This window comes from Pseudotabrizicola algicola (genome assembly GCF_010915705.1).
Taxonomy (GTDB): Bacteria; Pseudomonadota; Alphaproteobacteria; order Rhodobacterales; family Rhodobacteraceae; genus Pseudotabrizicola; species Pseudotabrizicola algicola.
On the sequence record NZ_JAAIKE010000001.1, the window covers coordinates 621,850 to 732,405 of the forward strand.

The window sequence follows — 110,556 nt, forward strand, 5'->3', positions numbered from 1 at the left end:
GCCGCCCAAAGCCTCTCTCCGTGACCCAAGGCATGGTTGATCCCCATGCCGCCGCAAAGTGGCCCTTCAACCCGCCACTCTTCGGCGCCGTGAATGACGAAAAGCCCCTTGTTCGTCCCCACCAACAAATCCGGATGTGCCACCTGCGGTCCCCACCGATTGCCAACACCGACTGCCACCACGGGCTGAGACTATCATCACACAGGTCGCCGAGTCATTTTTTTATCATCTGGACAAGTTATGCGGCGGCGGGTTGAGTGCCGCGCAAACAGGAGCGTTCCTTTATGCTGAAGCCGCGCAAAATTATCATCGACACTGACCCGGGCCAGGATGATGCCGTGGCCATCCTGCTCGCCTTGGGCAGCCCGGAAGATATCGAGGTGCTGGGCATCACCGCCGTTGCGGGCAACGTGCCTCTGGCGCTGACGCAGCGCAACGCCCGCATCGTCTGCGAGCTTGCGGGCCGCCGCGACATTCCGGTGTTTGCGGGCTGCGACCGGCCGATGCAGCGCCCGCTGGTCACTGCCGAGCATGTGCATGGCAAGACCGGCCTTGACGGGCCGCAACTGGCAGACCCGACCATGCCGCTGCAAGACATGCACGCGGTCGATTTCATCATCGACACCCTGCGCCGCGAGCCGCCCAACACGGTCACGCTCTGCCCGCTCGGCCCGCTGACCAATATCGCGACCGCCCTGCAGCGCGCGCCCGACATCATCCCGCGCATTCAGGAAATCGTCTTGATGGGCGGCGCCTATTTCGAGGTAGGAAACATCACCCCCGCAGCGGAGTTCAACATTTACGTTGACCCGCAAGCGGCTGATATGGTTTTCAAATCCGGCATCCCGCTGGTGGTGATGCCGCTGGATGTCACCCACAAGGCCCTTGCAACCGCGCCCCGCATCGAGGCGTTCCGCGCCCTTGGCACCGAGCCCGGGCGCATGGTGGCGGAATGGACCGACTTCTTCGAACGCTTCGACAAGCAGAAATATGGCAGCGCCGGCGCGCCCCTGCATGACCCTTGCGTGATCGCCTATCTGCTGCGCCCCGCGCTTTTCGAGGGGCGGCACATCAATGTCGAGATCGAGACCACCTCGGAACTGACGCTTGGCATGACGGTGGCCGACTGGTGGCGCGTCACCAAACGCCCCGCGAACGCGCTGTTCATCGGCGCGCTTGATGCGGGCGCGTTCTTTGACCTGCTGACCGAGCGCATCGCGCGGCTCTGATCACGCGGCGGGCAGGATCACGCTGAAGGTGCTGCCCGCGCCGCGCACGCTCTCTATCTTCAGACGCCCCCGATGGCGCTGCACGATGTGTTTGACAATCGCCAGCCCGAGCCCCGTGCCGCCGCTCTCGCGCGAGCGGTGGCCGTCCACCCGGTAGAACCGTTCCGTCAGGCGCGGCAAGTGCTGCGGGTCGATCCCCTCGCCGCGGTCCACCACATCCACCCGCAAGGCGGCGGATTTGGGCAGGGCATCGGCGGTCAGCCGTACCTGCACCTCGCCACCCGCGCCGCCATATTTTACCGCATTCTCCATCAGGTTCTGGAACACCTGCACCAGCTGGTCGGCATCTCCCGGCACCTTGGTGGTCAGGCCCTCGGCCAGTTCCAGCCGCACCGTCACGCCCGCCGCATCCGACACCGGCCGCAAGGTCGCCTTGGTCGCGCGCAGGATATCCGCAAGATCAACCTCTGTGGTCGGGCGCACGCGTTCCTCGGCCTCCACGCGGCTCAGGTGCAAGAGATCGCGGATCAGCCGGTTCATCCGTCCCGCCTCGCGCTCCATGATGGTCAGGAACCGCTCGCGCGCCGCAGGGTCATCCTTGGCCGCGCCCTTCAGCGTCTCGATGAAACCGCTCAGCGCTGTGAGGGGGGAGCGCAACTCGTGGCTGACATTGGCAACAAAGTCGCGCCGCATCTGGCCCATCTGCTCGACCTCCGACAGATCTTCCAGCACGCAGAGCACCCCGGCAGGCTCGGGCAGCGGCGTCACCGTGACGCGGTGGATCACATCCTGCGACGGCCCCGGCACCACCTGCCGCGCCACCCCCGCCAGACCATCACGCAGCGCGCGGCCCAAGACGGCCTGCACCTCGGGATGGCGCAGCGCAATCGCATGATGCCGCCCCAGCATTGCCGCACCGAACAGCTCTGTCGCGGCGGGGTTCATCGCGCGAATCCGCTCATCCTCACCCACAATCAGCGCGGGCAATGGAACCCCGTTCAAAACCGCGGTCTCGATCATTTTATGCTCTCAATTTTCGTGCACAATCCTGCCAGTAACGGATTTCCGCTGCAAACGCGAGACACAGACTTGAACTGCGACAATTCTTGGCTAAACCTCCACTTGCGTATTTTTACCGTAGCGTCACTTGTCTCTGCCACCCTTCCCAAGTCATTTTACTGCGCAGGAGCGCCAGTTTGACCCCGCGGCTTACTTCGCCAGACATGTCGCCTGACACGCGTGCAAACGGCACGGGGCCATTTGTCTCAATCGCTCTGCCTGCGGCTCTGGTGGCAGAGCTTGCCGGAGCGCGTCCGGTCTGGAAACTCACCCACGACGATATTCCCGGTGCCAATCTGGCACAACTCAAAGATGCCGTGGTCGCCTGCCTGTTGATGGGCGGCAAAACCGATGCGCTGGATGTTCTGGCCGCGCTGACGGCTGCCGGATATGCGGGGGCCGTGCTGGTCATTGCCCCGCCGATGCCCAATCCGCGCATGATCGAACGCGAACTCGCGCGCGCCGCAAAAACAATGAAGGTCACACTTCTGGTGCGTTAGCGCGCGTCCGGCTCCAAAAGGCGCAATCCGGCGCGAAACCGCACCGCATTGGCGCGATACCCTTCGGCAGACCGCAAGAGCCGCGCCTGCGCCTCGGCGTCAAGCGTGCGTACGATGCGGCCCGGGCTGCCCATCACCAGCGAAAAATCGGGAATCTCCTTGCCTTCGGTGATCAGCGCCCCGGCCCCGATCAGGCATCCGCGCCCGATCTTCGCGCCGTTCAGCACCGTCGCCCCCATGCCGATCAGCGACCCCTCGCCAATCGTGCAGCCATGCAGCATCGCCTTGTGGCCAATGGTGCAATGCGCGCCGATCTGGAGCGGATAGCCCATATCGGTGTGCAGCACGCAGTTTTCCTGCACATTCGTCCCTTGCCCGACGTGGATCACCTCATTGTCGCCGCGCAACGTCGCCCCGAACCAGACCGAGCTTTCGGCCTCCAGCACAATCCGCCCGATCACATTGGCATCGGGGGCAACCCATGCCGTCGGGTCGATCACGGGAAGAACATCACCAAGCGCATAGATCATCTTTGTTCGAACTCCCGGTTCAGGCCGCGCACGAAATCGGTCAGCGCGGGCTGGCGGTCACGGCGCATGCGCTCTGCTTCAAGAATGGTCTGCAACTGCTTGAAAGACCGGTCGATATCGTCATTCACCAGCACATAGTCATATTCCGCCCAATGGCTGATCTCGTCACGGCTTTTCGCCATGCGGCCCGCGATCACCTCTTCGCTGTCCTGCGCGCGGCCCCGCAGGCGGCGATCCAGTTCGGCAATGCTGGGCGGCAGCACGAAGACCGACACCACATCACGCCCGAGCGCCGAGTTGCGAATCTGCTGGCCGCCCTGCCAGTCGATATCGAACAGCGTATCACGCCCTTCGGCCATCGCCGCCTCGACTGGACCGCGCGGGCTGCCATACAGGTTGCCGAACACCTCGGCATGTTCCAGCATCTGCTGGTCGGCGATCATCGCCTCGAACTGGGCGCGGCTGCGGAAATAATACTCGCGCCCGTCCTCTTCTCCGGGGCGCGGCGCCCGCGTCGTGGCCGAGACCGAAAAGCGGATCGTCGGGTCCCAGCCCATCAGCCTCCGCGCCAGGGTCGATTTGCCTGCACCCGAAGGCGAGGACAGGATAAGCAAAAGACCGCGCCGCTGCATCGTCACTCCACGTTCTGAACCTGTTCCCGCATCTGGTCTATCACGGTTTTCAGGTCAAGCCCGATCCGGGTCAGCGCGAGGGCCTGCGCCTTGGAACACAAGGTATTGGCCTCGCGCATGAATTCCTGCATCAGGAAATCGAACTTGCGCCCCACCGGCCCTGCCTCTGCCAGCAGCGCGCGCGCCGCCGCCACATGGGCGCCCAGCCGGTCAAGCTCTTCCGTCACGTCCTGTTTGACTGCCAAGAGCGCCAGTTCCTGCGCCAAACGGCCAGCATCGACGCCCTCGGCATGGTCCAGCACACGCGCAAGCGCCTCGCGCAATGTGGCCGCCGCCGTGTCACGCCGCGCCTCCGCCTCGGCCTGCGCGGCCGCGGTCAGCGCGGCGATCTGGTCAAGCTGCGCGGCAATCACCCCCTGCATCGCCGCACCTTCCGCCGCCCGCATCGCCGCGAAATCGGCAAGCAGCGCGGGCAGATCGGCCAGCAGGGCGGCGCGCAGCGCCGATGTGTCTTCATCCGCCGCGCCCGTCTCCAGAACCCCGCGCATCGCCAGCACATCGGCTGCCGTCGCCTGCGCCAGCGTCACCCCGGCCTTCATCGCCGCATCCTCCACCCGCTGCAAGGCCGCCAGCACCGCATCCAGCACCGGCACCTTGACCAGCAGCGCCGCCTCGGCCTCTCCGCCCTGCTCGCGGCTCACCTTCAGCGACAGGCTGACATTCCCGCGCGACAGCGCCTTTTGCAGCTCGGCCCGCACCGCAAGCTCCAGCCCGTCGATCCAGTCCGGCAGGCGCAGCCGCAGGTCCAGCCCTTTGCCATTCACCGACCGGATGTCCCAGGCCCAGACATAGCCTGCGCCCTGCCCCTTGCGGGCGGCAAATCCGGTCATCGAGACGGTCATGTCATGCTCCTTGCTGCGGCAGCGTTTACCACTTGTTAAGAATGCCGACCTGTCGCGGCATCCTTTGGTGTAGCGTATCCGCATACAAAAGGATGTGAGTCGGCACGGCATCCGCCGGCCCGCTGTCACTGGCCCGCGTTTTGCAGGCGGCATACCACGGTCGCAAAGCGGTGGGCAACCTTCGGGTCGGACTGCGCAAAGGAGAGCAGATATGGCATTCGGATGGAATGGACGCAGTTCCGGCGGATCAGACCGGATCGATCAGGGCCTCATCGCCGAGGTCCGCGCCTATTGGGAGGCCCTGCGCGAGGGCGACATGCTGCCCCGCCGCGAAAGGGTCGACCCGCGCGGCATCGCCGGCGCGCTCGAAAGCAGCTTCCTGATCGAACGCATCGCCCCCGGCATCGCACGCTTCCGGATCGCGGGCATGCTCTATAACGATCTGATGGGCATGGACATTCGCGGCATGCCCATCTCTTGCCTTTTCCTGTCCGACGCACGCGAGCCGTTGCAGCGCGACCTTGAACGGGTGTTCGGCACCCCCGCCATCGTCACGCTCGACCTGCTGGCCGAGCGCAGCCTTGGCCGCGCCCCCCTGCACGGAAGAATGCAAATCCTGCCCATGCTGGGCCGTGACGATGACAGCACGCTCGCCATCGGCTGCCTCGAACTGGCCGGAGAGATCGGCCGCGCCCCGCGCCGCTTCTCGATCACCGGCGCGCAGATCGAACAGATCATCCCGCAGCGCGCCGCCGCGGCCCTGCCTGTCCCTGCCGCGCCCCCGCCGCGCGCGCAGCCGGGCGTGCCGCATCTGCGCCTCGTCAAATCCTGACAAGGGCACAGCCACCGCATGACAAAAGGGCGGCGCATCCCCGCGCCGCCCCTTGAGTTTTCGCAAAAAATTCGTGCCCGCCCCGCCTTACAGCGCGACGCGGTGGCCTTCCTGCCGCGCGGCCAGCAGTTCCTCGGCGACTAGAAACGCCAGTTCGAGCGACTGGCTGGCGTTGAGGCGCGGATCGCAAGCGGTGTGATAGCGGTCCGACAGGTCTTCATCCGTCACCGCACGCAGGCCGCCCGTGCATTCGGTCACGTCCTTGCCCGTCATCTCGAAATGCACGCCACCCGGAATGGTGCCTTCCGCCTTGTGGACGGCAAAGAACTCGCGCACCTCGGACAGAACCGCGTTGAAGGGCCGCGTCTTGTAACCCGAGGGCGACTTGATGGTGTTGCCGTGCATCGGATCGCAAGACCAGACCACATTCGCCCCCTCTTCCTTCACCGCCTTGACCAGACGCGGCAGATGTTCGGCCACCTTTCCTGCGCCAAAGCGCGCGATCAGCGTCAGGCGGCCCGCCTCGTTGGCAGGGTTCAGCTTGGCCATCAGCACCTTCAGGTCCTCGGCGGTGGTGGTCGGTCCGCATTTCAACCCGATGGGGTTGAGCACACCGCGGCAGAATTCCACATGCGCACCATCCGGCTGGCGCGTGCGGTCACCGATCCAGATCATATGGCCCGATCCGGCCACATTCTGCCCCGAAATGCTGTCGACGCGGCACAGCGCCTCTTCATATTCCAGCAGCAGCGCCTCGTGGCTGGTGTAGAAATCCACCCGCGCCAGTTCCTGCGCGGTGTCCGAATTCACCCCGGCCGCGTTCATGAAATCCAGCGCATCCGAAATGCGGTTCGACAATTCGCGGTAACGCTCGGCCTTGTCATGCTCGGCAAAGCCCAGCGTCCAGCTGTGCACGCGGTGGATATCGGCAAAACCGCCGGTGCTGAAGGCGCGCAGCAGGTTCAGGCTGGCCGCCGCCTGTGTATAGGCCTGCAGCATCCGCGCCGGATCAGGCTGGCGCGCCTCGGGGGTCGCGTCAAAGCCGTTGATGATGTCACCGCGATAGCTGGGGTATTCCACCCCGCCGATCACTTCGGTCGGCGCAGAGCGCGGCTTGGCGAATTGCCCCGCCATCCGGCCCACCTTGATGACCGGAACCTTGGCGCCATAGGTCAGCACCACCGCCATCTGCAACATCACGCGGAAGGTGTCACGGATATTGTCCGCGCTGAATTCGGCAAAGCTTTCGGCGCAATCGCCGCCCTGCAGCAGGAACGCCTTGCCTTCCGAGGCAAGCGCCAGCTGCTTTTTCAGCCGCCGCGCCTCGCCAGCAAAGACCAGCGGCGGATATTTCGCAAGCTGCGCCTCGACGGCGGTCAGCGCGGCACTATCCAAATAATCAGGCATCTGCACCCGAGGTTTCGTGCGCCAGTCTGATTTCTGCCAGCCTTTGGTCATGGCTCTCTCCCTCCCATTCCGGGGTCGTTAGCGGTATCGCGCCGTTGTATACGGTCTGACGCCGCAATTGCAAAGGCCCAAACGCCCTGCGGCGCAAGGCGGCAAGGCCCATCGCGGCCCCGTCTCAAACCCGTCTCAAACCCGCGTCAGACCCGCAACAGACCCCTTGCGAAACAGCCGATTTCCTGTCTGATAGCGCCATATCCGACATATACAGGTCGCAAGATGTCCTCGCCCGTTGCCCGCGCCACGAAATCCGATCCCGGCCCTGCGCAAAAGCGCTTTGTCTTCGTGCTGCTGGACAAGTTCACGATGATGTCCTTCTCGGGGGCCATCGAACCCCTGCGGCTTGCCAATTACGTCGCAGGCAAGACGCTTTACACGTGGATTCTGGCTGGCGAAGGCGGGCTCGAGGCGACCTGCTCCAACGGCGCCACCTTCAAGCTCGACATCGGTCTGGAAGATGTCGACCGCGACGACACCATCCTCGTATGCGGCGGCATCGACGTGCAGCGCGCCACCACCAAGGCCGTGGTCAACTGGCTCCGGCGCGAGGCGCGGCGCGGCAATGTGATCGGCGGCATGTGCACCGGGGCCTATGCACTGGCGAAGGCGGGGCTGCTCGATGGCAAGCGCGCGACAATCCACTGGGAAAACCAGGACGGGTTCTTGGAGGAATTCGAGCATGTCAAGCTGACCAAATCGGTTTTCGTGATGGACGGAAACCGCCTCAGCACCGCGGGCGGCATCTCCTCCATCGATCTGGTGCTCAAGATCATCGCCGCCGATCATGGTCAGGATCTCGCCAATACCGTGGCCGACCTGCTGATCTATTCGAGCATCCGCACCGATCAGGACACGCAGCGCCTGTCGATCCCCACCCGCATCGGCGTGCGCCACCCCAAGCTGTCACAGGTCATCCAGATGATGGAGGCCAATATCGAAGACCCGCTCTCGCCCGCCGATCTGGCGGATCAGGTGGAAATGTCGACCCGCCAGCTGGAGCGGCTGTTCCGCCGCTATCTCAACCGCAGCCCCAAGCGCTATTACATGGAACTGCGGCTCGGCAAGGCGCGCAACCTGCTGATGCAGACGGATATGAGCGTGATCAACGTGGCGCTGGCCTGCGGTTTTGCCAGCCCGTCGCATTTCTCCAAATGCTACCGCAGCCATTACAACACCACGCCCTACCGCGAGCGCGGCTCTCAGGCGCCCAGCCAACCCGGACGCCTGTCGATCTGACGTTCGCGCCTCAGCCCGCTTCGGCGGGGGCAAGGCGGAAGATCGCGCCCTCCAGCACCGACAGGAACCAGATCGAGCCGTCGGGGGCCTCGCGCACATCGCGCACGCGTCCGGTTTCCTCGGCCTCGATCCGCTCTTCCTCGAATCCGGTCGGTGCAGCCGTCTCCATATCCAGACGTGACAGGAAGCTCTGGTTGAGCGATCCGGTAAACACATCTCCCGCCCATTCCGGCACCAGCGCGCCCGAATAGACGATCATCCCCGAAGGCGCGATCGACGGGTCCCAGTAATGCGCGGGCTGCTCCATGCCTTCTGCCGCCTGCCCCTCGCCGATGGTGTCGCCGTTGTAATTCACGCCATAGCTGATGACAGGCCAGCCATAATTCGCGCCCTCGCGCACCCAGTTCAGCTCGTCGCCGCCCTGCGCGCCATGTTCCACCAGCCAGAGCGTGCCATCCGGCCCGAGGGCCGCGCCCTGCGCATTGCGGTGTCCGATGGAATAGACTCCTCGCCGCCAGTTCTCCTGCGCCGTGGCCGTCGCCCCCTCGCGCGTCAGATGAATCACGCTGCCCTCCACCGTTTCAGGGTCCTGCGCCTGCATCCCGTCCGGCCCCGTGCCCCGGTCACCCGTGGTGACAAACACGCTGCCATCCTGCGCCTCGACAATCCGGCTGCCGAAATGCCGCCCCCCCGGCAGACCCTCGCCGACATAGAGCATCTCGAACCCTTCGAGCGCGCTGCCATCCTCGGAAAGCCGCCCCTTGCCGACCGCCGTGGCAGCGCCGCCATCCACGGCCGCGGCATAAGACAGCCAGACCTCGCGCGATTGCTCGAAATCGCGCGGGACCATCACATCAAGCAAACCGCCCTGCCCCTCGGCATAGACCTCGGGCACGCCGGTGATGTCCACCCGCTCGCCGCCGCGCAACAGCAGCAGCCGCCCCTCCCGCTCGGTCACAAGGATGCCGCCGTCGGGCAAAAGACCGATGGCCCAAGGCTCCTCGAACCCGTCCGCGATGCGGCTGATCTCCATCGGTCCCGCCGATGTCTCGATCGTCGTTGCCGCCGCGCCTTCGCCCGTGCCTTGGCCCCAGGCCATACCCGCCATCAGCGCCAGACCGGAGGCAAGCGCAAGAAGCTGCGCCCCGGCCCCGAAACGCACGGGCACCATCGCGGCGGCTGCGGCAAAGCGGCGCGGGCGTTCCGGAGCGGCATGGAGGGGGGCAAAATGGCGGGGGGCGTTCGAACGGGTCATCACATCTCCTGAAATCTGGTGGTGATCGCGGGTGTCCCCCATCAACTTGGGCCTCCGCCGCAAGGTTCCAGCCCCCTCGCGGCACCGTGAGCGGGCGTGAGCGCGAACTCCGCCCCCCGCCGCCCGCATCCAGCCCGCGACACGGCACAGGTTGACGCAACGTCAACCGCTAAAAATCACGGCGACAATGCGCTTTTCTTTTGCCACACCCGCAACTAACCTCTGGCGCAGGATAACGATCCGACATGGGAGACATTCAATGAAAAAACTGCTTCTTGCCACCGCCGCTTCCGCGCTTGTTGCCGGGGCTGCTTCGGCTGAAGATATCAAGATGGGCATCATCCTCGGCTTCACCGGCCCGCTGGAATCCATCACCCCGAACATGGCAACCGGCGCCGAACTCGCCATCAGCGAAGTGAACGGCTCGGGCAAGTTCGCGCTTGGCAACGTCGTTCCGGTCCGCGCCGACTCGACCTGCATCGACGCAGCCGCTGCCACCGCCGCGGCTGACCGTCTGGTCACCGCCGAAGGCATCAAGGCCATCATGGGCGCAGACTGCTCGGGCGTGACCGGCGCCATCCTGCAAAACGTGGCACGCACCAATGGCGTTGCCATGATCTCGCCCTCGGCCACCTCGCCTGCGCTCTCGACCGCAGAAGATGACGGCCTGTTCTTCCGCACCGCCCCGTCCGATGCGCGTCAGGGCGTCGTGATGACCGAAATCCTGATGGACAAGGGCATCAAGACCGTCGCGCTGACCTACACCAACAACGACTATGGCAAGGGCCTTGCCGACAGCTTCGCCGAAGCCTTCACGGCAGCAGGCGGCACCGTCACCATCAACGCCCCGCACGAAGACGACAAGGCCGACTATTCGGCAGAAGTCGCCTCGCTCGCCTCGGCTGGCGGTGAAGTGCTGGTCGTCGCGGGCTACACCGACAAGGGCGGCAAGTCGATCATCCAGGCCTCGCTCGATTCGGGTGCCTTCGACACCTTCGTGCTGCCCGACGGCATGGTCGGCCAGAAACTGGTGGATGACATCGGCGCAGGCCTGAACGGCTCGTTCGGCCAGTATCCGGGCACCGACAGCCAGGGCGCGGAACTGTTCCAGGGCCTCGCAACCGCTGCCGGCTTCGATGGCACCTCGGCCTTCGCACCCGAATCCTATGACGCCGCCGCGCTGATCATGCTGGCGATGGCCGCTGCCGGGTCGACCGACTCGAAAGAATGGTCCACCAAGGTGATGGATCTGGCCAACGCCCCGGGCGAGCCGATCCTGCCGGGTGAACTGGGCAAGGCGCTGGAACTGATCGCCGCAGGCACCGACATCGACTATGTCGGCGCAACGGCTGTCGAACTCATCGGGCCGGGCGAAAGCGCGGGCAACTACCGCGAGATCGAGATCAAGGACGGCAAGATCGAAACCGTCCGGTTCCGTTGATCGCGGCCTGACATGAACCAAGCACGGCCCGGAGAGCGCTCCGGGCCGTTGCCATAAGACAAAGCCTTCGCGCCCGAAAAATCCGGACCCAGCGACGGAAGGCACAGGGGATAAGAATGATCCAGGTCGAAAACCTTCACCGCCATTTTGGCGGTTTTCGCGCGGTTGACGGCGCGTCTCTCTCGATAGAGACGGGTTCCATCACCGGGCTGATCGGGCCGAATGGCGCGGGCAAGACCACCTTGTTCAACGTGGTGGCCGGACGCCTGAAACCGACCAGCGGCACCGTGCGCATGGCGGGCGAGGACATCACCGGCCTGCCGCCGCACGAACTCTTCCACAAGGGGCTGCTGCGCACCTTCCAGATCGCGCATGAATTCGGCTCGATGTCCTGCGTAGAGAACCTGATGATGGTGCCGGGCGCGCAGATGGGCGAGACGCTGTGGAACGCATGGTTCCGGCGCGGCGCGGTGCGGGCCGAGGAAGAGCGCCTGCGCGAAAAGGCGCATGATGTGCTGAAATTCCTGACGATCGACCATCTGGCCGACCAGAAGGCCAGCCAGATCTCGGGCGGGCAGAAAAAGCTCTTGGAACTGGGGCGCACGATGATGGTCGATGCGCGGATCGTGTTTCTCGACGAGGTGGGCGCGGGCGTGAACCGCACCCTTCTGAACACCATCGGCGATGCCATCGTGCGGCTCAATCAGGAACGCGGCTACACCTTCTGCGTGATCGAGCATGACATGGATTTCATCGGCCGCCTGTGCAACCCGGTGATCTGCATGGCCGAAGGCAAGGTGCTGGCGCAAGGCACCGTGGATGAGGTCAAGAACGACGAACGGGTGATCGAGGCCTATCTGGGCACCGGCCTGAAGAACAAGGTGGTGGCACATGGCTGAACCATTTCTGATCGGGGATGCGATGACCGGCGGCTACGGCGGGGCCGACATCCTGCACGGCTGCACCATCGCTGTGGAACCGGGCGAGATCGCCGTCATCGTCGGCCCCAACGGCGCGGGCAAATCGACCGCCATGAAGGCGGTCTTCGGCATGCTCAAGCTGCGCGGCGGCGCGGTCCGGCTCAAGGGTGAGGATATCACCACCCTGACGCCGCAGGCCCGCGTGGCCAAGGGCATGGCCTTCGTGCCGCAGACCAGCAACATCTTCACCTCGATGACCGTCGAGGAGAACCTCGAAATGGGTGCCTTCCTGCGCCGCGACGACATCAGGGGCACGATGGAACAGGTCTACGGCCTTTTCCCCATCCTCAAGGAAAAGCGCCTGCAACCCGCCGGAGAGCTTTCGGGCGGCCAACGCCAGCAGGTCGCCGTGGGCCGCGCGCTGATGACCCAGCCTTCGGTCCTCATGCTCGACGAGCCGACCGCAGGCGTCAGCCCCATCGTGATGGACGAACTCTTCGACCGCATCATCGAGGTGGCGCGCTCGGGCATCTCCATCCTGATGGTGGAACAGAACGCCCGTCAGGCGCTGGAGATCGCCGACAAGGGCTATGTTCTGGTGCAGGGCGCCAACCGCTTCACCGGCACCGGACAGGCCCTTCTGGCCGACCCGGACGTGCGCAAATCCTTCCTCGGGGGCTGATCCATGGATATCCTGAACGCCCTCGTGGCCTTTCTCAACTTCGTCTTCATCCCCGGTCTGGCCTACGGCGCGCAACTGGCGCTCGGCGCGCTCGGGGCCACGCTGATCTATTCCATCCTGCGCTTTTCCAACTTCGCGCATGGTGACACGATGGCGATCGGCACCGTTTTCGTGATCCTGCTGACATGGGGCCTGCAATCCGTGGGCGTCAGCTTCGGCCCGCTGCCGACCGCCCTTCTGGCGCTGCCCTTCGGCATCGTGCTCACCGCGATCCTGTTGCTGGCCACCGACCGCGCCGTCTACCGCTACTACCGCCGCGTCAAGGCCGCGCCCGTCATCCTCGTGATGGCCTCGCTGGGCGTCATGTTCATCCTGAACGGCATCACCCGCTTCATCATCGGCACCAGTGACATCAGCTTCACCGATGGCGAGCGCTTCATCCTGACCGCAGGTGATTTCCGGGCCGCCACCGGCCTCGCCGAGGGGCTTGCCATCCGCACCACCCAAGGCGTCACCGTCGTGGTGGCGCTGATCGCGGTGGGCCTCCTGTTCTGGTTCCTGCAAAAGACCCGCACCGGCAAATCCATGCGCGCCTTTTCCGACAACGAGGATCTGGCGCTCCTGTCCGGCATCAACCCCGACCGCGTGGTCACCGTGACCTGGATCGTTGCGGCAGCCCTCGCCACCACCGCAGGCACGCTCTACGGCCTCGACAAGGGCTTCAGCCCCTTCACCTATTTCCAACTGCTGCTGCCCATCTTCGCCGCCGCCATCGTCGGCGGCCTCGGCAGCCCCATCGGCGCCATCGCGGGCGGCTTTGTCATCGCCTTCTCCGAGGTGATGGTCACCTACGCGTGGAAAAAGGTCGTGACCTACCTGCTGCCCGACTCCCTCGCGCCCGAAGGGCTCGTGCAACTGATGTCGACCGATTACAAATTCGCGGTCAGCTTCGTCATACTGATCATCGTGCTGCTGGTGATGCCCACCGGCCTGTTCAAAGGAAAATCGATATGAGCGGCGCACCAGCCACCCCTTCGATGACCGCCGCCGCCCCCGCGCAAGGGCCGGCCCGCGCCCTCTTGCTGGCCGCATTCGTCGCCATGCTCTTCATCGGCACCGGCCTGTTCCAGAGCTGGACGCTGGCGCTCCTGATCGTCAACATGGCGCTGGTGTCCTCGATCATGGCGCTGGGGGTCAACATCCAGTGGGGCTATGCGGGGCTGTTCTCGGTGGGCACCATGGGCTTTGTCGCCCTTGGCGGCCTCTCGGTCGTCCTCGTCTCCTCTGCCCCCGCGCCGGGCGGCTGGGCCGCAGGTGGGCCCGGCATCCTCCTCGGCCTGATGATGGGGGCGGCGACCATCGCCGCCGCCGTGATGGCGGCCGCGAAACTGCCCAAGGGCCGCATCCGCACCCTTGGCGTCGCCGCGATCCTGATCGTCGGCTTCCTGATCTTCCGCGGCATCTTCGACCCCGCCGTGCAGGCGGTCGAGGCGAACAACCCCGCCGCCCACGGCAACCTCGGCGGCCTCGGCCTGCCCGTGCTGCTGGCCTGGCCGGTCGGTGGCCTGCTCGCCGCCGCCGCCGCATGGGCCATCGGCAAGACCGCGCTCGGCCTGCGCTCCGACTACCTCGCCATCGCCACGCTCGGCATCGCCGAGATCATCCTCGCCGTCCTCAAGAACGAGGACTGGCTGGCGCGCGGCGTCAAGAACGTCATCTCCCTGCCGCGCCCCGTGCCCTACGAGGTCGACCTGCAACGCAGCCAGGCCTTCCTGAACTGGGCAAGCTCGTGGGGGTTCGACCCGATCACCGCCTCCTCCATCGTGGTGCGGCTGATGTATACCGGCCTCTTTGCCATCGTGCTCCTCGCGCTGATCTGGCTGTCGCAAGCCGCCCTGCACAGCCCCTGGGGCCGCATGATGCGCGCGATCCGCGACAATGAAGTCTCGGCCGAGGCGATGGGCAAGGACGTGACCCGCCGCCACCTGCAGGTCTTCATCCTCGGCAGCGCGGTGATCGGGATTGCAGGCGCGATGATGACCACGCTCGACGGCCAGCTCACCCCCGGCTCCTACTCGCCGCTGCGCTTCACCTTCCTGATCTGGGTGATGGTCATCGTGGGCGGGTCGGGCAACAACTGGGGCTCGGTCCTCGGCGGCTTCCTGATCTGGTGGCTCTGGGTGATGGTGGAACCGATCGGCAACTGGGCGATGACGGTGATCACCACCGGCATGGCCGATGGCTGGCTCAAGGGCCATCTCATCAACTCCGCCGCCCATATGCGCCTGCTCACGATGGGGATCATCCTGCTTCTGGTGCTGCGCTTTGCCCCCAAGGGCCTGCTGCCCGAAAGATAACAGCCCGGCCCCTGCCTGCGTCGACGCGACGTAGCGCAGCGCATGGCACGACCCGCGCCGCCTCCGGCGGGAGTATTTGGAAAGCAGCAAATCCATGATGGGCTTGCCCCTTTCTGAAATGCTCCCGCCGGAGGCGGCGCGCATTCTGGCGGACGCGCGGCGCTGGCCGGCCTTGCGCAAGCCTGCCCCCTTGCCGTTCGCGCCGTCCGCCCGCTGTTTCCATCCGGCCCCGACCGGGCTATACCCCGGTCTGGCGGCGGCACATGCGCTGCGGAAAGGGCAACAGCCATGCTGTGGGAGATCCGAAACCTCATGCGACCCGCCCTGTCCGTGGTCGACATGATTCCGAACGTCCACCGCACGCCCGCGCTGGCCAGTCTGCGCCGCGCCGTGCGCGACGGTCGGCCCGCCACACTCCGGCTGACCGACGAAGAGCGCGAGCTTGCCTTTCACGATGCCCAAGTGACGCTGACCTCGCCCATCGGGGCGCGCATCCTGCGCATCCTGCATGACGGCGGCAGCCTCAAGCTGAAGAAGCCGCCTGCGAAGGCGCTGCCCAACCTCGACGCCTATATCGCCACCGAAGCCGCCTTTCGCGCCGATGTCGCGCGGATCATCGCGGCCGACACGGCACAGCGCGCCCGTCTGGCCCAGATCATCGCCGACCCCGCCTGCGCGCGCGCGGAAGAGATAACTCCGGCCCTGATCGACAAGGTGTTCTCGGCGCGGCTCGGCCACAGCGCCACCGGCACGCTGAAGATCGGCGGCCTGCTCTGCCATCGCAGACTGGTGCCCGCCGACCCCAGCGACCGCATCCGCGCCGAAGCCGACTTCACCTGTGGCTGGACCGACGCCAATGGTCAGGTGCATGGCGATGCCCGTCTCTAGCCGCCACCCGGGCCGGCCAATGCCCGCGGCGGCGATCCGGCTACGGGGCATGGGATGACAGGGACCGTCCGTTATCTGACCCATCCGCAAGTGCAGATAGACCCATCGTTGGACGTGCGGCATTGGTCGCTGAACACGCTTGGCGCGGCGCGCGTGGCGGCGCTCTGCGCGCAGCCCGGCCAGTTGCGGGCCACCACCCGCGTGATCAGCAGCACCGAGACCAAGGCGCTGGAAACAGCGCTGCCTCTGGCGCGCGCCTTGGGGGTTACGCCCGAACTCCGCCACGGCATGCATGAAAACGACCGCAGCGCCACCGGCTACCTGCCGCCGCCAGAGTTTGAACAGGTGGCTGACGCGTTCTTTGCGCAGCCGGACACCAGCATTCGCGGATGGGAAACCGCCCGCGCCGCGCAAGCGCGCATTCTGGCCGAGGTGAACGACTGCCCTTGCGCTGCCGATCAGGGCGATGTGCTGTTTGTCGGGCATGGCGCGGTCGGCACCCTGCTCTATTGCGCCCTCGCGGGGCTGCCGATTGACCGCCGCCACGATCAAGGCCCCGGCGGCGGCGGGTGCTGGTTTGCCTTTGACAGGACGAGGCGCCAACCCGCAGGCGGTTGGCGTCCGCTCGAGGCGCTTTTGTCCGCCGACCGCTAGCCACCCGGCAACGCGCACCACATCTGCGACATTTCCTGTCGCATGCGGACATGCCGCCCGCGCGCCGCGCCGCCACTCTGCCCGCACAAGGCAAGGGAGTCCTGCAATGAAAACCCATACCCGCGTGGTGGTGATCGGCGGCGGTGTCGTCGGCTGTTCGGTTCTGTATCACCTGACCAAACTGGGCTGGTCCGATGTGACGCTGATCGAACGCTCGGAACTCACCTCCGGCAGCACATGGCACGCTGCGGGGGGCTTTCACACGCTCAACGGCGACACCAACATGGCGGCGCTGCAGGGCTACACCATCCGCCTGTATAAAGAGCTGGAGGCGATCACCGGCATGTCCTGCGGGTTGCACCATGTCGGCGGCATCACCCTTGCCGACAACCCCGCCCGCTTCGAACAGTTGAAGGCCGAGCGGGCCAAGCACCGCTACATGGGGCTGGATACCGAAATCCTCGGGCCCGAGGAAATCCACAAGCTCACCGACGGCATGGTGAACCTCGAGGGCATCCTCGGCGCGCTCTATGATCCGCTCGACGGCCACCTCGACCCCTCCGGCACCACCCACGCCTATGCACGCGCCGCACGCATGGGCGGGGCCGAGATCATCCTGCACAACCGCGTGCTGGAGACGAACCCGACGAAGGACGGCTGGGAAGTCGTCACCGAAAAGGGCACCATTCACTGCGAACACCTCGTCAACGCAGGCGGCCTCTGGGCGCGCGAGATCGGGGCGATGGCGGGCGTCTACCTGCCGCTTCTGCCGATGGCGCACCAATACCTTGTCACCGACGACATCCCCGAGATCATGGATATCCTCAAGCAGGGCCGCGAATTCCCGCATGTGATGGACCCGGGCGGCGAATCCTACCTCCGGCAGGAAGGCCGCGGCCTCTGCATCGGGTTCTACGAAAAACCCTGCGAGCCTTGGGCCGTCGATGGCACCCCCTGGACCTTCGGCCACGAACTCCTGAACGAGCAATTCGACAAGATCGAAGACTCGGTCAACTTCGCCTATCGCCGCTTCCCCGTCCTCGAACGCTCGGGCGTCAAACGGGTGATCCACGGCCCCTTCACCTTCGCCCCCGATGGCAACCCGCTGATCGGCCCCGTTCAGGGCCTGCGCAACTACTGGTCTGCCTGCGCCGTCATGGCGGGCTTCTCGCAAGGCGGCGGCATGGGCCTTGCGCTGGCGCAATGGATGATCGAAGGCGAGGTCGAACGCGACCCGCGCGGCTTCGACGTCAGCCGCTTCGGCACCTGGACCAGCCCCGGCTATACCGTGCCGAAGGTGATCGAGAACTACCAGATGCGCTTCTCGGTCTCCTATCCGAACGAGGAACGCCCCGCCGCCCGCCCCTTCCGCACCACCCCGATGTACGAGGTGTTCGACAAGATGAACGCGGTCTGGGGCCAGCAATACGGGCTGGAGGTGGTGAACTACCACGCCCTGCCCGGCGAGCCGCGCTACGAGGAACCCTCCTTCAAACGCTCCAACGCATGGGAAGCCACGCGTCAGGAAGTCATGGCCGTCCGCGAAGGCGTCGGCATCAACGAGGTGCAGAACTTCGGCAAATACCTCGTCAAGGGGGCTGGCGCGCGCGACTGGCTCGACCGCATCATGGCAGGCCGCATCCCGAAACCGGGCCGCGTCAGCCTGACCCCGATGCTGGCCCATTCCGGCAAGATCATCGGCGATTTCACCGTCACCTGCCTGTCGGAAACCGAATTCCAGCTTACCGCCAGCTATGGCGCGCAAGGCTGGCACATGCGCTGGTTCGAACAGAACGCGGCCCAAGGCGTCACCGTCGAAAACATCTCCGACGCCCGCTCCGGCTTCCAGATCGCGGGGCCACGCGCGCGTGACCTTCTCGCCCGCGTCACCCGCGCCGATGTCAGCGCCGAGGCGTTCAGGTTCATGGATGCAAAGCACCTGGCCATCGGTATGGCCAACTGCCTCGTGCAGCGCGTCAGCTACACCGCCGACCTCGGGTTCGAGATCTACACCGACCATATGTCGGTGCGCCACCTCTGGGATGTGCTGAGCCAGCACGGCAAGGACCTTGGCCTGCGCCCCTTCGGCATGCGCGCCATGATGTCCCTGCGGCTCGACAAATGGTTCGGGTCATGGGGCCGCGAATTCAGCCCCGATTACACACCGGCAGAGACGGGCCTCGACCGCTTCATCGCGTGGAACAAACCCGCCGACTGGATCGGCAAGGCCGCCGCCACTGCGGAAAAGGCCACGGGGCCGAAACGCCGCCTTGCACAATTCATCGTCGATGCGAACGGCGCCGATGTGGTGGCATGGGAGCCGATCTGGCTGAACGGCACGGTGCAGGGCTTCTGCACCTCGGGCGGCTACAGCCACACCACCGGCCAATCGGTCGCGATGGGCTTTCTGCCCGCAGACAGCATCACCGAGGGGCTGGAGGTCGAGATCGAAATCCTCGGCGAACGCCGCCCCGCCCGCGTCACCCTCGCCCCGCTCTGGGACGATGGCGGCCGCATGCGCGCCTGATACTCCTGCCCGCCAAAGGCCTCGGGGGCGCGCCCCGAACCACAGGTGTAGGGTGCGTGAATCACGCACCCTACCACAGCCCGCCAGCGTGATCGCACACGCCTAGGCATCCCCCGCGCCGCGCCACGCCACCCATTGCCCGTGAAATCCGGCGCGGCCCAGCGTCACCTGCACATCCCCCGGCCAAAGCCGCAGCGTCACCGCCGCGCCCTCGCCGCCCGCATCCGCCTCCATCCCCAGCCAGCACAGCGGCGCCTCCTCGGTCGCGGCGCTGCCCGCCTGCGCCATCGCAGCGGCAATCCGCGCCTGCACCTCCTTCGGAAAATACTGGTGCGCGATGGTATGATAGACCAGATGCACCTGCCCCGGATGGCGCAAGCGCAGCCTTGCTTCCAGCCAATCTGCCGCATCCCCCCTGTCGACAGCGCCCCCTTCCACCGCATCTCCCGCCGCAAGCCCCAGCGCGGTCTGCAGGCGCGCCAGTCGCTCGGTCTGATCGGCCCAGACAAAGGCCAGGAGCCGCGCACCATCGCGGCGCGGGTCCAGCGGGAACAGGTCCACCCCGCGCCGCGCCGCAACCTGCAGCGGCACCCGCGGGGGCTGCGCCCCCCGCCACTCCGGCCGCAGGCGCAGGGCGCTGTCCGCCGCGCCCAGCACAGCGTCCGGCGTCTCCAGCGCATAGCGGTCAAACCACAGGTTCAGCCCCGCGCTTGCGCCCAGTTCCGACAGCACCAGCGGCATGCCATAGCGCGCCACCACCTCTGCCGCTCCGGCCAGCAAGACCGCCGAGCGCCCCACCTCGTTGGTCTGCGGCGCGGTCTCGCACCACGCGCAGAGAAAGCTGTCAGCCTGCCGCAGCACGCCGCCAAGCGCCTGCACAAGCGCCGCGTCCTCACAGCGCGCGGGCGGATAGCAGGCCGCCAGTTCCCCCGCCTGCCCCGCCCGCACCAGCGCGTGCAGCCCGCCGGAGATCCGCAGCGGCACCGAGGCACCCCTTGGCCCCAGATCACCCTGCCATACCGCGACCTTGCGCGCCAAAGCCGTGTCTTGCGGCCAGACCCGCCCCAGCCCCCGCAAGAGCCGCGCGGTAAAGGGCGACCCCAACGCCTCGCAGGCCCGCGCCTGCTCTTCCAAAGCTTCGAGAAAACGCTCCGCCATCACAGCCTCCGCCTCTGCGGTCAGGCTGCAGCAGCGCCGATGAAAGGTCAATATATTTGACCCTTAATCCGCTTGCCGCCTCGCGTCGGCACCGGCACCATCCTCTGGACTTGCGGCGGGAAACCCTTGACAAAAGGTTAATTCAAGATCGCAATGCATTGATCTGCAATGGTTTCGAAGACTGTAACACAGGGGAACTGCCCGATCCGATGCCCAGCCCGCCGCCAGAGCCGCTCCATATCCTGATCCTCGCCGCCGGCGGGTCCACGCGGATGCGCGGGGCCGACAAGCTGACCGAGCCGGTCGCGGGCCAACCCCTCCTGCGTCATCTGGCGGGGCAGGCCCTCGCCAGCGGCCTGCCGGTCACGGTGGCCCTTTCCCCCGCCCATCCCCGGCGGATCGCCGCCCTCCACGGCCTGCCGGTCACGCTGCGGCAGGTGCCTGACGCGGCCAAGGGGATGGCCCATTCCCTGCGCGCCGGACTGGCCCACCTGCCGCCCGAGGCCGCCGTCCTCCTCCTGCTGGCCGACCTGCCCGAGATCACCGCGCAAGACCTGACCCTTATGGCCGAGGCCCACCGCGCCGCGCCCGGCCTGATCCTGCGGGCCACAAGCCAGACAGGAACCCCCGGCCATCCGGTGATCTTCCCGGCCTGGGTGCGACCCGAGTTGATGGCCCTGTCCGGCGATGAGGGCGCGCGGGCCGTTCTCGACCGTCACCCCGCCCGCCTCGGCCTGATCGCCCTGCCGGACCAGCACGCGACGACCGACCTCGACACGCCCGAAGCCTGGGACGCGTGGCGGTCAGGCCGCGAGTAGCACCCGCGCCTCATGGGCCCGCAGACTGGCCCGCGCCGCCGGATAGGCTTCGGCACTGCCGCTGCACAGTTCAGGGAACAGGGCCAGCACCTCATCCCGCTGGGCACGGTCCATCCGGCCAAGCGTGCCGGAGCCCGGCTGGAAACTCTCGGTCCAGCACCCTTCGGCCTGCACGATCTCATGCTGGTTGCACATGATATGGATGTAGCTGACCCCGCGCGGCATCACCTGATCGATCCCCGCACGCCCCGCCAGATGCAGGGCAGCGACCAGAACCTCACGCTCGCCAAACAATAGCTCGGCCCGTGCCGCCTCGATCAACATACGGTGCTGCGGAGAAACCAGCATGTCGCGCCGTGGCAAGCCGTGGCCGAGCGATCCCTTGGCGATCCGCACAGGGCGCAGCGCAGGGTTCACCACAAGATCGCCCAAGCCCAGATCGCGCCTACCAACCCAGCAAATCTCTTGAAAACCGCTGTCCCGCGTCAGCACCTGATCGCCCGGTTGCAGGCTTTCCACCCGCCGCAGCCCCGTCGGTGTGGTGATGAGCGTGCCGGGGGTGAAGCAGGGGATGATGTTTTCCATCCCCGAAAAAGTCAGCGATCCGATGACTAGCCCGTTTGCGTCCAGAAACTCGACCCGCCCGCGCGACTTGTCGGGGGCATCAAAGATGATGTTGGTCGCGTCCTTGCCCCAGGCCCGCAGATCCAGCGTATCGAAGTTGTCGCCATCGTCACCGCCGAACAGGGTATCGCCCGGGCCTCCGAAGAAGACATCGCGGCCGCTGCCTCCGTAAAGGACGTCGGAGCCGGTGCCGCCGTAGAGGCTGTCATTCCCGTCGCCGCCATAGAGCGTGTCGTTGCCCTCGTCGCCGTAGATCAGATCGTTGTCGCCCTCCCCCCACAGCACATCATCGCCCGCACCGCCAAAGAGCGTGTCATTGCCGCTGCCCGACCAGATGGTGTCGTTGCCATCGCCACCATAGAGCAGGTTGGTTCCCGAGAGCTGCCCACCGGAGACGTCATCGATCTGATCATCGCCCGCGCCACCATAGACCGTGTCATTGCCGGCACCGAAGAAAATGGTGTCATTGCCATTACCGCCGTAGCTGATGTCATCGCCATCACCGCCCGACAGCAAATCAGCGCCATCGCCACCCACGAGCGTATCAGCGCCGATACCGCCGAACAGTTGGTCATTGCCGATGCCGCCGTCGAGCGAGTCATCTCCATCGTCGCCAAGCAGCGTGTCATTGCCCCTGCCGCCCGAGAGCACATCATTTCCGATGCCGCCCGAAAGCGAGTCGTCGCCATCGCCACCCACCAGCGAGTCATTTCCTGCCCCGCCAAAGAGCTGATCGTTGCCGATACCTCCGTCGAGCGTGTCATCCCCTTCGTCGCCAAGCAGCGTGTCATTGCCGCTTCCGCCCGAGATGGAATCGTTGCCATCCCCCCCGTAGAGCAGGTCGGCGTCTTGCGTGCCGAAATAGGGGGTATCGAGGCGGTTGGCGTAGAGGTTGGTATCGGCCGTGTTCGTCCGCAAAAGGGTGACCGAAACGATCGGCCCCCTGGTCAGCAAGGCCGAGTCGGCATTGATTTCAAACTCGGGGGCAAGGAAGACCCGCCCGTCGGTCAACTGGATGACGACAGCGGTGAATTCGCCGGTGCTGCCATCGGCAAAGGTGACCGTGGCATCATAGACCTGCGTGGAATCCAGAAAGGCCTGAACGCCGTCGATCAGGAAATGCTCGGTGTTTCCCGAGTTGCTGTTGTCATTGTCGGCCAGAATGCCGTCGCCGTTCAGGTCAACTGCCGTGGCCCGCACGATATTGTTCGACAGGGGGGCGCCCGCGCTGCCGAAGGTCAGGCGCAGGCTGTCGGCATTTTCCGAACTGCCGTTGCTTTCGGTCGGGTCGACATCCGGAAAGACGCCAAAATAGATCAGATTATAGGTGAGCGATGCGGTGTTGGTGCCATAGACAGCCCCGCTCTCGTTTCCGCCGATGATGGTGTCGTTGCCTGCCCCGCCGAACACGGTGTCATTGCCTGCACCGGCGTTCACCAGATCATTGCCCGCGCCCGAGTTGATCAGGTTGGCATCGTTGCTGCCCGTGATGGTGTCGTTGAACCCGGTGCCGATCACGTTCTCGATCGACGACAGGCTGTCGGTGCCAGCCGAGGTGCCGCTGGCGCTACCGGTGTTGAGGTTGACGTTTACCGCCGCCGTTTCCGACTCATAGGTGACCGTGTCGATCCCGCCGCCACCGTTGAGAATGTCGTTGCCCGCCCCGCCATCGAGCGTGTCATTGCCAAGCCCGCCGAGCAGGGTGTCAATGCCCGCGCCGCCAAAAAGCTGGTCATTCCCATCGCCGCCATCAAGCGAGTCACTATCCGCGCCGCCAAACAATGTGTCGGCCCCGGTGCCGCCGAACAGCCGGTCCGCACCCGCCTCGCCATTGAGCAGGTCATCGCCGTCCTGCCCGTTCAGCGTATCGTTGCCGTCACCGCCAAAGACCGTGTCATTGCCGCCGGCGGCGTTGACCACGTCATTGCCTCCAAAGGCGTTGATCAGGTCGCCGGCATCGTTGGTGCCGTTGAGTGTGTTGTTCTGGTTGTTGCCGTTAATGTTGGCCATTCGTAAAAGTCCACCGGATTTGTCTTAAATCATCGATACTTTCAGAAGGCGGCGGCACTTTGGCGGATGGTGGCGGAACCGTGTCGTTAAGCAGGCTTGTTTCTGTCACAGAAACAGTCTGCGGCGTCGGGCAAGACCCCAGATCGCAAAACGGACAAAGGGGGCTCTGGAAAGAGCCCCCTTTGCCGTCGAACCGGGATGCTGTCGCGGACCCGATCCGCGCTGCATAACTCTTTAACGTACCAAGAGGCTTGCCTCGTGCTTCTTGAGCGTCTTGCGGGCGGCTTGATAGGCCGCGACCCCCGCAGGCGCCTTCAGTTCAGGGAACAATTCCATCAACTCGTTACGCTGCGCATTTCCCAGTCCTTTGAGCGTATAGTCGCCCGGCTGGAAACTCTCGGTCCATGCCCCGTTGGATAGCACCACTTCGTGCTGGTCGAACATGAAGTGGAAATAGGTGGTGCCGACCGATTCAACCTGATGGATACCCTTGCCACCGATCAGGTGCTTGGCAGCCACCAGAACCTCATGCTCGTCGAAGTAGAGCGCGGTGCGGTCATTGGCCACCAACAGACGGTGGTTGGGCGACAGCATCATGTCGCGTTCCGGCAGCCCGTTGCCAAGGCTGCCCGCCTTCACCATCACCGGGCGCAAGTGCGGGTTGGAGGCAAAATCGTGCCAGCCCATTTCCTTGGCGCCCATCCAGCGGATTTCCTGGATGCCGTTGTCACGGGTGATGACCTTGTCGCCGACGCGCAGTTGTTCGACAGGGACCTCGCCCTTGGGCGTCGCGATCAGCGTGCCCGGGGTAAAGCAGACGATGCTTTCGATGTTGGTGAATTCCGACCGGCCGATGACGTTGCCATCCGCGTCGAGATATTCCACAAACCCGTCAAACCCGTTGCCGTCGCTGTCGACATTGGTGCGCACCACGTTGCGCGGACCCGTGCCGCGCAGATCGAGCGTGTCGAAGTCGTCGCCCTCCGATCCGCCGAACACCGAGTCACCTGCCCCGACTCCGGTGAAGGTGTCACGATCCGCGCCGCCGAAGGCCTGGTCGGCAAAGGCATCTGGCGCGCCGGTCAGCGGATCGCCGAGATGGATCAGGTCATCGCTCAACCCGCCAAAGATCGTATCGGACCCGTCGCCGCCGATCAGCGTATCCGCCCCGGCGTCGCCGACCAGAAGATCGTCACCAGTGCCGCCGTCGATCAGGTCATTTTCGAACCCGCCTTCCAGCGTGTCATTTCCGGCGCCGCCCAGCAGGGTGTCATCCCCGTCGCTGCCTTGCAGGATATCATTGCCATCGCCGCCGTCGAGCAGATCAGCCCCCAGACCGCCTTCGAGCAGATCGTTGCCGATGCCGCCGTAAAGCGTGTCATTGTCGCCGCCGCCGTAAAGCGTGTCATCGCCGTGATCGCCGTAAAGCGTATCCTCGCCGCTGCCGCCAAAGACAAGATCGTTGTCAACGCCGCCGTAGACCAGATCATTGCCTTCATCGCCCAGGATCGTGTCGTCGTCATCCATCCCGTAGATGGTGTCGTTGCCGAACCCGCCGGTGATGTAATCGGCATTGTTTTGTGGCCGCAGATCGCCGGCGTCGTTCGGGATGTTGATGACATCGGGGAAGGAAAGATCCAGCCCGCCGAAGATCAGGTCATCGCCGCGGCCACCGTCAATGCTGTCGCGCCCTTCCCCACCGATCACGGTGTCATTGCCCGCCCCGCCGAAGAGCGAGTCGTTGTCAACGCCGCCGTCGATATAGTCGTTGCCGTCACGGCCAAAGACGCGGTCGGCGTCGTCACCCGAGAAGATGGTGTCGTTGCCATTGCCACCAAAAATGGTGTCGCGGTTGTTGTCCGGGTCGGCATCTGCCGCATAGAGCCCCGGATAATCCACATCGGGCAGCGGCACGCCGGTGCGGGTGTCGATTAAGTCGTCACCCTCGCCGCCGTAGATCAAATTCTGGCCGCCGCCACCGATGATGGTGTCATTGCCATCATCGCCGTGTACCTCGTCATCGCCGCTGCCGGTGTGAATCTGGTCATTGCCGGTGCCGCCAAAGACCGTGTCGTTGCCGATCCCCGCGAGAATGGTGTCATTGCCATCGCCCGCCACGATGCGGTCATCATTGGGGCCATCGCCGGGAATGATCGCATCATTGCCGTCGACCACATCGCCGTCGAGCGGGTCCACATAGGTGCCGTCGATCAGGTCATCGCCTGTGGTGCCGCGCACCACCCCGTCGCGGCCGCCGCCAACGCCGACCTGCACCACGACCAGAGCATCATCGGTGCCGCCATTGCCGTCGGTGACGGTATAGCTGATGACCGCAGCCCCGTTGAAACCGGGGTTCGGCGTGAAGGTAATCGTGCCATCCGGGTTGACCGCAACCGTGCCGTCTGCCGAGGTAGGCGTGCCAAGGAAGCTCAGCACATCGCCATCCGGATCGGTGTCATTGGCCAGAACGTCGATAACCACCGCGGTGTTCAAAGCGGTCGAGGCGAAATCATTCTCTGCCGTCGGCTGATCATTCACGTTGGTGATGGTGACTGCCACCGTCGAGGTCGAAAGGTTTCCGTCAGGATCGGTGATCGTATAGGTGATCGTATCAGACGGGCCGCTATAGTCGCGCGGCGACGAATAGGTGATGGTGCCATCGGGGTTGATCTGCACATCGCCGCGCTCTGCGATGGCCGAGATCACCTGAAGCGGCTGGCCGGTCGGGTCGGTGTCATTGGCCAGCACATCGATGGTGATGTCGCTGAACTGGGGGGTGGTCACCGCATCGGGATTGGCCGTCGGGAAGCCTTCTTCCGGCAGGATCACGTTTTCAATGTTGATGAAACGCATGGTGCCGAGGCTGCCGCTGGCGTTGAAGAACTCGACGGTACCGTTTTCGGCATTGTCCGCGTCATAGGTGACCGTCAGCGGCCCGAGGCCACGCAGGTCAAGCGTGTCGAAATCGTCGCCCTCTTCGCCGCCGTCGACGAAGCTGCCCGGCCCCATATCGCGGAAGGTGTCACGATCGGCCCCACCATAAAGCGTGTCTGCGTCTGCGCCGCCGACGATGGTGTCATTGCCGGCGTCGCCATAGATCAGATCGTTGTCGATCCCGCCGAACAGCTGGTCATCACCCTGCCCGCCGTAGATCGTATCGCTGTCATCGCCGCCATAGATCGTGTCATCGCCGAGACCGCCTGCGAGCAGATCGCGGTTGTTATCCGGATCGAAGTCAAACGCGTCGAGCTGATGGGTCGGATCGCTCGCGTCATCCGGAGTGCCACCGTAGATCAGGTCATTGCCCAGATCGCCGGTCATGGTGTCGTTGCCTTCCCCGCCGATCAGCGTGTCGTCGCCGTCATTGCCTTGCACGCTGTCGTCGTCATCGCCCGCGTCGACAAAGTCATTACCGCCGCCCGCCACGATTTCATCGCGGTCATCACCGGTAAAGATGGTGTCATTGCCAGCACCGCCAAACACGGTGTCGCGGTTGTCAGACGGGTCGGCATCGGCGACGTAAAGACCCGGAAACTCCCGGTCAGGTGAAGACTGGGTCGCGCGGGTGTCGATGAAATCATTGCCCTGCCCGCCCGTGACAAGGTTATTGCCACCGCCGCCGATCAGGAGATCGTCACCCTCGCCGCCGTCAAGCGTGTCGTCGCCCGTGCCACCGTCAAGCACGTCATTGCCAATGCCGCCAATAAGAGAGTCATTGCCATTGCCTCCAAACAAGGTGTCCTGATCCGGGCCGCCGCCAATGACGTCATCGCCCTCGCCGCCAAACAAAACATCATTGCCGGTATCGCCGTTCAGCGTGTCGTCGCCCGGGCCACCGTAGATGGAATCGTCGCCCGCGCCGCCGAACACGCTGTCATTGCCTTCTGCGGCCAGCACGGTGTCGTTGCCACCATAGGCGAAAACAATGTCGTCCTGAGGCGCTTGACCGGGGAGGATTGCATCATTGTTGTCGATGAAATCGCCGTCCGGATCGCCCGTATAGGCAAGATCAATCAGATCGCCGCCTGCGGTGCCTTCGACGATGCCGTCGCTCTTGGGGTCTGTCGGGGTATTGTCGACCGTGTCCGAAATCGAGAAGAACTCGACCGAGCCGGGATAGTGCTGGTCAATGTGGCGCAGGCTGGCCGGAGGCGAAGCGCTCTGGCCCGCACCGATGATCCAGTTCTGGTTGATCGCGCCCATGTCCATCGTGAGCGTGCCCGGCACGACATCGGAGAACACTTCACCCGTGGTCAGGTTGGTGATCTCGACAAAGCCACCGGCGCCCGACGCATCCCAGGAGTAAGAGATGTGGATTTCGTCGCCCGGGTTCTGGAAGCCGGGGGCGGTCTCATAGATCGTGGAACCGCCAGCCGATTCATGAATGATGCGGATCATGCCGTCGGGCATGCTTTTGATGCGGAAGCCGCCTTCGGTTTCGCCTTCACTGTCACGCGAAAGCACGGTGCGCGTGTCCGTCAGCGTTGTGTCGGCGTCCAGGCTGAATTGGATTTCCAGCGTGCCGCGGGCAAGCTGGAAAGCCTCCGAATTGTCGATCTTTACAAGATCGTCGACGCCATCAAGCACAGCCCGATCGCCATCGGATGTTGCACCGTTAAAATAAACCCCGTTCTGGGCGCCGTTGTCGACCGCGCTGTCCAAGGCGATCGTTGACGGATCATTCAGGTTGTAAAGCGCGATAACCGGCATCGTCCAAAATCCTCACAGCAACTGGGCGGAAACACGCCCGTCCAGAAAAGCCATGTCGACCGGAAGTCAGGCCGACATATCGGCGTTTTGACCAGAGGAACGGACCCCAAGGCAAAGCGCCACCGGGCCTGTCGCTTGAGGCAACAAAAAACAGTTCTGTCAGAAGCTTACGCCTGACAGTTAACCTGACACGCAAACGACGTGATGAACCCATCACGCCACATGCCACATCTCTGTTTTAGGGTGCTTGGCAGCACACTGACACAAGACGACCGCCCCCACGGCCTTTTGTCTTACCCAGCAAGACGTTTTGATAATTACCCGCCATTAAGGCTTACGGAAAGTAAAAAAAGGCGGTGTCAGCATGACTTTCGGATGTATTGCGATCCGGGAAATTAGCGATTTACACGCATTGATTGCAATTACACACGTATTGCGTGTACTCCTGACCACTGCTTGTTTCCGGCCTCGCAACGCTTATCGGTCTGCAGAGCAACAGATCCTAATGTTTTCCTGAAAATCTTATTGAATTACCGGCTCAGCAAGCAACAGTCTGGCTTGGGCAAGAAACAGTCCCGTGCGGTCGCCCGATCAATTTACCAAGACCATATTTTTGGCATCATTCCGGCAGAAATGGGGCCATTAAGTTGCCGACGCGGCATCAATTACAACTTTAAGTCGATTTTGACCCGAATCGAGCAGCATCCCCCGAAGAGGGTTCGCGAATCGCACCGCGCATCTGAAGACTTGAGAGGATGGTGCCCGAGGTCGGACTTGCGAAAACGCTGTTTACAAAGAACTTTTCGGCAAAAGTGGATGCAAAGCAGCCCTAGCAAGATCAACAGCTTACACTTGATTGGAAGCGGCCAGCGCGACCTAAGAACTTGTAAATGTTTAGGTTTTACTCATGCCCTTCCCGGCATTCACTGTCGGAGAAATGACGGTCGACATCGGTCGACCACGTCGCCCGCAGCGCTGACAGACCATACGGTCATAAACCCACTGATGAATGTTCAGGCCGGTGGCATCGAGCCAGCGCGGCGGGATCTGATCGGCCCGCAAATAGGCATAGTGACCGCAGACGCAGGTCAGGTGGAGGCTGTGGTGGCTGTGCATGCCGGAACGGATAGCGAACACGGCGCGATTCTAGAAGAAAAAATGCTCGCGACCGCACCCCGTGGTCGTTGAACGTCTTTAGAGATACTGACAACGTTAGACTTGTCCCGCCCAAGGTGGGTATCGGCGCAGCACAAAAGCAACCGGAGGACCACCCTGCGGAAGCTAGATGGCGCCCGAGAGGTCAAGTGGAGATCATAGAGCTGGAGTGCAGGGAGCATGGAAAGATTCAGACTTCCAGGCATTTGTTACAACTGCCGCATCGTTTTCGGGAGCGGCTTCACCGCGGGTGTTGGCTCGAGCATAACAACGCGAGGGTGCAAGTCTGACTGTCCACGCTGCGGATCTCTCGCTCCGGTTCCAGACAATGCGCTGCAAGTCATCCAAGATGGAATACGGCTGTTTTCAGGGTCTGACTTCACGAAGCAAACTTATGAAAACCTTGGTTTAATTGTCGAAGATCTGCGCCTGCAGAAGATAACAAAGGCGGAGGCGATCTCTCGGGCAGACCAAGTAATTCCGAGCCTCGGCCGAGAGTTTAGAGAATGGGCGACACTCGGCATAGCTTTCATTGCCCTGATGGTCACCCTGGCTGACTTCATCGTGAGCTACCGAGCCCAACAACACTCAAACAGAACTTTGGAGGAAATCGTTGTTGAGGCAGTTGAAAGTGCTTACGAAGCTCAACAACCAACGAAGAAGCGCACTTTAAGTTGGGATACTTACCTTAGCTCACCAAAAGCTAAGCCATCAGACTTCATCCCCGCCAAGTCAAACGGCCTAAACCGAAAACGACGGCGAGCGCTGGCGGCCAAAAGGAAAAAGGGCAGTTGAACTCGCATCGGCGCGACATGCCAGCCATCACGGTGCGGGAGAGCAACGCCTCAATGCACAGTAGCGCCGCTAACCGACCGCGCGACCTCATGGGCGGCGCGCGTTAAGCCAGCCCGTCACCTGCGCCGTTTCCCGTGTCGTCAGCGCCCTGTCGATGATCACCGCCCCATAGAGCCGCTGCGGCCCCGGCAGCGTGTAAGCCCCGCCGCCATGCACCATCCCTGTCGTGATCGTGACGCCTGCGTCACTGCCGGTTGCAACTGTATATGTCGCGGCAGGCAGCGTGACTGCCAGAGCGTCGTTTGACAGGTCATTCAGCAATGCGAAGCGCGACCAGCGCCCCGGTTCGGTGATGTCCGCTGGTGATGCGACGATTTGCAGGGCGGTAGGAGCCGCCCCAAGTTCCAACTGGACGCCGCGCACGCGCACGGTGAAGTTTACAGCCCCGCCACTGACGCCAAAGCGGAGAATCGACCGCGCCCATGCAGAACCGTCAGGGAAGTTGGTTCTGGTCGTTGCGGCGTGCTGCTCGTCTTGCCATGTCGTGATGGTGTTCGCGCCTTCGGCAACACCGCCAACCACGTTAGACCCCGCTGCGTTTGCCGCAAATGTTCTGATCCAGACTTGGGACAACCCGGTATTGTCGCCTGCAATCCTTTGGATATGGGCAGAGGCGGTCCAGTCCTGACCAGGAAGCGCAGGGACCAGAAAGGGCTGCGCGAAAATCACTTCCATCGTGCCGGAAGGCGTGCCGTTGAAAGCCAAGTCGGTGTAAGGCGCACCTCGATCCGTTCCAAAGCCCACAACAGACACCGCGCTTTGGGCGATGCCGACAACCGACCACCCCGTGCTCAGCGCCCCGCCAGCGTTGAGAGGCCCCAAAGCCGCGCCCGTATTGGCATTGCTGGGTAGCATATTGCGCCGCCCGCCTTGCGGGAGACGCGCATAAAGCGGGCGCAGATCCGCGCTTGCCTGCACCGCGTGAAGCCCGTTAGCCGATGTGTCGGACAGCCGCCCCACGGGCTGACCGAACGCGGCCACAGGGGTGCTGCCATCCGACATCTGGAACAGCGACGACAGCCGCGACGGGTCGAACACCGCGAGCCGCCCCGCCACCGAGGGGACAAGGCGCGCGGGGTTGAAGCCGCGCGGCGCGCCGAACGGCGACCGGAACCCCGCAAGTGGGGAGACAAGGTCACGCATTGCTCACCCAGACCAAGGCCGACCCCGCACCAGCCGCCCGCGCCCAGACGCGATTTGCGCCAGCAACACCGGGGAACAGATCGGCCAGGGCGGCGTTGCGCTCACCCTGCCCCGGCCCATACTCGATTCCCGCCGTCCCGGTCGGCGGCGTCGTCCCGAGGGTGCCTCGGATATAGACGGAATACCCGCTTTGGTTCTGGAAGCTGATCGCAGCGACATTCCCGTCGGTGATCTCTGTCCAGGCGTTTGTCACCAAGCGCATCGTGTCTTGCGGCATCATCGTTCTCCGAAAATAGGCCGGTCATCCGGCAGGATTGAAACCTCGCGGGCTGCCGCGAGGCGGATCACTTCGGCTCCCCGATCTTGTTCAACGCCTCGCGGGCGTAGCGCTCGACCAGCCGATCGAGAACACCGTCGCCGGGGGTCAGGGCCTTGAGTGCGTCGGGCACAGACTCGCGCAGATGCTGCACCACATGCGCCTTGAGCGTGCCAAGAGCGACGTTCGGGCCGTGGAAGATCGCGCTCTCTACGGCGGTCTTGATCGCGCGATGCAGGCTTTCCTGATGCGCCTGCTCGATGCGGATGCCAGTTGCGAGCGTGAAGGCGGCAGCGGCGCGCCCGATGATGAAGGTCAGCACCAGGCCGATGATCGTCATCAGCAGATCTTGCACCTGCGCGCTGGCCAGCAGTTGTTGCAGAATGTCCATGTGGTTCCTCTCTGGTTACAGGCCAAGCGCGGCCCAGGTTATCGGGCCAACCACCCCGTCAGGCAGCAGTTGGCGCGCACGTTGGAATGACAGCACGGCGGCACGGGTTTTCGGGCCAAACAGCCCGTCATCGGCCACGCGCAGCGCGCGCTGCAGCACCCTCACATGAACGCCCGAAGCGCCCTGCCGCAGCACCGGTCGGCGGGCCTTGGGTTCATTCACGGGCCACAGGGACGCCGTGCCGAGGCGCGTCATGACCTCGGCCCGAAGCTCATCCCCGATCGCCAGCGGGTCACGGCCAGCTGCATTGCGGATCTGATAGTCGAAGTCCCACTTGCCCTTCTGCACCACGCCCAGCGTGAGCGGCACTTCGGCATGGCTCAGGACATGCGCGCGCACCGGCTGGATGCCATAGGCGCGGCACAGCCCCACCGTTTCCGAGATCAGGGCGTCGATCTGCTGCGGGGTCGGGAAAGCGGCAGACGCCCGTGGGTTTGCCCAGACCCCGCCCGCCATCGCACAGACCGCCAGACCGATCGACCCCGAATTGAGGCCGCCGGTGTGTGCCGCATAGCGCCCCGCCACCAGCCGCGCGCCGGGGGCGTTCGCCTCGATCGCATGCACCCCGGCATGCACCCGCCCGTCCCCGTCGATCAGCCGGTGATATGCGGCCCTGTCGGTATCGTTCGGCACATGGCCGCCACCCGTGTGGTGCCACACGATGCGGTTCATCATCGCGAAATCTCCCATGAAAATGAAAAACCCCGCGCGATGGCGGGGAGGTGTCGGTCGATGTGCGAGAGGTCACAGCCGCAGATTTGCGAATGATGTTCTGCCTCTCGAGGTCGCTAGAGCTTTCGACAAAAGAAAAGCCCTTGACCCTTGCCACCCAAGGCAGATGCTGAAGCGACCCAATCGAGAGGACTCAGTAATTGGCAGAGCTTTTAGCTGCATTGATCGGCGGTATGGTCGGGGCCTTGGCCTATCCCATCGCGCAATGGCTGCGCGCGCCGGTCATCAAGTTGATCCCAGGCTACAGCGATGAGGCGTTCTTCTATGAAATAGCGGGCGGAGGGCGCAACGTTTCGATACGTGCTATCGCGTCCGGCAGATTTGGACTCTGCGGCCCTCATGCTAAAGAGTGTCGGGCCTATGTGACTTCGATCGAACGCTCTGACGGGAAGTCCTACAAAGCCGAGGCCTTTCTCGTGCGCTGGTCTCGAGCAAAAACCGCAGAGGGCGTTCGCTTGGCTGAAGTGACGATCCCCAGAGGATCTGCGAGAGTTATAGGTGTGCTTACGGCAAGGCACTCTGAGGCCCCTTTCGTGAGGCTTAATGAGGAATACGTTCCAAGAGACGCCCTCAAAATCATTGAGCCCGGTTTCAATTACACAATCACAGTCCGGGTTACGTCATCATCCGGCTACGCCGATACCTCAGTGAAATTCGGAATTGACGAGACAGGAGAGCTTGTGCGCCAGATTTCGAGTGCTTCGTCGCAATAGCGAACTTGTAGTCCATGCTGGTCTGGCACCTAGGGCTTGCGCCAGTATTTCCACAGATCGATGGCGGCTCTCGGATCATTGACCGCCATCAGCAGCCACCGCATGACGCCCTCGGCCGTCAGCGTCACGATCGCGGCAGCGACGGGTTCGGGCGCGCCGAACACATCGGCGGCATAGCCGGTGAACACCCAGGCGGCCCCGACCGAGGTGAGAACGGTAAACGCCACCCCCTTCGGCCCAAGCGTTGCGGTGGTCTTGATCTTGATGATCAGCGCCACGATGACGGCGATCCAGAAGTCGAGGGTCTTGAAGGGGGATGGATCGGTCAAATGCGCCTCCTGCGCGTCTGGCCTGAAATCGGCAGGCCGTCTGGGTTTGGGAATGCGCGGCACAGCCGGATCACGCCAGCGAAATACCGTAAGCGCGGGCCGCGAACTTCTCGAGCATGCGCACCTTGCTCATGTCGCCGAACAGGTCGGCATTGAAGTGCATGAAGTCCGACATCAGGCCCTTGAAGGGCTGCGCGCCGCCCGAACTCAGCCGCCCGATGCGCAGCGTGCTGGTCGATCCGGCGTTGTTGGTGCCGACGCTCAGTGTCGGCCCGCCGTTCAACCGCATCCGCAAGACACCAGCCGACTTGCCGATGACCACAACAGCACGCGACAGGCTGGTGTAGTCGGTTTCCAGTTGCCCCGAGCCGTGCCGCATCCGCATCTGGCCGGTCGAGGTCAGACCCATGAATGACCCGACATTTGTCGCCGCGAAGTTCGAGGCGAATTGGGTCGAGGCCCCGACATTCTCGGCGGCTAGAATGGCGCACCACGAAAAGTCGTTGTTCGTGTCCGGCGAGGTGATGCCAGACACCAGATATTCATCATTCGACCCGTCGAACAGCAGGCCGGGATACTGGCCGAAGGCGTTGTTCTGGACGGTGCCGCGCTGGTTCGCCGTGCCTTGCGTCAGGATCGCGGCGCTGCCCTTTTTATCGGCCAGCTGCGACGGCGTGGACCCGCCCGTGATCAGCCCCGTGTTGACCTGGAACCAGAACAGCAGCGACGGAATGGACAGGATTTGCTCGCGGAACGACGACGCCACAGGCAGCGACGTGTTTGCAAAGGGCAGGTTGGTGGTGATCATGCGAACGTCTCCATTTGATGTCCGTTGAAAAGGGATTCGCGATGCTGCCGCAGACAGATCTTGACGAGAGGAGCGCAGCCAGCATCGCGTTCCTGAAGGCTCACTTCGACGGGAAACGCCTGCTCGGGGTTCCGCGCCTGTCGCTCGAGCAGGCAGCCCAGCCAGCGGGATACTGCTACCAAAACGTCTGGCGGTTCATCGACGAGCTGGGCGGAGACATCCAATACGGCTGGCAGTTCACCCAGTTGCCGGGGAAGTTTATCGAAGCCATGCACCATGCGGTATGGATCAGCCCCGGCGGCGCGCTCGTCGACGTCACAGACCGAGCCTATTCGGGAATACGGCTCGCGATCACGGCATTCGTCGCCGACAATGGACCCTTGATCCCCACACGCGACTGCACCCCGTCCATCCCTTCGATCTTCTGGGACATCGGCAACGATCCCCTCACTGCCGCGTATTGCAACATCACCATTGGCAGGATCGCCGCATTGCAGGCGATCAAGTTTCGACACTTCGGAGCGGTAGGGACCGGGGAACCGCGTCAGAAAGAGTTCTTCCGGCATGACGACGACACGCTCTATGCAATGTACGAGGACCTCACCGAGAAACGCGAGGCGCTGATGCGGCGCATCGTCGGAGACGAGAACGACTGAATTCATCCCACCGGGCTGCGGATCTTCAAACAGCTTGCCGGACACCGGACAATTTGAAGACCCGAAGGTTGGCATGAACCGGATCATGCGAACGTCTCCGTGAAGCGGCACAGGTAGTGCCGGATGGTGGGCGGCACGGCATAGCCGAGGCCGTGATAGGGCGAGGGAATGCCGGTGTCGGCGTAGACCAAGCCGCGCGAGGATGCCCAGCCTGCGGTTTCGGTCGTTTTCTTGGTGCCGTAGCCGATGGTTTTGCCTGTCGCAGATCCGGGGTTTGCGGCGAGCGTGACCACGATATTCGTGCCGGAGATCGTCACCGTGCTCATTGCGGGCGGGCTGCCGCTGTCGTCGGAATACCAGAAGCCCTTGTCCACGATGTCGGCCACCCAGTCGGTGTCGAAACTCAGGGCCGAAGTGCCAGGCGGCAGTTGCAGCGGGATCGTGATGACCGCACCCGAGCGCGTGACGCCCCCGGCCACCTGCCAGAGCGGGTTGAAAACCTGCCCCTTGATCCGCACCCATTCATAGGCCAGCGCGGCGATCTCGCCCATCATCATGCGCGCGGGGTTGTTGTGGTGGATGTTGTCGTGAACCGGCCCCTGATACATCGGCCCGATCAGGGTCACGCCCGCGCCGAGGAAGTCACGGGCGACCTGCAACTGCGCGTTGCCGGACCCCATCGCGGCAATGCTGGCGGCGGTGCCGGTCTGGGTCTGATACAGGAAGAAATGCGGGGTCGCACCGCCAGAGGCCACGGCGGCGAAGGTCGGCAGCACGTCCTCGATGTAGTCGGTCATCTGCGCCAGATAGCTGGTGAAATTGGTGTCACCCTCGCCTTGGATGTAGAAGATGTTATGCTCGACCGACCGGCTGTAGGGCGCGGCTGCGACCAGTGCCGCATTGGCGATCTGGGCATAGAGGTTTTCATAGAGCGGGCTTTCGCTGCCCGGCGCGCTCGGGAACACGCCGGGGAAAAACTTGTCGATGGTCTGCCCGCCCTGCCATGCGGTCGAGATGATCGCGCCGGGGATTTCCCGCCCTGCCCGCCGGTCCAGCATGTGCATGGCGTAACCGATCATCGCCATCGGTGCCTGCGCCTGATTTGCAAGCCGAGGCTCCGAGGCGCTGACAAAATCATTTGCCCCGCCCGGAAGGCGCAGTGTTGACCCGCTGGCGTAGTCGTCGGCATTTGCGCGCAGCACGAAGTCTTTCACCAGCGTGCCCGCAACAGGCGGCTGACCAGCCGGCCCCGGCCCCGCCCCCGCATTCGACTGGCCTGTCACGGCCACATGGCGCAGCGGCAGCGCGCTGACCGGTATCGCGGTTTCGCGGTCGACCACCTGCACGATGTCGGACACATAGCCATCGGGCAGTTGCGTGGTGGCATAGGTGTAATCGTTGCCCGCGCGCACGTTGAAAACACGCCGCCCCGAACCCAGAAAGATGGCCGGGTCAGTGTAGCCGCCCGCGCCCGCGCCGCCGCCGATGCGGTCAAGCATTTCCTGCGACATGGCAATGTCGATGCCATCCTCGCGGATGCCGATCATGGTCTTGCCATCGCCGCTGGCGAGGAACGGCACGATTTCGGCGACCTCGTCACGATCCGCCGAAAGGTCCTCGCGGTAGATGACAACGCCGCCGGAATGCACCTGCCCTTCCTCGTTGAAGCCGACGCCACGGTCATTGGCATCCACGACGCCGCCCTCGAGCGCGCCCACGTCATCGCGCCCGAGGCCGATCGGCGCGAGATCGATCTGCGCCTTGGTCAGACTGTGCGGGTTGTCGGTGCGCGCCTCGTGGGCCGCTCGCAACGCTGCCTCTGCGGCGATGCTGGCGGTGAGCGTGTCATCTGCCGCCGCACGCAAAGCGGCCTCGGCGGCCACCGCCGTCTGACGCGCCGTCACTTCTGCCGCAATGTCAGCGGTCAGCGCGGCATCAGCCCCAGACCGCGCCGCGGCCTCGGCAGCCACTGCCGCCTGACGCGCCGCAGCCTCCGTAGCGATGCTGTCTGCCAGCGCGGCAGCCACCGTGGCTGAAAAATCCGGATCGTTGTCAATCGCGCTGGCCAAGGCCGCCAGCGTATCAAGATTGGCCGGCGCACCATCCCGGACGGTGCTGATCGCCTCTGCCGTTGCCGCCTCCAAGGCATCATTGATCGCGGCTTCATGATCTGCGACCAAGACAGACTGATTGGGCCCGCTCCCGGTGACGGGCAGGACATAAACCATTTTTTTACCTCTATTTCAGGATGTCAGATGGTGCCGATCAGGCTGCGCAGCCTCTGGCGGGTGAGTGTCGGCCAGTAGCCGGGCAACACGGGGGCTGCGTCAAAGGCCGCCGTGGTGCCGTTGTCATAGGTGGCCAGCAGGTCCATGACCCCGCTGACGCCCTGCATCGCGGGAAGATCCGCAGCACGGCTGCCCGCCGCGCCCGCCGTGGCGATGTAACTGCCCGCGCCATCCTGCGCGCCCCACAGATACGCGCCCGAAACACCGTCGCCGGTGTAACTCGACACGCCGAAGGCCGAGCAGAGGTAGACCTCGAACAGACCCGACACCGTGACGTTCGGCGTGAACATGAACGTGATCCGCCGCCAGCCACCGGCCAGAGCCACGGTCTCGACTGTCGGCGTTCCGGCCTGCACGCTGACGGTGCCGGTGGAAATCTGGACCTCGGCAGCCTGCACCGTCATGCCGGTGCCAGAGGCCCGCAGACGCAGGATGTCCCGCCCGCCTGCCTTGGCAAACAGGCTGATCGTCGCCGCCACGCCCGATTCCATCGCACGCGCGCGCTGGATGCGATGCGAGCTTGTCGCCGTGTTCTCGACCAGCAGATCTGCGGTGGTGGCACCGTCCGGGGCCGCGATGGCATTGGCCATGACCGTCGCATTCGTCTTGGTCCATGCCGCGTTGTCCATCGCCTCGGACCAGGTGAAGGCATTCGCCCCCGCAGGCTCGATCAGCAGGCACGGCACTCCCGCCGCATGGTCGATGCGCGGCACATTCACCGCAGCCGTCTGGATCAGCCCCGCCCCGTCGACAAAGGTCGCCACGCTGGCGCGTGCCAGCCCGAGGACATTGGCAAGCGTGCCGGTCGCGCCGTCGATCCGATACACGCCCGCCGAGAAATCCGCCTCATAGCGCGCGATATCCAGCGTCGGCTCGATCGGCGCGGACACCACCCAGTCGCTCGCGGCCAGCCCGATCGCGCGGGCGCGGATCGTGACATTCACGCCAACCGCCACGGGGGCCAGCAGGCCGGACACCTGCCCGCCGCCGTCGCGAAGCGCCCCGTCGATCGTGCCGCCCGCCTGCCACGGGTTCGAGGTGCCGCCGAGCCGATATTCCCATTCATAGATCTGCACCGAGGGCGATGGCGACGGGTCGAAGGCAAAGCGCACAGCCGCAATGGCAGCGGGGCCAGCGCCGATCGCCACCGCCGCGCCTGTCGTGGTGGTGATCGCACCACCCGGCTCGGGAGGGCTGCGCCCGACACTCAGCGCCAGAAGAGGGCGATTCTGCTCCTCGGTCTCCGGATCGAAGGCGAAGTCGGATGCCGCAATCTCTTCCATGACCACAGGAACCCGCATGGCCACCCCGCCGCTGCCATCTTCGCTGGCAAAGAGGCCGGGGTTGGCGCTGGTGACACGATAAAGCCCGTTCAGCGCCGCATAAGGCTCAGGAAAGTCCACCGTGACATTGCACCCTGCCACCACCGCAAACCATGCAGGCGGCAAGGTGCAGGTGATCTGGCGCTGCGCCCGAAGCCGCTTGGCCCTGATCTTTTGCAGCCGCATGGCCTGCGTGGCCGAGGTGACAAGCGGCAGTTCCAGATCCACCACCGTGGGCAAGCCGCCATCGACCGCGACCGCCCCCGGCACCGTGTAATCTTCCAGGTCCGAGGTGCGATAGTCGCGTGCCGGATCGGTGAAGGTCGCATGAACCGTGGTCGCCAGATCGCGCCCCGGCTTCAGGAACCGCACACCCAGCCCCTCGGCCTCGGTGATGTCGGTCAAGGTCGCGACAGGCGCAGTGAAGGCCCCCGCCGCGATCGACAGCCTGCCGCCCACCCTAACAGGCTGCGCCGCGCCCGCAGCATAGAGCGGCAAGATCTGGTCCATCAGCTCGGACCCGTTGAAGATCAGAGCGCCGTTCACCCGATAGCGCGGTTCTGTCCCGCCCGCCTTCAGCGGCACCAGCTCATCAGCGATGTCTGCGGCCTCGGCGAAGGTGGCCAGATCGATCTGCGCCAGCGGATAGCGGCGGATCGGGTTCATCCGTGCGGCATCAAGCGCACAAAGCGCCTGATTGTCCGAAAATTGCCAGGTCGCCGGATCGTCGGGGTCCTGCGCAACGTCGCGCAGATCCCAGACCTTCGACCAGCGCCCCTCGATCTCCACTTCCGGCGGGGTGCGCGGCCAGCGCCACGACCGCTGGTCGTTCGGGCCGCAGTCGAACAGGACCCACATGACTGTCAAGCCGCGCCCTGCATCGGTTGCAGAAAACAGGCCGGGGGTCAGCGTCAGGATATCGGCGGGCGGCGAGGTCTGATCGCCCCGCCCGACCCAGAACCGCGCCCAGGGCGCCCAGCGACTTCCCGCAGCGGCGCTCGCCCCGCCACCCGGCGCAAAGTCGTAAAGGTCGCCCGAAAGCGGCACCGCCTCCTTGTCCAGATAGACACCCGTCACCGCGTCCGATGGGCGGCTGTTCAGCACGAAGCAGCCGACAAGCAACCGCCCTTGGCTTGGCCCGACGCCGCCCACGCGCCACGCAGGGCTGCCATAAATGCGCGTCTCGCCATAGACGAACCGCTTGGCGGGCAGGCTTTGCGGATTCTCGAACTGGCGCACCAGTTCGGGCGCACCGGGCGGCTTTGGCCCCAAAGCCCGCGCAGCCGCCGACAGCAGCAGCGACCCTCCGAGGCGCAGCGCAAAGGCCCCGATGCCGCCCCCGGCAAGCGTGGTGGCGATGAACCCGCCTGCCCCGAAGACGCTGCTGGCAAGGCTGACCACAGCGCTCACCAACGGCCCTGCCTCTGCCCGTGCAGGGGCGAGCGTGGCGGCGCTGCACAGAAGGGCGGCGATCATCAGACGCTTCAAATCCAAGCCCTTTCCACAGTCTTGACCACTTCCATGCCGCGCAGCGACTTGCCCGCCCACAGGCCCGCGCCGATGCCGAACACAAGCGAATGCGAACGGCCCCCGCGATGCAGGCCGATGGCCCCTGCCCCGCCCGCGCAAGGCCGCAGACCGGCCATCGCGCCCAGAATTTCAGTCATCGACTCCCAGCCGCCCCAAGCCTCGATCAGCTCGGAAGCCTCGTTCGCGGAGGCATAGCACCCGCGCAGGGGCAGCATCGGGTCCACCCCGCGCAGCAGGGCAAAGGCCGAACAGGCACTTGCGCAGCAGTCATGGGTGCCCCAGCGCCAAGGATGTTCCATGGCGGCAAGCGCAGCGTCGAACGGGGTCATGTCAGCTTGCAGGCCAGGTCAGAGAGGCCGCCTGCGCCTCGTTGTTCACGAACAAAAGGAACAGGGTATCGGTCGGATGGCTGACCACCTGATCTTCATGGCTGTGATAAAAGGAGGCAGCAGCGCGCGCGCTTGGCCCGGTCGATGCGGTCAGTTCGACACCATGCGTGGTTTCCAGCCCGCTGACAGAGGCGCGATACTGCGCCGAATCCATGTATCCGGCGAAGACCTCGACCGGATCGGCCAGAAGCACGTTGCCGCCGCGCTCCGTCGTGACGCCGAACAGCACCCGCGCCATACGGTTGCGGATCGGGTCCGCCAGCCGCTCGAACACTTCATCAGGCAGGCCGAGCAGCCGAAAGGTGGCGGCAGAGGCAGCGATGCCCTCACCCTCTTCCGGCAGGCTGATCGCCCCGAACTTGCCCACGCCAACCCAGTCCTGACCGTCAAACCTGATCGTGCCGACACCGCTATGCGCAAAGACCGGCGCATCGGGCCAGTCCAGATGCACCATGACGACAGGGTGGAAAGACCCGCTGTCCAGCGCAGCCTGCATCGCGGGCGGGATCGCGCGGATCAGCGCCATGGGTCTACCTCCACAAATCCGCCGGGAACCTCATCCTCGAAGACCTCGGAGAAGGACAGGTTATAGGACCAATTGCCCTTGGTCGGCTGCGCGGCATCGGACATGCTGACCATCTCGAAGACAGCCGTTTCCGTGGTCCCGATGTTAACGCGGCCCGACCCTGACAGCGCCGACATAAGCCGGATCTCGGCCGCGCCGGCATCATCCGTGCGCGCCGTCGTCATGACCCGCGCCGTGGTGCCGGATTCGGCGCTGATGGGAGAAAACAGGGTGACCAGATCACCAGGCCGCGCGATCACGGTGAGCGCAGGCGCATTCGTGATTGCAAGCGCCGGAAATCCGGCGGCATCCGTGATGGCGGTCGCATAGATCACCCGCCCGGACAACCACGGCACCGGGTCCCCAGCCAACCATTCGACAGAAGGATCGTCCGGAACAGTCCAGTCGACCAGTTCCGACTGGCGACGGGCGCGGAGACGCACATCATCGAGCCACCAGTTCACGGGGCGGCTGGTCAACCGGACCAAGCCAACGCCGCCTTTCAGCAGAATCCGCAGGTTCTCCATGTAGCCGGCGCCGTCGCGATCTCCTGACAATCCTGCAACCACCAGCTCGGTTTCACGACGTGGGCGTTGCGCCGCACTGACCATGCGCGCACCCGTGAAAAAGGACCGCGAGACATTGACGGGCGCGCGCTCGATCCACGGCGTATGTGCGGAAAACCGGACGGGCGGAAAGGCAAAGACGGTGACGGCCATCAGAAGATCCTGTCTTCGCGCCCAAGCGCCACAGTCTGCTGCACAGACGCTGTGACGATACCGGGCGCGGCCTGCCGGATCATCGCGCCTGCTTCGTTCCTCGCGATCTCGACGATCACCCCCGGCTCAGAACGGACGACGATTTCAACTTGCCCGCCGGACGACTGAACACCGAGCTTGCCGTCAGCACCGCGCGACAGCGGCATGATGGCTTCCGGCCCGGCTTCGCCCATGACACCCAATCCGCTGTGCATCGCAAATGCGGTGGCACCGGCAACGACCCCGCCCTTTGCAAAGGCCTGAACACGGCCGGCGGTGAACACGCCGCCATCTGCAAAGCCGAGAAGACGCCCGAAAAGCCCGCCGATCCCGCCCCTCTTGCCAGCGCCACCGCTCCACAGCATGTCAAAGGCCCGGCTGGCAAGCATTTCCGCGAACTTCGTCAAAAGCTCTCCAACTGCGGTCTTGAGGCTCTTTGCCCCCGTCACCAGACCCACAAAGGCGCTCGACATCGAGGTCTTGACCTCGTCCATCGTCTGCTTCAGCGCCTCGGCCTTGTCCTTGAGCTTGTCTAGCGCCTCGCCACCTTTGCCGCCGCCTTTGGAGCCAGCGCCCCCGACGTCCTCGAAGGTATCACCGAGGCCCTGCGCCGCGCCCGTCGCTGTTTCGATCGAGTCGGTCGTGCCATCCACCGCGGCCCGAAGGGCGGCGATAGAATCCAGTGGAGCCATGATTTCTTTCCGGGTAGCGCTGATGCTTTCGCCATATGCCCTTGCGTTCGCAGACAGCATATCTGCCTCCGCTCGCATGCCAGCGGCCAGCTCGGCCCCCATGCCCTGCGCGCTGGACTCGATGCCCATCATGCTCATCAAGCCGTTCCAACCGCGCGCAATAGCATCGGTCATGCTGGCGAAGCTCTCAACCACAGTGGCGAATGCTGACGCGAACCCTGCGCTTATATCGAGCGCATAGCCCGCAATCGCTTCAGCCATGAGACTTCCACCACGGCGGATGCGATCCCAGACTTCAAGCGCGACGTCCTTCAGAAGCGCCATGGCGTTGCCAAAGCCACCCACCTTGGCCACCAGCTCGACAAACTTTGCAACCAGATATCCTGCTGCAACAACCAGCACCCCTATGCCGGTCGTGATGAGCGCCGTCCGCAGGAAGGCCAGGGCACCGGCCAGCGTGAGTGTGGCAAGTTTTGCCGCTGCAAGTGCGGCGACATAGTAGGTGCCAAAGCCCACAGTAGCGACCCCGAGGCTTGCCACCACCACATCGAGACTACCGACAAACGCATCAATCATCGACCGCAGCAGACCGCCTTCCCGGAGACTGTCGGTAAATGCCTGCGCCATCGCGCCCAAGGCGGGCACAACCTTCAGCGCCAGTTGCTGGCTGAAATACTGCCCGATCAGGCTAAGTCGCCCGATGGCGTCATTCGCCGCCTCGATCTTGTCTGACTGCACCGACGAAAGGGCGAGGCCGTAATCTTGCACATCGGCCCGCGCTTTGCGAAAGGCATCGCCCCCCTGCATGACGGCCAGAAGCATTTCCTTGTTGCGGATGCCAAGCCCTTGCAGCACCGCAGATGCCTCACCCGAGGATAGCCCCATGGTCTTGATGCCATCGGCAATCAGCGCCAGCTTCTGATCCGCATCGAGGCCGGCCAGATCGGATGCCGCCAGACCGATCTTGCGAAGGGAATCCACTGCGCCCTTCGATCCTTTGGCGATTTCGCGGTCCATCGTCTGCACCGCGTCGGCCAGCGTCTCGACACCCACCCCGGCCTCGCCAGCCGCCATTTCCAAGGCGCGGAAACCGCCGATCGAGGACTCAACCCGCCGTGCCGACTTTGCCACCTTGTCGATGTCGTTCGCGCCCTTGATTGCAGCGGCCGATAGCGCCGCGCCAAAGGCCGCGGTGGCTGCGGCCATCATCGCACCCACGGCCTTCAAGGTTTGCGACGTGCTGCGCACCCCGGCATTGAACTCGGTCGTATCAAGCCGCAGCTTGGCCACAAGATCGCGCATCCCGGTTGCCATTCAGTGCATCCTCTTCAGGGCGTCGCCCATGCTGATAGTTTCCATAGATCGCGCCGCACGGTTCAGAACGCCCCGAAGGACGTTCGGCGGCATGCGCCGATCGCGGCCATTGACCGCCGCAACCCATGTTTCAAAGTCATCCGCATCCAGCCGGGTGCCTGCCCGCGCCGCTTCGGCCATTGTCAGGCGGCGGGCCCGCTCGGCGGCCACCGCGCCCCGCATCATCAAGGCGTAGCTTTTCGGTGTCAGCCGCCAGAACCGCGCCAGATCAAACCCTGCCGCGACAAACTGCACGGCAAGGTCATCGAAGTTCAGGCCGCCCGGCTGGGCGCGGCCTTCGGCTTTTCCGGCTGTTCGCCGCCCTCATCAGGCTGGGCCGAGGGAAGCGCAGACATTGCCGCCTTCTGCAAGGCACCCATACCCTGCGTCACCATGCGCCCCGCCTGCCTTAGCGTAATGTCAGGATGGGCATCGCGCAGCATGGCCCAGAACAGCGCGCGAATATCGGCAGGATCAGCGCCGCCTGCTTCCATCGCTTCCAGGGTGGCGAAGATCGGCTTGCCGGTGGCCTCCTGGAAGTCGCACATGGCGTTGAAGTCAAAGCGCAGGCGCCAGATCTCGCCATCGCACTCGAAACTTGCCTCGCCTTCATCGCGCCGTGTCATGCGGCCACCTTCGCCATGATCTTCATCGTCAGCGCGCCCTTCATTGCCCCCTTCACCGGAAGCGTGGGCAACCAATTCTTGACATAGCCCTGCCAGATGATGGGGTCATCAGCGCCCGGCGGCGTGATCTCGAGCAGCACCAGTTCCTTGCTGTCTTCCAGATCGGTCAGCAGGACGTCTTCTGCGTCTTCCGGAACATAATGCTTGGTCAACGTCCAGTCCGCCGCCGTGCGCAGCGCGGGGATGAACTCTTCCGTCTCATCGGGCGAGTCCATCGACGTCACATCCTCATCCGCGCGAGCGCGCTCAGGAAATGTCACATCCTCGCACCCGCTCAGGGTGGTCCATATCGGGGTCGGGGTTCCACCGCGACCGATGCGGATAACCGTGCCGTGGCCGAGTCTAACGCCAGTGCTTGCCATTTCAGATTCCTCTCGAGGTCAGTGTCACGCGGGGTCATCAGCCCAATAGGTGACGGTGAAGGCCATGGTCAGGGTGCCGAGACGCCGCGCGCCCTCGCCATCCAACCTGATTTCAGTCGAGGTCAGTTCGCAGTCGCGCTCGAGCGCCCGCAATGCTGGAATTATGGCCGTCTCGATAAGCGCGGAATCAGCGTCGAGAACATCCTCGATGTCGTCATCACCCAGGCGCTTTACGAATACGGCCAGCACAAGTTCTTCCTGCGCGGTGTCATTGGCCTGCCTGAGGCGCGTCTCGCGCGGTGTAACGACGCCCCAGGCGGGCAAGATGCTGGAGTCGACGGACTGCGCCCATGCCGACATTTCCGTGAACGCTGTCAGACCGGCAGCCCCCTGAAGCGCGAGCTTGGCAGCCGCTCGTATGGCCGTCCGTTCTGACCCGCTCAAGGCAATGCCTCCAACTCGTAAACGATGAACGCATCACCCGCCGGCGAGCCTGTGCCAATCTGGTTGAGGACCCTGAACAGCCGACCGCCCGAAACCTCGATCTGATCGTTGCGCTTGACGTCATTCAGCAGGTTGCGCGGCACCTGCCATGTCGGGGCGACGATCAGCACGTCACCACCATCAGGTCCGGAGACCGTGATCGGAGCTTCCCGAAACACAGACTGGATGGCGCGCGGCAACCCGACTTGCGGCAGATACATGACGGGCGCCCCAAATACCGAGTTCAGGACGCCCGCCATGCCGTCAAAAACGCGGGTCATCAGCGGATGGCGCCATCCAACAGCACCAGGCCGGTGGCCGACGGGTTTGCCGCGACGGCAGCCGCCGCACCGATCAGGGTGTTGCCCGAGGCGCTGGTGGTGCAGACCGCGTTGCCAGCGTCCCAGTAGATCTTGGCGCCGACCGTCCACGCCTGCGCCGACGTCTTCGGCAGTTGGAAAATGCCCTTGCGGACCAGAACGACATCGGCGCCAGAGGCCACCGATTCCTGGGCGACACCGTAGACGGACCCGGCGACAACCATCTGCCCCGAAACGATGGCGGCCGCTGCGGTGATCGTGAAATGATCACCGGACGATACATAGTTCTTCATGCTGTCACTCCATTGGACAGAAGGTTGATCTTGAAACGACGAAGGGCGGCACGATGGCCGCCCCTTCGTCACAGTGTCAGGTCAGCGCAGGCTTATGCGCCGGGATTCTTCCACGCGCCGCGATACTCGCTCGGCGCAGCACCGAAGATGTGGCGGGCGTTCATGGTCACAACGTCGGGGTTCATGCCCTCGACCGTCACCACGCTCGGGGCCTCATAGCCTTCCAGATAGGCATGCTGCACCGGCGGCAGCGCGCTCGACACCAGATACCACGCGGTATTGGACCCGCCGAGCGCAGCAGCGCCGATATGCGGGACGACCACAGGGGTCAGTGTCGTCTTGTAGGGGTTGGTCGAGCCGTCAGAGTTGGGCGTCGTTGCGTTGACGAACTGCAGCGCAGCCAGTTCCAGCGCCGGCGGCACGATCAGACGATCCGCCTCGATCATCAAGAAGTCATCGTCGGTCGACTTGCGGCCGAGGGCTTTCTGCTGCCACATCGCGGCACGACCGGCGCCAACGGTGGTGACCGAGATCACTGCACCGGAAGCGGCGAGGTTGCCGTGATCCGCATGGAACAGCGCCTTCGAGTCCGACTTCAGCACAGCGTTGGTGCGGATGATCGTCCAGACCATGGACGATTCCATGTTGCGCGCGGCCTGGGCGAATTCGCGCGGAATGCGGGTGAAGGCCCCCATGTCGTCATTCACGACAGCTTCAAAAGTCAGCTTGATCGTGCGGCCCTTGCGTTCGACACGCAGTCCTTCGGCTTCATCGCTCAGGGTGGCGCTTTCATACTCGCCATTGGCCTGCACGTTTTTCAGCTGGAAGTCTCCGCCAAAGCGAACAGCGTGCTGCTCGCGGAAGTCCGCTGCGCTGACCGGCGCTCCGCAAACAGCCGACCAGGTTGCCGGACGCGCCTGATACTCGCGCATCAGCGTGCGGTTCATCACCTCGGTCGTGATGTATGCGAAGTCCGACACGCCATGCGCGCCGCCGGTCATGCTGGTCGCACCCATTCCCTTGCGGATCGATTCCGCCTCATTGAAGTTGCGCGACGGTCCGGCCAGTTCCTGTGCCAGACGCTTCACGCGCAGGCCCTTGAACTGCTCGGCGGGCCCCGACTTTTCGCCCATCAGCGCGCCGATCATGCCTTCGAGCTTGGTATCGGTCTCGTCGCGGGTGATGGTGGCAGTTCCGCGCGACAACGTCGGCTCCCGCGCGGCCATCGTGGTCAGCAGGCGCGTTGCGGCGGTATCGGGCGTGAGGCCCTGATCGATCAGTGCGTCCACATCAGCTTGCATGACGCGACCAGCGGCCACGAAGGGCGTTGCCATTTCGCGGATCGCACGGGCGCGGCTACGCTCGGCCTGCACGGCATCTTCTGCCGACATGACGGGGGCGGCCGGGGTAACGGCCGCAGGATTTCCAGACATCGAGTTCTCCTTCGGATTGGCCGTAGGGGCCGTTTCAGTAGCGGCCATCACCTTGGCCGGTGGATGTTGCCCGGCACCTGCCGGACGGACATTCTTGGTTTCCTTGCGCGACATGATCCGCGCCACAGACTGGGCCATCTGCGCCCGCGCCGTGACAATCTCCACTGGCACCAGGGCTGACGGGTCATCATCTTGGGCACCTGCGATTGCATGAACCCATCCCCCCGCTAGCGCATCTTCCGGCCCATAGTAGGTTTCTTCGGCCATGATCTGCATGACGGCCTCGATCGTCTGCCCGCAGGCTTCGGCATAGACCGCTGCAAAGGTCCGCTGAAGCAGGTCGAGCACATCGGCTTCCTTGCGCAAGTCTTCCGCTTCACCCCATGCGCCACCTGATGGATTGTGGATCATCAGAATAGAACCGGCAGTCATTTCGCGGCGGCTTGCCCCCATCAGGATCAGGGTGGCGGCGCTCATGGCAACGCCCTCCACGATCATCGTGACGGGCCCCTTCAGGCGCGCCCGCTCGGCAATCATGGCGCGGATCGCCTCTCCCGCAGCGGTATGGCCACCGTAGGAGTTGATCCGCATGGTAAGCGGGCCATCGGGCATCGCGGCGAGCGCCTGGCGAACCATCGCGGGGCTGAAGAACACATCATCCTCCCACATCCAGCCCGCCCACTCGTCATTCAGCACTTCACCGGACAGGATAATTTCCCCGCCGAGGATCAGTTCAGTCCCGTTCTTCATTGGTTTTCTCCGGTGATCTTGTCTGTTTCGATGATGCCGGCGGTGCGGCGCGCGGCGGGCAGCTTGGCTTCTGCCGCCTCATCCTCTGCGCGCTCGCGGCGGATGGTTTCCGGATCAAGGCCAAGGCTGCGCTGCGCCCTGCTCAGGCTCAGCAACCCGCCGTCCACGGCATCGAGCAACGCCGCGATCTCGCGCACGGGGTCGATCAGCGCACGACGCGGTGCGGTCCAGTCCAGCTTGAAGCGCTCGGACGGCAAAACCGACTGCAGGCGCCATGCTTCCTCGATCCAGCGTGCGACACCGACGCAGAACTGCCCGATCATCAGGTTGCGCTGCCACATCTCGATGTTCTTATCCATCTCCATGCGACCCATCCGACCCGATGAGAAGTTGACCCGGCTCAGGTCCCCGCTCAGCGCCTCATAGGAAAGGCCGATTCCCATCGCCATGGCGGTCAGGCCCTGCGCCATGAAGTCGGAAAAGCCATCCACACGCGGTGGATTGGTCCAGGTAACGGTTGCCCCGTCCGGCGCCCAGACAAGGCTGCCGGGCGACAGATCCTCAAGCCCCCGCTGCTCTCCCTTGGCCTGCTTGGCAACAGTCGCGTCGGCCTCATCGTAGGAGACCACGCCCGCCACCATCGCGGCCATTTTCTGCTTCAGGATCTGCGCTTCCTGATAAGTCGAGAGGTCCGACATGGACAGGATCACGGGGGCAAGCCACGGCACACCGCGCAGCTGACCCGGGCGGTCAAACCGCCGCACATGCAGGACGTCCCGCCAGCTGACCCGCTCGCTGACAAAGTCCTGCTTTGTCGAAGCCGATCCGGGGTGGCGCCGGTAGAGCCAGTAAGCCTCGATATCGCCGATCGGGCTATACTCCACCCCCTCGATCACTTCGTTGGCACCGTTGGACTGGATCGTGGTGTCGAGGTGATCCGCCTCCAGCAACTCGATCTGGAATCCCAGGCCCAGATTGCGCCCGAACTGGTTTGACCTGACACGGCGGCGCGCCAGCACCTCGCCATCTGAAAAGACGGCAGACATTACGACCGCCTGCATCTCCCACAGATCACACTCGCCCCGCGCATCAATCGCCGGCGTGTTCAGGTGCGCCTTCAGGACTTCCGCGATTTGCTCGCGCTTCTTTTCGTCCTCATGCTCGACGGACCAGACGATGCCGGTGCCGACAACATTGGCCACGACGACATCCCGCGCACGCGCAGCGTAGGGATGATTGCGGATCATGTCGCGGCTGACATTGCGCAGCCGAGGCCGTTGACCGTAGGCGGCGGCATCGCCATCCGTCGCAGGGGCCTTGATGCCATCAGCCCGCCGGCCGCGCGTCGCCCCATCATAGTTCATCAGATGAGCGGTCTGCAGTCGGGCCTTGGTCCGCTCGAGCTGCGCTTTCGGCGCGAAGACACCGATCACCGAATCGAGCGCGCGGCCAAAGGGGCTTGCCATCACAGACCCCGGTTCATGCGAGGATAGGTCACCCGCACCCCACCCGACGGCGTGCCAAGCACATCCTCGCGCATCATCACGAGAGTTTTGCGCATCTCATCAAGCGAGCGATAGGTCACCTCTTCGCCATTGCTCATGCGGGCCTTCAGGGCACCTGTGGCAATCGCTCTTTCGAGATTGGCAATGTCATCCACAGTGAAAGCCATCTATCGCCCCTATCGGTTCAACCATTTGATCTTCTGACGCGCCCCTCTCGACGGGGGAGCGTCTTGCGCTGCACTGTCCGGCTCATCCCGCGGCGCCCGTGCGGTCGCCCGGTCGCTCAGTCGTTCCGCACTCGCGTCGAAGAGATCGGGCTGCGCCTCCTTTGGCGTGACCCCTCGCTCGGCCGCCAGCGCGTCCCATTGTTCTTCTGTCGAGGATGTCCAACCGCGCTTGCGCGCAGCCGCTTCCGAATAGTTCATCGTGTCGAGGCATTCGTTGCGGCGGCTCGGATCGACCAGTTCCCAGCGCGAAACCATCGCCCCGCTAGGCGCTCGCTTCATCACCCGAACCTCGGACGTGATCTGGCGGTAGTATTCATCCCCCAGCCCTTTGGCGAAGGCGATGTAGCCGCGCTCTTCGGGGTCAGTCTTCGCCAGCCACCCGTAGAAATCGCCCTTCATCTGGCTGACGTTGAGCATCCAGCCGCGCTTCTGGCGCTTGATCACCTGACCATTCGCGCGGCGGTCCTGTTGCGGCCTCATGATAGGCCCAGAAGCCGACGAAGACCCCTTGATCAGGATGACCCGCGTGTAGGGATGGGCTTTTGCCCAGTCGCGCACATCCTCGGTAAAGGCACCCTCATCGACTGCCATCATATCGATCGCCAGGCGCAGCCCCAGTTCAGTGCGCCACGTCGCCTTGAGCAAGGCAGTCAGTGCCGCCCGGCCCTCTTCGTCGCCGATGAAGTGCGGAATCACGATGTGATCCACCACCCACCGCCGATAGTTCCGGCCATAGGCGACGATGCTGACCTCGATCCTGTCTGCCTGACAGTCGACGCCCGCCGTCAACAGAACGCCACAGCCCGGCACGATGCCCCGCGCCAGCACCGTTTCAGGCTCGGCGTTCTCGACGCGATCCCGCAGCGCGGTCCAGTCAGGTCCGGCGCTCGCCTGCTCGAATGGCAGGCCCAGAACGTCGTTCCAGAAGGTCTGCTCGGTTTCGGCCTCGACGCCCTTGCGGATCTCCGCATCTGTCGCCTGCGCCGCAGTCAGGCCGCCCCACCCCATGGTGCGCGCATAGTCAACTGCGATCGAGGCCCAGTCCCGTTGCGGGGCATAGGCGCGCCACAGATGAAAGCCCGGATGATCGCCACCCGGGTTGCTGGCCACCCACTTGCCCAGCCCGACGATGCGCTCCTTGTCGGCGTGCTGGATGGCGCAGCCGCAGCTGTCGCAAGTGAAGTGGGCCGCGTGCAGCCGTTCGGGGTCGATCGACCGCTTGAAGTTCTCCCAGGTCAGCGGGGCAAAGTTTTCACAGTGCGGGCAAGGCACATGAAAGAACCGCGCATCGCTTCGATCGAAGCTGCGCGTGATCCGGCATGTCCCTTGCACAAGGGGCGTCGAAACCCGCAAGACCTTGGCATCCTCGAAGCCCGATGCACGGCTTTCGGCCAGCGCCTCCGGATCGCCCTTGTCGGTCATCTCGAACTTGGCAAGGTCATCCATGATGACCAGCCGGCGCGAGGTGCCCGTCAGGTCAGATGGCGAACCGGCTGACGCGACTTTCAAGGACCCGTTCCGGGCCACCGTTTCCTGATTGAACTTGGCGTCCTTGTTGTCGCCGCCTCGACCGTCGCCAAACAACTCGCGCAGGCCCGGGGCCTGCCGGCGCATCGGCAACCACTTGTTGTCAACCCACTCCGTCGCCGCGCTCTGTGTCGGATGCACCACAAGGCTATCCAGCGGCGTGTATTCATGCCAGGCGGCCAGCACCGGCTGGATGATGCTGACAGTCTTGCCCCACTGCGCAGAGCCTCGGATCGTCACTTCGCGGGCCGGATGTTCCGGGTTCAGAACCTCGTGGATCTCGCGCAGGAACGGAAAGCGCGCGATCGAGAATGGACCAGGCATCGGCGAGCGCGCGTCGAAAACGATGTTCTCTTCGCACCACCGGGTGATGTCCGGGCGTGGCGGGGGCAGCAAGGCTGCCGCCAGCGCCTCGGCGACGATGCGGGCGGCAGGCGAAAGGAAGCCCATCAGATATCCTCGGCCTGCTCTGTCGGGGATAGACCCATTGTTTCGGCCTGTGCTGACAACTGCGCTGACCGCGTGGCACGATGCGCGCGCCAGCGCTCGATCAGGATTTGCCGCACCGTCTTGAAGTCCACCCCCAGCACGTCGGCCACCTGCCGCGCGCCATCCCGCAGCACAGCCTCGAACTCGCCGATCTCTTGGGCCATCTGTTGCGCGACCTGACGGGTTACATCGCTCACGAGCGCATAACTGCCTTCCGCTTCCGCGTTCATGCGGCGCAGACGTCGGGCTTCTTCCTCTGCCTTCTGGGTGCGGGCCAGCTCGTAACGATCAGGATCACGCGCTTCCAGTTCGCTGTCTGAGCGCCGGACTGGCGGCGCGGGTTCTGCCTTCGGCTTCGGGCGATCAGATGAGACCGTGCCGGCCGCAAGTTCGGCCAAGGCCTTGCGCGTCTCCGCGCCGTTGCCCATCAACTGGCCCTTGTCCAGCGTCCGCCCTAGGGCATGTTGACAGGCAGCAAGATCAAAGCGCCGGGCGCGACCATCGCCACTATAGCAGCCCGCCAGCTTACCCTCGCTGACATACTGGCTCACACGCGCCTTTGACACATTCAGGGTGGCAGCCAGTTCCGATGCACTCACCTGCCCCATGTTCAGCCCCTTAAGTTAACCCCCATTTCCAGTTAAGCCGCGCGAAGTTTAGGCTTTCCAACTTGTTAAGCAGCGCAACACCATCGGGGCGCGAATTACCCGCGCCGGAAAGGTGCCAGGAAGGACCCGAAGGCCTCAGCGCGCGCTTGCCACCGCCTCGGCAAGCCGCCGGTTCAGATGGCCGGGCAGCTTGTCCGACCAAACCTCTTGCACACCGTCATAGAAACCGAGGCGCTGGTCATAGCGCGGCATCGCGGTCGTGAAGGTCAGGACCTTCGACAACTCGCCGGTCACGGTGCGCTTGAACACGCCAGGCGAAAGGCCATGCTTCGGCACGAAGTATGAGGCCCGACCCTTGGCACGCTTTCGCGATGCTTCGGTCTGGTTCGCTGCCCTGTCACGTTGCGCCCCGAGGGCCGACAGCACCTGGTTGCGCTCGCCGCCCGACCAGTTGCCGTAGCTGTCCAGCTTTGCGCCAGCGGCGGGCAGCGCAGCGGCGATGATGCCGGCATAGGCCACACGGCCAGCCAGCAGCTTTTCCACCCCGGTCTGGGGCCGCACGCCGCCGGCTTCCTGCACCTTGAGGTAATGGCGCGACCCGACCGAGGGTCGCTCTTTTACCTGCGCCTCAAGGTTCCCCTTCTTCGCCCGCCAAACCATCAGCGCATTTTTCGTCCAGCGCGTGGGACGGTCAAACACCACGTCCATGCGGTCTTGAATGTGCTTGAGCGCATCGGCGGCGGTGTCGTTCAGCGCATTGGCCGCAGCGAAGGGCAGTTGCACCCTCTCGAGATTGCTCAGCTGGCGACCGAAGGCGCGGTCATCGAGACGGATCGACAGGTTGTCCATTCCGCCCCCACCGCAAATGCAAAGCGCCCGAGAGGGGTTTCCTCCGGGCGCTTCTGTAGATCATGGCAAAAGAGATACCGGCGACGGGGAATTCCGTCAATCCCATATTTTGCGGTCAGTCGTCCCGATAGCCCTGCATGCGGTCCAAAGCACTGCAAAGACAGGACTTAAGGGCGTTGCGATTTTTTCCGTCAGCCTGCCAGCCGTGCCGCTTCAGGATGGCAGACAGGTCCTGCCCCTCAAGAATGACGGCATCGACCAGCCCGCGCACCCAGATGACCTTTCGCGCATTGCCACGATCCATGGCATAGCGAGGCGACAAGGCCGCATCGGTGCCGATCCGGGCGTGAAGGCGCCGCAACCACCGCCCCCGCTCCACGAAGGTGTCGATGAACAGGCCGGAGCCACCGGACCCACCTCGCACCGCCTCGATACTTGCGCATTTCAGACCCGAGCCGTCGCGCCATTCGGTGATGGCGCGATAGTCGTCCGCAATGGCGATCTGGCTGGACGAGAACGGCAGGACCAGATCAACACCCCGCGCCTCTGCCCGCAGACGCGCCCGCTCATTCATCGAGACCAGGGCGCAGGCCACACGCCAGTGCGCGCCTGCCTCACGCTTGATGCCGCCGCGCGTGACTTCCCAGTTCGGCACCAGCTGCATGGTGCCCCGCGCAGGCGCAACGGGGGCCGAGGCCATTGCCTCGGGCGGTGTCGCCCGCCGCACCGCTTCGGCCACGCGGCGGTCAGCAGCAGCGACCAGCGCCCGCGCCGCCGCAACCCCACCCGACCGAAGGACGGGCGGCATCGGTGCCAGAGAGATTGGTTTCCTCGTCATGCTGCTTTTCCCTCACTGTCCGCCGCCGCCTTGGCCGCGCGCCGCGCATCGCCCTCTTCGACCAGCGCATCGGCGGCGCGCACGTCATCGTGCCATGCGGCCAGCCAGCGCCGATCATCCGGCGTGGCCACCCCTGCCGCCATGCGCTCGCGCACCCGTTCCAGCATCCGGCGGTTTTCGTCGGCCTGCGCGAGTAGCTTTCCACGCTCATAGCTTTGCGGCGGCGGGCCGACGCGGCGGGCATGGCGGAACAATTCGACATGCCAGCCGCCATCCCGCGCCTCACGCCCGAGGGCAGAGCGCATGATCGAGGGCACATAGTCGGTGCCCGCCGGCGGTGGCGGCTGCAAGCCATAGGCCCATGTCTGGATCAGCGCGGGCGCAGGGCAGCGCGCCGCCTTGGTGCCAACCGGGGGGCGGTCATTGTGCGCGATGCGCAGCACCAGTTCGCACAGGCCGCGCAGGGCATCTTCGCGCATATAGGCCAGCTTGTCGGCCAGTCGCTCATACTCGGCTGCAGGTGTGCCGCCCGACCGCTTCAACCCGGCCAGCGGCACGATCAGCAATTCCCGCACCCGCGCCCGCCCCGCAGCCCGCGCTTCTTCCGTCCCGTCATCCAGCGCCACCTTGTCCATCCTTGCCCCTCTTTTCTTTAGTTCTCAGCCCTTTGCGCCATCGGCAGCGCCGCAACGGTGGTTCTGGTCGGAAGAGTCTTATCTCTTCTCTTCTTCTCTCTTCTTAGACAGCACAGTGGAAATCTGTGCCTGCACCGTGCTCCACTGTGGAACCACAGTTCTCCACAGTGGAATTACAGACCGCGCATGACGTCAGCGCCGATCCAGCGCTCTTGCACCGCATGCAGCATCGCACTGCGGTAGACCTCGACCGTGCGCTTGCCCTTGCGCTTCTCCAGCAGCCATTCATCCATACGCCGGATCAGCACATCGTCGCGCACCACATCCTTGGACCACCCTTGCTCCATCAGGCCCTTGCGCAGCCGATCCAGCCGCATGCTGACCGCCTTTTCCTCCTTCGACAGCACCGCCAGCGCCCGCCGTTCCAGCGCGTCCTGCACCTGCTCGGTGACCACGGGGTGCATCAGCCGCACCCGCCCGTCGCACAGGCACCGCGTCCAGTTCCGCAGCGCCCCGAACTCCATCGCGCGGATCTCTTTCAGCCGCCGCACATCGAGGCGCAGCATGAACGCCAGTTCCTCGTCATCGTCTGGCAGTGTCCCGACCGGGGTTTCCGACTGGCAGAAATCGAACAGCGCCCGGTGCATGCCCTGCATTTCCCAGGGCATCAGCTTGAACGTGCGGCTGGCCAGCCAGCGCGACGTGTTCCATTTCACGAAGGAATTGCCATCGAGCCGTTCATCAGGGCTGATCGGATAGACAGGCAGGTCATTCGGGGTGATCACGGTCAAATGTGGTGCGGCGCTCAAAGCCCCGTCTCCTCTTGAAAAGCATCGATAACGATGCCGCGCAGCACGTCCTGCAGCGCGGCCCCCTCTTTGGTCTGGTCGATCAGCCAGACGGCGATCTCGCGCGGCAGTGCCAGATCGCGAAGAACCAGATCGGCGGGCAGACGTGCCGCGATCGGCGCGCCACAGGCAGGCCGCAACAGGTGGGCCACACCCGCATGATGTGCCAAGGCACGCACGTTCTTCTGGCTGACCCCGAGCGCCTGCGCGATCTCGGCCGCAGTGCGCCGACCATCGACCAACCGCAGCAACGCATCACGGCGGGGCGCGCAGCGCGGCGCCCTGCCCGCATTGAGGACTTTGTCCTGATGGCCCTGCCCCATCATGCCCCCACCTCTCGCGCCACCGCATCGAGGGCGGCAATCGTCGGCGCGTAGTGGCGGGCGTGCGGGCCGGGATGGCCCTTGCCCTTGCCGCCCCTCTCGGACAGCCCGCGATAGAACCGCAGCTGCGCCGCGATCTGGGCGGCAGGGAAGACGCGCGACCAGCTTGGCCCGCGCAGGGTGACCGTCTGACGGTCTGGGGACAGGGCGGCCGTCATAGCCCGATCCTCCGGCGCGCTTCATCTTCGGTGCAAAAGGCGGCAGCAACGCCGCAGAGCAAGGCCAGCGGACCTAGCCGCAGCAACGCAGCCATCTTGGCGCGCTCTTTCCTGGAAAGCCCCACCGTGTGCCGACGAAAGGCGCGGAAATTGTTCCAGAAGCTGGGGCAAGCCGAACGGCTCATGCTGCCCCCCGTGCCTGCGCCACACGCGCCCGCAGGGCGGGCAGCAGCAGCTTGGCCGTGTCGATCGGCAGCGCCTTCACACCAGGGCGGCAAAACGGCGCGACAATGGTCTCGAACCGCGCCTGAACCGTGCGCAGATCGATGCCCATATCGGTCGCAAACAGCTGCAGCCCGCCCTTGCCCGCAAACACCGCCTCGCACAGCTCGAGGTCAAGTTCCGCGTCGAAGTCCTTGGACGCGGGCAAGGCGGCAACATGGGCGGTGATCGCGGTCACCTTCTGGTCTTCGGTCAGGCCGTCCAGCATCACGGCATGCGGGCGCTCGATCCGAACCGTGCGCGGCACGCCCAAGGTGATGCCGCCTGCCGTCTTTGCCGCGGCGGGGGCTGGCGGGGGCTGGTCGGGGGCTTTCACCGCAGGCTTTGCCACGATCGCCTGCGGCGCCGGTGCCGCCGCCAGAGGTTCGGACTTTTGTTCCACCACCGGCGCAGCGGGTTTGGCGGGTGCCGGTTTGTCGGCTTTCGGCGAGGCCTCGGCGGCGCGGATCGCCCTGCGCGAGATCGCCGCAAGCCGCCCTTCCTTGCGCATGATGCCGACGCGGACCGAAACCGCCCCCACAGAGAGACCGTTGCCGAGATCCGCCGCGATGTCCTGATCGCTCTTGCCGGACCGATAAAGCTCGGCAAGACGCGCCTCAAGCTCGGGCGTCCAGACCCTGCGCGCCTCATTCGCCTTCTCTTGCGTCACGCCCTTCGGCAGGGGCGGCACGTCGCGGCCGAGGGCGCGCAGCCGGCGGCGGCGATCGACAAGCGCGCCCTCTGTCAGCCCCATCCGCCCCGCAGCCGCCGCGAGCGTCAGGCCCTCACGCAAAAGCGCCGCCATTTCCGCATCGCGCTCTGGCGTCCAGACCGAGGGAGCGGGCTCCTTGCGCGGCACCTCGACGCGCCCATCCTTGCGCAAGCGGGAAATCCGCACCTGAACCGCGTGCTGGCTGCAGATGCCAAGACGCGTCGCGATCTCCCCGGCCTGCAACCCTTCGGCGCGCAGGGCAAGCAACTCGGCATCGCGCTCTGGCGTCCAGACCGAGGGCTTCGGCTCGGCAGCGGCCTTGACCGCGGCAGGCACAGCGGCCTTGCGCCCCACAGCCTCTGGCACGGCCACACCGCGCTTCTTCAGCACATAGATGCGGTCCTTGACGGCCTTGTCGCTTTTCAGCCCCAGATCGGCGGCGATCTCCTTCGCCGTTCGGCCCGCGCCACGCAGCGAAAGCAGCCGCGCATCGCGCGCGGGCGTCCAAGATAGCGCGGAGGGCGCCGTCGCCCTAGGTATCAAGGATTGCTTGACAGCTGGGGCGGGCGGATCGGCCCGCAAGGCCGCCAGATCGACACGCGGCAACGGCTCGCGGTCCAGCACCCGCGCGGGCAGGCCGACCTGCCGCAAGGCCCATGCGCTGGTGTCCAGCCGCAGCACCACCAGCGCCGCGCTATCGGCAAGGTCCAGCCTGGGCGCGAAGCCTGCGCCGCGCAGCCGCCCCACCGCCTCTTCCAGAATCTCGATCATCAGGCCGCGCGCGCGCAGCGCCTCATGGTCCTGCGCCACCTGCTGCCGCAAAATGCTGATTACATCCATCAGATGCCCTTTCCCGAAAAGGCGGGGGACGGGCCGACCCGCCCCCCGAGGTCCAACAGGGAGGTCCGGCCCCATCCGCCCGGCATCCGGGGGCCAGTCTTCGGATCGTCGCCGTGGCAGGCCAGATCGCCACGCCGGGCAGAAGGGTCGCGGCGGGCGCATGGCCCTGCCCCCGCCGCACCACGACCTTCAGGGAGGAGGAAGAAGGCCGTGGAATCTATGGGTTGCCGGTCTTTCCCGGCTGTCAGAGGGTTGGCGGGCTTCTGGTGATCCTCAAACCGCGTTACTGACGCATCCCGCTTTGTAGCCGCTCCCATTAACCGGGCCTTCGGTAACGGCATCCCCTTTTCGCCTTTTGCGCGCTGATCAAGCGCGGCGGTCCCGGAGGAGTGAACTTGTTGCCGGTCTCTCCCGGCTGTCAGGCTCTGGTCTGCGTGTCGCCTTGTCACGTCCCGCCAATTCGGATCAGGAGAAGGTCTAGATCCCGCCCCGAAACACTGGTCTCTCCCAGCCGTCACCGTTGGTCGCGCTCCCGGTTCCCGTCCAGTTCTCTCCGCATGATTATGGCGCTGCAGGCACTGGCAACCCCGCCCACCACATCGAAGGCAAACGCATGACACGCCGCCAATCCCAAAAGCGCCCCCGGCCAGACGGTGAACCTCAGAACCGGGGGCAAGGTGAGCGCCGACATCGGCGCAGTCAGGCTTGCGGGGAAGGCAGACCGCCCCGCAGGCAGTATTCAAGGGCGCGCAAAGGCCCATCACGCCACCCACCCGACCCAGCGCAGCAGCGCCCAGGCGGCATCGCCAAAGAACCCGAAGGCCGACAAGGTCAGCGACCCGCACAGAAGCACCGCGGCAAAGCGGGGAATGGGTCGGTCTACCTCGACCACGACCACCGAAGGGTCAGCGCGCAGAACCGTGTCGATCGCGTCGAACGCCTTGGCCTTGGAGAGCAGTTCCTCGCGGCTGTGCGTCACCGTCACACCCTGCGGATGCAGCGCCGCCAGCACCCGATAGCGGCGGGCCAACTCGGCAGGCCCCATCAAACCGCCCTTGTAGCTGATGCTGACAGCCTCGCCCATCAGGCCACCTGCCGCGATACGGTGTCGAGCGCAGGCAGGGCGGCGATCCACCAGTCCAGTGCGCCGGGCCGCGTCAGGGACAGCAACAACTTGTCCAGCCGCGCCGAACCGTCGCCATCCAGCCACTTGCGCGCCGCTCTGGGCGACACGCGGTAGAACTGCGCCACCTCGACTTCGTCATCGCCGAACTCGTGGAGCAGGAACGCCCGCCAAACATTTGGGCAGGCCGCATAGAACCGCACAACGTCGCGGCGTGGAAACGGGATCACCTGACCGGACGGATGTTCCGACGCTGCTTGCCCCGAAGATCGAGACGACAGTCGCGGCGAGAAGGCCAATACCTTGGGGCGAGAAACGCAAGGGGAGCGGGACGATGACATCAGGCGGCATCCTCATTATCCAGAGGCCCGGCGAGGTCCTCGAAACTCAATGCATGCCCCTTGCGCCGCGCCGCCGTGATGATTTCGGCGTAGCGCTTTGCCGGAATACCGCGCGCAGTCCACGAATGGACCGTCTGATATGGCAGACCCAGATCGTCCGCGAGATCAGCCACTGTGGGCCAGATGTGAATGAGGTTTTTCATGGCATCAATTCTATGCGTTTTGCATTTCGCATTGTCAATGCCTTTTGCATAGCGATCTTCGCTATGAACCGCTCATGACAGACAAGGCCGCAAGATTACGCTTGGCCCGCGAGGCCGCAGGATTCGAGAACGCCCGCGAGGCAGCGGATCGGTTCGGCTGGGCGTATCCAACCTACTCCAGCCACGAAAACGGCAGCCGCGGAATCCGCGCTGACAAAATCACCGAATATGCACAGGCTTTTCGGGTTGCGCCGGCTTGGCTGCTATCGGGCGATGGCCCTATGGCCGCCCCCAAAGGAAACGCCGAAGGCACCGCAAAACGCGCGAGCGGCTTCGGAGAGGCCGAGATTGCCCCCTTCATTCCTGCCTCGGCGAGCGCAGCCAAACTTGTCGAGAACCTCGCCGCAGCTCTGGCAGCCGGGTCACGCCACATCCAGACATTCACGGCCCAGAGAGACTACGCGGGCTATGCCGTTTTGAAGGGCGATCTGCTGATAATCGGAACCCCCCGCAAAGAGACGGAAGGCGATCTAGTGATTGCAACGCTGACGGACACAAACGACGGCACATCAATGACTGTATTGCGCCAGCGGATGGGTGATCGGCTGGTGCCACCGATTCAAGCGCGCATCGAGGATGAAGACAAGCTATCAGCCGGCATCCTCGGCACCGTCATAAGTGTGGTGCGCAGTCCGGGCCTTGCCTGACTAAGCACGCAGTCGCGGTTCTGCCCTGCCTTCAACCTTCGGCGCATCTGTCCGGCGCTCTGCGATCTCGCGCATAACCTGAATGTTCGTCGCGATCGCGGCCAGGGTCTGGCCGATCATGCCAAAGGCAGCGAGACCAATCCCCGAGGCAAAGACACTTGCCGCCCCGATGCTCGCCATCATGGGGGCGCGATCATTCAGCAAGATTACGAACATCACAAGCGACAGCGCGCAGACGATCCAGCCCAGCCATTTCAAAATACCAAAGAATCCCGACACTCCGTCAAACGTCATTCCAATCCTCCGTCGACAATCAGACGCAGGATGACTGCGCCCTGTGCACGACGCAAGGGCCTCGTAAAGCGCCCCCGATTCGGACATCGCCCGGCCCAAGACAATGCCCTAAGCATTATGTATGCGTTTTGCATTGACAGGCAGTTATGCATTACGCATATTGCCTCCCATAGACATCCCTATGGAGGCTCCGGCCATGCACTGCAACATCAACGCCGACGCGCAGGCTGACGCGCGCGCCACGATCGACGTCACCACAAGCACCGACCCCGACATCCGCAAGATCCGCAACGCCTGGGCGGCGCTCAAGGCCGCGCGCGGGCAAGACGTGCGGCCCGCCCTGCTGGCGCCCGCGCACATCATCGACCCGCCCGCGCCGCAGCTGACCGCCGATCCGCCCGCCCTGCGCGAACTCACCGCGGCCGACATCCAGTCGCGCGCTCTGGAACCGACCCGCGCCTACATCCAGCGCCTGCGCGCGGCGCGCAACGACCTCGGCGGTGCCGCATGACGCCGGATGCCGTCACCCTGATCGCCACGCTCGCCTTTGCCTGCGGCTTTGCCACCGCGCTGCTCGTGGTGCTGACGATCAAGACCGCCCGCATGCTGCGCGCGCTGGAAGACGCCCCGCAGCAGGACGTGCAGCCATGACCGGGCATGATCCGCACGCCGCCGAGCGCAGCCGCTTTGCCCGCGCCACCCGCGCCACGCCCCTGCCGCTGCTGACGCAGATCATTGCCCAGACCTGCCGCGCGGGCTTCGGGCACTGGCAAGCCCCGGCCCCCCACTGCGACTTGGCTGGCGGCCCCATCGGCCGCCCCGCCACCCACCTCTACGAAATCCAGCTTTTCGGGCAGTCCGCCAGCGGCACCACGCCCGAGGAAGCCGCAAAGAACTGGCGCACCTGCGCCCTGAACCAACTCGGGGGCGCCGCGCACAACAAAAGTCCTGACATTGTGTCAGGCAAACCGAGGGTCATGAAATGAACGCCCACCACCGCCCCACCGAAGCCCAGATCGACCCCGCCCGCGCGCTGATGATCCGGGCGATGTGCGCCCTGATCAGCGCCACGCTCGACCCCGGCACCGCGCGCACCACGCTCGCCGCGGGCCAGCTGCTGGGCCAGATCGAACTGGCCTACCCCGGCTCGGTGCAGAGCTATGACAACCAGACGGTCACGCTGCACCTGTTCACCATCCGCGCCAGCGCCAACGCCAGCACCATCAACCTGCTGCGCAGCTGGCAAAACGCCGCCCGCCTGCGGCTGGAAGCCGGGGTGCGGTGATGGATGCACTTGCTGGCCTCCTCATAATCGTCGCGGGCTTCATGGTGGTAGGCCTGATGCTTTTGGGACTTGTCGCCTACCTCGAATGGTGGATCGACATGTTCCACTGGTTAAGCTCATGACCGCCCCCTTCTGGATGATCTGCCGCGCACCACAGTTTCCGCATTCCAAGACCGAACCGACGCGCCGCTATGACACCGAGGCCGAGGCACGCAAGGACGCCCAGGCGATGGCCGACCAGACCGGCGCCGACTTCGTGATCCTGACCGCCACCCACACCATCCGCCCCCAAGGCTCGCAACGCAGCCTGTTCTGAAAGGAACCCCCGATGCCCCGCAAGGCCACCGCACCCGCCCCCGTGGCGGAAGAAAACACACAGGCCGAAACCCGGCTGGTGCCGCTGGAAATGCTCTACCTGCACCCGCTGAACCCACGCAAAGAGCCGCCCGCCGCCGAGATCGAGGCGCTGGCGGCATCGATCAAGGCCGTGGGCCTGCTGCAGAACCTCTCCGGCTTTGCCGATCATCAGATCCGCTTTCGCCTCGGCCACCACGACGAAAACCCCGATCACCTCGGCATTGTGGCCGGCGGCCGCCGCCTGCGCGCCCTGCAGCTGCTGGCCGCGCGCGGCGACTGGCAAGGCGACGTGCCGGTCAGGATCACCACCGACGCCGATCTTGCGGGCCAATGGGCCGGGGCCGAGAACGAAACCCAGCGCGGCCTGTCAGTGGTGGATCGGATCACCGCCTACGCCCAGATGCGCGAGAAAGGCCACACCGTCGAGGCCATCGCCAGCGCCTTCGCCACCCCGATCAGCGACGTCCGCCGCCAACTGGCGCTCGCGATCCTGCCCGAGGCGGCACTCACCGCCCTGCGCAGCGGCAAGATCAGCTACAAGATCGCCCAGCACCTGACCAGCGCCCGCGATGATGCCACCTTGCAAGCCGCATTGAACGCGGCGCTTGCGGGCAAGGATGACTGGTCGATCGGCCGAATGATCCGGCAAGGCAGCGTCAACGCCGATGACCGCCGCGCGCGTTATGTCGGGCTGATGGCCTATTACGAAGCAGGCGGCGGCAGCACCGTCGACCTGTTCGAAAACCAGACCATCCTGCATGACGAAGCCCTTCTCGACCAACTGACGCAGGAAAAGGGCGAGGCAGAAACCGAGGCCCTGCGCGAGGCCGAAGGCTGGGCCTGGGCGCTCTTCGTGCCCAAGGAGTCGTGGCAGACGACGCAGGAAATGCGGCGGATCTGGGGCGCAAAGGCAGAGCTGCCCGAGGCAGACGCCACCCGCATGGAAGATCTGGAAAGCATCGACGACACCGACCTGACCGAGGCAGAGGTCGAGGAGCTGCAAGCCCTGCAGATGCGCGCCAGCCAGCGCCAGTTCAGCGACGAAGACCGCGCCGCCGCAGGCATCGTCACCACCATCGACCACAACGGCGCGTTGAAGGCCGAACGCGCCTACCTGCGCAAGGGCGACCGCCTGCAAAGCGAAGCGGGCGACGACAGCATCGAGATCAACCGCGCGGCCGAGGCGAGCATGCCGCAGAACCTCAAGGACGATCTGCGCCGCATCCGCCTGATCTGCATTCAGGACGCCCTGCGGCGCGACCAGCAGCTATGCCATCTCATGCTTTCCTTGCAGATGATGCGCACACTGAAGACGTGGGAAACCCCCTTCGCTCTCGACCAGACCCACGCCGCCCTTCCGAGCAAGATGGACGGCATGACGATCCCCGCGCCACTTGCGGAACCACCCCAGGATACCCAACCAGAAGAGCCCGCGCTGGCGCTCAAGGCGCTTATGGTCATGGACCCGGTCCCGGTTGACCGCGCCCTCTACAACGGCCTCGCCCGCGCCTTCTGCCGCTGGGATGGCCCGTTTGTCGATGCGATCAACGCCCGCCAGCCCATCAACGCCCGCAGCCTCTGGACGCCGAATGCCGCCAACTTCTTCGGCCGCGTCAGCGCCGGCTACCTCGATGCCCTCTGGCGCGAACTGGTGCCGGACGAAGGCAGCCGCCACGCGGGCTTCGAAAGCCTGACCAAGAAAGAGAAGGTCAAGGAACTGGACCAACTCTTCAACGGCCACGAGCTGCGCGAGGCGATGGGCCTCAGCCGCGAGGTCAACACCAAGATCGACAACTGGCTGCCCGAAGACCTGCGCTTCACGGCCGCGGCGGAAGGAGGGGAAGAGTGATGACGTTGAAGCTCGGGATAGACGCACAAGCGGAAATCAACCGCCTGACCGCCGAACTGGAAGCGGCGCGGGCGGACTTGGCTTGGATGCAAAATGACCGAAACAAGTGGCAGGACTGCGCCACGCAAAGGCATTACCGCGCCGAAGCCGCCGAGGCGGAGCGTGACGCGCTGATCAGGGCGGCTATCCGAGAGGTATGGGGATGCTGTGAGGAACTTGAAGACAAAGCCTATGCCAAGCTGCCAGTCGTGACGACCGACCATGAGAAAGGCTTCTGGGCGGCGCAGAAGATGACGGCCAAGCGCATCAGGCGGGCGACGCAAATGCCCACCACCGCCACCGCCGCGCTGGACAGGCTCAAGGCCGAGGCGGAACTGACCGGGTGGAAGCGGGGGCGGGATGACGCCTTGGCAGAGATAACGGAATTGCGCGGCGTCCCATCCTTGACCGCCCGCGCACAGGCATTTGACGATTGCTGCGACATGCTGTCTGCATCCATTCGCGCCCTCACCCCGCCCGCCGATCTGGCGGCACGCAACGCTACTGCGAAAACGGGTGACGCATGAACCTGCGCAGCCTCATTTCCACACGCGCCGCCGAAGCGACCGCCCAGGCCGACACTCTGGAAAGCCTGATCGGCACCGCCGAATCCTACGGCACCCTGTCCATTAGCGGCGTGAAGGCCGAAGCCGACCGCGCCGCCGGATACTACGTCCGCATCGCCTTCGACACTGACGCCAACATCACGCTGGAGGCGAAGAGCGATTTCCGCGTCCCGCTGGTCACCGGCCTGCAACAGGCCATAGAGCGCGCCGAAAAGATCAGGGGGCAGTTCAAATGACCGCGCCCCTTGCCGCCCTGTCCGACCGCGACCTGATGCTGAACCTGTGGTTCTCATTGCTCGCCATCACGAGTGATGACGATAGCAAGATTGACCCCGCCCGCTGCGAACAATTCGTGATCCGCGACGGGATGACCCCGAATGAAGGCTTGGACTTCACAACCTTGGCCGACCTGATGAGCGAAGCCGAAGGCAGATGCAACATTCCGTGGCTGCTGATGACCATCAAAGCGGGGCACATCAATTGACCCAGAACCGCAGCGCCGCCGTCATGCAGCAGCGGTCCGAACCGCATGACAGCCTTGATGACTTCCCCACCCCGCCTTGGGCCACGCGGGCGCTGTGCGAAGCACTGCCCATTTGGAACTGGCCGGACCGCTGCGCCACTCAGACCGCGCGCGAGCCCGCTGCCAACCGCGGCCACATGGTCAGGCCCCTGCGCGAGCATTTCCGCGAGGTCGAGGCCAGCGACATCCACGACTATGGCGCCGGCTTCCCGCAAGCCGATTACCTCTTCGGCCCGGACCCCGCGCCGGTGAACTGGACGATCACCAACCCGCCGTTCCGCCTTGCCGAGCAGTTCATCACCCGCGCCTTGCGCACCAGCCGCGTGGGCGTGGCCGTGATCGTGCGCAGCGCCTTCCTCGAAGGCGTGGGGCGGCATGAAAGGCTGTTCGGGCCGCATCGTCCGGCTGCGGTGCTGCAGTTCACCGAGCGCGTGGTGATGCACAAGGGCAAGCTCAGCGCCAAGGGCAGCACCGCCACAGCCTATTGCTGGATCGTCTGGACGACGAAGCCCGTGGCACCGCCGCACACCGAGTTCCGCTGGATCGCCCCCTGCCGCAAGCGGCTGGAACGCCCGGGGGATTACCCCGAATGACCACGCCCTACCTGCACGGCAACCACGATCCCTGCCCCGCCTGCGAAATGCGGCGCGAGGTGCAGAGCACCGCCCCGATCATCCGTGACGCAATCCCCTGCAACGTCTGCGGCGGCTGTGGATACCTGCCGCTGTCAGACGCCGAGATCGTTCGCCGAACCTGCATCGAGGCCCGCCGCCTCTACTGACCCCAATTCGACAAAAGGACCGCAAACCATGCGTAAACCCATGCCCGCGCCCGCGCGCACCCCACAGCCGCCCGAGGCCATCCGGGCCACCTTCGACCGCCTGTCACTCGCCGCAGTCAAGCACCTTCCCTTCGGCACACTGACCAAAGCCGACCGCGCAGGCCTGCTCAAGCGCACCGCCCAGCTGTGCGGTGTCTCGATCGACAAGGTGAAGGAGGTGTGCAATGGCTGACCGCCCTCCTTCCGGCTGGTGGATTGTCCCCGCCTTCATCTTCTGCGCCTTTATCTGGGCGGCCGTCGTATGGTGGCTGTCATGAGGGTGCGCATCGCATCGCTCGCCGTCGCCTTCGCCCTGGTCGCATCTGCCGCCGTGCCGCAGACCATCATCGAGAATGACCCCGGCGGCTCACTGGTGGACAGGCTGACTGCCCTCGCCAGCCTCCGCCAGACAGGCCACCGGGTGGAGATCGTCGGCTGGTGCGCCAGCGCATGCACGCTCTACCTCGGCCTGCCCGGTGCCTGCGTCCGCCCCTCTGCCCGGTTGGGCTTCCACGGCCCGCAGTCGCAATTCTACGGCGTGTCTCTGCCGCCCGATGACTTCGAGCACTGGTCGCGCGTCATGGCCGACCACTACCCCCCGCAGTTGCGCGCCTGGTTCATGCGCGATGCCCGCAACACCACGATGGGCGTGGTCCAGATCACCGGCGCGCAGGCCATCCAGCTCGGCGCGCGGCAGTGTCTGAAAGGAGGCGGCAATGGCTAAGAACAGAAAAACTCGCGCTGGCCGTGTTATGAAGTGGCGCGGGCGCAACGAATTGCCTGGGGTCGCACATGCAAGCTAGGGAGGGACGGTGCGCTGCGCTTCGTGAAGCTCTCTCTTTTGGAAGTGCCCACAGCATCTCACTGCGGATTCCTACTAAAAAAAGCACGGTGCCCTTGCAGCGCACCTCGGTTTACTCCGCTAGGGGTTGCGACCCCTCACCGTCATCAAAATATCCATCGGACATACTGATTGGTCTTCGCTGTTTTAGCGGAACCGCACGTTGCAGCGCGCAGCGGCTTACGCCTAAACCTTATACCCGTAAACCCGTTAAGGACACCGCCGTAAATCTGCAAATCTACGACCACTCGCCCCGGGAACTCAGAAACGCCTCCATGAAGGAGCCCCTTCCTGCTTCTCAGGTGAAGCTGGACATGAGAATATGGACCATAGGTCGCGCTTTCAAGTATGTTCAGCACAAAATATTGAAGGATGCGGTCAATTGACCCGCGCCGTCACCCTTGCTGACCTTCGCCGCGCCGCACAGGTTGCGCGCGAGGCTGGCGTGGCGGTCACGATCGAGGCTGACGGAAAGACTTATCGAATCTCGCCAGATCCTTCACCTTTGCCGCTTGGCGCGGCAGAACGGGAGATCAGCGAGTGCGACAAAGCGTTCGGGTTGTCAGGATGAAGGGGCTTTGGGTGCAGCCGCGCGACGGGCGCGCTTTCTATCGCACGCGCAAGGGCGGAAAGACCAAGCTGGTGCCCCTGCCCGATCTGCCCCACGATCACCCGGATTTCATCGCAGCATGGGCCGAAGCAGCGCGCGATGGAAAGCCCGCCGAGAAGCCAAAGCAGGGCACGCTGGCCAGCACATGGAACGCCATGCAGGGCAGCCCGATGTTTGCAAGCTGGACGCCGGTCTATCGCGCAAAGATCGCCCGCCAGTTCACCGCGATCTGCGAAACCAAGGGGCATGTCAGCGCCCGCGCCATCCGAGATCCGCACATCACGAAAGACGTGTCAGAGGCCCCCAGCCCGGGCGACAGGCTGCGCGCGTGGCGGGCATGGGGCGCATGGTGCAAAGAGCGCGGGCTGATCGCGGATGATCCCGCCCGCACCGTGCGGATGCCGCGCACCGCCAAGGCCAAGGGCGTGGTCGGGCACCGCCGCTGGACGGCTGACGACATCGAGCGCTTCCGCGCCCGCTGGCCGGTCGGGACGACACCGCGTGCCGTGATGGAGCTTCTGCTATGGACTGGCGCGCGCATTTCAGACGCGGTGCGGATCGGCCCCCAGATGGTGGATCGGCAGGGCGTTCTGGTCATCCAGCAGGGCAAGACGGGCGAGCGCGCCTATGTGCCGTGGACATGCGCCCTGCCCCCATTTGCAGCCGAGGCTGACCGGCAGACAATGCTGGCCGCGATCGCGCCTTATGCGGGCCACCTGTGCTTTGTTCCGGCGCGCGATGGCCGCATCAGATCGGTCAAATCCGCCACCCAGATGATGCTGAAAGCCTGCGCCGAGGCCAAGGTCACAGCGACCAGCCACGGCCTGCGAAAGACCAGGTCCGCACTCATCATCGAATCGGGCGGCAGTGCCACCGACAGCGCCGCCTGGACTGGTCACATCAGCCGCAAAATGGCCGAACACTACCAGCGCGAATACGACCGCCACGCGGCGGTCATGGGAATACCAAACTCTGACGGCAATTCCCCTGACGTGATTTCCGCCAATCGGCCTACCTGAGGTTCGCGATTGGGCTAAATCAGACGCTAGGATAACTCGGATTTCCACCCGTGACTTTCACCAAGGATTGAGGGGTTACACTTCAAATTCGTTGACGAATCGCTCACTCGCTGCAGACACTCGCCCAACCAGAGGGAGAGTAAAGATTGTCAAAGAATTACAGATTTGACCTATTTCGTTTGAGCCTGAGAACACGTGAGCAACCATCAATGTTTGAGGTGCCTATGAACCGTGAAGGATGGATCAGGCACCTATTCTCCAGTCAGGTCGAATTCACTCATCATGGCGCGACTTTCGTTTACATCCCGCTTGATCCCAAGACGACGTTTCCAAACATCGTCGGGAAAATTGGACGCCAAACCTTGGAAATTGCCAACAGGCCGCCGCATGAGGGTTACGCTGAATACCTGCTTGAGGCATGGAAAGCGGCTGTCCTGGTGGTCGATCCTACAGAGCACGCAGATGGCCAGAAGTTAGCTTTGCAACAGCATGGCGATGTTGGAAAGCCATCCTCGCTCGCGCCGCGTCTCCTAAAAGCGTTGGAGGCCAACCAAGAATGGGTCCAGTTTCTGGCTTCAGTGCATCCAATTACAAACGCCGAAGCTTTTTGGGATTGGGTTAAGAAGAACGAGGGGAAGATAACCAAGATCCGCATTGAACTCGAAGTCCCCAACATGTTCGGAGGAGACGACGAATATGACAGAGAAATGAAGCAGTTCAGAGAGCGGGAAAAAGCACAAAGGGTGGCCATTGAGGTTGAGAACCCAGACGGAATAAATGCTGAGACGGATCGAATCAGATACACTGCAGACAAAGCTATGGCTAAAGGAACAGGAAGAATTAAAGCAAAGGCTAAGGGTAAGAACAACAATTTTACTTCGCAGAGCCAGCAGGAAAGCGTTAAGATTCCTAAAACTGACGAACGTGGAGATGGTCCATTGACCATAGCAAAGTCAATGGCAAACAAGTTGCTTGGCCGTGAATAAGTATTACCTTCATCTTGTATATTGGACCACCGTTTTTTCGATGGTGCTTCTTTCCTTTGGTCGGCCAAAGGTGCTGGGCAGCGAAAACAGCTTCCTACAGGGTTTTGTAAACCATGAGTTTCTAAGCTTCATGGGAGTAATTGTTACAATCACCCTCGCCACCGCAACGAATACGCACATTGAGCTCAGAAAGAAGGAGGCTACGGCTGGAGAGGAGTTCTTGAGAGGAACGAGAGCGGCCGTCAAAAAGTCAGCTTACTCTCTCATATGGTTATTGGTCGTTGCAGTGGCAATTGTGGTCACTAAGCCGATAATGGCAACATCTGAGGTCACAGTCTCTTTATTCAACTCTGCAGCTGTTGCAACTGTGCTCTGGGGTGCCTTTGTGATCTACGATCTCGCCAAGTTGGCCTTTAAACTCTAGCGGCGATCCGGCGACAGTCGTTTGGATGCGCAACAATAGGCGAGATAAAATTTCTGGTCCCGATGTGGATGCAGATAACCCCGAAAGTGGAAACAGCGCACCTTAACACCCTGAAATTATTAGGATAATTCAGGAAGATGGTGCCCGAGGTCGGACTCGAACCGACAAGCCTTGCGGCGGCGGATTTTGAATCCGCTGCGTCTACCAATTCCACCACTCGGGCAACGTGGGATGCGTTTACCTGCCCCCGCGCGCGCCGTCAACAGGCTCTGCGAGCTAGAGATCGTTTGTCGAGAAGGTATCGCATGCTGCGATCTGGCCGGATTGCAGACCCGCCATGAACCAGCGCGCCCGCTGCTCCGAAGTGCCGTGGGTAAAGGTGTGGGGCATCGGCCGCTGTCCTGCCGCCCGCTGCAGGGTGTCATCGCCGATCTGGCGTGCGGCGGTCACCGCCTCCTGAAAGTCGCCACGGTCAATGGTGCCGAAGGTTTGCGAGGCTGTGCGCGCCCAGACACCCGACAAGCAATCGGCCTGCAGCTCGATGCGCACCGAAATCGCGTTGCTGTCGACCTGACTTGATTGCGCGCGCAACTGATTTGCCTTGCCCAGAATACCAAGTTCGTTCTGCACGTGATGCGCGATTTCATGAGCGACCACATAGGCCGCCGCAAAATCGCCCCGTGCGCCAAGCCGCGTTTCCAGCACGGTGAAAAACGCCGTGTCCAGATAGGCCTTGCGGTCGGCGGGGCAGTAAAACGGCCCCGTTGCCCCGGACGCACCGCCACACGGGCTTTGCGTCGCACCCTTGAACAGGACCAGAGTGGCGGGACGATACTCTCGGCCAAGCTGGGTGCGGAAAAGCTGGGTCCAGACTTCCTCGGTATCGGCCAGAGTCACGGATACGAACTCTCCGGCTTCGATATCGGCCTGTGTAAGCTCGGCGGTCGCGCCAGAGCCACCGGCAGGTTCCTGCAACAGCGGGGTTACATCCACACCGAAAAAATAGCCGATGAGCAAGACAGCGATCACGCCGATGCCGCCGATCCCCCCGACAGCCCCGCCCTTGCTGGCGCGGCGATCCTCAATGTTGCGGCTGCCCCGCCGTCCCCGCCATTCCATGACTGCCCCTTTGCCTGAAATTTCCGCATCAGCCTAGCGCGCTTCGTCTGCGCCGGAAAGCATCCTTGACCTTGCCCGCGCGTCATGATGCAAGCGCAGCGTGTGCAAGGGAGGACCAGATGATCCGTGGCCTTTATGATTGGACCATCCGTCTGGCCGAGCACCCGCGCGCGCTCTGGGCGCTTGCCGTGGTGGCTTTCCTTGAAAGTTCGGTGTTTCCGATCCCGCCCGATATCCTGATGATCCCGATGATCCTTGCCGCGCCGCGCCGCGCCTTTCTGATCGCGGCGGTGGCCACGGTTTCTTCTGTGCTGGGCGGCATGTTCGGTTATTGGATCGGCGCGGTGCTCTATGAATCGGTCGGGTTGCCGGTGCTGGAATTCTACGGCAAGACCGGGAACTTCGAGGCCTTCAGCGATACCTATAACGAATGGGGCGCGTGGTCGGTTCTGATCGCGGGGGTCACCCCCTTTCCCTACAAGGTCATCACCATCCTGTCGGGAACAACGGGGCTCGATCTGGTGGTGTTCACCGTCGCATCGATCTTTGCGCGCGGCTTGCGGTTTTTTATTGTCGCGGCGCTCCTGTGGAAATTCGGCGCACCTATTCGTGATTTCATCGAGCGCCGCCTTGGGCTCATGTTCACGCTGTTCGTTCTGCTGCTCGTCGGCGGCTTCGCTGTTCTCAAGGTGCTCTGATGCAAACCACCCTCTCTGCCCGTGCCTATACAGCCGTTGCCGGGCTTGGCTCTGCCGCGCTGCTGGCCGGGGCCTTTGCCTTCCAATACATCGGCGGGCTTGCACCTTGTGCGCTGTGCATCTGGCAGCGCTGGCCCCATGCGGTGGCGGTGGGTGTGATGGTGCTGGCACTTCTGGTGCCGAACCGCTGGCTCATGGCACTCGGAGCCCTGGCGGCGCTGACATCGGCGGGGATCGGCGGCTTTCACATGGGCGTGGAATACGGCTGGTGGGAGGGACTTCAGTCCTGCACCGGAGGCTCCATCTCGGGCATCAGCATGGATGACCTGCTTAACCCCAATGCCGCCGTTGCCGCGCCCGTGCGCTGCGATCAGGTGCCGTGGTCGATGCTCGGCCTGTCGATGGCCGGATGGAACATGGTGCTTTCGCTGGGGCTGGCCGGGCTCTGGGCATTGGCGGCCAGCCGCGACTGAGCATCAGGTTGGAAACCGCGGCGCGAAATGGGGGCCTGTATGGGTTTCGATCAGCGCGCCGCCGCACAGGCGGCCATGTTCCTGAATGGCAAACCGGTCCGTCATCCCTGCGACGTAATCGGCCACAGTGCGCGCAAGTTCGATCTGGTCGGTGCAGGCCTGCACCGCATGTTCCCATTCTTCGGGAAGCAAGCTCGGGTCCGCCATGAAGGCGTTGAACAGGTCCTGCACCACCTGCGTGACCTTGGCCCGCACCGCCATCACCGAAGGCGCACGATACATCCGGTGGAACAGAAAACTGCGGATCGCCTTCAATTCCTGATACAGCGGCTTGGAAAAGCGGATGACCGTCGTGCCAAGCATCCGGATATCATCGACCGATTGCGGTTTTGCCGCCTCGAGCCGGCCTTGGGCGACCGCGATCACATCTTCGACCATGCGGCCAAAGACACGGCGCAGCGCCTCATGCCGACGGCGCATCGGATCCAGCCCCGGATAGAGCGCATCGACCTCGGCAAAGGCAGGACCGGTGACGGGTAGACCCATCAGATCGGCTTCGTCGAACAGACCCGACCGCAGGCCGTCATGCAGATCGTGATGGGAATAGGCGACATCGTCGGAAATGGCGGCGACCTGCGCCTCGGCGCTGGCATGGGTGTGCAGCGCAAGATCCCACTGGGCATTCACCTCGGCCAAGGCATAGGGCAACGGGCCGGCGTGTTTGGCATCGGCATTCGGTCCGGTGACCGGACCATTGTGCTTGGCGATCCCTTCGAGAGATTCCCACGTCAGGTTCAACCCGTCAAAATCGGCGTAGTGCCGCTCGAGCCGCGTGACGATGCGCAGGGCCTGTGCGTTATGGTCAAAGCCGCCGAAGGGCTTCATCAGATCGGACAGCGCGTCTTCGCCGGTATGGCCAAAGGGCGTATGGCCAAGATCATGCGCAAGCGCGATACATTCGGCCAGATCGGTGTTCAGCCCCAGTACACCCGCGATCGTGCGGGCCACCTGCGCCACTTCGATCGAATGGGTCAGGCGGGTGCGATAGTAGTCGCCCTCATGCTCGACAAAAACCTGCGTCTTGTGCTTGAGCCGCCGAAATGCCGAGGCATGGATGATCCGGTCCCTGTCCCGCTGATAGGGAGAGCGAAAGGACGACATGCGTTCGGGGTGAAGGCGGCCGCGAGAGGCATCGGGGAGGCAGGCAAAAGGCGCAAGCATGGAACTGCCCGTTCTTGTTGAAGTCTTCTTTGCCCCTTATATTGCACTGTGACCTCCAAGGATATGTGAAAAATCATGGACCTGACCTTGCCCCCCCGTGTCACCGACCGTGCCTTTGCGCGTCTGGCCGAAATCGCCGATCTGACAGGGGAGCAGAAATCGCTGCGTGTCGCGGTAGAAGGGGGCGGCTGTTCTGGCTTTCAATACGAGATCAAGCTGGACGATCCCGCGCCGGATGATCTGGTGCTGGAAAAAGACGGCCAGCGCGTGCTGGTCGACTCTGTATCGCTGCCCTTTTTGCAGAACGCGGTGATCGACTTCACGGAAGAACTGATCGGCGCCCGCTTTGTGATCGAAAACCCCAACGCAAGCAGCAGTTGCGGCTGCGGAGTGTCCTTCTCGATGTGATCCCCCCAGAATGACAAAGCCGCCCCGAAGGGCGGCCTTTTTATTCTGCAGGCACCGCTGCCGTGCCGGGGCTTGCCTGCCCTTGCGGCAGACGGGCCAGACGGTCTACCCGCACCTGTTCCATCAGCGCGATCCCTCCGGCACACATCACCAGCAGCGCACCAATCACCGTGCCAAGCGCGGGAATTTCGCCAAAGAACACAAATCCGACGGCAACCATCCAGACGAACTGAATGTTCATCAGGGGCAAGGCAACAGGCGCACGCAAGCGCTGCATGACCAGAACCATCGTCCAGCGGGCAAGAAACAGCAGGCCCGAGTAAAGGAAGATGCGCGCCACATCGACCAGCGCCATCGGCTGCCAGATCGCCGGCAACATCAAGGCCGCCGCCCCGGCAAGCGCCAGATTGGGATAGAACACCTGCACCAGCGTGTTTGTCTCGCGCCGCGCCATCAAGCGGGACAGCACGAGCGACACGGTTCCGGCAAAAGCCCCGCAGAACCCGGCCAGATGCCCAAGCGTCAGCCCCGACAATCCCTCGGGAAACAGCATCAGAACGCCGACCAATCCCAAGGCCAAGCCCGCCCATGCCGCCATATCGACGCTTTCGCCCAGCACATGCCGCGACATCAGGGCGGACATCAGAGGCATCAGGCCGACAAAAACAAAGATCTCGGCCAATGGTATCAAAGCGATGGCGTAGAAGAAGCCAAGCGACGCCACAACGGTGGCAAGCGACCGCGCCAGCAGAAGCCCGGGAACGGTGGTTTTCAGGCAGCTTGTGGTGAATATCCCGATCTGTGTGCCCGCGCGCGCCGCCAGAAGGCTGATCCCGGCCATGATAAGGCCGGACAGAAAGAACACCTGCGGCGCTTCGAGACGGGCGGACAGGTCTTTGACCGTGCCATCTGCCAAAGTCGCGGCCAGTGTCGAAGCGATCAGGAAGGCCACTCCGAGGACCCAGGGGGTGCGAAGAGTCTGCATCATTTCAAAGCTCCCCCGATGCGGCCCGCGCGGGAAAATCCGGCGAAGAACCCTTCGAATTCCGCCATCCCCTCCACCTGCTCCAGACACTGCCGCGCCGGTTCCGAGAGTTTTGCCCAGATCCGCCACCGCATCCGGCTCCAATCGGGGTGACGGGCCTCGCCCATATCAAGCAAGACCAAGGACAGCTCATGCAGGGCGCTGACTGCGGCACGCGGCTGGCGGATCACCCGCGCCTGCGCTGGCACGGAATGCGGAAAGGCAGATTGCCCCAGCACGCCCCGCGCCCAGTTCAGCACCAGATATTGGTGGTAATCGTCGTCAAGCGAGATGCCACGCGCACCAGCGACAAAGTCGACCTGATCCGCCGCGCGCACAACCGCTTGTGACCAAAGCGCCGGGACCTCCTCGCCGGACAGATGAAGCGCAAGCGCGACCTCTGCCAAAAGATCAAGATTCCCCTCGAGCCACGCGACAAGCCCCACATGCATCAGGCTCAGCCGCCGTGCCGGATCGCGCGCAATCGTGCGGCGACCGTAATCTGCGGCGTGGAAGACAATATGGGTCAGATCATAGGCCGCCCGCCGGTTGGGCAGGCAAAAGGCGGCTGCATTCGCGCCGAACCGCGCCAGCCGCGCCTCCAGCCCCGCATCGTGCCTGTCCAGCCCCGCCCGGCGCAACAGCAATTCCGCCTCGCCCCGATGGGTGTCCGACAGCTCGATCGAGGGCAAATCCTGCGTTACGACAAAATCGGCAAGCTCGGCCACCGGAGCCTCGGTCAGACCGAGATCGCGCAGATCAAGCGCAAGCGACAGATACATGCGGTAATACTGCGGGAAGAACCTCACCTCTTGCATCAGGCCCTTGGCGCGATGGCGCAGAGGCTCCAGGTCAGCTTCAAGGCCGAGAGCGGCCAGAATCTGCAAAAGCTCGGCGTTTTCCTTGAGCCAGAAGGCATCATGCTGGCCGCGCCTGCGTGTGGCGAACAGATCGATCAGACCGGGAATGGCCGGATCGCAGGATGCGGCCCCCTGCCGCCGTAGCGAGACGATGTTGGTCATGACAGCCCTATCTGAAGTCGGGGGCGCGCAAGATGTGGCAGCACCCATGCGCGCCCCTGTCGTGTCCGGAACCCGTTACCCGGGTTCGCAAGCCGTTCAGATTTCGGCGACGCTGGTCATCAGGGCAGCCTGAACGCCGGACATCTTGCCAGCCAGATCAAGCGCCGCATCCTCTTGTGCAACCGAGGTCATGGCCGCCGAGGCCACCGATGTCATCATGGAGGAGGCCACACTGGTCATCATCGAGGATGCGACCGAGGTCATCATGGACGAAGCCACGCTCGTCATCATGGACGAGGCCACACTGGTCATCATGGCGGATGCGACCGAGGTCATCATCGCCGTATCTTGTCCCGCCAGCATGTCAGAGACAGCGCCAGTTTCTTCAATCAAGTCAATGCGCTGAGCGGCATTCGAAAACATTTTAACCCTCCAGGTTTTACGGTCTACACCAGATCACGCTAACCTCGGATTTTCGATTCGGCCAAAGTAATTCGCGTTAAAGTTGTGTTATCCACAGATTTTTCACTCTGTGGGTAAGTTGACTTCGCCTCCTGCCATCAAGGCTTGCCTTGCGCAGACCATTGTCCGATAGCTGATACCGCAACAGGGAGGCCGGATCATGCTGATCGCGACGTTCAACATCAACGGGATCAAGGCAAGGCAAGAGGCCCTGCCCCGCTGGCTGGCGGCGTCAAAGCCCGATGTGGTGTGTCTGCAAGAGATCAAGTCGGTTGATGAAGCTTTTCCGCGCGCGCTTTTCGAGGACATGGGGTATCGCGTGGAGACGCACGGGCAGAAGGGCTTCAACGGGGTGGCCATTCTCTCGCGACTGCCGCTCGAGGATGTCACGCGCGGTCTTCCCGGGGATGACGGAGACGAACAGGCGCGCTGGATCGAAGCCACAGTGATGGCGCCGCGCCCCGTGCGGCTGTGCGGGCTTTACCTGCCCAATGGCAACCCTGCCCCCGGCCCCAAATACGAATACAAACTCGCGTGGATGGCGCGGATGGAAAGCCATGTGCGCGCGCTCTTGGCCTTGGAAGAGCCGTTCATCTGCGCCGGTGATTACAATGTAATCCCGCAGGCACAGGATGCCGCCCGTCCGCAGGCATGGGAGGAGGACGCACTTTACCTGCCGCAGACCCGTCAGGCCTTCCGCCGCCTGCTGAACCTTGGCCTGCTGGATGCCTTCCGCGCCTATGAACCCGGACCGGGACATTACAGCTTCTGGGATTACCAGGCCAATTCGTGGGAACGGAACAACGGTATCCGCATCGATCACCTGCTGCTCTCGCCCGCCGCGGCCGACAGGTTGACCGGCGCTGGCATAGATCGCGACGTGCGCGCCGGAGACAAGCCGTCAGATCATGTTCCGGTCTGGATCACGCTGGATGCCTGACGCGCGCGGCCCCGTGCGCGGATGCTCGAGACGGTGAAGATCACCAGAGCCGTCCAGATCATCGGAAATGCCACCAAGCGCGCGGCGCCGAACGGCTCGCCGAATACAAAAACCGCAATGATGAAAATGATCGTCGGAGAGACGTATTGCATCATGGCGATGGTCGACAGGCGCAAACGCTTGGCTCCGTTGGCATAGATCATCAGCGGCACCGCAGTCACCAGACCCGTCCCGATCAACAGCAGATCGTCGCTCGTCACGCCTTGCGCAAAATGTGGCGCGCCTTGGCTGTGCAGCCAGACCAGATAACCCAAGGCAAAGGGTGCCAGCAGCATGACCTCGAGCGTGAAGCCCTGATTGGGGCCGATCGGCAGCGACTTCTTGAGATAGGCATATATGCCCCATGTCACCGTCAGCCCCATCGCCACCATCGGCACCCGCCCGGCCTCGACCGTCAGCAAGCCAACCGCTGCCGCCGCCAGACCGATCGCCGCCCATTGCGCGCGGGTCAACTGCTCTTTCAGGACGATCCGCCCCAGCAGAACGCTGAACAACGGGTTTATGTAATAGCCAAGCGCCGCCTCCAGCGCATGACCGGAACCGATTGCCCAGACATATGTGCCCCAGTTCACGGAGATCAGTCCGGCCGTCGCGGCCGCCATCATCAACATGCGCGGCGTGCGCAGTGCCTTGCGCAAATCCTGCGTGCGCCCCAGCCAGATGATCACCCCAAGCCCCACCGGCAAAGACCACAGGACCCTGTGCGCGATCACCTCCAGCGGAGAGACATGCGCAAGCGCCTTCATGTAAAGCGGCAGGAAGCCCCACAGAAGATAGGCGCATAGCGCAAACGCAAAGCCGGAGCGGCTGTCTTCATTCTTCGGGAGGGATGCATCTGACATGACGCTCGCATAGCGCTTTGCCCGCGCCGCCACCAATGCCATTTTGTGACGGGAACAATCAGCGCGGCAGATCGAAATTCGGCGCGGCCAGGACAAAGCCCGCAAAATCAAAGCCCGGGCTTACCGTGCAGGACACAAGGCTATAGGCCCCCAAAGACCGTGCCGCCTGCCAATGCCCCTTTGGCACCACCACCTGCGGCGACTCGCCCGCCAGAACCGACGGCCCAAGACGATGGTCCACTGCGCGCGTCTGCCCCACCGAAAGCACCACCGGCGCACCGGCGTGCCAGAGCCAGATCTCGTCTGCATCCACATGATGCCAATGGCTGCGCTCGCCGGCCCGCAACAGGAACAGGATCGCCGTGCCGCTTGCGCGCCCGCCAATCTCTGGTCCGGCCCATGTCTGGCGATACCAGCCGCCCTCGGGGTGCGGGGCGAGATCGAGTCGAGCTATGATCTGGTCCGCCTCGTCCATCCCTGCGCTCCTGCCTTGCACTGTTTTGGAATACTCACGCCGGAGGCGTCCGGCCTCTGCCGCGAACGCCCCCGCCGAAAGTCTGCGCGTCTTATGCTTTCAGGATCGAGCGTCCGGCATATTCCGCCGTTTCGCCAAGCATTTCCTCGATCCGGATCAACTGGTTATACTTCGCGAGCCGGTCAGAGCGCGACAGCGAGCCCGTCTTGATCTGGCCGCAGTTGGTCGCAACCGCCAGATCGGCAATCGTGCTATCTTCCGTCTCGCCGGAGCGGTGGCTCATCACGTTGGTATAGCGAGCGCGGTGTGCCATATCGACGGCCTGCAAGGTTTCGGTCAGGGTGCCGATCTGGTTGACCTTGACCAGCATCGAGTTGGCGACACCCTTCTGGATGCCTTCGGCCAGACGGCGCGGGTTGGTGACGAACAGATCATCCCCCACCAGCTGAACCTTGTTGCCAAGCGTATCTGTCAGCAGATTCCAGCCTTCCCAGTCATCTTCCGAACAGCCGTCCTCGATGCTGATGATCGGATAATCGGCCGCCAGAGATGCCAGAAACTCGACGTTCTGCGCGATGCTGAGCGATTTGCCTTCGCCCTTCATCTCGTATTTGCCGCCCTTGAAGTATTCGGTCGCGGCGCAATCGAGCGCCAGATACATGTCGACCCCCGGCTTGAAACCGGCCTTCTCAATGGATTTCAAAATGAAATCAAGCGCATCACGGGCAGAGTTCAGGTTGGGTGCAAAGCCGCCTTCGTCGCCGACATTGGTATTGTGGCCAGCCTGCGACAGCTCTTTCTTGAGCGTGTGGAACACTTCCGACCCCATGCGGATCGCGTCACGGATGTTGTCCGCGCCCACCGGCATGATCATGAATTCCTGAATGTCGATCGGGTTGTCGGCATGCTCGCCCCCGTTGATGATGTTCATCATCGGAACCGGCAGAACCCGCGCAGAGGTGCCGCCGACGTAGCGGAACAGGGGCTGTGCGGTGAATTCGGCGGCAGCCTTGGCGACGGCCAAGGAAACGCCGAGAATGGCATTGGCACCGAGCCGAGACTTGTTGGGGGTGCCGTCCATCTCGATCATGGTGCGGTCGATTCCGACCTGTTCGGTCGCATCATAGCCCACCAGTTCCTCGGCCAATTCGCCATTCACGGCAGCGACCGCCTCCAGCACGCCCTTGCCCTTGTATCGGGCGGCGTCGCCGTCGCGGCGTTCGTTGGCTTCATGTGCGCCGGTCGAGGCACCCGACGGCACGGCAGCCCGCCCCATTGCGCCGCTTTCCAGCGTCACATCCACTTCAACAGTGGGGTTTCCGCGGCTGTCGAGGATTTCGCGGGCGTGAATGTCGATGATCGTGCTCATGGGGGCTCCGTTATGCGGATGATGCTCTCGGCCCCGTCTTTACCTTGGGTCGGCCCTCATGGAAAGGGCGCGCTTGAGCCTTGCCTCGCGTGCGAAGGTGTAAAGCCCCGAGCCGATCACCAGACCGGCCCCGGCAAGCATGAAGGCATCGGGACGCTCGCCAAGGAAAATCGCAGCAAGGATCATCGCGAAGACCAGTCGGGAATAGCGAAACGGGGCCACGACAGAGACCTCGCCCTTCCGCATCGCGGCGGTGACCGCATAATAGCCCAAAAGCCCGGTCACCAAGGCGCCAGCAAGATCGATCCAGCGCGACGGGTCGATGGGCGCCGGCGCTTGCCCTTGCACCGCCATCAGAATGGCCCCTGCCGGAACCAGCGCCAGATAGGCCCATGTGGTCAACTGGAAGGTGCCTATGCTCGGCGGCATCATTCGGGTGGCAAGATCGCGCGCGGTCAGGATAAAGACGCAAGCCACTGTCAGCAGTCCCGCGAGCCGAAAGCCGTCGGTGCCGGGCTGCAAGATGATCATCACCCCGGCAAAGCCCGTGGCAATCGCGCTCCAGCGCCGCCAACCCACCTGTTCGCCCAGAAACAGGGCGGCGGCCAAGGTCACCACCAGAGGCGATGCTTGCAAAAGGGCCGCGTTCACGCTGAGAGGTATAAGCGCAAGGGCCGTGATATAGAGCATCGTTGCCCCCGCTTCCGACAGGGTGCGCACCGCTGCGGCCCCGCTCAGGGCGTGGCGCGTCAGGATAGGCTGCCCCAGACGGGCGGCGATCAGCCAGAAAACGACCGCCCCGCCCGCGCCCATCATCGCAATCACCTGCCCCGGCGGCATCGCTGTGGCGGCGCGCTTGAGAAAGAGATCCTCGAAAGCAAAGGCAGCCATGCTGGCCACCATCAGACCGGCGGCGCGGGGATTGTCGGCACTACTCACGGCTTTTGCGGCTTGGTGATCGGCACGCCCAAAAGCTCCAGCCTGTGCCCGATCAGCCGATATCCGAGCCGGGCCGCGATGCGCTCTTGCAGGTCCTCAATCTCGGGGTCGACGAACTCGATCACCTCACCCGAATTGACATCGATCAGATGGTCGTGGTGGTCGCGCTCGGCATCTTCATAGCGCGCCCGCCCGTCGCCGAATTCGAGCTTGTCCAAAATGCCTGCCTCTTCGAACAGCTTCACCGTCCGATAGACCGTGGCCAGCGAGATGCGCGGATCGATGCGGGCGGCGCGAACGTAGAGTTCCTCGACATCAGGGTGATCCTCGGCCTCGCCGACCACGCGGGCGACGATGCGGCGCTGGTCAGTCATTCGAAGGCCTTTGGCTTCACAGCGGGCGATGATGTCTGTCATGGGCATATTTTTCGCAGGCAGGGTGTCGTTCCGCTTTAGCCCAGAGGCGCCGCACATGCCACCCTTTTGCGCCTTGCAGCTGCGGTGGTGGGTCGGATAACCGCCCCATATATTGTGGGTCAGTCCAAAGAGGCCACAGGTTATGGCTAGGCTTTTTGCTATCTTGGGCGAGCCTGTCGCCACCTGCCATGGCCGCGGTGCCGCGATTCTGCCGCATGCGGGGCGATCTATGGCAAGGACGACACAGCGAGCACAAAAGGACAGTGCCTGCCGTCCCGGATCGGGAATCACCGATGCACCCATGCAGGGTTTCATCCCCAGCCGTCCCAAAATTCATCCGATTTGTTAACGACTTGTGCCAACCCTACGGCTTTTCACGCGAATTACGCGGTTTTTTCCTTTGGCTCCACAGATACCCCCTAGAGTTATCCGCAGGTCTGTCCACAGGATGACAGCGCCCGCCGTCTGACAGCAGGGCACGCCGTTGCGGGTGAGCGGGCAGGGTCAAGTCATTTTTCTATGAACAGCGGAAAAAAAGGGGGTTGCTCCGGCCCTAGGCTTACGACAGTTTGACAACCGAGCCTTGCGACACACTAAATGTAGTGGTCAGCGGGAAGGGACAAGAAACGTCATACAGGACTTCGCCCGACGGGCGTCTCCGCTTTTCCTGCTCTGCGGGGAAGGCCCGATGTTGCTTTGCTCTCTTTTGCCGCCGAGGTGGTTTTGGGATCAACGGGCCGCGACCGGACATCAACCGGGGCCATGCAGCGAGGACGGGGCAGATGAAAATCGAGCGGAAATTCACGACCGAAGCGACAGGCGCATACGGGGCGATGGGGTTCACCACCACGGTCTCGGAAATCCGCAACCCCGATGGCAAGGTCGTGTTCCGCAATGAGGCCGTTGAAGTTCCCGAAGGCTGGAGCCAGGTCGCCTCTGACGTTCTCGCCCAGAAGTATTTCCGCAAGGCGGGCGTGCCTGCCCGCCTGAAACGCGTGAAGGAAAAGGGTGTGCCGGAGTTCCTTTGGCGCTCGGTCGCCGACGAGGCCGCCCTTGCCGATCTGCCTGCGGATCAGCGCATCGTAGGCGAAACCAGCGCCAAACAGGTGTTTGACCGTCTGGCCGGCGCCTGGACCTATTGGGGCTGGAAGGGTGGCTACTTCACCACAGAAGCCGACGCACGCGCCTATTATGACGAGATGCGCTATATGCTGGCGCGCCAGATGGCTGCGCCAAACAGCCCGCAGTGGTTCAACACCGGCCTGCATTGGGCCTATGGCATCGACGGGCCGTCGCAGGGCCATTTTTACGTCGACCATCAGACGGGCAAGCTGACCAAATCGACCAGCGCCTATGAACACCCCCAGCCCCATGCCTGTTTTATCCAGTCGGTCAAGGATGACCTTGTCGGCGACGGCGGCATCATGGACCTGTGGGTGCGCGAGGCACGTCTGTTCAAATACGGCTCCGGCACCGGCACAAACTTCTCGTCCCTGCGCGGCGAAGGCGAAAAGCTGTCGGGTGGCGGCAAGTCGTCGGGCCTGATGGGGTTCCTGAAAATCGGCGACCGCGCGGCGGGCGCGATCAAATCGGGCGGCACCACGCGGCGCGCGGCCAAGATGGTGATCTGCGACATGGATCACCCCGATGTCGAGGCTTTCGTGAATTGGAAGGTTATCGAAGAGCAGAAGGTGGCCAGCCTCGTTGCCGGATCGAAACTCCATGAAGTGCGGCTGAACGAGATTTTCACGGCGATCCGCACCTGGGACGGGTCGGCAGAAGATTCGGTCGACCCCGCCAAGAACGCTGCCCTGAAAGCGGCGATCAAATCGGCGAAAAAGTCGATGATCCCCGACACTTACACCAACCGCATCCTGCAATATGCAAAGCAGGGTTACACCAGCATCGAATTCCCCACCTATGATGTGGACTGGGATTCCGAAGCCTATGTCACCGTATCTGGCCAGAACTCGAACAACTCGGTGCGGGTGACCGATGCTTTCCTCAATGCGGTAAGGGACGATGCCGATTGGGCGCTGATCCGCCGCACCGATGGCAAGGTGGCGAAAACCGTCAAGGCGCGCGAGTTGTGGGATCAGGTTGGCCACGCTGCATGGGCCTGCGCCGACCCCGGCATCCAGTTCCACGACACCGTGAACGCCTGGCACACCTGCCCCGAAGATGGCGAGATCCGCGGATCGAACCCCTGCTCGGAATACATGTTCCTCGACGACACCGCCTGCAACCTGGCGTCGATGAACCTGCTGACCTTCTTTGCGAATGGCAAGTTCGACTCAGAGGCCTATATCCACGCCTCGCGCCTCTGGACGGTGACGCTCGAAATCTCGGTGATGATGGCGCAGTTCCCGAGCCAGGAGATCGCCCAGCGGTCCTATGACTTCCGCACGCTTGGCCTTGGCTATGCCAATATCGGCGGTCTGCTGATGAACATGGGGCTCGGCTACGACAGCAAGGAAGGCCGTGCGATGTGCGGGGCCTTGACCGCGCTGATGACCGGCGTCGCCTATGCCACCAGCGCCGAGATGGCGGCCGAACTGGGGGCCTTCCCCGGTTACGCCCGAAACCGCGACCACATGCTGCGCGTGATCCGCAATCACCGTGCGGCGGCCCATGCGACCGGCAAATATGATGCGGTAAACGTGAATCCTGTCGCGCTGGATCACATCAACTGCCCCGATCAGTCCCTTGTTTCTCTTGCAAAATCTTCATGGGATGAAGCGCTGGCACTGGGAGAGGCGCACGGGTTCCGCAACGCGCAAACCACTGTGATCGCCCCGACCGGCACCATCGGTCTGGTGATGGATTGCGACACGACGGGAATCGAGCCGGACTTTGCTCTGGTGAAATTCAAGAAGCTGGCGGGTGGCGGCTATTTCAAGATCATCAACCAGTCGGTTCCGGCCGGGCTGGAGGCGCTTGGCTATCCGTCGCACCAGATTGCCGAGATCGTGGCCTATGCCGTCGGACATGGCTCTATCGCACAGGCCCCGGCGATCAACCACACCGCGCTTTTGGGCCACGGCTTCGGCCCGCGCGAGATCGAGAAGATCGAAGCGGCCCTGCCCTCGGCCTTCGACATCCGCTTCGTGTTCAATCAGTGGACGCTGGGCGAGGATTTCTGTAAGGGCACGCTTGGTATTCCGGCGGAAAAGCTGGCAGACCCGACCTTCGATCTGCTGCGCCATCTTGGCTTCACCAAGGCCCAGATCGACGCTGCGAATGACCATGTGTGCGGCACCATGACGCTCGAAGGCGCGCCTTTCCTGAAGCTGGAACACTATCCGGTCTTCGATTGCGCCAACGCCTGCGGCAAGAAAGGCAAGCGCTACCTGTCGGTGGACAGCCATATCCACATGATGGCGGCGGCGCAGTCCTTTATCTCGGGCGCGATTTCCAAAACGATCAACATGCCCAACTCGGCCTCGATCGAGGAAACGCTGGCGGCTTACGAACTGTCACATTCCTTGGGCATCAAGGCCAATGCGCTCTACCGCGACGGATCGAAACTGTCGCAGCCGCTGGCGAGCGCGCTGATCGAGGATGACGAAGAGGCAGAAGAGATTCTGGCGACCGGCTCGATGCAGGAGAAAGCTGCAGTGATTGCCGAGAAGATCGTCGAAAAGGTGATCGTAAAGGAAATCGTGCGCAGCCACCGCGAGAAGCTGCCGGAGCGCCGCAAAGGCTATACCCAGAAGGCCATCGTGGGCGGTCACAAGGTCTATCTGCGGACGGGCGAATATGGCGACGGGTCCTTGGGCGAAATCTTCATCGACATGCACAAGGAAGGCGCCGGATTCCGCGCCATGATGAACAACTTCGCCATCGCGGTCAGCGTGGGCCTGCAATACGGCGTGCCGCTGGAAGAGTTTGTCGAGGCCTTCACCTTCACCCGCTTTGAACCGGCAGGCATGGTGCAGGGCAATGACAGCATCAAGAACGCGACGTCGATCCTTGACTACATCTTCCGCGAGCTGGCGATCTCCTATCTGGACCGCACCGATCTTGCCCATGTCAAACCCACCGGGGCCTCTTTCGACGATCTGGGCCGTGGCGATGACGAGGGCAAGCCGAATGTCGCCCCTGTGACGGATACCGCCGCCAGCCGAGGGCTGGAGGTGCTGCGCCAGATCTCTTCGACCGGCTATCTGCGCAAGCGTCTGCCGCAAGAGCTGGTGGTGCTGCAGGGCGGAATGGGGGCGACGGCGCTGGCAAACGGCACCGATCCTGTGTCCGTGCTCAACACGCTCGTGCCAGAAGCGCGGATGGCGGGCTTCGCCGAAAGCACCTCGGCCTATGCCATCGGGACTGCCAGCGGTCTGGATGCTCGCCAGAAGGCGAAGATGCAGGGGTATGAGGGCGACCCTTGCGGTGAGTGTGGAAACTATACGCTGGTGCGCAACGGCACATGCATGAAGTGCAACACCTGTGGCGGCACGAGCGGGTGCAGTTGATCGGCTGACCCGGACCGGAGTAAAGGCGCCACCGCAGATCTGCGGTGGCGCTTTTGTTTGTATGCGGGCGATGTAAGGAAAGGCTTGCGCAGGCTGCGCCCGGCACGGGTCAATTCATGCGTCGATGAAAAAACGCCTCTCAAGCCATTGTCATGCAAGAATAGTTTGGACGCTCAGCCTGCTGCCCCGCGCGCGTCCATCGATTGCCATGCCTCGCGCAAGGTGGCGATGAATTCGGTCGCGCGGGCGAGGCCGTCTGCCCCTTCGCCCTTGTCGCGGAAAGCCACGGCAACTTGTTCGCGGCAGTATTCGTAGACTTGAAACAAAGATGTTGCGATCTCGCCGCCGCGCTCGAAATCGAGGCTGCTTTGAAGCAGGTAGATCGAGGACAGGGCCAAGGTCATGGAACGCGGCGGCAACGGGCGCCGCAGTTCGGCAGCGGCGGCAAGCGTTCCGAGAGCAGAATGGAGTTCCGCCAGCGCGACCCCGATCACAGCATGAGGGTCTGCCGGAAGTGCATCATCGGTCTGCGCGGCGCGTTTATAGGTTTGTCGGGCAAGGTGGAGGCTCATCTGTTTCCCTGACTGCGCTGTGCGGGGCTATCCTGCCCGCCGTGCAGAGTGAAACGGCAGTCTGGCCGCGCTGTTTACCCCGCAGGCGATGTTTCAGCGCGCATCAGCAGGCTGTTCAGACGATGCCCATGTCGCGCGCCATGATCACGGCCTGCGTGCGGTTGCTGGCCCCGAGTTTGCGGCAGATGGCCGTCACATGCATCTTGACGGTGGGTTCGGCCAACTGAAGTTCATTGGCGATGGCCTTGTTCGGCTTGCCCTCGGCCAGAAAGTTCAGGACCTGCGCTTCCTTTTCGCTCAACTGGCCATGCTTGGCCGTGCGGTTCGGCTCGGCCTGCGCCCGCATCAGTTCCATCGGCATGTAAATCTCGCCCGACTGGATAAAGCGGATCGCGTTGGCAAGGCTGCGGGCCGGTGTGGTCTTCAGGATGATGCCCGCCGCGCCCGAGTTCATGATCTCTTCCTGCATCTTCGGAGTCGGGCTGCCCGTGATGATGGCAACCGGCTTGCCGCCGTTCAGCCGGATACCGCGGCGCAGCCCCGTCACCCCATTCATGCCCGGCATGTTCAGATCGAGCAGAACCACGTCGAAAGGACCATCGTTCTGGATGATTTGTGCGGCCTCGTCAAAGGTTTCGGCCGTTGTCACCGACATGTCGGCAATGTTCGAGAGATACATCGAAAACATCTCGAGGATCATTCGATGATCGTCTGCAACCAGTATCCTGAGCTTGTTCGATATGTCTGCCGTCATGTTAATCACTTTCCCGTTTAAGCCAGAAGGAGGTGTAACCCCGCTCTTTGGATAAGGATGCCCTCAGAACGCGCAAATTTCCACACATTTGGCAGCATTTACAGCAGAGACGACCTTTGTCTATCTAGACTTGTGGTGCCGACCCAGTGCCTTACCGGGGGATGACCCATCCGAAGGGATGGGTTTGCTGACCTTTGTCATGTTTATTCTCTTGGCACGCGCTGTAATCTCTGCTGAGTCTGAGTTTATGGGAACCGCCATGTTGTCTGCTTTGTTCAAGCCCGCCCTGCCCCTCGTGCTCTCGCTCGCGGCAGCGCTTTCCTTCTTGTCGTCCTCGATGCTGCGTGCGGAGGTCTTGCTTACAATCGAAAAGCCCGATGCGGCTACCGTTTCGCTGACCCGCGAGGATCTTGCCGCAATGGACCGCGTCAGCTTCGCCACCAGCACGCTGTGGACAGAAGGCGTGCGGGAGTTTAGCGGCGTTCCGCTAAAGACCATTCTCGCATCGGCCGGGATCACCGAAGGCGTGGTGCGTGCTATCGCCATCAACGATTATCTGGTCGAGATCCCCGTTGACCTGCTGGAGGATGATGCACCCATCGTTGCCGACCAGATCGACGGCAAAAGCTTTTCCCGCCGCGAAAAAGGGCCGCTCTGGATTATTTATCCTTTCGACAAATCGGCCAGCTACCAGACCGAAGAAAGCTATGGACGCTCCGTATGGCAGCTTGTGCGATTGACAGTCCAGTAAACTATGGGGGGGCCTAGCGCCCCCCTCTTTCAAAAAGATAGTCAGATGTCTAACACCGAATTTTATGATGGTATTCAGACAGCGGAAAAGCAGGCGCGGCGCAGCCACCGCCTGCTGATTTCTTTGATTATCGTGCTTTCGATGGCCGTCGCGGCGGGTGCGTTCTATGTCTTTCGCCAGATCGAACACCAGATGTCGCTGCACGCGGCCGCCGTTTCGGACAACCGCACCTGGGTGATTGCCCAGCTAGAGGTTGATCTGGCCAAATTCTCGCTTGCCATGTCAGAGGCCGTTCTTTCGGGCGATCCCGCCGATCACCTCGAAACCGTCCGCGAACAGTTCGATATTCTTTACAGCCGCGTGCTGCTTTTGCGCAGCAGCAACAGCCTGCGCCAGACCGGATTGGAAACGCGGGCAGAATGGCTGCTGCTGAGCGGCGGCGACGGTTTGCTCGAGCAATACATCCCTGTCATTGACGGCCCGGATGAAGGACTGGCAGCCGCGCTCCCCGAAATGATCACCCGTTTTGCAGACATCCGCCCCGGCCTTCGGACAGGCGTGGTCGAGGCGGTCTTCTCGATCATGGGAAATGGAGATCTGCTGCGCGCCAATCTGCGGGACACACTGCGCATGTTTGCGGCGGCAACGCTTTGGCTGCTCTCGGGCATGGCGGTTCTGACGCTTGGCCTTTTCCTGCAAAGCCGCTCGCGCACCAAACATGCGCGCGCCCTTGAATTCGCGCTGCAGAACCTGCGCACCACAATCAACTCTGCTCTGGATGCAGTGCTGATCGTCAACGGCCAAGGACGGGTCATCGGATCGAACCGGGCAACGGTTTCCATGTTTGGCGGCAAGCTGGAAACGGCGCGCCCCCGGCTTTCGGAAATCCTGCGTGAGGGAGACGATGGCAGTCCTTCGGTCAGTCTTACGACCCTGCGGCCCGGCATGCGGTTTCGGATACAGGGTGTGCGGCTGAACGGCACCTCCTTTCCTGTCGAAGCCAGCGTCGGCACCGGACGCACGGTTTCGGGCCGTGCGATCACCGTGATTTTCGTGCGCGATATCTCCGAACAGATTGCCCATGAGGAGCGGTTTGCACAGGCCCGCAACGCGGCGATGGAAGCGGACGAGGCCAAGGCCCGTTTCCTCGCCGTCATGAGCCATGAGATGCGCACGCCGCTGACGGGGCTTTTGTCGGCGCTTGATCTGCTGGTGCGCACGACGGACCTTGATGACACCCAGGTCTGGCTGTCCGACATCATCCGCACCTGCGGCACCACCGCGCTCGAACAGGTGAACAACGTGCTGCACCTCAGCCGGATGGGCAGCGCCGATGCGGGGCAATATCCTGTATCCACCTTCTCGCTGACCCAGACGCTGCGCGATCTGGTGCGCCAGTTCCAGCCTGATGCGGCGCGCAACGAAACTTCCGTCGAGTTCGTCGGGGCAGAAAACGACGTGCTAGGGGTGTCTTTGCCCCTGCAACTCCTGAACCGTGCGGTTGCAAACCTGCTGTCGAACGCTGTGAAGTTCACCGAAAAGGGGCAAATCCGGCTTGAACTCAGCCACTGGCCTGCCGAACGTGAAGGCTGGGTCGCAATCCAGATCGCCGTTCAGGACACCGGCATCGGCATTGCCGAGAAGGACCTTGAGCGGATTTTTGAAAACTTCGAAACGCTGGACGCCTCATATTCACGCGTGCGCGAGGGCAGCGGTCTGGGCCTTGGCATTGCCAAGCTGGCAGTCGGAGAGCTTGGTGGGCATATCGAAACCCAAAGCGAGCTTGGCAAAGGCAGCCGTTTCACCCTCTTCTTCGAAGCGCCGCTGGCCGAAGTCGAAGTGGCCGAGCCCGCGCCGCGCGCTCTGCCCGCCGTTCCTCTGGCCGAGCTTTCGGTCCTGCTGGCCGAAGACAACGCCATCAACCGCACGCTGATCACCCGCCAGCTTGAAGGTCTGGGCGCGATTGTGACGACGGCAGAGGACGGGCAACATGCCTTCGACAAGGCCGCCGAGAAGTGTTTCGACCTGATCTTGATGGATGTCTCGATGCCCCGCCTCGACGGGTTGAGCGCGACGCGCCTGATCCGCCAGAAGGGCGCGTGCCGCAATGTTCCGATCATCGCCATAACGGCTCAGGCCGCGCCGGAGCGTCAAGCGGAGTATCTTGCTGCGGGAATGACGGATGTTCTGATGAAACCTGTCCGGATTGACCGGCTTGTCGAAGTGATGTGCCAACATGCCCGCAGGCCAGACAAGGTGCTGCGCGACGGTCACTGCAAGGACGCTGGAATTAAAACGGATATGCCGCTGGCGGATGACTCGATGGTCGAGTCCCTGCTTGAAGATCTTGGGGTCGATTTCGTCGCCAAAACGGTAGAAACCTTCCGCCTCGAAACGGATAAGGCGCTTGTCCTGACCCGCGCTGCCTTGGCGGAGCGGGATATGGAACAGGTTCGCAAGCTGGCGCATAGCTCTGCCGGCGCGGCGGGAGCGCTCGGGCTTATGGCGCTGAACCGCGTCTTGCTCGATCAGGAGAACCTCGCCATCGCGCAGGATGAACGCAAGGCGACGATGATTCAGGCCTATGTGGAAGAGCTTTACGCGCAGAGCATGAGGCATCTGGGCGAGATCATCTCGAAAGCCAAGGCATCAGCCCTGATCCCCGAAGAAGCCAGCATCGGCTGACGCATCTTGCCCCGCCGCTGGCGACGGGGACGATCCATCCTCATCGGGATCGGCCATCTGAAGCGCGGCAAAGGCTGAAGCCGCGGCCGCCAAACCATCAGCGGCAGAAATCGATCCCGACCGCTTCTTGCTCTTGGGTGGGGCGGCAACTGGCAGTTCCGGCTCTGGCGGTGCCGGTGCGGGGTCTGGTGCCGATGCCTCTTCTGCCGGAGAGCCGAGCGCCGAAAGCGCGGCAAAGGCATCGCCCAGATCATCTGTGTTGGCCGACCATTTGCGCGCGCCAGATTTGCGGCGCGGGGCTTTGGGCGCGGCGGGTTCGATCGTCTCGCCTTCCCCTGCCCCGGCTTCTGACACATCCTGTGCCGGTTCGGGCTGCACGGGCGGCTCGGGCGCGGCAGATGTTTCGGGAAGCGCCGCCGCAACCCGCAGGGCGGGTGTGAAAGCTGGCTCGGGCGGCGCGGATGCGGCAGCAAGCAACATGGCCGCATCTTCAAGACGAACAGTTGAAAGCGAGACGCGCGCAGGTTTGGGCGGCGGTGGTGGCGCAGGCTCCGGCTTGGGCTGAGGCGGCTCTGGCACCACCGCCACAGGCTCCGGCACGGCTTGCGGGTTGGCCTCAGTGGCGGCGGTCTCGGTCTCGTCCGGCGCGCTTGCAAGCGGTTTGTCCTGACGCATCAGCGCGATGCGCAGTGCAAGCCTTGCCCGGCGCTCCGCAGCGTTCAGATTCTCGCTTTGCGTTGCCAGCGAAAGACGGCCCACCGCCAGTGCCGTTGCCAAAGGCAAGCTTTCGAGCACTTCTGCAACGCGCCCGACAAGTCCGGAAGGAAGCTTTTCTGCCATTTTCGTCTCTCCGACAATTCTGGCACTGGTCTTGCAAGGATCGGGCCAGATGCACCTTGATCCGAGGAAACCGATGACGAATGCTTTGCGCGATCATATAGGGTTTCACGCCGACGCGCTGAAACTGGGCGAAAGACGCGGCGCCATACTGGCAAGCAACATCGCGCAGGCCGCGACCCCCGGCTACAAGGCGCGTGACATCGACTTTGCCGCCGAACTCGCGCGGAAGTCCGGCATGGGCCAACTTGCCGGCACCCATCCGCTTCACCTGACGGCACCGGTCACGCCCGATGGCGGGCCGGGCTACCGCGTGCCGACCTCGGCATCGCTGGATGGCAACACGGTGGAGCCTGCGATCGAGCAGATCAAGTTTGCCGAAAGCGCCCTGCGCCAGCAGGCCAGCCTCACCTTTCTCAACCGCCGGATCTCGGGGTTGATGTCTGCGATCAGAGGAGAGTGACATGGCCGAGATCCGGAACGTCTTTGATATCGGCACGCGGGCGCTCTCGGCGCAGATGCAGCGGCTGAACACAACCGCGTCAAACCTTGCCAACGCTGGCACCGTCGCGGGTTCGGCAGAAGGGGCCTTTCGCGCCTTGCGCCCTGTCTTCGTGGTGGACGAGGCCGCGCCGGGCACCGGGCTGACCGCCCCCCGCGCTGCGCAGATCGTGGCACTGGACCGCGAACCGGTGCGCATGTTCCGCCCCGATCACCCGCAGGCCGATGCCGAAGGCTATGTCTTCGAGGCGGCGGTGCAGGTCGAGGAGGAAATGGTCGAGATGCTCGAGGCCAGCCGCCAATACCAGAACACGCTGGAGTCCCTTTCCACCCTGCGCGCGCTGATGGCCCGCACCCTGAGCATGGGCGAGTAAGGCCCCGCCACAAGAGGATGACATGACGTCACTTGCACCGATCACCGCCAGCGGCCCGAGCCGAGATACACCGACCCCCACGGGCAACAGGCCACTGGGGCAGCAGGATTTTCTGACGTTGCTGACAGCGCAGATGAAGAACCAAGACCCCCTCAACCCGATGGATAACGCCCAGTTCATGGGCCAGATGGCGCAGTTTTCCACCGTGGCGGGGATCGAGCGGGTGAACGATACGCTTATGGGCTTCGGCTCTGTCATGCGTGACATGCGCCTGTCTGCTGCGTCCAATATGCTCGGCCAGTCGGTTCTGGTCCCCGGCACGGTCGCGCAGCCGGACAAAGACGGCGCGATCCGCGGTGCGGTAGAGGTGCAGGCGCCAGTCCAGTCGATGGTCATCAGCTATTCGGATGCCCGCAGCGGCACCTTGCTGCATACCCAGACGCTTGGCCCGCAAGCGGCCGGGCGGGCGGCGTTCGAATGGACAGACCTGCCACCGAACCTTGCCGCAACGCGCAGTCCCGTGCGCATCACGATTGATGCGATGCAGAATGGCGAGCAGGTTCCACTTGATCCGCAGGTCTATGCGCGGGTGCTTTCGGCCAGTGCCGGCACCGGCGGGGACGACATCACCTTACAGGTTGAAGGCTTCGGAGCCATCAACATGCTCGAAATCGACGCTTTCCGGTAATTCCAAACGGCGCAAAGGAAACCATCATGTCTATGAACACCGCCCTGTCCGGGCTGACCGCCGCACAATCCGACATCGCCGCGACCTCGCATAACATCGCCAACGTCGGCACCATCGGCTTTCGCGGCAGCCGCACCGAATTTGCCGATATCTACAACCAATCGCCGTTTTCGGTGTCGCGCACCACGGTCGGGTCCGGCACGCAGGTAACACGGGTCGCGCAGGACTTCTCGCAAGGCAGCATCGTGGGCACCGGCAACCGGCTTGATCTTGCGATCGAAGGCGCGGGCTTTTTTGCACTGCGCCCGACCAACATCACCCCGGGGGCGACGGCCGAGACGCTTTATTCGCGTGCGGGGGCTTTTGGCCTTTCGGCGGATGGCACCATCGTAAATGCATCGGGCCAGCAGCTTCTGGGCTGGCCTGTCGCGATGGATGGCCATACCCTGTCCGAGGCGCTTGGCACCGCGATGCCGCTCAAGATACCGCTTGCGATGGGGTTCCCCGCCGCCACTTCGCGGCTGTCGATGGAACTCTCCTTGCCGACAGACCCTGCCATGGCGGGCGCGCAAGAGGCCGTGCCGCCCTCTGCCCCCTTTGCAGCCAATGATCCGACCACCTGGGCGCATCGCACGAATGTGCCGATGTTCGATGCCGAAGGACGCTCGATCGAGGCAGAACTCTATCTGGTCCGCACCAGCAACCCCTCTGAAGCCTCGCCGAACACCAGCTATGAAGTCCATTTGGTCCGCGATGGCATACAGCTTGAACCCGGCGCAGCCCAGCAGGTGACCTTCGGTGCAGACGGTGCTCTGGTCGACGGCTCTGGCGCGCTTTCGTTCAGTGGCAGTGAGGGCACGGTGTCTCTGTCCTTGGCCGATAGCGTGCTGCGCGACCGCCCTTTCCAGACACGCTCCGCCTCTCATAACGGCCAGACCCAGACGCAGTTGACCACCTTGGACATCGATTCCAAGGGAACGGTCTGGGCGGTTTATGGATCGGAAGAGCGGGTCGCCCAAGGCAAGTTGCTGCTGGTCAACTTCTCCAACCCCGGCGGGCTGCGCGTGATGGGGGCCGCGGCCTTTGCCGCCACCACGGATTCCGGCCTGCCGATGGCCGGATCGCCGGGCGGCTCCGGATTCGGACTGCTCCGCTCGGGCGCGCTGGAAAAGGCCAATGTGGACCTGACCGAAGAACTGGTGAACCTGATCACGGCGCAGCGCAACTATCAGGCCAGTGCCAAGGCGATGGAGACCTCGTCCTCGATGATGCAGACCATCATGAACCTGCGCAGCTAAGCGGGGCGCCGAATGGACAGGATGATCCACACCGCGCTGAATTCGCTGGCAAACCTGCGCGATCAACGGGTCGTCTCGGCCCAGAACCTTGCCAATGTGGCGGTGCCGGGCTTTCGCCGCGACCTGACAAACGAAGGCTCGGCCAAATTCGTGACCGCTCTCGACAGTCTGAGCACACGCGCCCTGCAACTGGAGCGCGGCGCGCATGGGTTCTCGCGCGCAGCCGGTCCCTTGGACCGCACCGGCGATCCGATGGATCTGGCGATTGCCGACAGAGGATTTTTCTTTGTGCAACCGCCCGAAGGCGGCGAGGCCGCACTCTCGCGCCGGGGCGATCTGCAACTCGGTCCCGGCGGGGTGCTTCAGAACGGGGCGGGCGAGGCCATGCTGGGGGCAGATCTGCAACCCATCATCCTGCCGCCGTTTCGGGAGCTTGAGATAGACGACCTCGGCCAGATCGTCATCACCCCGCAGGACGGTGCTCCGGGCGAGCGGGCCTTGGTCGGCAGACTGGCGACGGTGGACCCGGCCGATGATCTGGACCTGCGCAAGACGCTCGACGGGCGTATCCGGATGGCCGATGGCAGCGCCCTGCCCCCGCCCGACCAACGCGCGCGGGTTTTGCAAGGCGTGCGCGAGGGCAGCAATGTGAATGCGACCGAAGAAATGATCGACAGCATCGAATTGCAGCGCACCTTCGAGCTGAACCTGCGGCTGATCCAGACAGCCCGCGAGGTCGACGAAGCGGGGGCCGCGCTCTTGCGTCCGCCGGGAAGCTGATACGGCGCGACTTGAGGGCGTGCCGGCCCTGATCTGGCACGGGGCTTGCATCTAAGCCGGTGAACCATGCGACACCCAGATGGCAAGGAGCCCCGATGTCAACGAATGCGATGCATGTGGCCCGCACCGGGCTTGATGCCCAACAGACCCGGATGCAGGTCATCGCCAACAATCTGGCGAACGTGAACACAACAGGGTTCAAGCGCGACCGCGCCAATTTTGAAACCCTGCTCTACCAGACCCACCGCGAAGCCGGGGCGCAGACATCGGACACCACGGCGCTGACCGGACCGATGGCGATTGGCACCGGTGTCCGGATTGTCGCGACCGAAAAGATCCACACCCAGGGCAGCCTGACCACCACGGGCAACTCCCTTGATCTGGCGATCAACGGCCAAGGCTTCTTTCAGGTGCTGATGCCCGACGGGCGCATGGGCTACAGCCGTGATGGCAGTCTGTCCCGCAACGCCGAAGGTCTGCTGACCACCGACAGTGGCTATGTGCTGCAACCCGAAATCACGGTGCCCGAAGGCACGCTCGGCATCACCATTTCGAGCGACGGGATCGTGACGGCCACGCTGCCCAACCAGGTGGAAGCCGAAGAGTTGGGCCAGATCACCCTTGCCGCCTTCCCCAACCCCCGCGGTCTGGCGCCAGTGGGCGAAAACCTTCTGGTCGAAAGCCCTGCCTCGGGCGCGGCGGTCATCGGCGCGCCGATGGAAAACGGCATCGGCAAGCTGGTTCAGGGCGCGCTGGAAGCCTCCAACGTGAACGTCGTGCAAGAGCTGGTCGACATGATCGAAACCCAGCGTGCCTATGAAATCAGTTCCAAATCCATCTCGGCTTCGGACGAGATGCTCCGCTTCCTCACCAACAAGATTTGATCCGCCATGACCCATGTCCTTCGTCTCGCCCTGCTTTTGCCGCTGGCCGCCTGTTCCACCTATATCGAGGACACCGCCAGCCTCGACTACGCACCGATCCACACCGAGGCACAACCCTTTGCCCCGACGGTGACGGGCGGCATCTACCATCAAGGCGCACGCGGGCTTTTCGTGAACGACCGCCGCGCAACTGCGGTGGGCGATGTGCTGACCGTGGAGTTTTCCGAACGCTTCCAGGCAACAAAAACGCAATCGTCGAACGCCGCGAAATCGTCTTCGATGGAAATGGAACTGCCCGGACTTTTGGTAGGCGATTTTGACAACGCCAAACTGGGCGGGTCCACGCAGCAAAGCTTCTCGGGACGCGGCGGCGCGGCACAATCCAACTCTTTCACGGGGCGTCTGTCGGTTTCCGTCGTGCGGGTACTTCCGAACGGTCATCTGGAGATCATGGGCCAAAAGCGCCTGACGCTGAACAACGGCAACGAATATGTGCGCCTCACAGGAATCGTCCGGCCTGAAGATATCGGGCCGGACAACGTGGTTTCCTCCGACCGGGTGGCCCATGCCGACATCCGCTATACTGGCGCGGGGGGGACCGCCGACACCGCCCGCCGCGGCTGGCTGTCGCGCGCAGTAGATGTGGTCAATCCACTATGATCGCGCGCCTTGCCATGCTGGCCTTGGCCCTGTCGATGTGGTCGACCGAGGTGGCAGCGGACCGGCTCAAGGACCTTGTGTCCTTTGGCGGGGTGCGCTCGAACCAGCTTGTGGGCTACGGGGTGGTCGTAGGCCTTTCCGGCACGGGGGACGGCAATTCGGGGCTGACCCTGCAATCGCTGGAATCGCTGATTTCGCGCCTTGGCCTGCAAGTGAGCGCGCGCGATCTGAACGCCAAGAACGCCGCTGCCGTGATGGTGACGGCTGAACTCGGGCCATTCCTGAAGATCGGCCAGCGGGTCGACGTCACCGTGTCAACCGTCGGTCAGGCAAAATCGCTCAAGGGCGGCACGCTGCTGATGACGCCGCTGATGGGCGCCGATGGCGAAATCTATGCGATTGCGCAGGGCAATCTGGTGGTGGGCGGTCTTGGGGTAGAAGGCAAGGACGGCTCTTCCCTTACGGTCAACATCCCTACCGTCGGGCGCGTTCCGGATGGGGCCACAGTCGAACGCATGGTGGAAAGCCCGTTCCTGAGTGGCGATTTTCTGGTGCTCAACCTCAACCGCCCCGATTTTTCCACCGCCGCCGCCGTCTCCAAGGCGATCAACGCGCAGTTCGGCAACGGAACGGCCATTGCCGTTGACGGCAGTTCCATAAGCGTTCACGCGCCTGCCGATCCGGGACAGCGGGTTGCCTTTGCGGGGCTGCTCGAAAACCTCGATGTCACGCCCGATGCCCCGCGCGCCAAGATCGTCGTGAATTCACGCACGGGAACGGTGGTGATCGGAGGCGACGTGCGCGTCACCCCTGCGGCTGTCACGCATGGTTCCTTGACCGTGCGGGTCAGCGAGGACATCAAGATCGACCGCGGAACCACCGTAGTGACCGGCGATGGCGGCACCGTCGTGGGCCCCGGCGAGCCGGTCGCCACACCTGACTCGCGCATCGATGCCAACCAGGAGCCCGCGCGGGCCTTTGTCTTCGATCCGGGTGTTTCCCTGTCCAGCCTCGTCGATGCCATCAATGCGGTTGGTGCCAGCCCTTCTGACCTTGTGGCCATCCTCGAGGCCCTGCGCGAGGCAGGAGCCTTGCGGGCCGAACTTGTCGTGATCTGAGGGTAGAAATGAACCTGTCCCTGCCAAACCTGTCAGCCCCCCTGCCCGTCAAGGCAGCGCCCAGCGAGCAAGACGCGACGCGCACCGAGGACATCCGTCACGCTGCCGAAGGGTTTGAATCGCTGTTTATCGCTACGCTGCTCAAAGGCGCGCGGGCAGGATTGCCGGGGGATGATCTTACGGGTGGTTCAGCCGTGGATTCGGCAACGCAGATGCTTGACGCGCATCTGGCGCAGGTCATGGGCAGCCGCGCCGGTTTCGGTATCGCCGAGGCGGTTGCGCGGCAATTCGGCGGTGATGGGGCCAAGACGTGACCAACATTCTGGACATCAGCCGCAGCGGGCTTTTGGCCTATCGCACCGCGCTCGCGGTGACAGCCGAGAATATTGCCAATGTCGGCACTGATGGCTATCGGCGGCGCGATGTATCAACCGTTACGGCGGGCGGGGGACAAAGCACCGCAACAACCCTGGCCACGGGCGGACAGGGCGTCTCGGTGGCCGATGTGCGCCGCGCCTTTGATGATCTTGCCGCCGAGCGTGCGCGCAGCGCCGCAGGGGCCGAGGCTGCGGCCAGCTCGCATCTGGCCGGGGCGCGCGCCATCGAAACGCTGATGATCCCCGGTGATGACGGCATCGACGGAACCCTGCGCAACTTCTTCGACGCGATTTCCCGCTTTGCCGATAATCCCACAGATCATGTCACACGGTCCTTGACTCTGGGCGCCGGAAAGGCAGCCGCAGAGGCGATATCACATCTGGCCGATGGTCTGGCCGGCGTGCGCTCCGACCTCGTGAAAGAGGCGGCGCGGGCGGCGCAAACCGCGCAGACGCTGCTCGAAGACCTTGCCGATGTCTCGCGCCGCATGGGCGCGCCGGCAGCCCCGAACAGCACAGCAATGGCGGCGATGCATCCGCTCGCAGACCGCCGCGACGCGATCTTGGGCGAACTGGCGCAACTCTTGCCGATTTCAGTCACGCTGGACGGTCAGCGGCCTGTGGTGCGTTTTGGCTCCGAGGCGGGCCCCCTGCTGCTGGAAGGCGTGCGCAGCGCGAAACTTTCGGTCAGCGCCTCCGATCAGCTCTCGTTGCGCATCGTGGCTGCGGATGGTGCCTCGCGCGAGACGCGCAGCATCGGCCAGGGCCAGATCGGCGGCCTGTCCCGCGCCTTGGGCGCGCTCGACATGACCACGGCAGAGCTGGATGCCTTCGCCCGCACCCTTTCGAACGGCATGAACCAGTTGCACCGGAGCGGTATGGATCTGCTCGGTCGGCCGGGAGGCGATCTGTTTCGCAGTGACGGCTGGACCGCTCAGGCAGCCACGGCAAACGCCGGAACGGTGCAGATCAATCTGGGCACCACCTCCGCCGAAACGGCGGGCACAGCCTATGATCTGATGTTCGACGCACCGGCCGGCCTTTGGCGCGCGCGCGGGCCTGACGGGGTCGAGCTCGCCGCTGGCGCGGACAAGCTGGTTTTGCCCGGCGTCGTGGTTGAAATCGCAGGCCGCGCCGCGCATGGGGACAGGATCGCGATTGTGCCGACCAACGGCCGCGCTGCCGATCTGCGTCTTGCAACCACCGACCCTACGCGGCTCGCCGCCGCTTCGGCCTTTGCTGCCACCGCATCGCCCGCCAATGCTGGCACCGCCGGGCTGACAGCGGTGCAAATCACGCCGCCCGCCTCGGCTCTGCCAAACCTGAACTTCGGTGCAGAGGGTGAGGCGGTCTACCTGTCCGCAGGTGCGGTCGGGCTGATTGCCGCGGGCAGTTCCGAGGTGACTCTGGCAAGCCTCGGGCGCAGCGCCAGCACGCTACTTGCCCCCTTGGCGGGCGCAGAAAGGCTTGAACTGGCCTTTGGAGCCGGTCGTGATGGTTTTGATCTGACGGGACTATCTGGCGCGGCGGCCCAAGCCGCTGCCCTCAACACGGGCCAGATAACCTCGGACACGGGCAAAAGCCTGTCGGCGCTGGGCCTCGTCGCTTCGGCGGATGCGGCAGGAGCGCTGATCTTGTCGCGCCCCGGTGCCGGCGCCGCCGTTCCCGCCACCCTTTCCGGCGCGGCGGGCACGGTCATCGGCCTCGAGACTCCAGCCGAGGCGGCAGGCGCCGGACTTCAGGTGATTACGCGCAACGGTCGCCATATTGCCGGAACGCCGCTCACCGCCAGCGAGATCACCGCTCTGATGACGTCGGAAAACGGGTTCTTGCCAGGGGCGGTCTATGATCCGTCTCCGCTGATGCCGCAGACGGGGGCGGGCTATCGCGGGACGGGGCTTGACCGCGTCGATGTGCCGGGGGTGCAGGGCGTTACGGTGCAGACAACGGCGCTGGTGACGGCCAGCGCCTCGCCCATTCCCTCATCGCCGCCGCGCCAACTGATCTTGTCCGATGCCTCTGGCGCAAGCACCTCTGTTGAGCTTCCGGCGGGGGCGAGTGCCGCGCTGGTGGCGTCGCGCCTCAACGGTGCCCTGCCCGGATTTGCCGCCAAGGCCTCGACAGCGGTCGAACTTTCCGGCTTTGCCCCGGGCACGGTAACTTTTGCGCTGGCAGGGGCCAACGGCTCCCCCCTGCATGTCTCGGCCACGCTGTCGACGGGCGATGCCTCCCCCTTGGCGCTGGCGATCAACGCGCTGAGCGGCGCAAGCGGCGTGCGCGCCGAGATGTCGCCCGATGGCGCGCGCCTGTTGCTGGTGCAGGCAGACGGCCATGACATCACACTGTCGGGGCTTGGCTCGGGCGTATCGAACGGTTTGCAAGTGACCCCCACCAGCCCCGGCGGCCTCCCGCGCGGCCCGGCCACGGTCTGGACACCGGGCCAGATCGTCAAGCTGGGCGGCGAGGTGGCGGTTACTGCTGTGCAGGGCTTTACCCTGACCGAAGGCAGCAGCGCCTTGCTCTCGGCAACGCAAACCAGCAGCGCGGTCACGCTTCAGACCTCCGCTGCCGGAGCACGGGCGGCCCTGACCTTCCGCGATGTTCCGGCAGGCGCGGAAGGCGGGCTGTTGCATGTCTTGACGGTCGCAGGCCAGCGCTATGAAACCGCCCTGCCCCCGGGAACGACAGGCGCCGATGCGTCACGCGCGGTTGCGCGTGTCCTGCGCCAAGGCGCGCCCGATGCGGTGCTGACAGGCCAGCCGCTTGCCGCCCTGCCCCCGAATGGCAGCGCCCTTTCGGTCACGGTCGAAGGCGCGGTGTTCTCCCTGCGTATCGAGGATGGGCAACCAGTTCTCTCGGGTCCGGAAGAAGGTCGCGTGACGGCGCATTTCGATGCGCAGAACCGATTGGTGATCGCCGCTGCCAATATCAGCGACGGCAAGGGGATTGCAGTCTCGCCAGCCCCCGCCTTCGGCTTTGCGGCAGCGGGCGGCACGCTCACGTTGTCAGGGCAGCCGCCGGATCCTGCCCGCCTGCCCGCGACGCTTTCTCTGCGTCTGGAGGGCGAGACTTACGCCATCACCCTCGGCCAAGGCGGCGCGCTGGACCTTCCGGCAGGCTTTCCGGGCGAGGCAAGCCGTGACCCGCTGACGGGCGCGCTGCGTCTGACGCTTCCGGCCCCCGCCGTCGGGCTTGCCGTTTCGGCCCAGTCCGCCACGGGTTTTGGCGGGCCGGGGATAGCCGTGCGGCTTGATGGCGGCAGTCTGGCTCTGGCGGGAGATGGCCCGCCGCTTGATGTCGAAAGCAGCCTGCACGGCAGCCTTGGCCAATCCCTTCGGCTCACCAACCTGCCGCCCGAGGATCTGGTGGTCGCGGTGACGGGCAACGGCTTGCTGCGTCTGTCAGGATCGGTGACGCCGCCCGTTGCGGCCACCGCCCCGCAGGGGCCAGGCGCCCTGACGCTGGAAATCGTCGATGCCGCCTCTGGACGGGTCGCGCTGAGCGATGCCATCACCGGGCATAGGGTCGCGGAAGGCACGCTCGATGCAGGGGGCCGTGTCACGCTGGCGGGACTGTCCTTGCAACTGCGCGGCAATCCCGCCTCGGGCGACCGCTTCGGCATCGTTCCGGCACGGGCGGGGTCTGCGAATGCCGACATTGCCCTGTCGTTGGCCGCCTTGCGAAATGCCGATCCCGCGACGGGTAGTCCGGGCCTGACCGATCGGCTGAACCGTCTGCAAGGCGATACAGGTCTGCGTGCCGCAGGTGCAGCCCGTGCGCAAGCGACCGCCCGCGCCGCCGCCGAAGCGTCAGAGCGCGAACAGGCGGCGATCGGCGCGGTGGATCTCGATACCGAGGCGGCGCGGCTTTTGGAATTACAACAGGCCTATCAGGCCTCGGCGCAGGCGGCCGGAGTTGCCCGCGCGCTATTTGACACGCTGATCAAGATGTTCTGACCGGAGGCCATATGACTGTCGGAGACGCCCTGTTTGCCCGCCTAGCCATTCGTGGCTTTAGCCATCTGAGCGCCGAAATCGGGGCCACACAATCCCGCATTTCCGCCGGAACCAACGATCCGCGCCCGTCAAGCGATCCGGCGCGTGCGATGGAACTCTCGGCGCTGCGCGATTTACGCGCGCGTCTGGACACGCGGGACGGGCTGGCGCAGCGTGCCGCCGACCGTCTGGCCCTGACCGACGAGGCGCTTGCGGGCCTGTCCGACACCATGCGGCAGTTGAAGGAGATCACCCTTCGCGCCGCCAATGACACCTTGCCGAGCGACGCCTTTGCCGCGCTGCGGGCCGAGGCGGTCACGCTGCGTGACTCGGCCTTTGCCATCGCCAATGCCACAGACTCGATGGGCCGCCCGCTTTTCGCGGGCACGGGCAGCGCACCCGCCTTTGAACAGACCAGCGGAGGCATTGTCTATCGTGGCGATGACGGCACATCGGTCGCACAGATCGGTGATCGCCAGCGCGTCGCAACGGGGCTGTCAGGCCGTCAGGTTTTTGACGAAGGTCCGAGCGGGATTTTCGCGGCGCTGGATGACACCATAGCCGCCCTGTCCGAACCGATGCTTTCCGCCCGCGCAGCGGTGACAGCGACCGGAGAAGCACGGATGGAGCTTGTGCGCAGCCGCAGCCCGCAAGAGATCGAGATCACCTTGACGGGTCCTTCGGGCGCGGCACGGCTGACGCTTGACCTACGCCTTGATGCCCCGCAGGCACCCGTTGACGCAATCAACGCCGCCTTTGCCGCCACAGGCGTTTCCGCCGCTTTGGACAGCGACGGCAAGGGCATCAGGCTCTCGGCAACAGGTGCATTCACCATTTCGGACCAGTCGGGCGGCTCCGCGCAGCGTCCGGTCCTGACGCTGGGTGCGGTCGACAGCGCTGGCGTGCCCAGCGGCCCGTTCACAGGGCTGCGCCCCGAACAGATGCGCATCAACACGCTTGTCGGGCGCGCCGGATCGGCGCTCGATCATCTGGCGACGATGCGGGCAACGGCGGGTAGTCTGGCCGAAGCGGTCGACAAATCCGCGCAGGCCATTGCATCGCAGCGCCTGAGCGTCAATCAGGCGGTGGCAGGGCTCAATGATCTGGATGTCGCGGCCACCGTGACGCGGCTGCAATCGCTGCTGATGACAGAGCAGGCGGCACAACAGGCCTTCGTCAAGATTTCGGGGCAATCGCTGTTCAATTACCTACGCTGACGAGCGAACGCCCCGGCGACATGGACAGCATTCCCCGGCCCTCGGCCTTGGCCAACATGCCGGCCCCCGAGGCCACGACCAGAGGCCGCCCCGACAACGCAAGCAAGCCGCGCGTTACAGGAGCAGCGGTCACCGCCAAGGGCGCAAACCCTGCCGCATCGGGTTCGGGCAACCGGGCAAAGGTCGCGGCCCCCCCCTGATCTTCGGCAATAATCTTGTCGAGCGCTTTGCGGACCTTTTTGGTATAGGCTGCGCTTCGCTCCGGCTGGGTGGAATGATAGGCGCCGATCGCCGCGTCCCAGCTGCCGTGCTGTTCCTTGAGCGTCAGAAGGAAATGCGCGGCGTAGCGTGTGTTAGCCAGTGGGTCCATCATCTGTGCGGCACTGTCAAACTGGTCGGAATGCCAACGCCAGTTGAGCTGCATGCATCCCAGATCCACGTTCTGCACACCGCTTGCCAGAATCTCGGCCAGCCGCGCCAGGGCGGCATCCTTCGAGGGGTGAAACGAGCCATCGCCGCCTTGGTTCAGTGTCCAGGGCCACGCCCTCCCCTTGTAGCCCGATTCAATTCGGGCAATTGCGGGCAAAAGCCCTTCAGGCAACCCGGACTCTCGCCCGGCTTCGGCGGCGAGCGCCTCGCAATCGGGCATGCGCACCTGTGCCTGCACCGCAGCGCAAGGCGCAAAACCGGAACAGACCAAGACCATCAAACGGCAAAGAGCACGAAATTTGCGCATGCAGACCCAGTGCAAATCCTGTGCCGCACGACTGGGCCCATCCCTTTGGCGCGGGATCATCCTTTCGGCCTGGCCACCATCCGTCTGGCGACTGGCCTTAACCGATCCGCCATGAGACAAAATTCGGAAGGGTTTCGCTCTTTCGATGGCGCTTCAGCCGTGGTCGGCTGACCAGAGAACCGTGGGTTCCCCTCGGGCTGGCCAGCGTGATTTCGGGGACTGGTTCCGGTGGGAGCGCAGAACCGAGGCCCGAGCCTATGTCCCGCCGCCCCTGATCTATGAGTTTTTCATGTCCCAGATTTCGCGTAAACCGGAACTCCTCGATCTACTTGCCCTGAACATCGGTCACGCTTGCGAAGCGGCGCGCGCGGTGTCGGGCGCGGATGGATGCCGATTGCGCCTTGGCGAGGCGCTGGATTGGATGCGCCCGCGCCTTGCAGGGGCAGGTGTGGTGCTGTGCACCGAAAAACACATCCCCGAGGATGCAGGCGCGAGCCGCGAGACACCGATCCACAACCTGCCGATGCCGCCGGGATCGCCGACCGATCTTGTCTGCATGGGGATCGACCTGCGCGACAGCACGGGTAATTCCATCGGTCTGCTGGCGCTGCGCGGCGTTCCCGCCGCTTGGGCGACACGCGACCGGATCAAGGCGCTTGAAAGCCTTGCAAGTCTGCTCGCCAATGACATCGGAGCCCTGATCGGCGGGCCGTCGCTTCTGGCCGAGCCCGTTCTGCGGTTGGTCACCATGATCCGCGATCTGGACGATCACGCGGTCTCCCATGCATTGGGCGGGTTGCTGCGCGTGCTGGCTGGCAAGCAGCCCAGCAAGGTCGAGGCGATGGCGATGCGCATTTGCGGGCTTGCCGGATCTACCCATGCCTATCTGGAAAACCGCGAGATCGTGCTGAGTCCCGCAGCCGAAGAACTGCTTGACCGCGCTGGGATGGGCCGCACCTCCGAAGGGCTTGTCTTTACCCCGGTTGCGGCAAACGACGCGGTTGAATGCAGCCTGCCGGTGCCGCACGCGCTGGAAGCTTTCGCGCGGGTGCGCATCCTGAACAAAGATTTCGATGTGGCCGAGGCAGAGACATCGGGGCAATACTGGTACCGCGAAACCGAAGCGGAACAGACCGCATGGGCCCCGCTGGCCAACGGGGCCTCGGATGGATGGACGGCAATCGCCGCCGAAATCCTGACGGAATCGCGCGACGTGGCGGCGGAATATGCAAAAATGAACATCATTCGTCGCCGTGATCTGCCGACCGACGAGGTTGCCGAGGCCTATGAGCTGAACGGCATCGTGTGGTGGATGCGCCAAAGCGAAACCACGGTCGAGGCTCGTCTTGCCTCGGGCGAATGGCAAAGCTGCGGCGAGGTCAATGACGGCACAGTAAAGGCGTGCGCCTTGTCGGCCTTGCTCAAGATCGCGCCGCGCACTTTGGAGGACCAGACCGATCAGGTGCGCGACTGGGTGCGCCGGATGGCCCATTCCGTGCAAGTTCTGCCCTATATGGCCGTCGCCGCGGAATAGCCAAGACCCTTCCCCGCCCGTCCAAAGGACCGCCCCGCACTCCGGGGCGGTCCTTTTGCATGGGGCGGCCCTGTTGCGGGTGCCCTGGCCGGTCAGTCGTCATCATCGCCCGCAAGCGCCTTTCTCAGACGTTCGATGGCCGCCTTCTTGATCTGCGACACCCTGCCCGTAGTCACCTTGAGGATTTCGGCGATTTCATAGACGTTGAGTTCCTCGACATAGTAAAGTTGCAGCACCAGCGCCTCGCGCTCGGGCAGGTTGGCAACCCCGTTGCGCAACTGGCGCTTGAGCATCTCCTGCGCAAGATTGTCTTCGGCGCTGGGCGCGCGATCACGAAAGATCAGCGACTGGTCTGTATAGACCTCATCGAGCGATTTTTGCTGATGCACATCGAATTCCATCCGCCAATGAGCCAGTTCCTCGGCGGTCAGAGACAGGGCCTGCGCGATTTCATCCTCACGCGGGCGGCGCATCAGGCTTTGCTCCAGCCGGCTTTCCGCCGCACGGATCTTGGTCTGCATCTGCAGCGTTCCGCGCGCCTGCCCGGCAAGAGCGCGCAGATGGTCCATCAGCGCACCGCGAATGCGGATACCGGCATAAGCGGAAAACGGGGTGCCGGGCTGGGCGACATAGCGACGGGCGGCATCCATCAGGCCGATATAGGCCACTTGCAGCAGGTCTTCGATTTCCACCCGCTTGCCCACGCGGCCGTGGATATGCCACGCGATCCGGCGTGCAAGGTTCAGGTGAGACTCGACCAGATTGTTGGGCGACAGAGCCTGTTCACGATAGGCGCGCGGCAGCATCGGGCAACTCCTCTGAATTCAGGGCCGAACCAGGCCAGTCAGGCCGCTCGGATGCGGGGGTGTCGGTCACGGGGGCAGCAAGGGCGGTCAGCGCGTCGAGCAGACCGGCCCCCCCTGCCAGAAGCGAAAGCGGCAGGCCGTGGCGCAGTGCCGGGTCCAGATCATCTTCTGTCGGCGGGCAAAGATCGGTGCGGGTCATCACCACATGGCTGGCCAGCCCCGCGAAGGGGGCGCAAAGCCTGTCGATCTGCGCCGGATGAAGGCCCGTCGGCAGCACCAGCCAGAGGGCGGCATCGCTGCGCGCCGCGATCTCGCCGAGCCGCGCAGGATCGAGCGGCGGCATATCGGACAGATCGACGATCTGCGTGGTGTCCATCGCGGGAGACTCGAGAGGAAACGGCCCGTCTGGGGACCAGACCGGACGGTGCGGCACCAGACCCAGCAATCGCGCCTGTGCAGACAGCCGGCCCGGCGCGGTCAGAAGGTCGGGGCGTGGCGCGACCAGCACAGGACGGGCTGCCCCGGGGCTGCGCAGCGCCTCGGCTGCCAGCCGGAGCGCAAGGGTGCTGCGCCCGCCGCCGGGGGGGCCGGCCAGAACGACCCGGCCGGGAAGCTGCGGCGGCAACACGCCAGAATGCAGCGGTGCCCGCGCAAGCTGGCGCAAAAGCTGCCCCGCAAAACCGTTCGCTCGCGGCTCTGGCGGCTGGGGGGCCGAAGGAAGCGGCGCGGTGCCCCCCGCTGGCGCTGCGATGATTTCGACCTGCCCCATGTGCTGGCGGGTCGAGACGATGAGGGCGTCCGGCCCGAGGCAGCGCATCACCTCTTCGAGGGCGAGCGTGGAGTCGGCGGCGCGTATCGTTACCGTTCCCATTTGTCAGGCTCCCGACGCCGGAGGCGCGGCATTGGGCAGCGCGGCGGAAAGGCCGATGCTGTGCATCACCTCGACGCGCCGGGTTTCGGGGATGTCGGTCAGCCCAAGCACAAGCGCATCGGGCAGATGGGGACGCACGAAGGCCGCAAAAGCCCGGCGCAGCGCCGCTGTCACAACGATGATGAGGGTCTGACCCCGCGCCTGCGCCTCATCTTGCGCGTGGCCGATGTCGCGCAGCAAGGTGGCGGCAAAACCCGGATCAAGCGTCAGCCCGTCCTCGCCCTGCCTGCGCGTGCGCAGCAACAACTGCTCGAGGTCGGGCTTGAGCGTGACAAGATCGAGTTTGGTGCCGATAGGGACAAGCTGTTGAAGCAAAAGCGGGACCAGAGCCGGTCGCAGCGCTTCGGCCTGCACGGCGATGCTTGCGGTGGTTCCCGAGAACTGCGCCAGACCTTCAAGTATGCGGCGCAGATCCGACACTGGAACCCGATCCGCCAGCAATTGCCGCATGACCGCTGTCAACACATGCAGCGGGACCAGCTTTGGCACGACGGTTTGCACAAGCGTCGGGGCGACCTCGGTCAGCGCGTCGAGCAGGCTTTGCACATCGTCGGGGCCGAGCAGATCGCCCGCATGGCGCTGCAAAACCTGCCCGATATGGGTGGCGATGACCGCTTCGGGATCGACGACAGTGTAATCATCCGCCTCGGCCTCGGCCTGCTGGTGCGGCAATATCCAGACAGCATCCAGACCGAAGGACGGGTCCTTCACCTCGATGCCGGGCAGTTTGCGGGTGCTGGAATGGCCCGGGATTGCCAGCTTGCGCTCGGCGTGGATGTCATCCTCGGCCACGATGGTCTGACCGATCCGCAGACGATAGCTGTTGGGACCGAGCGACAGATCATCACGGATGCGCACACCCGGCACCACGATACCGAGAGAACGGGACAGCTCGCGCCGGATCGCGGTGATCCGCGCCACCAGATTGCCCCCCTCCCGGCCCGAGGCAAGCGGGATCAGCCCGTAGCCGATCTGCAAAGACAGCGGGGCCAGATCAGACACTTCCTCGACGGTGATCGGCGTCGGCGCGCTGTCAGCCGGACGGGCCGAAACATCGGCGGCATCGGTTGCAGCCATTCCTGCCGCCGGACGCGCCGCAGCAGCAACGCCTTGCAACGCGCCACGCCGCGCAAGATAGGCGGCAAGCCCGGCCAGCGCACCCGCCAGAAGAAAGATCAGGTTCGGCATTCCCGGCACCAGACCCAGCGTCAGCAGCACCGCTGCAGCCGGACCCCAAGCCTGTGCGATGTGCACCTGTTTGCCGATCAGCCCGCCCATATCGCTTGCGCCGGAACTGCGGGTGACAATGATCGCGGCGGCAAGCGACAGCAGCAGCCCAGGAACCTGTGCCACAAGACCGTCGCCCACAGAGAGGCGCACGTAAGTGTCGGCGGCCACCCCGAGGCTCAGGTTATGCTGGATGGTGCCGACGATAATCCCGCCCAGAACGTTGATGGCAAGGATCACGAGGCCCGCAACCGCATCGCCCTTGACGAACTTGGACGCCCCGTCCATCGCGCCGTAGAAATCGGCCTCTGCCGCCACCTCCTCGCGCCGTGCCTTCGCTTGATCGGGGGTCAGCAAACCTGCGTTCAGGTCGGCGTCGATCGCCATTTGCTTTCCGGGCATCGCATCCAGCGTGAACCGCGCCGACACTTCCGACACCCGCCCCGCACCTTTGGCGATCACCACCATGTTGATGATGACGAGGATCACAAAGACCAGCAGGCCGACAAAGAAGTTCCCCCCGACCACAAAGTTGGCGAAGGATTCGATCACGTGGCCAGCCGCGCCAGGCCCGGTATGCCCGTCGGCCAGCACAACGCGCGTCGACGCCACGTTGAGCGCCAGACGCAAGGTCGTGGCAATAAGCAGCAACGAGGGGAAGGACGAAAAGTCGAGCGGGCGCTGCGCATGGACAGCGACCATCAGGACCAGCAATGACAGCAGGATGTTGCCCACAAAGAAGATGTCGAGCAGCGCCGAGGGCAGAGGCACGATCATCATCGCCATGATGACGATGATGCCCAGAGGCAAAGCCAGATTGCCGGCCTGTGCGCGCATGGAGCCAAGGCTGAACGTGCTGTTCATTTTGCGCGCCCTTTTGCCGGGGCAGATGTCGTGAGGGTCATGTCTGGCCTTCATTCCTTGCGGTCACTCAGGCCGATGTCGTGCAAGTCCCGTGCCATGCGCACCGGACGGAAAGGGCCCAAAAGCCGTGGTCTTTGGCATGGGTATTGCAAGCGAAGCCGCAGTTTCATCCGCCCCCGCTGCACGGAGTTTCCAATGCGCCTTTCGCCCCGTTTTGCCCCACCGGCCGCCGCCCTTGCCTGCCTTTTGTTGACGGCGGGCTGCATGGGGTCTGGCCCCCGCGCGGTGGATGCGGTGCCTCTCGATGCCACCGACCGGACGTTGGCGCTTGCCCAGACAAAGGACATGCT

At 63.9% G+C, this 110,556-nt stretch carries 118 protein-coding genes and 1 tRNA gene (2 of these 119 cut by a window edge); 56 read left to right on the forward strand and 63 right to left on the reverse strand.

Annotation, left to right across the window (positions count from 1 at the left end):
• On the reverse strand, window positions 1–122 hold the beginning of the coding sequence (locus G3572_RS02925) for a beta propeller repeat protein (protein ID WP_354003978.1). 913 nt of this gene lie to the left of the window's left edge; the window shows 122 of its 1,035 coding nt (coding positions 1–122); the start codon lies at window positions 120–122; its stop codon lies beyond the left edge, outside the window.
• Window positions 123–287: 165 nt separating this feature from the next.
• Here G3572_RS02925 and G3572_RS02930 point away from each other — a divergent pair, with 165 nt between their 5' ends.
• Window positions 288–1,229, forward strand: coding sequence for a nucleoside hydrolase (locus tag G3572_RS02930; protein ID WP_164609932.1), 942 nt, complete (start codon window positions 288–290; stop codon window positions 1,227–1,229).
• On the opposite strand, the gene G3572_RS02935 is transcribed toward G3572_RS02930, so the two are convergent.
• Window positions 1,230–2,249, reverse strand: coding sequence for an ATP-binding protein (locus tag G3572_RS02935; RefSeq protein ID WP_164609161.1), 1,020 nt, complete (start codon window positions 2,247–2,249; stop codon window positions 1,230–1,232). It abuts the gene before it with no gap.
• Between the two features lie 176 nt (window positions 2,250–2,425).
• Between G3572_RS02935 and G3572_RS02940 the strand changes: the two genes are divergently transcribed.
• Window positions 2,426–2,788, forward strand: coding sequence for a hypothetical protein (locus G3572_RS02940; RefSeq protein ID WP_164609162.1), 363 nt, complete (start codon window positions 2,426–2,428; stop codon window positions 2,786–2,788).
• Here G3572_RS02940 and G3572_RS02945 read toward each other — a convergent pair.
• From G3572_RS02945 to G3572_RS02955, 3 genes are read right to left on the reverse strand one after another with little or no spacing between them, the layout of a single operon-like run.
• On the reverse strand, window positions 2,785–3,318 hold the full coding sequence (locus G3572_RS02945; protein WP_164609163.1) for a gamma carbonic anhydrase family protein: 534 nt from the start codon (window positions 3,316–3,318) through the stop codon (window positions 2,785–2,787). The genes G3572_RS02940 and G3572_RS02945 overlap by 4 nt on opposite strands.
• On the reverse strand, window positions 3,315–3,950 hold the full coding sequence (gmk, locus tag G3572_RS02950; RefSeq protein ID WP_164609164.1) for a guanylate kinase: 636 nt from the start codon (window positions 3,948–3,950) through the stop codon (window positions 3,315–3,317). The genes G3572_RS02945 and gmk overlap by 4 nt, the downstream gene beginning before the upstream one ends.
• 2 nt (window positions 3,951–3,952) lie before the next feature.
• Window positions 3,953–4,852, reverse strand: a complete 900-nt coding sequence (locus G3572_RS02955; protein WP_164609165.1) for a YicC/YloC family endoribonuclease — start codon at window positions 4,850–4,852, stop codon at window positions 3,953–3,955.
• A gap of 211 nt (window positions 4,853–5,063) precedes the next feature.
• Between G3572_RS02955 and G3572_RS02960 the strand changes: the two genes are divergently transcribed.
• Entirely contained in the window at window positions 5,064–5,684 is a 621-nt protein-coding gene (locus tag G3572_RS02960) for a PAS domain-containing protein (protein WP_164609166.1), read from the forward strand.
• Window positions 5,685–5,771: 87 nt separating this feature from the next.
• Here the strand turns inward: G3572_RS02960 and G3572_RS02965 are convergent, their stop codons facing one another.
• A complete protein-coding gene (locus G3572_RS02965; protein WP_164609167.1) occupies window positions 5,772–7,142 on the reverse strand; it encodes a class II 3-deoxy-7-phosphoheptulonate synthase in 1,371 nt (456 codons plus the stop codon).
• 225 nt (window positions 7,143–7,367) lie between these two features.
• Between G3572_RS02965 and G3572_RS02970 the strand changes: the two genes are divergently transcribed.
• Complete coding sequence (locus G3572_RS02970) at window positions 7,368–8,384, forward strand: GlxA family transcriptional regulator (RefSeq protein WP_164609168.1); 1,017 nt, start codon at window positions 7,368–7,370, stop codon at window positions 8,382–8,384.
• Window positions 8,385–8,394: 10 nt separating this feature from the next.
• Here the strand turns inward: G3572_RS02970 and G3572_RS02975 are convergent, their stop codons facing one another.
• Window positions 8,395–9,639, reverse strand: coding sequence for a PQQ-dependent sugar dehydrogenase (locus tag G3572_RS02975; protein ID WP_240335379.1), 1,245 nt, complete (start codon window positions 9,637–9,639; stop codon window positions 8,395–8,397).
• 259 nt (window positions 9,640–9,898) lie between these two features.
• Between G3572_RS02975 and G3572_RS02980 the strand changes: the two genes are divergently transcribed.
• The 8 genes from G3572_RS02980 (at window position 9,899) to G3572_RS03015 (ending at window position 19,108) form a co-directional block, all read left to right on the forward strand.
• Complete coding sequence (locus G3572_RS02980) at window positions 9,899–11,080, forward strand: ABC transporter substrate-binding protein (protein ID WP_164609169.1); 1,182 nt, start codon at window positions 9,899–9,901, stop codon at window positions 11,078–11,080.
• Window positions 11,081–11,196: 116 nt separating this feature from the next.
• Window positions 11,197–11,979 (forward strand): ABC transporter ATP-binding protein, encoded by a 783-nt coding sequence (locus tag G3572_RS02985; protein ID WP_164609170.1) that lies wholly within the window; start codon window positions 11,197–11,199, stop codon window positions 11,977–11,979.
• Entirely contained in the window at window positions 11,972–12,682 is a 711-nt protein-coding gene (locus tag G3572_RS02990; protein ID WP_164609171.1) for an ABC transporter ATP-binding protein, read from the forward strand. The genes G3572_RS02985 and G3572_RS02990 overlap by 8 nt, the downstream gene beginning before the upstream one ends.
• Before the next feature lie 3 nt (window positions 12,683–12,685).
• The gene (locus tag G3572_RS02995; protein WP_164609172.1) at window positions 12,686–13,696 is read left to right on the forward strand and encodes a branched-chain amino acid ABC transporter permease; all 1,011 of its coding nucleotides are present in this window, start codon (window positions 12,686–12,688) and stop codon (window positions 13,694–13,696) included.
• Between the two features lie 23 nt (window positions 13,697–13,719).
• The gene (locus G3572_RS03000; RefSeq protein WP_164609935.1) at window positions 13,720–15,039 is read left to right on the forward strand and encodes a branched-chain amino acid ABC transporter permease; all 1,320 of its coding nucleotides are present in this window, start codon (window positions 13,720–13,722) and stop codon (window positions 15,037–15,039) included.
• 288 nt (window positions 15,040–15,327) lie between these two features.
• Window positions 15,328–15,927: a hypothetical protein gene (locus tag G3572_RS03005; protein WP_164609173.1), complete on the forward strand. Its 600-nt coding sequence runs from the start codon at window positions 15,328–15,330 to the stop codon at window positions 15,925–15,927.
• A 54-nt stretch (window positions 15,928–15,981) separates the two neighbouring features.
• Window positions 15,982–16,581, forward strand: a complete 600-nt coding sequence (locus G3572_RS03010) for a histidine phosphatase family protein (RefSeq protein ID WP_164609174.1) — start codon at window positions 15,982–15,984, stop codon at window positions 16,579–16,581.
• 106 nt (window positions 16,582–16,687) lie between these two features.
• Window positions 16,688–19,108: a GcvT family protein gene (locus G3572_RS03015; protein ID WP_164609175.1), complete on the forward strand. Its 2,421-nt coding sequence runs from the start codon at window positions 16,688–16,690 to the stop codon at window positions 19,106–19,108.
• 102 nt (window positions 19,109–19,210) lie between these two features.
• Here G3572_RS03015 and G3572_RS03020 read toward each other — a convergent pair whose 3' ends face one another.
• Complete coding sequence (locus tag G3572_RS03020; protein WP_164609176.1) at window positions 19,211–20,266, reverse strand: DUF2332 domain-containing protein; 1,056 nt, start codon at window positions 20,264–20,266, stop codon at window positions 19,211–19,213.
• Window positions 20,267–20,475: 209 nt separating this feature from the next.
• Here G3572_RS03020 and G3572_RS03025 point away from each other — a divergent pair, with 209 nt between their 5' ends.
• Window positions 20,476–21,084 carry a nucleotidyltransferase family protein gene (locus G3572_RS03025; RefSeq protein WP_164609177.1) on the forward strand — a complete coding sequence of 203 codons (609 nt, stop codon included), beginning with the start codon at window positions 20,476–20,478 and terminating at the stop codon, window positions 21,082–21,084.
• Here G3572_RS03025 and G3572_RS03030 read toward each other — a convergent pair.
• Together G3572_RS03030 and G3572_RS03035 are read right to left on the reverse strand one after the other, a co-directional pair.
• Window positions 21,070–23,718 carry a Hint domain-containing protein gene (locus G3572_RS03030; protein WP_164609178.1) on the reverse strand — a complete coding sequence of 883 codons (2,649 nt, stop codon included), beginning with the start codon at window positions 23,716–23,718 and terminating at the stop codon, window positions 21,070–21,072. The two genes, G3572_RS03025 and G3572_RS03030, sit on opposite strands and share 15 nt — an antisense overlap.
• 234 nt (window positions 23,719–23,952) lie before the next feature.
• Window positions 23,953–28,428, reverse strand: coding sequence for a Hint domain-containing protein (locus tag G3572_RS03035; protein ID WP_164609179.1), 4,476 nt, complete (start codon window positions 28,426–28,428; stop codon window positions 23,953–23,955).
• Window positions 28,429–28,986: 558 nt separating this feature from the next.
• Here G3572_RS03035 and G3572_RS03040 point away from each other — a divergent pair.
• Both G3572_RS03040 and G3572_RS03045 read left to right on the forward strand, forming a co-directional pair.
• Entirely contained in the window at window positions 28,987–29,616 is a 630-nt protein-coding gene (locus G3572_RS03040) for a hypothetical protein (protein WP_164609180.1), read from the forward strand.
• 147 nt (window positions 29,617–29,763) lie between these two features.
• Window positions 29,764–30,378, forward strand: a complete 615-nt coding sequence (locus G3572_RS03045) for a hypothetical protein (protein WP_164609181.1) — start codon at window positions 29,764–29,766, stop codon at window positions 30,376–30,378.
• Between the two features lie 87 nt (window positions 30,379–30,465).
• Here G3572_RS03045 and G3572_RS03050 read toward each other — a convergent pair whose 3' ends face one another.
• From G3572_RS03050 to G3572_RS03065, 4 genes are all read right to left on the reverse strand, one after another.
• Window positions 30,466–31,581, reverse strand: coding sequence for a hypothetical protein (locus G3572_RS03050; RefSeq protein WP_164609182.1), 1,116 nt, complete (start codon window positions 31,579–31,581; stop codon window positions 30,466–30,468).
• Window positions 31,574–31,861: a hypothetical protein gene (locus G3572_RS03055; protein WP_164609183.1), complete on the reverse strand. Its 288-nt coding sequence runs from the start codon at window positions 31,859–31,861 to the stop codon at window positions 31,574–31,576. Before G3572_RS03055 ends, G3572_RS03050 begins: the two co-directional genes overlap by 8 nt.
• Before the next feature lie 64 nt (window positions 31,862–31,925).
• Window positions 31,926–32,288, reverse strand: a complete 363-nt coding sequence (locus G3572_RS03060; protein WP_240335380.1) for a hypothetical protein — start codon at window positions 32,286–32,288, stop codon at window positions 31,926–31,928.
• Between the two features lie 15 nt (window positions 32,289–32,303).
• Window positions 32,304–33,023, reverse strand: a complete 720-nt coding sequence (locus tag G3572_RS03065) for a peptidoglycan recognition protein family protein (protein ID WP_164609184.1) — start codon at window positions 33,021–33,023, stop codon at window positions 32,304–32,306.
• 197 nt (window positions 33,024–33,220) lie between these two features.
• Between G3572_RS03065 and G3572_RS03070 the strand changes: the two genes are divergently transcribed.
• A complete protein-coding gene (locus tag G3572_RS03070; protein ID WP_164609185.1) occupies window positions 33,221–33,793 on the forward strand; it encodes a hypothetical protein in 573 nt (190 codons plus the stop codon).
• 29 nt (window positions 33,794–33,822) lie between these two features.
• Here G3572_RS03070 and G3572_RS03075 read toward each other — a convergent pair whose 3' ends face one another.
• On the reverse strand, window positions 33,823–34,122 hold the full coding sequence (locus G3572_RS03075; protein ID WP_164609186.1) for a hypothetical protein: 300 nt from the start codon (window positions 34,120–34,122) through the stop codon (window positions 33,823–33,825).
• Between the two features lie 70 nt (window positions 34,123–34,192).
• Window positions 34,193–34,930, reverse strand: a complete 738-nt coding sequence (locus tag G3572_RS03080) for a LamG domain-containing protein (protein ID WP_164609187.1) — start codon at window positions 34,928–34,930, stop codon at window positions 34,193–34,195.
• A gap of 41 nt (window positions 34,931–34,971) precedes the next feature.
• On the opposite strand from G3572_RS03080, the gene G3572_RS03085 reads away from it, so the two are divergent.
• Window positions 34,972–35,586 (forward strand): hypothetical protein, encoded by a 615-nt coding sequence (locus G3572_RS03085; RefSeq protein WP_164609188.1) that lies wholly within the window; start codon window positions 34,972–34,974, stop codon window positions 35,584–35,586.
• Window positions 35,587–35,669: 83 nt separating this feature from the next.
• Here G3572_RS03085 and G3572_RS03090 read toward each other — a convergent pair whose 3' ends face one another.
• The 28 genes from G3572_RS03090 to G3572_RS03225 form a co-directional block, all read right to left on the reverse strand.
• Window positions 35,670–37,766: a hypothetical protein gene (locus G3572_RS03090; RefSeq protein ID WP_164609189.1), complete on the reverse strand. Its 2,097-nt coding sequence runs from the start codon at window positions 37,764–37,766 to the stop codon at window positions 35,670–35,672.
• 71 nt (window positions 37,767–37,837) lie between these two features.
• Window positions 37,838–40,684 carry a phage head spike fiber domain-containing protein gene (locus G3572_RS03095; protein WP_164609190.1) on the reverse strand — a complete coding sequence of 949 codons (2,847 nt, stop codon included), beginning with the start codon at window positions 40,682–40,684 and terminating at the stop codon, window positions 37,838–37,840.
• The gene (locus tag G3572_RS03100) at window positions 40,681–41,055 is read right to left on the reverse strand and encodes a DUF6950 family protein (protein WP_164609191.1); all 375 of its coding nucleotides are present in this window, start codon (window positions 41,053–41,055) and stop codon (window positions 40,681–40,683) included. Before G3572_RS03100 ends, G3572_RS03095 begins: the two co-directional genes overlap by 4 nt.
• 1 nt (window position 41,056) lies before the next feature.
• Entirely contained in the window at window positions 41,057–41,641 is a 585-nt protein-coding gene (locus G3572_RS03105) for a hypothetical protein (protein ID WP_164609192.1), read from the reverse strand.
• A complete protein-coding gene (locus G3572_RS03110; protein ID WP_164609193.1) occupies window positions 41,632–42,399 on the reverse strand; it encodes a hypothetical protein in 768 nt (255 codons plus the stop codon). The genes G3572_RS03105 and G3572_RS03110 overlap by 10 nt, the downstream gene beginning before the upstream one ends.
• A complete protein-coding gene (locus G3572_RS03115) occupies window positions 42,399–44,444 on the reverse strand; it encodes a phage tail tape measure protein (RefSeq protein ID WP_164609194.1) in 2,046 nt (681 codons plus the stop codon). The genes G3572_RS03110 and G3572_RS03115 overlap by 1 nt, the downstream gene beginning before the upstream one ends.
• Entirely contained in the window at window positions 44,445–44,738 is a 294-nt protein-coding gene (locus tag G3572_RS03120) for a hypothetical protein (protein ID WP_164609195.1), read from the reverse strand.
• 17 nt (window positions 44,739–44,755) lie between these two features.
• Window positions 44,756–45,109 carry a gene transfer agent family protein gene (locus tag G3572_RS03125; RefSeq protein ID WP_164609196.1) on the reverse strand — a complete coding sequence of 118 codons (354 nt, stop codon included), beginning with the start codon at window positions 45,107–45,109 and terminating at the stop codon, window positions 44,756–44,758.
• Window positions 45,106–45,531, reverse strand: coding sequence for a phage tail protein (locus G3572_RS03130; RefSeq protein ID WP_164609197.1), 426 nt, complete (start codon window positions 45,529–45,531; stop codon window positions 45,106–45,108). Before G3572_RS03130 ends, G3572_RS03125 begins: the two co-directional genes overlap by 4 nt.
• A 24-nt stretch (window positions 45,532–45,555) precedes the next feature.
• A complete protein-coding gene (locus G3572_RS03135) occupies window positions 45,556–45,975 on the reverse strand; it encodes a hypothetical protein (RefSeq protein ID WP_164609198.1) in 420 nt (139 codons plus the stop codon).
• Entirely contained in the window at window positions 45,972–46,295 is a 324-nt protein-coding gene (locus G3572_RS03140) for a head-tail joining protein (protein WP_164609199.1), read from the reverse strand. Before G3572_RS03140 ends, G3572_RS03135 begins: the two co-directional genes overlap by 4 nt.
• Complete coding sequence (locus G3572_RS03145) at window positions 46,295–46,627, reverse strand: DUF2190 family protein (RefSeq protein WP_164609200.1); 333 nt, start codon at window positions 46,625–46,627, stop codon at window positions 46,295–46,297. Before G3572_RS03145 ends, G3572_RS03140 begins: the two co-directional genes overlap by 1 nt.
• 92 nt (window positions 46,628–46,719) lie before the next feature.
• Window positions 46,720–48,810, reverse strand: coding sequence for a Clp protease ClpP (locus tag G3572_RS03150; RefSeq protein ID WP_164609201.1), 2,091 nt, complete (start codon window positions 48,808–48,810; stop codon window positions 46,720–46,722).
• Window positions 48,807–50,276 carry a phage portal protein gene (locus G3572_RS03155; protein WP_164609202.1) on the reverse strand — a complete coding sequence of 490 codons (1,470 nt, stop codon included), beginning with the start codon at window positions 50,274–50,276 and terminating at the stop codon, window positions 48,807–48,809. The genes G3572_RS03150 and G3572_RS03155 overlap by 4 nt, the downstream gene beginning before the upstream one ends.
• A complete protein-coding gene (locus tag G3572_RS03160) occupies window positions 50,276–50,482 on the reverse strand; it encodes a phage head-tail joining protein (protein ID WP_164609203.1) in 207 nt (68 codons plus the stop codon). The genes G3572_RS03155 and G3572_RS03160 overlap by 1 nt, the downstream gene beginning before the upstream one ends.
• Before the next feature lie 9 nt (window positions 50,483–50,491).
• Window positions 50,492–52,519, reverse strand: a complete 2,028-nt coding sequence (locus tag G3572_RS03165; protein ID WP_164609204.1) for a phage terminase large subunit family protein — start codon at window positions 52,517–52,519, stop codon at window positions 50,492–50,494.
• The gene (locus tag G3572_RS03170) at window positions 52,519–53,166 is read right to left on the reverse strand and encodes a hypothetical protein (RefSeq protein WP_164609205.1); all 648 of its coding nucleotides are present in this window, start codon (window positions 53,164–53,166) and stop codon (window positions 52,519–52,521) included. The genes G3572_RS03165 and G3572_RS03170 overlap by 1 nt, the downstream gene beginning before the upstream one ends.
• Window positions 53,167–53,301: 135 nt before the next feature.
• Complete coding sequence (locus G3572_RS03175) at window positions 53,302–54,015, reverse strand: hypothetical protein (RefSeq protein WP_164609206.1); 714 nt, start codon at window positions 54,013–54,015, stop codon at window positions 53,302–53,304.
• A gap of 115 nt (window positions 54,016–54,130) precedes the next feature.
• A complete protein-coding gene (locus tag G3572_RS03180) occupies window positions 54,131–54,853 on the reverse strand; it encodes a hypothetical protein (protein ID WP_164609207.1) in 723 nt (240 codons plus the stop codon).
• Window positions 54,850–55,488, reverse strand: coding sequence for a hypothetical protein (locus tag G3572_RS03185; protein WP_164609208.1), 639 nt, complete (start codon window positions 55,486–55,488; stop codon window positions 54,850–54,852). The genes G3572_RS03180 and G3572_RS03185 overlap by 4 nt, the downstream gene beginning before the upstream one ends.
• 173 nt (window positions 55,489–55,661) lie before the next feature.
• Entirely contained in the window at window positions 55,662–56,297 is a 636-nt protein-coding gene (locus tag G3572_RS03190) for a hypothetical protein (RefSeq protein ID WP_164609209.1), read from the reverse strand.
• Window positions 56,294–56,662 carry a helix-turn-helix domain-containing protein gene (locus G3572_RS03195; RefSeq protein ID WP_164609210.1) on the reverse strand — a complete coding sequence of 123 codons (369 nt, stop codon included), beginning with the start codon at window positions 56,660–56,662 and terminating at the stop codon, window positions 56,294–56,296. Before G3572_RS03195 ends, G3572_RS03190 begins: the two co-directional genes overlap by 4 nt.
• Complete coding sequence (locus tag G3572_RS03200; protein WP_164609211.1) at window positions 56,659–56,877, reverse strand: hypothetical protein; 219 nt, start codon at window positions 56,875–56,877, stop codon at window positions 56,659–56,661. Before G3572_RS03200 ends, G3572_RS03195 begins: the two co-directional genes overlap by 4 nt.
• Entirely contained in the window at window positions 56,874–57,062 is a 189-nt protein-coding gene (locus G3572_RS03205; protein ID WP_164609212.1) for a hypothetical protein, read from the reverse strand. Before G3572_RS03205 ends, G3572_RS03200 begins: the two co-directional genes overlap by 4 nt.
• Window positions 57,059–58,690 (reverse strand): hypothetical protein, encoded by a 1,632-nt coding sequence (locus G3572_RS03210; RefSeq protein WP_164609213.1) that lies wholly within the window; start codon window positions 58,688–58,690, stop codon window positions 57,059–57,061. Before G3572_RS03210 ends, G3572_RS03205 begins: the two co-directional genes overlap by 4 nt.
• Before the next feature lie 760 nt (window positions 58,691–59,450).
• Window positions 59,451–59,774 (reverse strand): hypothetical protein, encoded by a 324-nt coding sequence (locus tag G3572_RS03215; RefSeq protein WP_164609214.1) that lies wholly within the window; start codon window positions 59,772–59,774, stop codon window positions 59,451–59,453.
• The gene (locus G3572_RS03220; protein ID WP_164609215.1) at window positions 59,774–60,154 is read right to left on the reverse strand and encodes a hypothetical protein; all 381 of its coding nucleotides are present in this window, start codon (window positions 60,152–60,154) and stop codon (window positions 59,774–59,776) included. Before G3572_RS03220 ends, G3572_RS03215 begins: the two co-directional genes overlap by 1 nt.
• Window positions 60,154–60,357: a hypothetical protein gene (locus tag G3572_RS03225; protein WP_164609216.1), complete on the reverse strand. Its 204-nt coding sequence runs from the start codon at window positions 60,355–60,357 to the stop codon at window positions 60,154–60,156. The genes G3572_RS03220 and G3572_RS03225 overlap by 1 nt, the downstream gene beginning before the upstream one ends.
• A gap of 74 nt (window positions 60,358–60,431) precedes the next feature.
• On the opposite strand from G3572_RS03225, the gene G3572_RS03230 reads away from it, so the two are divergent.
• Window positions 60,432–61,064, forward strand: a complete 633-nt coding sequence (locus G3572_RS03230) for a helix-turn-helix domain-containing protein (RefSeq protein WP_164609217.1) — start codon at window positions 60,432–60,434, stop codon at window positions 61,062–61,064.
• Here the strand turns inward: G3572_RS03230 and G3572_RS03235 are convergent, their stop codons facing one another.
• Window positions 61,065–61,358, reverse strand: coding sequence for a hypothetical protein (locus G3572_RS03235; protein WP_164609218.1), 294 nt, complete (start codon window positions 61,356–61,358; stop codon window positions 61,065–61,067).
• A 196-nt stretch (window positions 61,359–61,554) separates the two neighbouring features.
• On the opposite strand from G3572_RS03235, the gene G3572_RS03240 reads away from it, so the two are divergent.
• The 17 genes from G3572_RS03240 (at window position 61,555) to G3572_RS03320 (ending at window position 70,677) form a co-directional block, all read left to right on the forward strand.
• The gene (locus G3572_RS03240) at window positions 61,555–61,869 is read left to right on the forward strand and encodes a hypothetical protein (RefSeq protein WP_164609219.1); all 315 of its coding nucleotides are present in this window, start codon (window positions 61,555–61,557) and stop codon (window positions 61,867–61,869) included.
• A complete protein-coding gene (locus G3572_RS03245; protein ID WP_164609220.1) occupies window positions 61,866–62,009 on the forward strand; it encodes a hypothetical protein in 144 nt (47 codons plus the stop codon). The genes G3572_RS03240 and G3572_RS03245 overlap by 4 nt, the downstream gene beginning before the upstream one ends.
• Window positions 62,006–62,344 (forward strand): hypothetical protein, encoded by a 339-nt coding sequence (locus tag G3572_RS03250; protein ID WP_164609221.1) that lies wholly within the window; start codon window positions 62,006–62,008, stop codon window positions 62,342–62,344. Before G3572_RS03245 ends, G3572_RS03250 begins: the two co-directional genes overlap by 4 nt.
• Window positions 62,341–62,643, forward strand: a complete 303-nt coding sequence (locus tag G3572_RS03255; RefSeq protein ID WP_164609222.1) for a hypothetical protein — start codon at window positions 62,341–62,343, stop codon at window positions 62,641–62,643. Before G3572_RS03250 ends, G3572_RS03255 begins: the two co-directional genes overlap by 4 nt.
• A 118-nt stretch (window positions 62,644–62,761) precedes the next feature.
• Window positions 62,762–62,959: a hypothetical protein gene (locus G3572_RS03260; protein ID WP_164609223.1), complete on the forward strand. Its 198-nt coding sequence runs from the start codon at window positions 62,762–62,764 to the stop codon at window positions 62,957–62,959.
• A 12-nt stretch (window positions 62,960–62,971) separates the two neighbouring features.
• The gene (locus G3572_RS03265) at window positions 62,972–64,849 is read left to right on the forward strand and encodes a ParB/RepB/Spo0J family partition protein (RefSeq protein ID WP_164609224.1); all 1,878 of its coding nucleotides are present in this window, start codon (window positions 62,972–62,974) and stop codon (window positions 64,847–64,849) included.
• Window positions 64,849–65,415 carry a hypothetical protein gene (locus tag G3572_RS03270; RefSeq protein WP_164609225.1) on the forward strand — a complete coding sequence of 189 codons (567 nt, stop codon included), beginning with the start codon at window positions 64,849–64,851 and terminating at the stop codon, window positions 65,413–65,415. Before G3572_RS03265 ends, G3572_RS03270 begins: the two co-directional genes overlap by 1 nt.
• Window positions 65,412–65,690 carry a hypothetical protein gene (locus G3572_RS03275; protein ID WP_164609226.1) on the forward strand — a complete coding sequence of 93 codons (279 nt, stop codon included), beginning with the start codon at window positions 65,412–65,414 and terminating at the stop codon, window positions 65,688–65,690. The genes G3572_RS03270 and G3572_RS03275 overlap by 4 nt, the downstream gene beginning before the upstream one ends.
• A complete protein-coding gene (locus tag G3572_RS03280) occupies window positions 65,687–65,938 on the forward strand; it encodes a hypothetical protein (RefSeq protein WP_164609227.1) in 252 nt (83 codons plus the stop codon). The genes G3572_RS03275 and G3572_RS03280 overlap by 4 nt, the downstream gene beginning before the upstream one ends.
• Window positions 65,935–66,570, forward strand: coding sequence for a class I SAM-dependent methyltransferase (locus G3572_RS03285; RefSeq protein ID WP_164609228.1), 636 nt, complete (start codon window positions 65,935–65,937; stop codon window positions 66,568–66,570). Before G3572_RS03280 ends, G3572_RS03285 begins: the two co-directional genes overlap by 4 nt.
• A complete protein-coding gene (locus G3572_RS03290) occupies window positions 66,567–66,758 on the forward strand; it encodes a hypothetical protein (RefSeq protein WP_164609229.1) in 192 nt (63 codons plus the stop codon). The genes G3572_RS03285 and G3572_RS03290 overlap by 4 nt, the downstream gene beginning before the upstream one ends.
• Before the next feature lie 28 nt (window positions 66,759–66,786).
• Window positions 66,787–66,990, forward strand: a complete 204-nt coding sequence (locus G3572_RS03295) for a hypothetical protein (protein ID WP_164609230.1) — start codon at window positions 66,787–66,789, stop codon at window positions 66,988–66,990.
• 81 nt (window positions 66,991–67,071) lie between these two features.
• Window positions 67,072–67,521 carry a hypothetical protein gene (locus G3572_RS03300; RefSeq protein WP_164609231.1) on the forward strand — a complete coding sequence of 150 codons (450 nt, stop codon included), beginning with the start codon at window positions 67,072–67,074 and terminating at the stop codon, window positions 67,519–67,521.
• A gap of 499 nt (window positions 67,522–68,020) precedes the next feature.
• A complete protein-coding gene (locus tag G3572_RS03305; RefSeq protein WP_164609232.1) occupies window positions 68,021–68,209 on the forward strand; it encodes a hypothetical protein in 189 nt (62 codons plus the stop codon).
• Window positions 68,206–69,267 carry a tyrosine-type recombinase/integrase gene (locus tag G3572_RS03310; protein WP_164609233.1) on the forward strand — a complete coding sequence of 354 codons (1,062 nt, stop codon included), beginning with the start codon at window positions 68,206–68,208 and terminating at the stop codon, window positions 69,265–69,267. The genes G3572_RS03305 and G3572_RS03310 overlap by 4 nt, the downstream gene beginning before the upstream one ends.
• Window positions 69,268–69,413: 146 nt before the next feature.
• Window positions 69,414–70,253 (forward strand): DUF4747 family protein, encoded by an 840-nt coding sequence (locus G3572_RS03315; RefSeq protein WP_164609234.1) that lies wholly within the window; start codon window positions 69,414–69,416, stop codon window positions 70,251–70,253.
• Window positions 70,246–70,677 (forward strand): hypothetical protein, encoded by a 432-nt coding sequence (locus tag G3572_RS03320; protein ID WP_164609235.1) that lies wholly within the window; start codon window positions 70,246–70,248, stop codon window positions 70,675–70,677. Before G3572_RS03315 ends, G3572_RS03320 begins: the two co-directional genes overlap by 8 nt.
• Window positions 70,678–70,815: 138 nt before the next feature.
• On the opposite strand, the gene G3572_RS03325 is transcribed toward G3572_RS03320, so the two are convergent.
• Both G3572_RS03325 and ypfJ read right to left on the reverse strand, forming a co-directional pair.
• Window positions 70,816–70,900, reverse strand: a tRNA-Leu gene (locus G3572_RS03325).
• A 53-nt stretch (window positions 70,901–70,953) separates the two neighbouring features.
• Window positions 70,954–71,796 (reverse strand): KPN_02809 family neutral zinc metallopeptidase, encoded by an 843-nt coding sequence (gene ypfJ, locus G3572_RS03330; RefSeq protein WP_164609236.1) that lies wholly within the window; start codon window positions 71,794–71,796, stop codon window positions 70,954–70,956.
• 119 nt (window positions 71,797–71,915) lie between these two features.
• Here ypfJ and G3572_RS03335 point away from each other — a divergent pair, with 119 nt between their 5' ends.
• Window positions 71,916–72,494 carry a YqaA family protein gene (locus G3572_RS03335; protein WP_164609237.1) on the forward strand — a complete coding sequence of 193 codons (579 nt, stop codon included), beginning with the start codon at window positions 71,916–71,918 and terminating at the stop codon, window positions 72,492–72,494.
• Window positions 72,494–72,967 (forward strand): disulfide bond formation protein B, encoded by a 474-nt coding sequence (locus G3572_RS03340; RefSeq protein WP_164609238.1) that lies wholly within the window; start codon window positions 72,494–72,496, stop codon window positions 72,965–72,967. The genes G3572_RS03335 and G3572_RS03340 overlap by 1 nt, the downstream gene beginning before the upstream one ends.
• A 3-nt stretch (window positions 72,968–72,970) precedes the next feature.
• Here G3572_RS03340 and G3572_RS03345 read toward each other — a convergent pair whose 3' ends face one another.
• Complete coding sequence (locus G3572_RS03345) at window positions 72,971–74,188, reverse strand: deoxyguanosinetriphosphate triphosphohydrolase (RefSeq protein ID WP_164609239.1); 1,218 nt, start codon at window positions 74,186–74,188, stop codon at window positions 72,971–72,973.
• Window positions 74,189–74,263: 75 nt separating this feature from the next.
• On the opposite strand from G3572_RS03345, the gene G3572_RS03350 reads away from it, so the two are divergent.
• Window positions 74,264–74,596 carry a HesB/IscA family protein gene (locus tag G3572_RS03350; protein ID WP_164609240.1) on the forward strand — a complete coding sequence of 111 codons (333 nt, stop codon included), beginning with the start codon at window positions 74,264–74,266 and terminating at the stop codon, window positions 74,594–74,596.
• Between the two features lie 40 nt (window positions 74,597–74,636).
• Here the strand turns inward: G3572_RS03350 and G3572_RS03355 are convergent, their stop codons facing one another.
• From G3572_RS03355 to G3572_RS22260, 3 genes are all read right to left on the reverse strand, one after another.
• Window positions 74,637–75,584 (reverse strand): DMT family transporter, encoded by a 948-nt coding sequence (locus G3572_RS03355; protein ID WP_164609241.1) that lies wholly within the window; start codon window positions 75,582–75,584, stop codon window positions 74,637–74,639.
• Window positions 75,581–76,642 (reverse strand): DUF6902 family protein, encoded by a 1,062-nt coding sequence (locus G3572_RS03360; RefSeq protein ID WP_164609242.1) that lies wholly within the window; start codon window positions 76,640–76,642, stop codon window positions 75,581–75,583. The genes G3572_RS03355 and G3572_RS03360 overlap by 4 nt, the downstream gene beginning before the upstream one ends.
• A gap of 96 nt (window positions 76,643–76,738) precedes the next feature.
• The gene (locus G3572_RS22260; RefSeq protein WP_275897722.1) at window positions 76,739–76,861 is read right to left on the reverse strand and encodes a hypothetical protein; all 123 of its coding nucleotides are present in this window, start codon (window positions 76,859–76,861) and stop codon (window positions 76,739–76,741) included.
• On the opposite strand from G3572_RS22260, the gene G3572_RS03365 reads away from it, so the two are divergent.
• The gene (locus G3572_RS03365) at window positions 76,860–77,048 is read left to right on the forward strand and encodes a hypothetical protein (RefSeq protein ID WP_164609243.1); all 189 of its coding nucleotides are present in this window, start codon (window positions 76,860–76,862) and stop codon (window positions 77,046–77,048) included. The genes G3572_RS22260 and G3572_RS03365 overlap by 2 nt on opposite strands.
• A 216-nt stretch (window positions 77,049–77,264) precedes the next feature.
• Window positions 77,265–78,044 carry an exodeoxyribonuclease III gene (gene xth, locus G3572_RS03370; RefSeq protein ID WP_164609244.1) on the forward strand — a complete coding sequence of 260 codons (780 nt, stop codon included), beginning with the start codon at window positions 77,265–77,267 and terminating at the stop codon, window positions 78,042–78,044.
• Here the strand turns inward: xth and rarD are convergent.
• The 5 genes from rarD to G3572_RS03395 form a co-directional block, all read right to left on the reverse strand.
• The gene (gene rarD / locus G3572_RS03375; RefSeq protein ID WP_164609245.1) at window positions 78,011–78,946 is read right to left on the reverse strand and encodes an EamA family transporter RarD; all 936 of its coding nucleotides are present in this window, start codon (window positions 78,944–78,946) and stop codon (window positions 78,011–78,013) included. The two genes, xth and rarD, sit on opposite strands and share 34 nt — an antisense overlap.
• A gap of 58 nt (window positions 78,947–79,004) precedes the next feature.
• Complete coding sequence (locus tag G3572_RS03380; protein WP_164609246.1) at window positions 79,005–79,421, reverse strand: cupin domain-containing protein; 417 nt, start codon at window positions 79,419–79,421, stop codon at window positions 79,005–79,007.
• A gap of 91 nt (window positions 79,422–79,512) precedes the next feature.
• A complete protein-coding gene (eno, locus tag G3572_RS03385) occupies window positions 79,513–80,790 on the reverse strand; it encodes a phosphopyruvate hydratase (RefSeq protein WP_164609247.1) in 1,278 nt (425 codons plus the stop codon).
• Window positions 80,791–80,829: 39 nt separating this feature from the next.
• The gene (locus tag G3572_RS03390) at window positions 80,830–81,693 is read right to left on the reverse strand and encodes a DMT family transporter (protein ID WP_164609939.1); all 864 of its coding nucleotides are present in this window, start codon (window positions 81,691–81,693) and stop codon (window positions 80,830–80,832) included.
• A 32-nt stretch (window positions 81,694–81,725) separates the two neighbouring features.
• Window positions 81,726–82,145: a Fur family transcriptional regulator gene (locus tag G3572_RS03395; protein WP_164609248.1), complete on the reverse strand. Its 420-nt coding sequence runs from the start codon at window positions 82,143–82,145 to the stop codon at window positions 81,726–81,728.
• A gap of 782 nt (window positions 82,146–82,927) precedes the next feature.
• Between G3572_RS03395 and G3572_RS03400 the strand changes: the two genes are divergently transcribed.
• The gene (locus tag G3572_RS03400) at window positions 82,928–86,617 is read left to right on the forward strand and encodes a vitamin B12-dependent ribonucleotide reductase (RefSeq protein WP_164609249.1); all 3,690 of its coding nucleotides are present in this window, start codon (window positions 82,928–82,930) and stop codon (window positions 86,615–86,617) included.
• 173 nt (window positions 86,618–86,790) lie between these two features.
• Here G3572_RS03400 and G3572_RS03405 read toward each other — a convergent pair whose 3' ends face one another.
• Window positions 86,791–87,189 (reverse strand): flagellar protein FliS, encoded by a 399-nt coding sequence (locus G3572_RS03405; RefSeq protein ID WP_164609250.1) that lies wholly within the window; start codon window positions 87,187–87,189, stop codon window positions 86,791–86,793.
• Between the two features lie 115 nt (window positions 87,190–87,304).
• Window positions 87,305–87,943: a response regulator transcription factor gene (locus G3572_RS03410; protein ID WP_164609251.1), complete on the reverse strand. Its 639-nt coding sequence runs from the start codon at window positions 87,941–87,943 to the stop codon at window positions 87,305–87,307.
• Window positions 87,944–88,127: 184 nt separating this feature from the next.
• On the opposite strand from G3572_RS03410, the gene G3572_RS03415 reads away from it, so the two are divergent.
• Both G3572_RS03415 and G3572_RS03420 read left to right on the forward strand, forming a co-directional pair.
• On the forward strand, window positions 88,128–88,694 hold the full coding sequence (locus G3572_RS03415) for a putative pterin-binding protein (RefSeq protein WP_240335382.1): 567 nt from the start codon (window positions 88,128–88,130) through the stop codon (window positions 88,692–88,694).
• 45 nt (window positions 88,695–88,739) lie between these two features.
• Window positions 88,740–91,379: a response regulator gene (locus G3572_RS03420; protein WP_164609252.1), complete on the forward strand. Its 2,640-nt coding sequence runs from the start codon at window positions 88,740–88,742 to the stop codon at window positions 91,377–91,379.
• Here G3572_RS03420 and G3572_RS03425 read toward each other — a convergent pair.
• Window positions 91,344–92,219, reverse strand: a complete 876-nt coding sequence (locus G3572_RS03425; RefSeq protein WP_164609253.1) for a hypothetical protein — start codon at window positions 92,217–92,219, stop codon at window positions 91,344–91,346. The two genes, G3572_RS03420 and G3572_RS03425, sit on opposite strands and share 36 nt — an antisense overlap.
• A gap of 49 nt (window positions 92,220–92,268) precedes the next feature.
• Between G3572_RS03425 and flgB the strand changes: the two genes are divergently transcribed.
• The 11 genes from flgB (at window position 92,269) to G3572_RS03480 (ending at window position 104,108) form a co-directional block, all read left to right on the forward strand.
• Window positions 92,269–92,679, forward strand: coding sequence for a flagellar basal body rod protein FlgB (flgB, locus tag G3572_RS03430; protein ID WP_354003979.1), 411 nt, complete (start codon window positions 92,269–92,271; stop codon window positions 92,677–92,679).
• A gap of 1 nt (window position 92,680) precedes the next feature.
• A complete protein-coding gene (flgC, locus tag G3572_RS03435) occupies window positions 92,681–93,091 on the forward strand; it encodes a flagellar basal body rod protein FlgC (protein WP_164609254.1) in 411 nt (136 codons plus the stop codon).
• Window positions 93,092–93,113: 22 nt separating this feature from the next.
• Entirely contained in the window at window positions 93,114–93,779 is a 666-nt protein-coding gene (locus tag G3572_RS03440; protein WP_164609255.1) for a flagellar hook assembly protein FlgD, read from the forward strand.
• 26 nt (window positions 93,780–93,805) lie between these two features.
• On the forward strand, window positions 93,806–95,077 hold the full coding sequence (locus tag G3572_RS03445) for a flagellar hook protein FlgE (RefSeq protein ID WP_164609256.1): 1,272 nt from the start codon (window positions 93,806–93,808) through the stop codon (window positions 95,075–95,077).
• Window positions 95,078–95,089: 12 nt separating this feature from the next.
• Window positions 95,090–95,857, forward strand: coding sequence for a flagellar basal body rod protein FlgF (locus tag G3572_RS03450; protein ID WP_164609257.1), 768 nt, complete (start codon window positions 95,090–95,092; stop codon window positions 95,855–95,857).
• Window positions 95,858–95,952: 95 nt separating this feature from the next.
• Window positions 95,953–96,741 carry a flagellar basal-body rod protein FlgG gene (flgG, locus tag G3572_RS03455; RefSeq protein WP_164609258.1) on the forward strand — a complete coding sequence of 263 codons (789 nt, stop codon included), beginning with the start codon at window positions 95,953–95,955 and terminating at the stop codon, window positions 96,739–96,741.
• Window positions 96,742–96,747: 6 nt separating this feature from the next.
• Window positions 96,748–97,401, forward strand: a complete 654-nt coding sequence (locus tag G3572_RS03460; protein ID WP_164609259.1) for a flagellar basal body L-ring protein FlgH — start codon at window positions 96,748–96,750, stop codon at window positions 97,399–97,401.
• Window positions 97,398–98,519: a flagellar basal body P-ring protein FlgI gene (locus G3572_RS03465; protein WP_164609260.1), complete on the forward strand. Its 1,122-nt coding sequence runs from the start codon at window positions 97,398–97,400 to the stop codon at window positions 98,517–98,519. Before G3572_RS03460 ends, G3572_RS03465 begins: the two co-directional genes overlap by 4 nt.
• A gap of 8 nt (window positions 98,520–98,527) precedes the next feature.
• Entirely contained in the window at window positions 98,528–98,833 is a 306-nt protein-coding gene (locus G3572_RS03470; RefSeq protein WP_164609261.1) for a rod-binding protein, read from the forward strand.
• On the forward strand, window positions 98,830–102,852 hold the full coding sequence (locus tag G3572_RS03475; protein WP_164609262.1) for a FlgK family flagellar hook-associated protein: 4,023 nt from the start codon (window positions 98,830–98,832) through the stop codon (window positions 102,850–102,852). Before G3572_RS03470 ends, G3572_RS03475 begins: the two co-directional genes overlap by 4 nt.
• An 11-nt stretch (window positions 102,853–102,863) precedes the next feature.
• On the forward strand, window positions 102,864–104,108 hold the full coding sequence (locus G3572_RS03480) for a flagellin N-terminal helical domain-containing protein (protein WP_164609263.1): 1,245 nt from the start codon (window positions 102,864–102,866) through the stop codon (window positions 104,106–104,108).
• Here the strand turns inward: G3572_RS03480 and G3572_RS03485 are convergent.
• Window positions 104,092–104,844, reverse strand: coding sequence for a lytic transglycosylase domain-containing protein (locus G3572_RS03485; RefSeq protein WP_164609264.1), 753 nt, complete (start codon window positions 104,842–104,844; stop codon window positions 104,092–104,094). The two genes, G3572_RS03480 and G3572_RS03485, sit on opposite strands and share 17 nt — an antisense overlap.
• A gap of 289 nt (window positions 104,845–105,133) precedes the next feature.
• Here G3572_RS03485 and G3572_RS03490 point away from each other — a divergent pair, with 289 nt between their 5' ends.
• Complete coding sequence (locus G3572_RS03490; RefSeq protein WP_164609265.1) at window positions 105,134–106,378, forward strand: hypothetical protein; 1,245 nt, start codon at window positions 105,134–105,136, stop codon at window positions 106,376–106,378.
• Window positions 106,379–106,470: 92 nt separating this feature from the next.
• On the opposite strand, the gene G3572_RS03495 is transcribed toward G3572_RS03490, so the two are convergent.
• The 3 genes from G3572_RS03495 to G3572_RS03505 are packed head-to-tail and all read right to left on the reverse strand — an operon-like array spanning window position 106,471 to window position 110,206.
• Window positions 106,471–107,184 (reverse strand): sigma-70 family RNA polymerase sigma factor, encoded by a 714-nt coding sequence (locus G3572_RS03495; RefSeq protein WP_164609266.1) that lies wholly within the window; start codon window positions 107,182–107,184, stop codon window positions 106,471–106,473.
• On the reverse strand, window positions 107,162–108,055 hold the full coding sequence (locus G3572_RS03500) for a hypothetical protein (protein WP_164609267.1): 894 nt from the start codon (window positions 108,053–108,055) through the stop codon (window positions 107,162–107,164). The genes G3572_RS03495 and G3572_RS03500 overlap by 23 nt, the downstream gene beginning before the upstream one ends.
• A 3-nt stretch (window positions 108,056–108,058) precedes the next feature.
• Window positions 108,059–110,206 carry a flagellar biosynthesis protein FlhA gene (locus tag G3572_RS03505; RefSeq protein ID WP_164609268.1) on the reverse strand — a complete coding sequence of 716 codons (2,148 nt, stop codon included), beginning with the start codon at window positions 110,204–110,206 and terminating at the stop codon, window positions 108,059–108,061.
• 195 nt (window positions 110,207–110,401) lie between these two features.
• Between G3572_RS03505 and G3572_RS03510 the strand changes: the two genes are divergently transcribed.
• Window positions 110,402–110,556 carry the 5' end (the start) of an LPP20 family lipoprotein gene (locus G3572_RS03510; RefSeq protein WP_164609269.1) on the forward strand. The gene runs 382 nt beyond the window's last position, so the window shows 155 of its 537 coding nt (coding positions 1–155); its start codon is at window positions 110,402–110,404; its stop codon lies beyond the right edge, outside the window.

What these genes read in the sequence shown, in the direction of transcription:
- G3572_RS02935 (WP_164609161.1), bottom strand. Translation starts at nt 2,249, where the DNA reads ATGATCGAGACCGCGGTTTTGAACGGGGTTCCATTGCCCGCGCTGATT.
- G3572_RS02945 (WP_164609163.1), bottom strand. Translation starts at nt 3,318, where the DNA reads ATGATCTATGCGCTTGGTGATGTTCTTCCCGTGATCGACCCGACGGCA.
- gmk (WP_164609164.1), bottom strand. Translation starts at nt 3,950, where the DNA reads ATGCAGCGGCGCGGTCTTTTGCTTATCCTGTCCTCGCCTTCGGGTGCA.
- G3572_RS02955 (WP_164609165.1), bottom strand. Translation starts at nt 4,852, where the DNA reads ATGACCGTCTCGATGACCGGATTTGCCGCCCGCAAGGGGCAGGGCGCA.
- G3572_RS02960 (WP_164609166.1), top strand. Translation starts at nt 5,064, where the DNA reads ATGGCATTCGGATGGAATGGACGCAGTTCCGGCGGATCAGACCGGATC.
- G3572_RS02965 (WP_164609167.1), bottom strand. Translation starts at nt 7,142, where the DNA reads ATGACCAAAGGCTGGCAGAAATCAGACTGGCGCACGAAACCTCGGGTG.
- G3572_RS02970 (WP_164609168.1), top strand. Translation starts at nt 7,368, where the DNA reads ATGTCCTCGCCCGTTGCCCGCGCCACGAAATCCGATCCCGGCCCTGCG.
- G3572_RS02975 (WP_240335379.1), bottom strand. Translation starts at nt 9,639, where the DNA reads ATGACCCGTTCGAACGCCCCCCGCCATTTTGCCCCCCTCCATGCCGCT.
- G3572_RS02980 (WP_164609169.1), top strand. Translation starts at nt 9,899, where the DNA reads ATGAAAAAACTGCTTCTTGCCACCGCCGCTTCCGCGCTTGTTGCCGGG.
- G3572_RS02985 (WP_164609170.1), top strand. Translation starts at nt 11,197, where the DNA reads ATGATCCAGGTCGAAAACCTTCACCGCCATTTTGGCGGTTTTCGCGCG.
- G3572_RS02990 (WP_164609171.1), top strand. Translation starts at nt 11,972, where the DNA reads ATGGCTGAACCATTTCTGATCGGGGATGCGATGACCGGCGGCTACGGC.
- G3572_RS02995 (WP_164609172.1), top strand. Translation starts at nt 12,686, where the DNA reads ATGGATATCCTGAACGCCCTCGTGGCCTTTCTCAACTTCGTCTTCATC.
- G3572_RS03000 (WP_164609935.1), top strand. Translation starts at nt 13,720, where the DNA reads ATGACCGCCGCCGCCCCCGCGCAAGGGCCGGCCCGCGCCCTCTTGCTG.
- G3572_RS03005 (WP_164609173.1), top strand. Translation starts at nt 15,328, where the DNA reads ATGCTGTGGGAGATCCGAAACCTCATGCGACCCGCCCTGTCCGTGGTC.
- G3572_RS03010 (WP_164609174.1), top strand. Translation starts at nt 15,982, where the DNA reads ATGACAGGGACCGTCCGTTATCTGACCCATCCGCAAGTGCAGATAGAC.
- G3572_RS03015 (WP_164609175.1), top strand. Translation starts at nt 16,688, where the DNA reads ATGAAAACCCATACCCGCGTGGTGGTGATCGGCGGCGGTGTCGTCGGC.
- G3572_RS03020 (WP_164609176.1), bottom strand. Translation starts at nt 20,266, where the DNA reads ATGGCGGAGCGTTTTCTCGAAGCTTTGGAAGAGCAGGCGCGGGCCTGC.
- G3572_RS03025 (WP_164609177.1), top strand. Translation starts at nt 20,476, where the DNA reads ATGCCCAGCCCGCCGCCAGAGCCGCTCCATATCCTGATCCTCGCCGCC.
- G3572_RS03030 (WP_164609178.1), bottom strand. Translation starts at nt 23,718, where the DNA reads ATGGCCAACATTAACGGCAACAACCAGAACAACACACTCAACGGCACC.
- G3572_RS03035 (WP_164609179.1), bottom strand. Translation starts at nt 28,428, where the DNA reads ATGCCGGTTATCGCGCTTTACAACCTGAATGATCCGTCAACGATCGCC.
- G3572_RS03045 (WP_164609181.1), top strand. Translation starts at nt 29,764, where the DNA reads ATGGAAAGATTCAGACTTCCAGGCATTTGTTACAACTGCCGCATCGTT.
- G3572_RS03050 (WP_164609182.1), bottom strand. Translation starts at nt 31,581, where the DNA reads ATGCGTGACCTTGTCTCCCCACTTGCGGGGTTCCGGTCGCCGTTCGGC.
- G3572_RS03055 (WP_164609183.1), bottom strand. Translation starts at nt 31,861, where the DNA reads ATGATGCCGCAAGACACGATGCGCTTGGTGACAAACGCCTGGACAGAG.
- G3572_RS03060 (WP_240335380.1), bottom strand. Translation starts at nt 32,288, where the DNA reads ATGGACATTCTGCAACAACTGCTGGCCAGCGCGCAGGTGCAAGATCTG.
- G3572_RS03065 (WP_164609184.1), bottom strand. Translation starts at nt 33,023, where the DNA reads ATGATGAACCGCATCGTGTGGCACCACACGGGTGGCGGCCATGTGCCG.
- G3572_RS03080 (WP_164609187.1), bottom strand. Translation starts at nt 34,930, where the DNA reads ATGATCACCACCAACCTGCCCTTTGCAAACACGTCGCTGCCTGTGGCG.
- G3572_RS03085 (WP_164609188.1), top strand. Translation starts at nt 34,972, where the DNA reads ATGCTGCCGCAGACAGATCTTGACGAGAGGAGCGCAGCCAGCATCGCG.
- G3572_RS03100 (WP_164609191.1), bottom strand. Translation starts at nt 41,055, where the DNA reads ATGACCCCGTTCGACGCTGCGCTTGCCGCCATGGAACATCCTTGGCGC.
- G3572_RS03105 (WP_164609192.1), bottom strand. Translation starts at nt 41,641, where the DNA reads ATGGCGCTGATCCGCGCGATCCCGCCCGCGATGCAGGCTGCGCTGGAC.
- G3572_RS03110 (WP_164609193.1), bottom strand. Translation starts at nt 42,399, where the DNA reads ATGGCCGTCACCGTCTTTGCCTTTCCGCCCGTCCGGTTTTCCGCACAT.
- G3572_RS03115 (WP_164609194.1), bottom strand. Translation starts at nt 44,444, where the DNA reads ATGGCAACCGGGATGCGCGATCTTGTGGCCAAGCTGCGGCTTGATACG.
- G3572_RS03125 (WP_164609196.1), bottom strand. Translation starts at nt 45,109, where the DNA reads ATGACACGGCGCGATGAAGGCGAGGCAAGTTTCGAGTGCGATGGCGAG.
- G3572_RS03130 (WP_164609197.1), bottom strand. Translation starts at nt 45,531, where the DNA reads ATGGCAAGCACTGGCGTTAGACTCGGCCACGGCACGGTTATCCGCATC.
- G3572_RS03140 (WP_164609199.1), bottom strand. Translation starts at nt 46,295, where the DNA reads ATGACCCGCGTTTTTGACGGCATGGCGGGCGTCCTGAACTCGGTATTT.
- G3572_RS03145 (WP_164609200.1), bottom strand. Translation starts at nt 46,627, where the DNA reads ATGAAGAACTATGTATCGTCCGGTGATCATTTCACGATCACCGCAGCG.
- G3572_RS03150 (WP_164609201.1), bottom strand. Translation starts at nt 48,810, where the DNA reads ATGAAGAACGGGACTGAACTGATCCTCGGCGGGGAAATTATCCTGTCC.
- G3572_RS03155 (WP_164609202.1), bottom strand. Translation starts at nt 50,276, where the DNA reads ATGGCAAGCCCCTTTGGCCGCGCGCTCGATTCGGTGATCGGTGTCTTC.
- G3572_RS03160 (WP_164609203.1), bottom strand. Translation starts at nt 50,482, where the DNA reads ATGGCTTTCACTGTGGATGACATTGCCAATCTCGAAAGAGCGATTGCC.
- G3572_RS03165 (WP_164609204.1), bottom strand. Translation starts at nt 52,519, where the DNA reads ATGGGCTTCCTTTCGCCTGCCGCCCGCATCGTCGCCGAGGCGCTGGCG.
- G3572_RS03170 (WP_164609205.1), bottom strand. Translation starts at nt 53,166, where the DNA reads ATGGGGCAGGTGAGTGCATCGGAACTGGCTGCCACCCTGAATGTGTCA.
- G3572_RS03175 (WP_164609206.1), bottom strand. Translation starts at nt 54,015, where the DNA reads ATGGACAACCTGTCGATCCGTCTCGATGACCGCGCCTTCGGTCGCCAG.
- G3572_RS03180 (WP_164609207.1), bottom strand. Translation starts at nt 54,853, where the DNA reads ATGACGAGGAAACCAATCTCTCTGGCACCGATGCCGCCCGTCCTTCGG.
- G3572_RS03185 (WP_164609208.1), bottom strand. Translation starts at nt 55,488, where the DNA reads ATGGACAAGGTGGCGCTGGATGACGGGACGGAAGAAGCGCGGGCTGCG.
- G3572_RS03195 (WP_164609210.1), bottom strand. Translation starts at nt 56,662, where the DNA reads ATGATGGGGCAGGGCCATCAGGACAAAGTCCTCAATGCGGGCAGGGCG.
- G3572_RS03200 (WP_164609211.1), bottom strand. Translation starts at nt 56,877, where the DNA reads ATGACGGCCGCCCTGTCCCCAGACCGTCAGACGGTCACCCTGCGCGGG.
- G3572_RS03205 (WP_164609212.1), bottom strand. Translation starts at nt 57,062, where the DNA reads ATGAGCCGTTCGGCTTGCCCCAGCTTCTGGAACAATTTCCGCGCCTTT.
- G3572_RS03210 (WP_164609213.1), bottom strand. Translation starts at nt 58,690, where the DNA reads ATGGATGTAATCAGCATTTTGCGGCAGCAGGTGGCGCAGGACCATGAG.
- G3572_RS03215 (WP_164609214.1), bottom strand. Translation starts at nt 59,774, where the DNA reads ATGGGCGAGGCTGTCAGCATCAGCTACAAGGGCGGTTTGATGGGGCCT.
- G3572_RS03220 (WP_164609215.1), bottom strand. Translation starts at nt 60,154, where the DNA reads ATGTCATCGTCCCGCTCCCCTTGCGTTTCTCGCCCCAAGGTATTGGCC.
- G3572_RS03225 (WP_164609216.1), bottom strand. Translation starts at nt 60,357, where the DNA reads ATGAAAAACCTCATTCACATCTGGCCCACAGTGGCTGATCTCGCGGAC.
- G3572_RS03230 (WP_164609217.1), top strand. Translation starts at nt 60,432, where the DNA reads ATGACAGACAAGGCCGCAAGATTACGCTTGGCCCGCGAGGCCGCAGGA.
- G3572_RS03235 (WP_164609218.1), bottom strand. Translation starts at nt 61,358, where the DNA reads ATGACGTTTGACGGAGTGTCGGGATTCTTTGGTATTTTGAAATGGCTG.
- G3572_RS03240 (WP_164609219.1), top strand. Translation starts at nt 61,555, where the DNA reads ATGCACTGCAACATCAACGCCGACGCGCAGGCTGACGCGCGCGCCACG.
- G3572_RS03245 (WP_164609220.1), top strand. Translation starts at nt 61,866, where the DNA reads ATGACGCCGGATGCCGTCACCCTGATCGCCACGCTCGCCTTTGCCTGC.
- G3572_RS03250 (WP_164609221.1), top strand. Translation starts at nt 62,006, where the DNA reads ATGACCGGGCATGATCCGCACGCCGCCGAGCGCAGCCGCTTTGCCCGC.
- G3572_RS03255 (WP_164609222.1), top strand. Translation starts at nt 62,341, where the DNA reads ATGAACGCCCACCACCGCCCCACCGAAGCCCAGATCGACCCCGCCCGC.
- G3572_RS03260 (WP_164609223.1), top strand. Translation starts at nt 62,762, where the DNA reads ATGACCGCCCCCTTCTGGATGATCTGCCGCGCACCACAGTTTCCGCAT.
- G3572_RS03265 (WP_164609224.1), top strand. Translation starts at nt 62,972, where the DNA reads ATGCCCCGCAAGGCCACCGCACCCGCCCCCGTGGCGGAAGAAAACACA.
- G3572_RS03270 (WP_164609225.1), top strand. Translation starts at nt 64,849, where the DNA reads ATGACGTTGAAGCTCGGGATAGACGCACAAGCGGAAATCAACCGCCTG.
- G3572_RS03275 (WP_164609226.1), top strand. Translation starts at nt 65,412, where the DNA reads ATGAACCTGCGCAGCCTCATTTCCACACGCGCCGCCGAAGCGACCGCC.
- G3572_RS03280 (WP_164609227.1), top strand. Translation starts at nt 65,687, where the DNA reads ATGACCGCGCCCCTTGCCGCCCTGTCCGACCGCGACCTGATGCTGAAC.
- G3572_RS03290 (WP_164609229.1), top strand. Translation starts at nt 66,567, where the DNA reads ATGACCACGCCCTACCTGCACGGCAACCACGATCCCTGCCCCGCCTGC.
- G3572_RS03295 (WP_164609230.1), top strand. Translation starts at nt 66,787, where the DNA reads ATGCGTAAACCCATGCCCGCGCCCGCGCGCACCCCACAGCCGCCCGAG.
- G3572_RS03300 (WP_164609231.1), top strand. Translation starts at nt 67,072, where the DNA reads ATGAGGGTGCGCATCGCATCGCTCGCCGTCGCCTTCGCCCTGGTCGCA.
- G3572_RS03310 (WP_164609233.1), top strand. Translation starts at nt 68,206, where the DNA reads ATGAAGGGGCTTTGGGTGCAGCCGCGCGACGGGCGCGCTTTCTATCGC.
- ypfJ (WP_164609236.1), bottom strand. Translation starts at nt 71,796, where the DNA reads ATGGAATGGCGGGGACGGCGGGGCAGCCGCAACATTGAGGATCGCCGC.
- G3572_RS03335 (WP_164609237.1), top strand. Translation starts at nt 71,916, where the DNA reads ATGATCCGTGGCCTTTATGATTGGACCATCCGTCTGGCCGAGCACCCG.
- G3572_RS03340 (WP_164609238.1), top strand. Translation starts at nt 72,494, where the DNA reads ATGCAAACCACCCTCTCTGCCCGTGCCTATACAGCCGTTGCCGGGCTT.
- G3572_RS03345 (WP_164609239.1), bottom strand. Translation starts at nt 74,188, where the DNA reads ATGCTTGCGCCTTTTGCCTGCCTCCCCGATGCCTCTCGCGGCCGCCTT.
- G3572_RS03350 (WP_164609240.1), top strand. Translation starts at nt 74,264, where the DNA reads ATGGACCTGACCTTGCCCCCCCGTGTCACCGACCGTGCCTTTGCGCGT.
- G3572_RS03355 (WP_164609241.1), bottom strand. Translation starts at nt 75,584, where the DNA reads ATGATGCAGACTCTTCGCACCCCCTGGGTCCTCGGAGTGGCCTTCCTG.
- G3572_RS03360 (WP_164609242.1), bottom strand. Translation starts at nt 76,642, where the DNA reads ATGACCAACATCGTCTCGCTACGGCGGCAGGGGGCCGCATCCTGCGAT.
- G3572_RS03365 (WP_164609243.1), top strand. Translation starts at nt 76,860, where the DNA reads ATGGAGGAGGCCACACTGGTCATCATCGAGGATGCGACCGAGGTCATC.
- G3572_RS22260 (WP_275897722.1), bottom strand. Translation starts at nt 76,861, where the DNA reads ATGATGACATCGGTGGCCTCGGCGGCCATGACCTCGGTTGCACAAGAG.
- xth (WP_164609244.1), top strand. Translation starts at nt 77,265, where the DNA reads ATGCTGATCGCGACGTTCAACATCAACGGGATCAAGGCAAGGCAAGAG.
- rarD (WP_164609245.1), bottom strand. Translation starts at nt 78,946, where the DNA reads ATGTCAGATGCATCCCTCCCGAAGAATGAAGACAGCCGCTCCGGCTTT.
- G3572_RS03380 (WP_164609246.1), bottom strand. Translation starts at nt 79,421, where the DNA reads ATGGACGAGGCGGACCAGATCATAGCTCGACTCGATCTCGCCCCGCAC.
- eno (WP_164609247.1), bottom strand. Translation starts at nt 80,790, where the DNA reads ATGAGCACGATCATCGACATTCACGCCCGCGAAATCCTCGACAGCCGC.
- G3572_RS03390 (WP_164609939.1), bottom strand. Translation starts at nt 81,693, where the DNA reads ATGGTGGCCAGCATGGCTGCCTTTGCTTTCGAGGATCTCTTTCTCAAG.
- G3572_RS03395 (WP_164609248.1), bottom strand. Translation starts at nt 82,145, where the DNA reads ATGACAGACATCATCGCCCGCTGTGAAGCCAAAGGCCTTCGAATGACT.
- G3572_RS03400 (WP_164609249.1), top strand. Translation starts at nt 82,928, where the DNA reads ATGAAAATCGAGCGGAAATTCACGACCGAAGCGACAGGCGCATACGGG.
- G3572_RS03405 (WP_164609250.1), bottom strand. Translation starts at nt 87,189, where the DNA reads ATGAGCCTCCACCTTGCCCGACAAACCTATAAACGCGCCGCGCAGACC.
- G3572_RS03410 (WP_164609251.1), bottom strand. Translation starts at nt 87,943, where the DNA reads ATGACGGCAGACATATCGAACAAGCTCAGGATACTGGTTGCAGACGAT.
- G3572_RS03420 (WP_164609252.1), top strand. Translation starts at nt 88,740, where the DNA reads ATGTCTAACACCGAATTTTATGATGGTATTCAGACAGCGGAAAAGCAG.
- G3572_RS03425 (WP_164609253.1), bottom strand. Translation starts at nt 92,219, where the DNA reads ATGGCAGAAAAGCTTCCTTCCGGACTTGTCGGGCGCGTTGCAGAAGTG.
- flgB (WP_354003979.1), top strand. Translation starts at nt 92,269, where the DNA reads ATGCACCTTGATCCGAGGAAACCGATGACGAATGCTTTGCGCGATCAT.
- flgC (WP_164609254.1), top strand. Translation starts at nt 92,681, where the DNA reads ATGGCCGAGATCCGGAACGTCTTTGATATCGGCACGCGGGCGCTCTCG.
- G3572_RS03440 (WP_164609255.1), top strand. Translation starts at nt 93,114, where the DNA reads ATGACGTCACTTGCACCGATCACCGCCAGCGGCCCGAGCCGAGATACA.
- G3572_RS03445 (WP_164609256.1), top strand. Translation starts at nt 93,806, where the DNA reads ATGTCTATGAACACCGCCCTGTCCGGGCTGACCGCCGCACAATCCGAC.
- G3572_RS03450 (WP_164609257.1), top strand. Translation starts at nt 95,090, where the DNA reads ATGGACAGGATGATCCACACCGCGCTGAATTCGCTGGCAAACCTGCGC.
- flgG (WP_164609258.1), top strand. Translation starts at nt 95,953, where the DNA reads ATGTCAACGAATGCGATGCATGTGGCCCGCACCGGGCTTGATGCCCAA.
- G3572_RS03460 (WP_164609259.1), top strand. Translation starts at nt 96,748, where the DNA reads ATGACCCATGTCCTTCGTCTCGCCCTGCTTTTGCCGCTGGCCGCCTGT.
- G3572_RS03465 (WP_164609260.1), top strand. Translation starts at nt 97,398, where the DNA reads ATGATCGCGCGCCTTGCCATGCTGGCCTTGGCCCTGTCGATGTGGTCG.
- G3572_RS03470 (WP_164609261.1), top strand. Translation starts at nt 98,528, where the DNA reads ATGAACCTGTCCCTGCCAAACCTGTCAGCCCCCCTGCCCGTCAAGGCA.
- G3572_RS03480 (WP_164609263.1), top strand. Translation starts at nt 102,864, where the DNA reads ATGACTGTCGGAGACGCCCTGTTTGCCCGCCTAGCCATTCGTGGCTTT.
- G3572_RS03485 (WP_164609264.1), bottom strand. Translation starts at nt 104,844, where the DNA reads ATGCGCAAATTTCGTGCTCTTTGCCGTTTGATGGTCTTGGTCTGTTCC.
- G3572_RS03490 (WP_164609265.1), top strand. Translation starts at nt 105,134, where the DNA reads ATGTCCCAGATTTCGCGTAAACCGGAACTCCTCGATCTACTTGCCCTG.
- G3572_RS03495 (WP_164609266.1), bottom strand. Translation starts at nt 107,184, where the DNA reads ATGCTGCCGCGCGCCTATCGTGAACAGGCTCTGTCGCCCAACAATCTG.
- G3572_RS03500 (WP_164609267.1), bottom strand. Translation starts at nt 108,055, where the DNA reads ATGGGAACGGTAACGATACGCGCCGCCGACTCCACGCTCGCCCTCGAA.
- G3572_RS03505 (WP_164609268.1), bottom strand. Translation starts at nt 110,206, where the DNA reads ATGAACAGCACGTTCAGCCTTGGCTCCATGCGCGCACAGGCCGGCAAT.